This is a genomic window from Aquimarina sp. Aq107 (assembly GCF_943733665.1).
Lineage (GTDB): Bacteria > Bacteroidota > Bacteroidia > Flavobacteriales > Flavobacteriaceae > Aquimarina.
On record NZ_OX030782.1, the window covers coordinates 173,015 to 288,357 of the forward strand.

96 protein-coding genes and 15 tRNA genes (2 of these 111 running past the window's edge) are annotated in these 115,343 nt (G+C 32.7%); 45 read left to right on the top strand and 66 right to left on the bottom strand.

Going from position 1 to position 115,343, the window contains the following annotated elements:
* From NMK29_RS00675 to NMK29_RS00705, 7 genes are all read left to right on the top strand, one after another.
* Positions 1-185, top strand: partial view of an acetyl-CoA C-acyltransferase gene (locus NMK29_RS00675; RefSeq protein WP_108805183.1) — the 3' portion only. 1,027 nt of this gene lie to the left of the window's left edge; only the last 185 of its 1,212 coding nucleotides appear in the window; its start codon lies off the left edge, out of view; its stop codon occupies positions 183-185.
* Between the two features lie 3 nt (positions 186-188).
* Positions 189-2,684 (top strand): phenylacetic acid degradation bifunctional protein PaaZ, encoded by a 2,496-nt coding sequence (paaZ, locus tag NMK29_RS00680; RefSeq protein ID WP_108805184.1) that lies wholly within the window; start codon positions 189-191, stop codon positions 2,682-2,684.
* A gap of 18 nt (positions 2,685-2,702) precedes the next feature.
* Complete coding sequence (locus NMK29_RS00685; protein WP_108805185.1) at positions 2,703-3,455, top strand: enoyl-CoA hydratase/isomerase family protein; 753 nt, start codon at positions 2,703-2,705, stop codon at positions 3,453-3,455.
* 46 nt (positions 3,456-3,501) lie between these two features.
* Complete coding sequence (locus NMK29_RS00690; RefSeq protein ID WP_108805186.1) at positions 3,502-4,101, top strand: transferase hexapeptide repeat family protein; 600 nt, start codon at positions 3,502-3,504, stop codon at positions 4,099-4,101.
* A 105-nt stretch (positions 4,102-4,206) separates the two neighbouring features.
* Positions 4,207-5,493 carry a dihydrolipoamide acetyltransferase family protein gene (locus NMK29_RS00695; RefSeq protein ID WP_234424333.1) on the top strand — a complete coding sequence of 429 codons (1,287 nt, stop codon included), beginning with the start codon at positions 4,207-4,209 and terminating at the stop codon, positions 5,491-5,493.
* Between the two features lie 74 nt (positions 5,494-5,567).
* Positions 5,568-6,641, top strand: a complete 1,074-nt coding sequence (locus NMK29_RS00700) for a branched-chain amino acid aminotransferase (RefSeq protein ID WP_108805188.1) — start codon at positions 5,568-5,570, stop codon at positions 6,639-6,641.
* A gap of 55 nt (positions 6,642-6,696) precedes the next feature.
* Positions 6,697-8,775, top strand: coding sequence for a thiamine pyrophosphate-dependent enzyme (locus tag NMK29_RS00705; protein ID WP_108805189.1), 2,079 nt, complete (start codon positions 6,697-6,699; stop codon positions 8,773-8,775).
* Positions 8,776-8,849: 74 nt separating this feature from the next.
* Here the strand turns inward: NMK29_RS00705 and NMK29_RS00710 are convergent, their stop codons facing one another.
* Positions 8,850-9,053: a hypothetical protein gene (locus NMK29_RS00710; RefSeq protein ID WP_108805190.1), complete on the bottom strand. Its 204-nt coding sequence runs from the start codon at positions 9,051-9,053 to the stop codon at positions 8,850-8,852.
* Between the two features lie 575 nt (positions 9,054-9,628).
* The gene (locus NMK29_RS00715) at positions 9,629-9,805 is read right to left on the bottom strand and encodes a hypothetical protein (RefSeq protein ID WP_159092334.1); all 177 of its coding nucleotides are present in this window, start codon (positions 9,803-9,805) and stop codon (positions 9,629-9,631) included.
* A 1,184-nt stretch (positions 9,806-10,989) separates the two neighbouring features.
* On the opposite strand from NMK29_RS00715, the gene NMK29_RS00720 reads away from it, so the two are divergent.
* Entirely contained in the window at positions 10,990-11,415 is a 426-nt protein-coding gene (locus NMK29_RS00720) for a lipocalin family protein (RefSeq protein ID WP_027395286.1), read from the top strand.
* A 54-nt stretch (positions 11,416-11,469) separates the two neighbouring features.
* On the opposite strand, the gene NMK29_RS00725 is transcribed toward NMK29_RS00720, so the two are convergent.
* From NMK29_RS00725 to NMK29_RS00780, 12 genes are all read right to left on the bottom strand, one after another.
* Positions 11,470-14,103 (bottom strand): TonB-dependent receptor plug domain-containing protein, encoded by a 2,634-nt coding sequence (locus NMK29_RS00725; RefSeq protein ID WP_108805191.1) that lies wholly within the window; start codon positions 14,101-14,103, stop codon positions 11,470-11,472.
* A 188-nt stretch (positions 14,104-14,291) separates the two neighbouring features.
* Entirely contained in the window at positions 14,292-16,943 is a 2,652-nt protein-coding gene (locus tag NMK29_RS00730; RefSeq protein ID WP_108805192.1) for a TonB-dependent receptor plug domain-containing protein, read from the bottom strand.
* Entirely contained in the window at positions 16,940-17,848 is a 909-nt protein-coding gene (locus tag NMK29_RS00735) for a FecR family protein (protein WP_108805193.1), read from the bottom strand. The genes NMK29_RS00730 and NMK29_RS00735 overlap by 4 nt, the downstream gene beginning before the upstream one ends.
* A gap of 57 nt (positions 17,849-17,905) precedes the next feature.
* Positions 17,906-18,418, bottom strand: a complete 513-nt coding sequence (locus tag NMK29_RS00740) for an RNA polymerase sigma factor (protein WP_027395290.1) — start codon at positions 18,416-18,418, stop codon at positions 17,906-17,908.
* 69 nt (positions 18,419-18,487) lie between these two features.
* The gene (locus tag NMK29_RS00745; RefSeq protein ID WP_108805194.1) at positions 18,488-19,078 is read right to left on the bottom strand and encodes a DUF3575 domain-containing protein; all 591 of its coding nucleotides are present in this window, start codon (positions 19,076-19,078) and stop codon (positions 18,488-18,490) included.
* Positions 19,079-19,535: 457 nt separating this feature from the next.
* Positions 19,536-20,636 carry a slipin family protein gene (locus NMK29_RS00750; protein WP_108805486.1) on the bottom strand — a complete coding sequence of 367 codons (1,101 nt, stop codon included), beginning with the start codon at positions 20,634-20,636 and terminating at the stop codon, positions 19,536-19,538.
* Between the two features lie 492 nt (positions 20,637-21,128).
* A tRNA-OTHER gene (locus NMK29_RS00755) sits at positions 21,129-21,198 on the bottom strand.
* A 127-nt stretch (positions 21,199-21,325) separates the two neighbouring features.
* Positions 21,326-21,652 (bottom strand): DUF6331 family protein, encoded by a 327-nt coding sequence (locus NMK29_RS00760; RefSeq protein WP_027395293.1) that lies wholly within the window; start codon positions 21,650-21,652, stop codon positions 21,326-21,328.
* 159 nt (positions 21,653-21,811) lie between these two features.
* Entirely contained in the window at positions 21,812-21,976 is a 165-nt protein-coding gene (locus NMK29_RS00765) for a hypothetical protein (RefSeq protein WP_159092335.1), read from the bottom strand.
* A 27-nt stretch (positions 21,977-22,003) separates the two neighbouring features.
* Entirely contained in the window at positions 22,004-22,324 is a 321-nt protein-coding gene (locus NMK29_RS00770) for a hypothetical protein (protein WP_027395294.1), read from the bottom strand.
* Between the two features lie 21 nt (positions 22,325-22,345).
* A tRNA-Phe gene (locus NMK29_RS00775) sits at positions 22,346-22,418 on the bottom strand.
* A gap of 3 nt (positions 22,419-22,421) precedes the next feature.
* A tRNA-His gene (locus NMK29_RS00780) sits at positions 22,422-22,499 on the bottom strand.
* An 82-nt stretch (positions 22,500-22,581) separates the two neighbouring features.
* Here NMK29_RS00780 and NMK29_RS00785 point away from each other — a divergent pair.
* Positions 22,582-23,439, top strand: coding sequence for a bile acid:sodium symporter family protein (locus NMK29_RS00785; RefSeq protein WP_108805195.1), 858 nt, complete (start codon positions 22,582-22,584; stop codon positions 23,437-23,439).
* A 40-nt stretch (positions 23,440-23,479) separates the two neighbouring features.
* Here the strand turns inward: NMK29_RS00785 and NMK29_RS00790 are convergent.
* The 12 genes from NMK29_RS00790 to NMK29_RS00845 all read right to left on the bottom strand — a co-directional run bounded on the left by NMK29_RS00790 (position 23,480) and on the right by NMK29_RS00845 (position 25,121).
* Positions 23,480-23,551: transfer RNA gene (locus NMK29_RS00790), tRNA-Ile, on the bottom strand.
* 132 nt (positions 23,552-23,683) lie between these two features.
* Positions 23,684-23,755, bottom strand: a tRNA-Arg gene (locus NMK29_RS00795).
* Positions 23,756-23,882: 127 nt separating this feature from the next.
* Positions 23,883-23,955: transfer RNA gene (locus tag NMK29_RS00800), tRNA-Leu, on the bottom strand.
* A 250-nt stretch (positions 23,956-24,205) separates the two neighbouring features.
* Positions 24,206-24,279: transfer RNA gene (locus tag NMK29_RS00805), tRNA-Pro, on the bottom strand.
* Positions 24,280-24,287: 8 nt separating this feature from the next.
* Positions 24,288-24,425: transfer RNA gene (locus NMK29_RS00810), tRNA-OTHER, on the bottom strand.
* 73 nt (positions 24,426-24,498) lie between these two features.
* A tRNA-Asp gene (locus NMK29_RS00815) sits at positions 24,499-24,571 on the bottom strand.
* A 47-nt stretch (positions 24,572-24,618) separates the two neighbouring features.
* Positions 24,619-24,689, bottom strand: a tRNA-Trp gene (locus tag NMK29_RS00820).
* Positions 24,690-24,706: 17 nt separating this feature from the next.
* A tRNA-Tyr gene (locus NMK29_RS00825) sits at positions 24,707-24,789 on the bottom strand.
* Positions 24,790-24,798: 9 nt separating this feature from the next.
* Positions 24,799-24,871 (bottom strand) — tRNA-Cys (locus NMK29_RS00830).
* Between the two features lie 4 nt (positions 24,872-24,875).
* A tRNA-Asn gene (locus NMK29_RS00835) sits at positions 24,876-24,948 on the bottom strand.
* Positions 24,949-24,955: 7 nt separating this feature from the next.
* Positions 24,956-25,042: transfer RNA gene (locus NMK29_RS00840), tRNA-Ser, on the bottom strand.
* Between the two features lie 6 nt (positions 25,043-25,048).
* Positions 25,049-25,121 (bottom strand) — tRNA-Lys (locus NMK29_RS00845).
* Positions 25,122-26,581: 1,460 nt separating this feature from the next.
* Here NMK29_RS00845 and NMK29_RS00850 point away from each other — a divergent pair.
* The 8 genes from NMK29_RS00850 to NMK29_RS00885 all read left to right on the top strand — a co-directional run bounded on the left by NMK29_RS00850 (position 26,582) and on the right by NMK29_RS00885 (position 37,286).
* Entirely contained in the window at positions 26,582-27,262 is a 681-nt protein-coding gene (locus tag NMK29_RS00850) for a hypothetical protein (protein ID WP_027395297.1), read from the top strand.
* Positions 27,263-28,276: a hypothetical protein gene (locus tag NMK29_RS00855; protein ID WP_027395298.1), complete on the top strand. Its 1,014-nt coding sequence runs from the start codon at positions 27,263-27,265 to the stop codon at positions 28,274-28,276.
* A gap of 22 nt (positions 28,277-28,298) precedes the next feature.
* Positions 28,299-29,852 (top strand): phosphate ABC transporter substrate-binding/OmpA family protein, encoded by a 1,554-nt coding sequence (locus NMK29_RS00860; protein ID WP_027395299.1) that lies wholly within the window; start codon positions 28,299-28,301, stop codon positions 29,850-29,852.
* Positions 29,852-30,820 carry an ABC transporter permease gene (locus NMK29_RS00865; RefSeq protein ID WP_108805197.1) on the top strand — a complete coding sequence of 323 codons (969 nt, stop codon included), beginning with the start codon at positions 29,852-29,854 and terminating at the stop codon, positions 30,818-30,820. Before NMK29_RS00860 ends, NMK29_RS00865 begins: the two co-directional genes overlap by 1 nt.
* A gap of 1 nt (position 30,821) precedes the next feature.
* The gene (locus NMK29_RS00870) at positions 30,822-31,631 is read left to right on the top strand and encodes an ABC transporter ATP-binding protein (RefSeq protein ID WP_108805198.1); all 810 of its coding nucleotides are present in this window, start codon (positions 30,822-30,824) and stop codon (positions 31,629-31,631) included.
* A gap of 115 nt (positions 31,632-31,746) precedes the next feature.
* Positions 31,747-33,651, top strand: a complete 1,905-nt coding sequence (locus tag NMK29_RS00875; RefSeq protein WP_199915071.1) for an AAA family ATPase — start codon at positions 31,747-31,749, stop codon at positions 33,649-33,651.
* A 12-nt stretch (positions 33,652-33,663) separates the two neighbouring features.
* Complete coding sequence (locus tag NMK29_RS00880; protein ID WP_108805199.1) at positions 33,664-36,381, top strand: DEAD/DEAH box helicase; 2,718 nt, start codon at positions 33,664-33,666, stop codon at positions 36,379-36,381.
* On the top strand, positions 36,378-37,286 hold the full coding sequence (locus tag NMK29_RS00885) for a 2OG-Fe dioxygenase family protein (RefSeq protein WP_108805200.1): 909 nt from the start codon (positions 36,378-36,380) through the stop codon (positions 37,284-37,286). The genes NMK29_RS00880 and NMK29_RS00885 overlap by 4 nt, the downstream gene beginning before the upstream one ends.
* Here the strand turns inward: NMK29_RS00885 and NMK29_RS00890 are convergent.
* From NMK29_RS00890 to NMK29_RS00900, 3 genes are read right to left on the bottom strand one after another with little or no spacing between them, the layout of a single operon-like run.
* On the bottom strand, positions 37,278-38,582 hold the full coding sequence (locus NMK29_RS00890) for a hypothetical protein (protein WP_108805201.1): 1,305 nt from the start codon (positions 38,580-38,582) through the stop codon (positions 37,278-37,280). The genes NMK29_RS00885 and NMK29_RS00890 overlap by 9 nt on opposite strands.
* Before the next feature lie 19 nt (positions 38,583-38,601).
* Entirely contained in the window at positions 38,602-39,912 is a 1,311-nt protein-coding gene (locus NMK29_RS00895; protein ID WP_108805202.1) for a hypothetical protein, read from the bottom strand.
* A gap of 33 nt (positions 39,913-39,945) precedes the next feature.
* On the bottom strand, positions 39,946-40,830 hold the full coding sequence (locus NMK29_RS00900) for an rRNA adenine N-6-methyltransferase family protein (protein ID WP_108805203.1): 885 nt from the start codon (positions 40,828-40,830) through the stop codon (positions 39,946-39,948).
* Positions 40,831-40,990: 160 nt separating this feature from the next.
* Between NMK29_RS00900 and NMK29_RS00905 the strand changes: the two genes are divergently transcribed.
* Positions 40,991-42,280, top strand: a complete 1,290-nt coding sequence (locus tag NMK29_RS00905) for a T9SS type A sorting domain-containing protein (RefSeq protein ID WP_108805204.1) — start codon at positions 40,991-40,993, stop codon at positions 42,278-42,280.
* Between the two features lie 160 nt (positions 42,281-42,440).
* Here NMK29_RS00905 and NMK29_RS00910 read toward each other — a convergent pair whose 3' ends face one another.
* The 12 genes from NMK29_RS00910 to NMK29_RS00965 form a co-directional block, all read right to left on the bottom strand.
* Positions 42,441-43,823: a cytochrome-c peroxidase gene (locus NMK29_RS00910; RefSeq protein WP_108805488.1), complete on the bottom strand. Its 1,383-nt coding sequence runs from the start codon at positions 43,821-43,823 to the stop codon at positions 42,441-42,443.
* Between the two features lie 123 nt (positions 43,824-43,946).
* Positions 43,947-44,171, bottom strand: a complete 225-nt coding sequence (locus tag NMK29_RS00915) for a hypothetical protein (RefSeq protein ID WP_108805205.1) — start codon at positions 44,169-44,171, stop codon at positions 43,947-43,949.
* Between the two features lie 79 nt (positions 44,172-44,250).
* The gene (locus NMK29_RS00920; RefSeq protein WP_108805206.1) at positions 44,251-45,153 is read right to left on the bottom strand and encodes a hypothetical protein; all 903 of its coding nucleotides are present in this window, start codon (positions 45,151-45,153) and stop codon (positions 44,251-44,253) included.
* A gap of 175 nt (positions 45,154-45,328) precedes the next feature.
* Entirely contained in the window at positions 45,329-46,075 is a 747-nt protein-coding gene (locus NMK29_RS00925) for a DUF547 domain-containing protein (RefSeq protein WP_108805207.1), read from the bottom strand.
* A gap of 213 nt (positions 46,076-46,288) precedes the next feature.
* Positions 46,289-46,843, bottom strand: coding sequence for a 3'-5' exonuclease (locus tag NMK29_RS00930; RefSeq protein ID WP_108805208.1), 555 nt, complete (start codon positions 46,841-46,843; stop codon positions 46,289-46,291).
* A gap of 62 nt (positions 46,844-46,905) precedes the next feature.
* Positions 46,906-47,454 carry a hypothetical protein gene (locus tag NMK29_RS00935; protein WP_108805209.1) on the bottom strand — a complete coding sequence of 183 codons (549 nt, stop codon included), beginning with the start codon at positions 47,452-47,454 and terminating at the stop codon, positions 46,906-46,908.
* A gap of 55 nt (positions 47,455-47,509) precedes the next feature.
* Positions 47,510-48,055 carry a hypothetical protein gene (locus NMK29_RS00940; protein ID WP_108805210.1) on the bottom strand — a complete coding sequence of 182 codons (546 nt, stop codon included), beginning with the start codon at positions 48,053-48,055 and terminating at the stop codon, positions 47,510-47,512.
* Positions 48,056-48,059: 4 nt separating this feature from the next.
* The gene (prfH, locus tag NMK29_RS00945; protein WP_108805211.1) at positions 48,060-48,755 is read right to left on the bottom strand and encodes a peptide chain release factor H; all 696 of its coding nucleotides are present in this window, start codon (positions 48,753-48,755) and stop codon (positions 48,060-48,062) included.
* Between the two features lie 59 nt (positions 48,756-48,814).
* Positions 48,815-50,206 carry an RtcB family protein gene (locus NMK29_RS00950; RefSeq protein ID WP_108805212.1) on the bottom strand — a complete coding sequence of 464 codons (1,392 nt, stop codon included), beginning with the start codon at positions 50,204-50,206 and terminating at the stop codon, positions 48,815-48,817.
* The gene (locus NMK29_RS00955; RefSeq protein WP_108805213.1) at positions 50,191-50,880 is read right to left on the bottom strand and encodes a hypothetical protein; all 690 of its coding nucleotides are present in this window, start codon (positions 50,878-50,880) and stop codon (positions 50,191-50,193) included. The genes NMK29_RS00950 and NMK29_RS00955 overlap by 16 nt, the downstream gene beginning before the upstream one ends.
* Positions 50,881-51,813: 933 nt before the next feature.
* Positions 51,814-54,948, bottom strand: a complete 3,135-nt coding sequence (locus NMK29_RS00960; protein ID WP_108805214.1) for a TonB-dependent receptor — start codon at positions 54,946-54,948, stop codon at positions 51,814-51,816.
* Positions 54,949-55,112: 164 nt separating this feature from the next.
* A complete protein-coding gene (locus NMK29_RS00965) occupies positions 55,113-55,802 on the bottom strand; it encodes a DUF2064 domain-containing protein (protein ID WP_108805215.1) in 690 nt (229 codons plus the stop codon).
* Positions 55,803-56,003: 201 nt separating this feature from the next.
* On the opposite strand from NMK29_RS00965, the gene NMK29_RS00970 reads away from it, so the two are divergent.
* Both NMK29_RS00970 and NMK29_RS00975 read left to right on the top strand, forming a co-directional pair.
* Entirely contained in the window at positions 56,004-57,134 is a 1,131-nt protein-coding gene (locus NMK29_RS00970; RefSeq protein ID WP_108805216.1) for an ARPP-1 family domain-containing protein, read from the top strand.
* A 120-nt stretch (positions 57,135-57,254) separates the two neighbouring features.
* Positions 57,255-57,680, top strand: coding sequence for a hypothetical protein (locus NMK29_RS00975; RefSeq protein ID WP_108805217.1), 426 nt, complete (start codon positions 57,255-57,257; stop codon positions 57,678-57,680).
* Positions 57,681-57,730: 50 nt separating this feature from the next.
* Here NMK29_RS00975 and NMK29_RS00980 read toward each other — a convergent pair whose 3' ends face one another.
* The 4 genes from NMK29_RS00980 to NMK29_RS00995 all read right to left on the bottom strand — a co-directional run bounded on the left by NMK29_RS00980 (position 57,731) and on the right by NMK29_RS00995 (position 62,961).
* Complete coding sequence (locus NMK29_RS00980; RefSeq protein WP_027395321.1) at positions 57,731-58,612, bottom strand: aldose 1-epimerase family protein; 882 nt, start codon at positions 58,610-58,612, stop codon at positions 57,731-57,733.
* A gap of 65 nt (positions 58,613-58,677) precedes the next feature.
* The gene (locus tag NMK29_RS00985; RefSeq protein WP_108805218.1) at positions 58,678-59,340 is read right to left on the bottom strand and encodes a hypothetical protein; all 663 of its coding nucleotides are present in this window, start codon (positions 59,338-59,340) and stop codon (positions 58,678-58,680) included.
* A gap of 11 nt (positions 59,341-59,351) precedes the next feature.
* A complete protein-coding gene (locus tag NMK29_RS00990; protein WP_108805219.1) occupies positions 59,352-61,340 on the bottom strand; it encodes a tetratricopeptide repeat protein in 1,989 nt (662 codons plus the stop codon).
* A 223-nt stretch (positions 61,341-61,563) separates the two neighbouring features.
* Entirely contained in the window at positions 61,564-62,961 is a 1,398-nt protein-coding gene (locus tag NMK29_RS00995; RefSeq protein ID WP_199915072.1) for an RtcB family protein, read from the bottom strand.
* Between the two features lie 490 nt (positions 62,962-63,451).
* Between NMK29_RS00995 and NMK29_RS01000 the strand changes: the two genes are divergently transcribed.
* The gene (locus NMK29_RS01000) at positions 63,452-67,633 is read left to right on the top strand and encodes a fibronectin type III domain-containing protein (protein WP_108805220.1); all 4,182 of its coding nucleotides are present in this window, start codon (positions 63,452-63,454) and stop codon (positions 67,631-67,633) included.
* 80 nt (positions 67,634-67,713) lie between these two features.
* Here NMK29_RS01000 and NMK29_RS01005 read toward each other — a convergent pair whose 3' ends face one another.
* The 6 genes from NMK29_RS01005 to NMK29_RS01030 all read right to left on the bottom strand — a co-directional run bounded on the left by NMK29_RS01005 (position 67,714) and on the right by NMK29_RS01030 (position 73,258).
* The gene (locus tag NMK29_RS01005) at positions 67,714-68,355 is read right to left on the bottom strand and encodes a hypothetical protein (RefSeq protein WP_108805221.1); all 642 of its coding nucleotides are present in this window, start codon (positions 68,353-68,355) and stop codon (positions 67,714-67,716) included.
* A 326-nt stretch (positions 68,356-68,681) separates the two neighbouring features.
* Entirely contained in the window at positions 68,682-69,257 is a 576-nt protein-coding gene (locus NMK29_RS01010) for an RNA polymerase sigma factor (protein WP_159092336.1), read from the bottom strand.
* Positions 69,258-69,584: 327 nt separating this feature from the next.
* Positions 69,585-70,250: a response regulator gene (locus NMK29_RS01015; RefSeq protein ID WP_108805223.1), complete on the bottom strand. Its 666-nt coding sequence runs from the start codon at positions 70,248-70,250 to the stop codon at positions 69,585-69,587.
* A 12-nt stretch (positions 70,251-70,262) separates the two neighbouring features.
* On the bottom strand, positions 70,263-72,257 hold the full coding sequence (locus tag NMK29_RS01020; RefSeq protein WP_108805224.1) for a tetratricopeptide repeat-containing sensor histidine kinase: 1,995 nt from the start codon (positions 72,255-72,257) through the stop codon (positions 70,263-70,265).
* A 92-nt stretch (positions 72,258-72,349) separates the two neighbouring features.
* Entirely contained in the window at positions 72,350-72,514 is a 165-nt protein-coding gene (locus NMK29_RS01025) for a hypothetical protein (RefSeq protein ID WP_159092337.1), read from the bottom strand.
* 513 nt (positions 72,515-73,027) lie between these two features.
* Positions 73,028-73,258: a hypothetical protein gene (locus NMK29_RS01030; RefSeq protein WP_108805225.1), complete on the bottom strand. Its 231-nt coding sequence runs from the start codon at positions 73,256-73,258 to the stop codon at positions 73,028-73,030.
* Positions 73,259-73,441: 183 nt separating this feature from the next.
* On the opposite strand from NMK29_RS01030, the gene NMK29_RS01035 reads away from it, so the two are divergent.
* A complete protein-coding gene (locus NMK29_RS01035) occupies positions 73,442-74,452 on the top strand; it encodes a YafY family protein (protein ID WP_108805226.1) in 1,011 nt (336 codons plus the stop codon).
* A 3-nt stretch (positions 74,453-74,455) separates the two neighbouring features.
* Here NMK29_RS01035 and NMK29_RS01040 read toward each other — a convergent pair whose 3' ends face one another.
* The 7 genes from NMK29_RS01040 to NMK29_RS01070 form a co-directional block, all read right to left on the bottom strand.
* The gene (locus NMK29_RS01040; RefSeq protein ID WP_108805227.1) at positions 74,456-75,697 is read right to left on the bottom strand and encodes a sodium:proton antiporter; all 1,242 of its coding nucleotides are present in this window, start codon (positions 75,695-75,697) and stop codon (positions 74,456-74,458) included.
* 108 nt (positions 75,698-75,805) lie between these two features.
* Entirely contained in the window at positions 75,806-77,761 is a 1,956-nt protein-coding gene (locus NMK29_RS01045) for a thiamine pyrophosphate-dependent enzyme (RefSeq protein WP_108805228.1), read from the bottom strand.
* Between the two features lie 17 nt (positions 77,762-77,778).
* On the bottom strand, positions 77,779-78,162 hold the full coding sequence (locus NMK29_RS01050) for a DUF2721 domain-containing protein (protein ID WP_108805229.1): 384 nt from the start codon (positions 78,160-78,162) through the stop codon (positions 77,779-77,781).
* Positions 78,163-78,167: 5 nt separating this feature from the next.
* Positions 78,168-78,920, bottom strand: coding sequence for a hypothetical protein (locus NMK29_RS01055; protein ID WP_108805230.1), 753 nt, complete (start codon positions 78,918-78,920; stop codon positions 78,168-78,170).
* A gap of 30 nt (positions 78,921-78,950) precedes the next feature.
* Positions 78,951-80,561, bottom strand: coding sequence for a glutamate synthase-related protein (locus NMK29_RS01060; protein ID WP_108805231.1), 1,611 nt, complete (start codon positions 80,559-80,561; stop codon positions 78,951-78,953).
* A 9-nt stretch (positions 80,562-80,570) separates the two neighbouring features.
* Positions 80,571-81,254, bottom strand: coding sequence for a Crp/Fnr family transcriptional regulator (locus tag NMK29_RS01065; protein ID WP_108805232.1), 684 nt, complete (start codon positions 81,252-81,254; stop codon positions 80,571-80,573).
* 477 nt (positions 81,255-81,731) lie between these two features.
* Positions 81,732-82,067 carry a single-stranded DNA-binding protein gene (locus NMK29_RS01070; RefSeq protein ID WP_108805490.1) on the bottom strand — a complete coding sequence of 112 codons (336 nt, stop codon included), beginning with the start codon at positions 82,065-82,067 and terminating at the stop codon, positions 81,732-81,734.
* A gap of 253 nt (positions 82,068-82,320) precedes the next feature.
* Between NMK29_RS01070 and NMK29_RS01075 the strand changes: the two genes are divergently transcribed.
* The 9 genes from NMK29_RS01075 (at position 82,321) to NMK29_RS01115 (ending at position 89,943) form a co-directional block, all read left to right on the top strand.
* Entirely contained in the window at positions 82,321-82,788 is a 468-nt protein-coding gene (locus NMK29_RS01075) for a DinB family protein (RefSeq protein WP_108805491.1), read from the top strand.
* A complete protein-coding gene (locus NMK29_RS01080) occupies positions 82,781-83,236 on the top strand; it encodes a DUF1572 family protein (protein WP_108805233.1) in 456 nt (151 codons plus the stop codon). The genes NMK29_RS01075 and NMK29_RS01080 overlap by 8 nt, the downstream gene beginning before the upstream one ends.
* Positions 83,237-83,325: 89 nt before the next feature.
* Positions 83,326-84,165, top strand: a complete 840-nt coding sequence (locus NMK29_RS01085; protein ID WP_159092338.1) for a hypothetical protein — start codon at positions 83,326-83,328, stop codon at positions 84,163-84,165.
* Between the two features lie 234 nt (positions 84,166-84,399).
* Positions 84,400-86,673, top strand: a complete 2,274-nt coding sequence (locus NMK29_RS01090) for an aminotransferase class III-fold pyridoxal phosphate-dependent enzyme (protein WP_108805235.1) — start codon at positions 84,400-84,402, stop codon at positions 86,671-86,673.
* A gap of 3 nt (positions 86,674-86,676) precedes the next feature.
* Positions 86,677-87,462, top strand: a complete 786-nt coding sequence (gene modA, locus NMK29_RS01095; RefSeq protein ID WP_234424334.1) for a molybdate ABC transporter substrate-binding protein — start codon at positions 86,677-86,679, stop codon at positions 87,460-87,462.
* A 53-nt stretch (positions 87,463-87,515) separates the two neighbouring features.
* Positions 87,516-87,863, top strand: coding sequence for a molybdopterin-binding protein (locus tag NMK29_RS01100; protein WP_234424335.1), 348 nt, complete (start codon positions 87,516-87,518; stop codon positions 87,861-87,863).
* Positions 87,860-88,534, top strand: a complete 675-nt coding sequence (gene modB / locus NMK29_RS01105) for a molybdate ABC transporter permease subunit (protein WP_108805237.1) — start codon at positions 87,860-87,862, stop codon at positions 88,532-88,534. Before NMK29_RS01100 ends, modB begins: the two co-directional genes overlap by 4 nt.
* A complete protein-coding gene (locus NMK29_RS01110; RefSeq protein ID WP_108805238.1) occupies positions 88,531-89,403 on the top strand; it encodes a sulfate/molybdate ABC transporter ATP-binding protein in 873 nt (290 codons plus the stop codon). Before modB ends, NMK29_RS01110 begins: the two co-directional genes overlap by 4 nt.
* A 6-nt stretch (positions 89,404-89,409) precedes the next feature.
* Entirely contained in the window at positions 89,410-89,943 is a 534-nt protein-coding gene (locus NMK29_RS01115) for a DUF2867 domain-containing protein (protein ID WP_108805239.1), read from the top strand.
* Here the strand turns inward: NMK29_RS01115 and NMK29_RS01120 are convergent.
* The 3 genes from NMK29_RS01120 to NMK29_RS01130 form a co-directional block, all read right to left on the bottom strand.
* Entirely contained in the window at positions 89,915-90,520 is a 606-nt protein-coding gene (locus tag NMK29_RS01120) for a DUF4230 domain-containing protein (protein ID WP_027395350.1), read from the bottom strand. The two genes, NMK29_RS01115 and NMK29_RS01120, sit on opposite strands and share 29 nt — an antisense overlap.
* 92 nt (positions 90,521-90,612) lie before the next feature.
* Positions 90,613-91,143: a DUF4136 domain-containing protein gene (locus tag NMK29_RS01125; protein WP_108805240.1), complete on the bottom strand. Its 531-nt coding sequence runs from the start codon at positions 91,141-91,143 to the stop codon at positions 90,613-90,615.
* Between the two features lie 74 nt (positions 91,144-91,217).
* Positions 91,218-91,394, bottom strand: coding sequence for a DUF5522 domain-containing protein (locus NMK29_RS01130; RefSeq protein ID WP_159092339.1), 177 nt, complete (start codon positions 91,392-91,394; stop codon positions 91,218-91,220).
* A gap of 28 nt (positions 91,395-91,422) precedes the next feature.
* On the opposite strand from NMK29_RS01130, the gene NMK29_RS01135 reads away from it, so the two are divergent.
* Genes NMK29_RS01135 through hemL form a run of 4 tightly spaced genes read left to right on the top strand, consistent with a single transcriptional unit; the run spans position 91,423 to position 94,846 of the window.
* A complete protein-coding gene (locus NMK29_RS01135; protein ID WP_108805241.1) occupies positions 91,423-91,749 on the top strand; it encodes a hypothetical protein in 327 nt (108 codons plus the stop codon).
* Positions 91,750-91,755: 6 nt separating this feature from the next.
* Positions 91,756-92,697: a 1-aminocyclopropane-1-carboxylate deaminase/D-cysteine desulfhydrase gene (locus NMK29_RS01140; RefSeq protein WP_108805242.1), complete on the top strand. Its 942-nt coding sequence runs from the start codon at positions 91,756-91,758 to the stop codon at positions 92,695-92,697.
* Position 92,698: 1 nt separating this feature from the next.
* Positions 92,699-93,553 carry a glucosaminidase domain-containing protein gene (locus tag NMK29_RS01145; RefSeq protein WP_108805243.1) on the top strand — a complete coding sequence of 285 codons (855 nt, stop codon included), beginning with the start codon at positions 92,699-92,701 and terminating at the stop codon, positions 93,551-93,553.
* Between the two features lie 6 nt (positions 93,554-93,559).
* Positions 93,560-94,846, top strand: coding sequence for a glutamate-1-semialdehyde 2,1-aminomutase (gene hemL, locus NMK29_RS01150; protein WP_108805244.1), 1,287 nt, complete (start codon positions 93,560-93,562; stop codon positions 94,844-94,846).
* A 63-nt stretch (positions 94,847-94,909) separates the two neighbouring features.
* Here hemL and NMK29_RS01155 read toward each other — a convergent pair whose 3' ends face one another.
* Positions 94,910-97,399 (bottom strand): zinc-dependent metalloprotease, encoded by a 2,490-nt coding sequence (locus NMK29_RS01155; protein WP_108805245.1) that lies wholly within the window; start codon positions 97,397-97,399, stop codon positions 94,910-94,912.
* A gap of 165 nt (positions 97,400-97,564) precedes the next feature.
* Here NMK29_RS01155 and NMK29_RS01160 point away from each other — a divergent pair, with 165 nt between their 5' ends.
* On the top strand, positions 97,565-98,869 hold the full coding sequence (locus NMK29_RS01160) for a hypothetical protein (RefSeq protein ID WP_159092340.1): 1,305 nt from the start codon (positions 97,565-97,567) through the stop codon (positions 98,867-98,869).
* On the opposite strand, the gene NMK29_RS01165 is transcribed toward NMK29_RS01160, so the two are convergent.
* Entirely contained in the window at positions 98,845-100,353 is a 1,509-nt protein-coding gene (locus NMK29_RS01165) for a hypothetical protein (protein WP_108805247.1), read from the bottom strand. The genes NMK29_RS01160 and NMK29_RS01165 overlap by 25 nt on opposite strands.
* A gap of 178 nt (positions 100,354-100,531) precedes the next feature.
* Between NMK29_RS01165 and yiaA the strand changes: the two genes are divergently transcribed.
* From yiaA to NMK29_RS01195, 6 genes are all read left to right on the top strand, one after another.
* Positions 100,532-101,008, top strand: a complete 477-nt coding sequence (gene yiaA, locus NMK29_RS01170; RefSeq protein ID WP_108805248.1) for an inner membrane protein YiaA — start codon at positions 100,532-100,534, stop codon at positions 101,006-101,008.
* A gap of 125 nt (positions 101,009-101,133) precedes the next feature.
* Positions 101,134-101,895: a tetratricopeptide repeat protein gene (locus tag NMK29_RS01175; protein ID WP_108805249.1), complete on the top strand. Its 762-nt coding sequence runs from the start codon at positions 101,134-101,136 to the stop codon at positions 101,893-101,895.
* A 32-nt stretch (positions 101,896-101,927) separates the two neighbouring features.
* Positions 101,928-102,203 (top strand): hypothetical protein, encoded by a 276-nt coding sequence (locus NMK29_RS01180; RefSeq protein WP_108805250.1) that lies wholly within the window; start codon positions 101,928-101,930, stop codon positions 102,201-102,203.
* Positions 102,204-102,280: 77 nt separating this feature from the next.
* Positions 102,281-103,564, top strand: coding sequence for a DUF2157 domain-containing protein (locus NMK29_RS01185; protein ID WP_159092341.1), 1,284 nt, complete (start codon positions 102,281-102,283; stop codon positions 103,562-103,564).
* A gap of 11 nt (positions 103,565-103,575) precedes the next feature.
* Complete coding sequence (locus NMK29_RS01190; RefSeq protein ID WP_108805252.1) at positions 103,576-104,127, top strand: GDYXXLXY domain-containing protein; 552 nt, start codon at positions 103,576-103,578, stop codon at positions 104,125-104,127.
* A 73-nt stretch (positions 104,128-104,200) separates the two neighbouring features.
* Positions 104,201-104,545: a DUF6515 family protein gene (locus NMK29_RS01195; protein WP_108805253.1), complete on the top strand. Its 345-nt coding sequence runs from the start codon at positions 104,201-104,203 to the stop codon at positions 104,543-104,545.
* A gap of 77 nt (positions 104,546-104,622) precedes the next feature.
* On the opposite strand, the gene NMK29_RS01200 is transcribed toward NMK29_RS01195, so the two are convergent.
* On the bottom strand, positions 104,623-105,240 hold the full coding sequence (locus NMK29_RS01200; protein WP_108805254.1) for an SPOR domain-containing protein: 618 nt from the start codon (positions 105,238-105,240) through the stop codon (positions 104,623-104,625).
* A 597-nt stretch (positions 105,241-105,837) separates the two neighbouring features.
* Here NMK29_RS01200 and NMK29_RS01205 point away from each other — a divergent pair.
* The 3 genes from NMK29_RS01205 (at position 105,838) to NMK29_RS01215 (ending at position 113,176) form a co-directional block, all read left to right on the top strand.
* Positions 105,838-110,235 carry a T9SS type B sorting domain-containing protein gene (locus NMK29_RS01205; protein ID WP_159092342.1) on the top strand — a complete coding sequence of 1,466 codons (4,398 nt, stop codon included), beginning with the start codon at positions 105,838-105,840 and terminating at the stop codon, positions 110,233-110,235.
* A gap of 35 nt (positions 110,236-110,270) precedes the next feature.
* Entirely contained in the window at positions 110,271-111,269 is a 999-nt protein-coding gene (locus NMK29_RS01210; RefSeq protein WP_027395366.1) for a type IX secretion system membrane protein PorP/SprF, read from the top strand.
* 176 nt (positions 111,270-111,445) lie between these two features.
* Complete coding sequence (locus tag NMK29_RS01215; RefSeq protein WP_108805256.1) at positions 111,446-113,176, top strand: alkaline phosphatase; 1,731 nt, start codon at positions 111,446-111,448, stop codon at positions 113,174-113,176.
* 86 nt (positions 113,177-113,262) lie between these two features.
* On the opposite strand, the gene NMK29_RS01220 is transcribed toward NMK29_RS01215, so the two are convergent.
* Entirely contained in the window at positions 113,263-114,843 is a 1,581-nt protein-coding gene (locus NMK29_RS01220) for a hypothetical protein (protein ID WP_108805257.1), read from the bottom strand.
* Positions 114,844-114,988: 145 nt separating this feature from the next.
* Positions 114,989-115,343, bottom strand: the 3' portion of a protein-coding gene (gene lysS / locus NMK29_RS01225) for a lysine--tRNA ligase (protein ID WP_108805258.1). The gene runs 1,355 nt beyond the window's last position; the window shows 355 of its 1,710 coding nt (coding positions 1,356-1,710); its start codon lies off the right edge, out of view; its stop codon occupies positions 114,989-114,991.

Sequence of the window (115,343 nt, forward strand, 5' to 3'; positions counted from 1 at the left end):
ACCCTAGAATCAACCCTAATGGAGGCTCTATAGCAATTGGACATCCACTTGGAGTTACAGGAACTAGAATCACATATTCAGCTGCTTTAGAGTTACAAGAGCAAAATAAACGATATGCACTAATCACTATGTGTGTAGGTGTAGGACAAGGATATGCTTGTGTAATAGAAAACACGAATCTATAATTTATGAAAACACTAGAAAGCTATATAACTGGAAAATGGGCAACAGGTTCAGGTGATGGTATTGTGATGAACGATGCAGTTACTGGAGAAATAATTGGTGCATCCACAACAGATGGTCTAGATATTCCAGAAGTTTTACATTACGGTAGAACCAAAGGAGGAGAAGTACTTAGAAAAATGACTTTTCAGGAGCGTGGAAATATGCTAAAGTCATTAGCTTTATATCTTACTAAAAGAAAAGAGCAATTTTATGAGCTTAGTTATAGAACAGGAGCAACTAGAGTTGATAGTTGGATTGATATCGAAGGTGGTTTTGGTAATCTTTTTGCAAATGCATCTTTACGTAAATTATTTCCGAATCAATCTTATCATGTAGAAGGAGATCCTATTGATTTATCGAGAGGAGGAAGGTTTATGGCGCATCATATCCTAGTACCAAAACGTGGAGTAGCGGTTCACATCAATGCTTTTAATTTTCCAATTTGGGGGATGTTAGAAAAATGTGCGGTTAATTGGATGGCTGGAATGCCGGCAGTAGTTCTACCAGCTCCGCAAACTGCTTACCTTACGGAAGCAGTGGTACGAGTAATTGTAGATTCAGGAATTTTACCAGAAGGAGCATTACAGCTTTTAAGCGGAATGACTAAAAATATCTTAGATACTGTTGGATCACAAGATGTGGTAACATTTACAGGTTCGGCACATACTGGAAGAGTTTTAAAAGCACACCCAAGGTTGATAGAAGAATCTGTACCGTTTACTATGGAAGCAGATTCGCTAAACGCTTGTGTGCTTGGAGAAGATGCAGTACCAGGAACACCAGAATTTGATTTGTTTGTAAAAGAAGTTAGAAAAGAAATGACCGTTAAGACAGGTCAGAAATGTACTGCTATTCGTAGAATCATAGTTCCTTCAAAATTAGTCGAAGATGTTCAGATTGCTTTAGGTAAACAATTAGATAAGGTAACTATTGGGGACCCTAGATTGAAAGAAGTGAGAATGGGGGCTTTGGCAAGTAAAAAACAAGTCGAAAGCTTTAAAAATAATGTTGCAGAAATAGCTAAAACAGCTCAAATAGTTTATGGAAATTTAGATACAATAGAAACTGTTGGTGCTGATGCACAAAAAGGAGCTTTTGTAAGTCCAATTCTGATGAGACAAGATAACCCGTTTCAGCATAAAGGTGTTCATGAGATAGAAGCTTTTGGACCTGTTTCTACAATTATGCCTTATGATACACTTGATGATGCTATAACATTATCTCAGATGGGTAAAGGATCTTTAGTATCCTCTATATTTACTTATGATGATCAGATTGCGAAAGAATACGTAGTAGGAGCAGCTTCTCATCACGGACGTATTTTGATTGGTAATAGAGAAAATGCTAAACAAAGTACAGGGCACGGTTCTCCGCTACCAATGCTTACTCACGGAGGTCCAGGAAGAGCAGGAGGAGGAGAAGAAATGGGCGGAATGCGCGGAATCAAGCATTACATGCAACGTTGTGCAATACAAGGAACACCAACAACTTTAACAGAGGTTACTGGAATTTATCAAGCAAATTCTAAATATAAAGAGTCGGATAAACATCCGTTTGCATATCATTGGGAAGATATCGAACCAGGAATGTCTCTTAAAACTCATAAAAGAACAATTACAGATACAGATATTATCAATTTTGGTAATCTTACTTGGGATCATTTTTACGCACATACGGATATAACTTCTCTTGATGGAAGTATTTTCGAAAAAAGAACTGCGCACGGATATTTCATTCTTGCTGCAGCAGCTGGATTGTTTGTATATCCAAATAAAGGACCGGTTGCCGCAAATTATGGGTTGGAGGAATGTAGATTCTTGCATCCGATTTATCATAATGATACCGTTTACGTAAGATTAACTTGTAAACAAAAAATTGACCGTGATCATCGTGGAAAAGAACTACCAAGTGGTATCGTAAAGTGGTTTGTAGAAGTATTTGATCAAGAAGATGAGTTGACTGCTATCGCAACGATTTTAACGATGGTACAAAAAAAATCACCATTTGTACAAGTAAATCGAGCAAATATTGAGGGATATTTAGCAAGGCTAAAAGAGGATACCAAAGCTACATGGGGATTGATGACCGCTCAGCATATGATAGAACATATAGAGAAAACCATTAGAATTGGTGCCGGAGAGATTCAAGATTTTGAAATAGCTACACCAGAGCAGTATTTAGAAAAAGTACAAGAAATGGTGTATAACCATAAACCAATGCCTAAAGGTCATAAACATCCTTTAATGAAAGAAGAGTCGTTGGAAGCGTTAGTTCACGAAGATCTAATAACTGCTAAAAAGAAGTTGTTGGAAGCAATGGATGAATTTGAAATCTATTTTAAAGAAAATCCTGACGCAATTACGAAAAATGCCGTATTTGGTGAGATGAACAAGTTTGAATGGGATTTGTTAAATGTAAAACATTTGAATCATCATTTTAAACAGTTTGGATTATTGTAAAACATTTAAGAATAAACATTGACACAACCATACGTAAATATAACAACAGAAAATGGAGTAGGAACCATAGAGTTTTTTCATCCAGCACATAATTCTTTACCTGGTGATATTTTAGCCAAATTAGCTAAAACTATAACAGAAGCAGGAGATAATGATGATATTAAAGTAATTGTCTTGAAAAGTGGAGGAAATAGAACATTTTGTGCAGGTGCAAGTTTTAAGGAGTTAATAAATATTAACGATGCAAAAACTGGTAAGATATTTTTCTCTGGTTTTGCAAATGTAATTAATGCAATGCGTACCTGTCCAAAATTTATTATTGGACGCGTACAAGGTAAAACTGTAGGAGGTGGAGTTGGAGTGGCGTCTGCAACAGATTATTGTATGGCTACAAAATTTGCCGCTATTAAATTAAGTGAATTGAATGTGGGAATAGGTCCTTTTGTTGTGGGACCCGCGGTGGAACGTAAAATAGGATTGTCAGCAATGACGCAAATAGCCATTGATGCTAATTTTTTTTATGATGCAGAATGGGCAAGAGACAAAGGGTTATTTACTAAAGTTTTTGAAGATACAGAGGCATTGGATATTGCGGTAAAAGAATTTGCCGAACATTTATGTACCTATAATCCCGAGGCGATGAAAGATATGAAAAAGGCATTTTGGGAAGGAACAGAACATTGGGATACATTGTTAGCAGAGAGAGCAATCATCAGTGGTAGATTAGTGTTAAGCGATTTTACCAAAGAAACGCTTAAAAGATTTAAATAAAACGCTTTGTTATTTCAGCTCAGGCTGGAATCCATATAATATAATAATGATTTATAGTTTTAAAGGATACATACCAGTAGTGCACGAAAGTAGTTTTGTACACCCGTTAGCAGCGGTAACAGGTAATGTTATTATAGGTAAAAATTGTTATATCGGTCCTGGAGCTGCTATCAGAGGAGATTGGGGCGAGATTATTCTTGAAGATGGAGTAAATGTTCAAGAAAACTGTACCGTGCATATGTTTCCTGGGAAATCTATAGTGTTAAAAGAAAGTGCACATGTAGGTCATGGAGCTGTTATTCACGGAGCTAATTTGGGTCGTAATTGTCTTATAGGAATGAATACAGTTATTATGGATGATGCAGAAATTGGAGATGAGTGTATTATTGGTGCTATGTCTTTTGTAAAAGCAAACACCGTTTTTCCTAAACGAAGTTTAGTAGTGGGAAATCCAGCAAAAGTAATAAAAGCTGTGAGTGATGAGATGATTGATTGGAAGACTAAAGGAACTAAATTATATCAACAACTACCTCAAGATTGTTTCGAATCATTACAAGAAGTAAAACCATTAAGAGAAGTTCCAAAAAATCGCCCAACACAAGAAGAGTTTTATAGAACTTTACAAGAATTTAAAGATAAAAAGTGATTCCCAAGGGTTGCGAAATAGTATAGATATCAGAAGAAGAAATAATAATAAACTAACTAACATTAGTTAACTAAAATGTCAAGAGTAGAACTAAAAATGCCCAAAATGGGTGAAAGTATATCAGAAGCAACCATTCTTAATTGGTTAAAGAATGTAGGAGATTCTGTAGAAGAAGATGAAACCATTCTGGAAGTGGCTACTGATAAAGTAGATTCGGAAGTACCTTCTCCTTGTAATGGTATCATCACAGAATTGCTTTTTCAATCTAATGATGTGGTAGAAGTTGGTAAAGTAATAGCCGTTATTGATGCTGATGATGATTCTGGATCAAGTGAAAAAAAATCACAATCAGAAGGAAAGGAATTATCTAATAATAATGTAAATGTAAAACCTCAATCATCAATTAAATCAAAGGTTAAGCCGGATATTAAATCTGATTTTAAAATTCAAAATACAGGAGATAATGATGGTTTCCTTTCTCCTTTGGTAATTAGTATAGCTCAAAAAGAAAACTTGACAATAGAAGAGGTTCGAAGTATTGCCGGAACTGGCGATGGTGGGAGAATTCGTAAGAGTGATGTTATGTTGTATATTAAAAACAGAAAATATCCTTTACCAAGTAGACCGCAAACTACTGTACCAAAATCATCCTATAATGCACCTCCAATTTCCTATATAGAAGGAAAGGATCACATTGTAGAAATGGATCGTATGAGAACTATGATAGCAGATCATATGGTGTATTCTAAACATACTTCACCACATGTAACAAGTTATATAGAAGTAGATGTTACCAATATGGTGAATTGGCGTAATAAGATGAAACTAGAATTTTTAGAAAAACATGGAGAAAAATTAACGTTTACTCCAATTTTTATAGAAGCAGTTTCAAAAGCAATCCAAGCATACCCTATGATTAATGTTTCTGTAGACGGAAAGAAGATTATAGTCCATAAAGATATTAATGTAGGTATGGCTACGGCATTACCTAGTGGTAATTTAATTGTTCCCGTAGTTAGAAATGCTGATGAAAAGAATTTATTAGGTTTAGCAAAAAATGTAAATCATCTAGCAAAAAGTGCAAGAAACAATGCATTGAAACCTGATGAAATAGGAGGAAGTACATTTACAATTTCTAATGTGGGAACGTTTGGTAGTCTCATGGGGACACCGATCATCAATCAACCAGAAGTTGCTATTCTAGCCTTGGGAATTATTAAGAAACGACCAGAAGTTATTACAACGGATAACGGAGATGAAATTGCAATTAGAAGTATGATGTACCTATCGTTGTCATTTGATCATCGAGTTGTAGATGGGTTTTTAGGAGGATCTTTTTTAAGAAAGGTTGGTGACGAATTAGAAGCTTTTGATAGTAATAGAGAAATATAATAAATGCACTATGGATAGAGTATTCCCAACAATAGTGTTTATCCAATAGTTTGTGTGATTAAAATAAAATAAGAATGGAACAACAAATCAAAATTACAAAGACCGCAAATTCAAAACTTAAGGATATTGATTTTGATAATATTCCTTTAGGAACAACTTTTACAGACCATATGTTTATCTGTGAATATAAAAATGGCGCTTGGAACAATCCCAGAATAGAACCATTAGAATTAATTCCAACACATCCTGCTGCAATGGCATTGCATTACGGACAAGCCATTTTTGAAGGAATGAAGGCTACCGTAGGTAAGGAAAATATACCATTACTTTTTAGACCAGAAGAAAATGCAAAACGTTTTAATCATAGTGCTGCGAGATTAGGAATGCCCTCAGTACCGGTGGATTTATTCGTAGAAGCAGTAAAACAAATTGTTGGGGTAGAACACAGTTGGATTCCTCCAAAGGACGGAAGCGCTTTGTATCTAAGACCTTTCATGTATGCAGATGAGCCTTTTATAGGTATGAGAGCTGCTACAAGTTACAAGTTTATAGTGATCTGTTCTCCTGCGGGGCCATTTTTTACAAAAAAGATTAGATTATATGCAGAAACAGAGTATATAAGAGCTGCAGATGGTGGTACAGGAGAAGCAAAAGCTGCGGGCAATTATGCAGCTGCAATTCTACCAACAGAAAAAGCCAAGGCAAAGGGATATGATCAAGTATTATGGTTAGATGCTAACGAGCATAAGTATATTCAGGAAGTAGGGACCATGAATATATTTTTCAAAATAGGAGGCAAATTTATTACACCATCTACAGACGGTTCTATATTAAAAGGAATTACAAGGGATAGCGTTATCACTTTGTTGAAAGATAAGGGTTTTGAGGTAGAAGAGCGTCCAATTACAATTGATGAGTTAATAACATGTGCTAACGAAGGACAATTAGAAGAAGCCTTTGGTACAGGAACAGCAGTAGCTATTGCTATGATAGAAGCTATAGGGTATAGAGATGAGGTATTTACTTTATCCGACAATAACCCTGTGAGTCAAGATGTAAAAAATACACTTGATGATATCAAGACTCAAAAAATGGAAGATACGTTTAATTGGATAATACCGGTATCAATAACAGAGAAGGTAGGATAATAATTATTGCCAATACTGGTGATTCGTAGATTATAGATCAAAAAAATAAGGATATATGGTAGCCTCAACAACTATAGGAAAAGAAGTTCTTAAAAAAGCATTTAGCACACTTTGTACTGCTAAAAGCATGACAGAACTATATGAAGAAAATTTTAAAACAGTTTCAAAATATGTTCATGCAACATCTAGAGGTCACGAAGCAATTCAGATTGCTGTAGCAATGCAATTGTTACCTCAAGATTATGCTTTTCCTTATTATAGAGATGATTCGATGTTGTTAGGAATAGGGATGAAACCTTATGACTTAATGTTGCAATTGTTAGCTAAGAAAGATGATCCTTTTTCTGGTGGAAGAACCTATTACTCGCATCCAAGTTTAAATGATGATGATAAACCAAAAATTCCTCATCAATCCTCTGCAACAGGTATGCAAGCAATTCCTTCTACTGGTGTGGCTTTGGGAATCCAGTATAAAGAGCTTGTGGGAATTTCTAATAACGTAACACAGGAGAGTGATATATCCAAATTACCACTTGTGGTATGTTCGTTAGGAGATGCCTCGGTAACAGAAGGAGAGATTGCAGAAGCTTTTCAAATGGCAGCTTTAAAGCAGTTACCCATATTATATGTCGTTCAAGATAATGGATGGGATATTTCTGCGAATGAGGAAGAAACCAGAGCACAAAATGCTTATGAATATGCTGCAGGATTTCATGGGTTAGAAGCTATTACAATTGATGGAGCCAATTTTACAGAAAGTTATATAGCTGTTCAAAATGCTATTCGAATTATAAGAGAAGAACGAAGACCTATTTTAGTTCATGCAAGAGTACCATTATTAAACCATCATACATCTGGAGTGCGAATGGAATGGTATAGAGATGATCTGGAAGAAGCTAGAAGTAGAGATCCATATCCTGTATTACGAAACCAACTGTTAGAAGCAGGTTTTGCAGAAGATGAAGTAAATAATATTGAAGCTGAAGCAAAAGAAACTGTTGCGAAAGATCTTCAAGAGGCGATAAAAGCAGAAGACCCAAAACCGGAAGATTTGTTTACTCATGATTTTGCGCCTACTTCAATTACTGAAGAAAAAGGAGAGCGATCTCCTTCTGATAAGGATGAGGTAGTAATGGTAGATTGTGCGCTTTTTGCGGTAGAAGAGTTAATGAAGAAACATAAAGAATGCTTATTATATGGTCAAGATGTAGGAGGAAGATTAGGTGGAGTATTTAGAGAGGCGGCAACATTAGCTCAAAAGTTTGGTGATGAACGAGTTTTTAATACACCTATACAAGAAGCATTTATTGTAGGATCTACTGTTGGAATGTCTGCTGTAGGCTTAAAACCAATTGTAGAAGTACAGTTTGCAGACTATATATGGCCAGGATTGAATCAGTTATTTACAGAAGTAAGTAGATCTTGTTATTTATCTAATGGTAAATGGCCTGTTTCTATGATTCTAAGAGTTCCGATAGGGGCATATGGAAGTGGAGGACCTTATCATTCCTCATCGGTAGAGTCTGTTGTTACTAATATAAGAGGTATTAAAATAGCATATCCAAGTAATGGAGCAGATCTAAAAGGTTTAATGAAAGCAGCATATTACGATCCTAATCCTGTGGTAATCTTAGAACATAAAGGATTGTATTGGTCTAAAGTAAAAGGTACGGATGCAGCCAGAACCATCGAACCCTCTGAAGATTATGTATTACCATTTGGTAAAGCCAATATCGTACAACAAATATGGCCGCAGGATGAAACAGAGACAATGACTGTTGTAACCTATGGAATGGGAGTACATTGGGCACTAAACGCAACCCAAGAACTGAAAGATGTGGTTGAGATTGTGGATTTACGTACGTTATATCCATTGGATGAACAGACCATTATGGAATCCGTAAAGAAAACTAAGAAATGTTTGGTGGTTACTGAGGAACCTACAAATAATTCTTTTGCCAGAGCTTTAGCTGGAAAAATCCAGGAAGAATGTTTCAGGTACTTGGATGCGCCGGTAATGACTATAGGCTCCGAAAACATGCCTGCGATACCTTTGAATAGCACCTTGGAACAAACGATGATACCTTCTACAGAAAAAGTAAAAGTTAAGATAGCGGAATTGTTGAACTATTAGTATAAGTAAAAAAGTATTTATAAAAATCAGTAGGTGATTGTGTTTTGTACAATACCTACTGATTTTTTTATGTATTATGGAACGATAATATCTAGAAAACAAGTGTTTATATCAAATAAACAATAGCCATTAGCATAACAACCAGTAATACAACCTGGACCTCCTGCTCTTACACAATCCGAATCTGAAGAGCAAGAAGTAAGCCCTCCTGTGATTCTTTTTTGTTGATGTTTGTTTAATTTTTGAACGCCTTCTAAGTTTGAAATTTTTTTTAACATGATTATAAGTTTTAAAATTGATATACCCCTGATATTTTAGAGACATTCAGAGTATCTGTCTTAAATGATGTATACAATCCTTATAAAATTAGAGAAATTTCCCCTTTTTTATGATTTTTTCATGTTAATTTTGCATAATCAAAAAGAAGGAAAAAGACTACAAAATAACATTTTTAATGTTTTTAATTAAGTTAAAATGCATTTTTTTAAGACAAAATACTCAAAAAGTTTGGTGGATTGAAAAAAAGCTGTATCTTTACATCAGAGTTAATGAGTTAGCGCTTTCATTTCCCCCAAGATGAAAGCATATATAAAAAGTGAGTTTTAATTTTAGAATAAGCCCCTAAATTAAGATGATTTGTGTGAAGAAAAAGAGCGTGGAGACGCTCTTTTTTGTTTTTATCATAATCTTTGGGTAAAAACAGATTAAAATATACGTAAGTAAAAGACTATTTTTGTTTGTGTTTGAAATATTAAGCTAACCTTATATCATTTATTCACATAAAAAAGAAGCTACCTTTTAAGGCAGCTTCCTTGTAATAAGTTAAAAAACAATAATTTAACTTTAAAAGTTACTAACAAATGTATCCTACTTCGAATGATACAAAGCAACAAACTTTAACATCATCTACATAGATAAATGAACCATCTCCACCACAAAAGTTTATCATTCCAACTCCTCCATTAATTTCTTTTTGTTCATTTTTAGATAACTTTTGAGATCCTTTCAAGTTTAATAACGAGTTTTTCATAATTACATAATTTAGGTTAATAAATATTTAAAAAATTAATAATCACATCCAATACTCATAATCCCTAACCTTGTTTTACGGGTTTAAAAGTAAATAACTTGTAATATTTGTATCACCCTGTTTTCAGTGAAATTCATCAAATGTGTAAAAGTTTTTAAATGAAATGAAAAACCAGAAAGGAAATATCATTTAAGAAAAGTTTTATGATTATTTGTATTATAAAACCAAATCTGATAAGAATTTGAATGTGGCTAAACATTAAAGTTATTGATTTAGAATATTTTCTTTTATTTATGAATAATCCAACAAATTAAATTAACCAGGAACACATTGTAAAAGTGATACTGCTCTTCTTTTCTTCCCATTTCTTAAAATCCGCTATAACAGTGTTTTCGTTTTATATCTTTTTCTGATAAGCAAAAGCAAAATATCAACTAAGCTCTATTTAGTTCTGTAAATGTCAGAAAAATTAGGGGTAAGAAATTTGAATAAAATATTGAAGTCTGAATAATTATTTATTCTTGGATCATAGTGATAATTTTTCACAACAAAATACTAAGTAAAACATTGGGATTAAAGACTAGTTCATATGAAAATTAAGTAAGGTTTTAAAGATGGGTCTTTCATAGATTTTGTTAGTTTTTCTTTCGTTTTTTGTTTTTCCAGTATTTTATAGGAGTACTTTTTATTATATAATATTTACAATATTCACAAAAGAAAGAAAAAGACTACAATAAATAAATTTAAAAACTCATACTTATGTTAAAATACATTTTTTTAAGACAAAATACCCAAAAAGTTTGGTGAATTAAAAAAAAGCTGTATCTTTACACCAGAGTTAATGAGTTAGTACTTTCATTTCCCCCAAAATGAAAGTTTTTATAAAAAGTGAGTTTTAATTTTAGAATAAGCCCCTAAATTAAGATGATTTGTGTGAAGAAAAAGAGCGTGGAGACGCTCTTTTTTGTTTTTCTACTTTATTAGTTGAATTATCTATAACGTTATTACTTCTAAGAATTTAATACTACTTGTTTATTAAACTTAATCGAGATTTATTTTGTTTTTAAATAGTTTATAATCAAATATTTATGTTTTTATTTATTTTTTATTGAATATTTTTTTAGGGTGTTTTGATAGATATATGTTTTAGGATTGTAAAAATTTAAAAACATAAAAAAACAATCATGAAAAAAATCATTTTATTATTAACCGTAGCCACTTCGATTATGTTTACATCTTGTAGTTCTGATGATGATAATTCTGGACCAGTAGATGCACAGGACAAATTTATTGGAGTTTGGAAAATAACTCAAGAGTTTGAAGATGGAGTAGAAGTGACTGTGGAAACCTGCGACTTACAGGATGTTCTTACAGTAACAGAAGATGAAAAATTTAGTGGGACCAGTCATGTTATGGAAAATGGTACTTGTGTATTGGAAGATACATTTACAGGTACTTGGGAAAACTTAGGGGATAATAAATACAAGATTACTTCGGATATGGATGGAGCTGAAGCTGTAGAAGCAACCATTACTTTTTCTGGTAATACAATGACAGCAGTAACCAATGATGAAGATGGTGAGTTTAAACAAATATTAACCAGAGTTTAATATTTTTAATCAAAAACAAGACTGTATATTTTTACAGTTTTGTTTTTGATTATACTAAAAATTGAATCGTAATACAATATCCGGTGTAAAACGTAAAGATTCATTTTGGGAAGTTTCTAAGGTTCTATTAAAATTAACGTCTGTAAACTCACTGTAACTTTGTCCGATTATATTTTTTCTATTGTAGAGGTTCCTAATAGAAACACCTATCATACCATTCCAATCCTTTTCTTTATCTAATTTAAAGCGATAAACTGCAGAAGCATCTAATCGATGATAATCTCTAAATCTACTAGAATTAATGCCATTTGGATCTATAGTACCTCCAAATATCGCAGCACTATCTGCCACAATTTTTGTGTATGGTCTTCCAGTAGCGTAGTTCCAACCAAGTGCAATTTCAAACTTATTTAGAGTTAGTGTTTGGGATAGATTAAAAACATGTCGTTGATCAAAATTCCCATTGTAGTAGGTGTTTTGAACTAATGGAAACGAAGTTATTGTTTTACTCAGCGAATATCCAGCCCAAAACCTATAATTGTTGATTCTTTTTTTAATTAACAAATCAAAACCTATTCGTTCTTCTTCTCCATAAAATATATCAGTTTCAACATCATCTTGGGTAGCTATATCTAATATAAGATCACTAAGAGAAGAAACATCAGTTATTTTTTTGTAGTAACCCTCTAAATCAAAATTCCAGCCATCGTATGTGTATAAGCCTCCAACCGTAAATTGCATACTCTTTAAAACTCTAATTCTAGGAGTATCTGGATTATTACTTGAAGAATTATTAGAAAGAATCCAAACATTATCAGAAACTGGTAATGTAGATAGTCTCCCATCTTCAGTACTAATATAAGTTAAGTAATTATTAAGTTGCTGATTCTTTAATTCAGCAGAAGTATTTATAGTGAAATTTTTAAACAACTCATAAGAAGCAAACATACGAGGCTCGATGAAAAAATCTTTTACATTACTTAATTGAGATGCTCGAAACCCTAAATTAAGATAGGTTTTAGGTGTTTTGTATTGATATTCTGAGTATAGTGTATGATTGGTCCCATTGCCATCTAAAGTGTTTGGGTCATCTCCAAAACCTGTATCGAATAATGCTTTATAACTTGATTCATTATACGAAAATTGATATCCCGTATGAAGGGAATGATTATTAACTAAAGGAAACCGAACAGAATATTCAAACCCTATATCTTTTACAGCATTTTCTATATTGGTACTTTCGTCTATATTATCATCTATTTTATTTAATATAAAGGAATACCTTTGATCATAGGATGAGAAGTAAAAATTGGCATTTTGGGATATAGAATTATTATAATTTTTATCCCAATTTATGCTCGCACCAATATTCCTTAGCTTTAGAACATCCTGAGTTTCATTTCGTTTATTATCAATAATGATGTTTTTTTTATTGTCAAGTCGATTTTCGGCAAGAATAGAACTGAACTTTATTGTAGAGGTACTGTCCGGATGCCAAACGAGTTTGAAATTAACATCAGAAAATGAAATATCATCTTCTCTAGATTCTTCTTCCGAGGTAACCTCGTCACCTACATCAGGAATTGTTGCTCTAGTATTTTGAAAAACTTTTCTTACCAGATTGTTATAAGCAATATTTTGGTAAACATCTGTTGTAGACCTTCTTCCTGCTAATAAGATACCAGCATTTTTAGAGATAGGCATTTTTAAATAAAGATCTCCGTGCGTTAAATTAATACCACCACCAGTTTTTATTTCTTCTATCACATCATCATCAGATTCTACAACGACTACTCCTGATATTCTATCTCCATAGCGAACACTGGTTCCACCTCTGTATACTTGTACATTTTTAGTAATAAAAGGGTTAAAAGTAGAAATTTGGTTAAAAAAATGACCGTTATGATACATCTTAATTCCATCCCAAAGCACTAAATTTTGTCCAGGTGTTCCTCCACGAATATATAATCCAGCCGGATCTTCTGTGGGACTATTAATACCTGGAAGTAGCTGCAAACTTTGTAAAACATCTGGTTCTACAAGTCCAGGAAGAATACGAAGTTTTTTTGTAGATATATTTACCGACGCATCCTGATTTTTTTGGATACCACCAGTAAGGTATTCTTTTACTAAAACCTGTCCTAGGCTCTGAATTTCTGGTTGTAATCTAATAGTATCACAAGAATTATTAGTCAATTCTGAAATAGTAATTGTTTTGTTTTTATAACCAAAGTAAGATATACTAATGGAGTCAGAAGGGTGAAGTTGTAACTTAAAAACACCATTATTCTCGGTAAGACCAATAGTTTTTTTATTTAGGTGAATATCTGCCTGTGGAAGTTCAAATAGAGAGATAGCATCTACAACTATAGCACAAACATCTATAACTTTTTTGTTTTTTACTAAAATGAAATCTGTCTCACTTACTTTTTGTAATTCATAAGAAGTTTTTTGGGCTATTATTTCTTTAAGCGATATTATAGATAGATTCGCTTTTTGGAGTTCTAAAGATATATTTTTGATAGCCGTAACATCGTAGGAAAAATTGAATTTAAGTTGGTTCTCAAAGGCTTTTAGTATGTCCGTTAGAAGTTGTTTTTCATTTGTTACGGGTAATTTCACTTCTTGTGAATAACCAATAGTGATAGAGAAAAATATAAATAATGTAGTTAGTTTAAATAATCTCACTTAGTTCTTAGCGCTAGGTTTTTTTAATTTTTAAATATAACTATTATTAATGATTCTCGTATATGTTATAGTTTTTGAATCATACTCGCAGAGTTTTTTTTAAAAATATTAATCAGAGTATAGTAATGAATAAAACATATAAATAATTGTAGCATCTACGATTATCTGCGGTCATTTTTTTAGATAAATTAAAAATTAAAACGAAGAACAAAATCTGGAGTAAAACGTAAAGACTTATTTTCATAACCCTCAAGATAAAAATTGAAATTCTCATCTTGATTTTCTCTAAAACCCTGACTAATGGTGTTTTTCCTGTTATATATATTCCTTAGTGAAATCCCAATCATTCCATTTGTATTTTTTGATGTACTTAGAGGAAGTCTGTAGGTCACGGAGGCATCTAGTCTATGATATGGTTTAAATCGACTAGAATTAATACCTCTAGGGTCAATAACTCCACCATCTAGGTCGTTATCGTCTCTAAATATTTTAGTAAAAGGCCTTCCAGAAGCATAATTCCAGCCCAAAGCAAACTCAAATTGATTTACTTCTAAGGTCTGCGAAAGATTAAACACATGACGTTGATCATAACTGCCATCAAAATATGAATTTTGTACAAAAGGAAATGATGTAATGGTTTTACTTAGTGAGTAACCAGCCCAAAATCTATAATTGTTGATTCTTTTTTTTATTAAGAAATCAACTCCAATTCTTTCTTCTTTTCCGTAAAAAATAATAGTTTCATCATCATCAGGAACTGCTATATCTAGTACAAGATCACTTAATGAAGAAATGTCGGTTACTTTTTTGTAATATCCTTCTAAGTCAAAATTCCAGCCTTTGAAGGTATATAGAGCTCCTAACGTAAATTGCGCACTTTTTACCACTTTAATAAAAGGAACATTTACATCTTCATTATTTGAAGAGTTATTAGAAAGAATCCAAACATTATCAGCAACAGGAAGTGTAGGAATTGTTCCAAATGCACTATTATACGTAAGATAGTTATTAAGTTGTTGGTTTTTTAGCTCTGCAGAAGTGTTGAGGGTAAAGTTATCCAATAATTCATAAGAAGAAAACATACGTGGTTCTATGAAAAATGAATTAGCGTTACTTACTTGTGATCCTCTCAAACCAATATTTATAAATGTTTTAGAAGTCTTGTATTTGTATTCAGAATATATTGTGTGATTGGTCCCATTTCCATCAATAATAGATCCTCCTTCCTCAAACCCAGTTTCATCAGAAAAAATGTTTTTCGTTTCAAACTCTGTTTGATTATAGGTAAATTGATATCCAATATCTAAAGATTGTTTTTTATTAAGTGGGAAATGTACAGTGTATTCTCCTCCTATATCTTGTACCTTATTATTGTTAATTAGACTTTCTGTTACATCATCACCAAAAGTTCGAGTTTCAATATTGTTATATCTTTGATCATAAGATGAGAAATAGAAGTTCACATTTTGATGTATACCTTCAAGATATTTTTTATCCCAATTTAAACTAAATCCAAAATTTCTGATTTTAAGTATATCTTGAACTTTCGCTTCAAGATTAGCTTCTGGGACGATGACAGTTTTATTATTATCAAGTCTATTTTCTGCGAAGATAGAACTGAACTTTATTGTGTTATTATCATTAGGTTTCCAAAGAATTTTAAAATTGCTATCAGAAAAAGAAAAATCATCTTCTCTACTACGTTCTTCTGATGTTGATGTTTCGCCATTATCCGGAATGTTAGATCGCGTATTCTGGAATACCTTTCTTATTAGATTATTATAGGCTATATTTTGATAGACATCTGTTGTTGATCTCCGACCGGCCAGTAAAAACCCTATTTTTTTTGATAATGGGACTTTTAAATATGCATCTACATGTGTGAAATTAAGGCCTCCTCCAGTTTGTACTTTTTCCAAAAGATCATCGTCAGATTCTATAGCAACCACACCAGATATTCTATCTCCATAACGAACACTGGTACCACCTCTATATACAGTTACATTTTTGGTAATAAATGGATTAAAAGTAGAGATTTGGTTAAAAAAATGACCACTCTGATACATTTTAATTCCATCCCAAAGCACTAAATTTTGTCCTGGTGTTCCTCCACGAATGTATAATCCAGCGGGATCTTCTGTAGGACTGTTAATACCAGGTAATAATTGCAAACTTTGTAAGACATCTGGTTCTACAAGTCCAGGAAGGATACGAAGTTTTTTTGTGGATATATTTACAGATGCATCTTGATTTTTTTGGATACCTCCAGTAAGGTATTCCTTTACTAAAACTTGTCCCAAACTTTGTATTTCCGGTTGTAGCCTAATAGTGTCGCAATTGGTGGTTAACGCAGAAGTTTTAATTGTTTTGTTTTGGTAACCTAGATATGAAATGGAGATAGTATCGGAAGGATTAAGTTGTAATTTAAAAATTCCTTTTTTATCAGTAACACCAATAGTTTTCTTATTTAAAAGTATATCTGCGTGCGGTAATTCGAATTTAGAAATCGCATCTATGACAACAGCGCAGATATCTATAACTCTAGTATTTTTAATTAGAATGTAATCATTTTTATCTACTTTTTGTAGTAGATAAGAAGTCTGAAGTTCTATTGCTTTTTGCAATGATGTAATTGATAGTTTTTCTTCATCTATATTTAATACTATATTTTTTATAGCATCTACATCATAGGAGAAATTTATTTGTTGTTGATTCTCAAAAGTTTTTAGTACCTCTTCTAGAGATTTATAATCAGGTTCTTTTGATTGAATCACATCTTGTGAATAACCTAAAGCAGTATAGAAACAAATTAAAAATGTAGTTAGTTTAAATAATCTCACTTATTTTTTAACGATATATTTTTTTGATTATTGACTGTATAATTAATATTCATAGGTTCAAAACAAGTTTTCAACGCTTTATCAAGATCATTGTGTACGAAGAAACCAGAGAATAAGCGTTTGGTATCAATATCATTTGTGGTAATACGAATGTCATACTGCCTTTCTAATTCTTGGATAAGTTGTTGTAAAGTAACTTGATTAAACGTGCTTTTACCCTGCATCCAACTAGGTTTAGATCCTTTGATTTCATTAGGAGATAATGCGCCTTCAGAATTAGATTTAATAGCTTTTCCAGGAGTTAGAATTACTGTTTCTTTAGAGTTACTTACTTGTACTTTGCCTTCAAAACACTGTACTTCTATATACTCATTTCTAGAATAGACATTGAATTCTGTTCCTAATACAGTAACATCTCCATTTTTAGTTTTCACGGTAAAACTAGAACCCTTCGCTACATCAAAAAAAGCTTCTCCTTTTAAGTGGATAATCCTTGTTTCGGCAAAAGATCTTTTGTCATATTCAACAGAAGAATCAGCATTTAAGGTAACCAATGAATTATCTGGTAATGTCAAGGTTTTAGTTTCTGCCATTTCCGTATATATCTCTGTAGTTGAAAAGAATATTGTTCTTAGTCCAAACAAAACTACTATAGCTGCTGCAGCTGCATACAGCCATGGGCGTAATTTAATTACTTTCTTTCCAGAAGACTTTTTGTATCTTTTATTGTATTCTTTTTGATTTTTAAATCCTTTATCGAGATCAAAAACAGGGCGGTCGAATTTGTCAACACCTTTTAAAATATCTTTATAAGCAAGATAATCTTTTGAATTTTCGAATTCTTTCTTCTCCTCTTCAGAGATATCATTTACCAGCCATCTTCCTAGAAAATTATCTTTTTCCATAATGTTTTTATTATTACTATACCTTTAACAGGAAACTTTAATACTTTCCAATGTAATTTATACGTTACCTATTTTTTTTCTTAAAACTACTAATGCTAAATGCATTCTTTTTTCTACAGCTTTTACAGAAATGTCAAGCATTTCTGCAATTTCCTTATATGTTTTCTTTTCAATCCGATTTAAAAGAAAAACCTCTCGTTGTCCATCTTTTAATCCTCCAATAGCAGAATTTAAACGGTGCATGAACTCCTTTTCTTCCATCTGAAACTCTGGAGATTCATTGGTGTAGGTTTTTTGTTCAGTTGATTTATATTTTAGTACGGTTTTTTGATGCTTATAATCGTTGATCGAAGCATTATTAGCTATTTTGTATAGAAAACTTTTAGCCGCTCCAAAAATAATTTTAGAGCAATTAGTCCAAAGTTTTGCAAAACTATCCTGTACAATATCTTGAGCTTTTTCCATATCACCATATTTATAATATAGATAGTAGCATATTTTTTCTGCGTGTTCTCTATACAGTTGTTCGTATACTTTCTCATCACATACGCTAATTACATTTTCAGGCATTCTTTATAAAATTTTAGGTCAATTATAAGATTACAATGAATAATATATAAAGTTGTTAATTTAACAATATTACCAAGAATAACCTATAGATATTTCTGGCAAAACATCTATATATGTATTCATTGGTCCTGAAAGTTCCTGCGTATATTGAATGCGATTGGCCGCGCCAATAGTAAATCCAGATTTAAAAACCCATTGATAGCCTCCTTTTATAGAACCTCCAATCATAACCGTGTTATAATCTCTAGGGTTAAATATAGATGCATTATAATCTACTTCCTTATATCCACCAATGATTCCGGCACCAATAAACCAACCTTTTGGAGCATTTTTACGTTTTGAAAAATAATACCTACCTCCAATTTCTAATCCTATCTCGTACGCTGTGATATTACTTTCCGGAACTAGAGTACCATTTGATACAACATCAGTATTTGAAAAATCTCCGTATGCTTGTAACAATAGAGAGAAATTATTTTTTAGGATGCGTTCATATTCAAAATTGATCTCTCCATATAAAGCTGATAGAGGAAGTAAACGGATACTATTTTTATAATTAGCGCTTGCGATTTTATCTTGATTACTCGTAATCGTTTCTTGTGAGTATCCAGTACGTAGTAATGAAACCATAAAGGTTAAGATTAAAACTATTTTTCTCATCAACTTTTTGCTTTATATGTTAAAAATTACAACCCTAAAACAAAAAAGAAAGAGGATACCCTACCTACATTTTAATATATTTTTAAAAACAACAAAATGAAAGAAAAATACTACAAAAAATTGTTTTTTAAATTTGTTTAACGTGTTTAAATACATTTTTTTTAGATAAAAGACATAAAAAGTTTGGTGAATTGAAAAATAACTGTATCTTTACACCAGAGTTAATGAGTTAGCGTTTTCATTTCCCCCAAGATGAAAACATTTATAAAAAGTGAGTTTTAATTTTAGAATAAGCCCCTAAATTAAGATGATTTGTGTGAAGAAAAAGAGCGTGGAGACGCTCTTTTTTGTTTTCCTTTATTTTTTTACCTGAAAGTTTAAAAATTACTAGTTTAGATTTACCTATTAAAAATAAAAAATACACTGATTATAATAACCAGTGCATTTTTTTTCACACCTACCTATTCACAGAGAATATGTCTTTCAATTGTTTTACCATTCCACCATTACCGGATAGAGTTATTTCACCTATTTTATCAGCGATTTTCTCTACATATTCCATTTCTTTTAATTTGTAGAGCATTTCGTTATCTTCCATTAGTTTTGCTGTATTCAGTAAACTTCTAGTAGATGCTGTTTCCTCACGTCTAGTAATGATATTAGCCTGAGCTCTCTTTTGTGCTACTAGTACCTGGTTCATGATTTCTTTCATTTCGCCAGTTAAGATTATATCCCTAATACCACAATTCAATACTCTTACACCTAGTTTGTTTGTTTGATTTTTGGTAGTTTCCAATATAGCTTCTGCCATACTATCTTTACGTTCCAAAAGTTCATCTAAGGTGTAATTCCCTACGAAAGCTCTAAGAGCTAATTGCATCGCGATGTATAATTGTTTTTCGTATTCTTTATTATCAAGCAATGCTTTTTCAATATCTACAACTTTATATTGTATGTAGAAATTGATACGAATTGCAGCTTTATCTTTTGTCAATAATTCTTGACCAGCTATTTCTAACTGTAGCTGACGCAGATCTGCCTTAGCGATCTTGATAGTTGTATCATTTCTCCAGAAACGATATGTGCCACTACCTAAAGTTTTAGCGTATACATCATCTACAATGAGTACAGCTTTTTCATACGCGGCAACTTCAAAAACTCGGATGTATTTATTAAGTGCGTAATTGCTGAATAAAGATTTATCAATTTTCTCGGTAATATAGATTTTACTAAGATCTACTGTTGTAAACTCATATTCGTACAATCCTTTCCAAAGTGTGTATCTACCTGCAGAAAATACACTTTTAAAGTTACCATTCTCATAAACCAATACAATTTGATTATCCTTTACCTCAATTAGGTGTAACATATCTTCCAACACTGTATCTTTTAATAAGAGTTCCAGTGCTATTGGAGCTGCAAAGGGTTTAGATAAATCATACTGAATAACACGCTCATTAAATCTTAACCAATGGATTCCTTGTGTTATAACACGATTGTAATCTCCTTTTCTGAAAACCAAGCCTACTTTGCCAGCATTGATTCTTACTCTTTTCATTTTTTTCATTTTTATGTCTTTTTATTTGAAAAAGACAGATTCAACATTAATTGGACGATAATCCCGTAACGGAGGTGTTATCTATTTCCTTTTATACGTATTAAGGATGTTTGTTTTTTTGTTAAAAACGGTGACAGCAAATCATCTTTCCAGATCGGAGAAAATAATATGTGATATTTTCTGCAATTAGTTTTTAGTATCGAGATAGAAGAATAAGTATTAGAAAAAATACGATTGTTCTAAAATCTGGACTCAAAAAAGTAATTACTTCTTAGTACCAACCTTTTTAATTTCTCAAAGAACCTTTAAGATTGTTCTTATCCCTAGAGTAGCATAAGAACTGATCTACTAGTCAACGTTTTTGTCATTTTTACAGCCTGACAAGCCGTGGATTAGTTTTAGAAGATAACCCGAACTTCTTGAAAACGGATTTTGAGTCCATTTTGGCTACATTAAAAGTGTAGTGCTCTACCTACTGAGCTACAAAGCAAATGGCGCTTTGACGGGAATCGAACCCGCGACAACCAACTAGTCTGTTGTTCTAACCACTGAACTATCTGCCTTAGGCAGAGTGGGAGTCGAACCCACGACCTACAGAGTCGAGACTATTATTTGGTTAATAGTCAAACCTTCAAGGCAAGTTGGATATGAAGTGATCATACAAATCTGCAATACTTCATACAATAGTGCTATACAGAAACACCCAACAAGACTTGCTTGATATTTTTAAAGAGTTCAATAAATTTTTCTTTTGAAGCGCAATGGTTCAAAATTGAACTACTCATAAGCTTTAAGGGATTTGTATTTATAAATAAAATGGTCTCATCTATATTGGATAGGACGTCTTTAGAATTATAAAAAGAAATAGTTTTTTCTATATGTTCTTTTGAAAAATCAAAAGCATCAATTCCACAGCATTCAGCAACACAGTATGTTTCTAAATCTCTCCAAAATTCTTTATTGTTTTCTAAGAATTGATCTATATCAATAACTTTAGATATTTTTTTAGTACTCATAATCATGTTTTTTATCAAAAGCCCTGCTATTTATTTCCCTCACTTAATAGCAGGGCATTACTACAAACCCTAATCTGTTTACCCCTTATAAAAGAGGGTTTGTTTAATTACTCTGCAAATATTTATTATATGAGCGCAATGTATTTGCGTAGTAATTATTTATTTGTAAAAAAATCGATTTTGATCATTTTTACTACTTGGGGTATCTGTATCATGATACAGCGCTTTGGTCATACTATTGATATACATAGTAGCCCATTTTAAAAGTAAATGTTGTAAGCCATTTGTTCCCTTTCTTTTGATAATCGTTGGTTGTGTTTTCATGATATTAGTTTTTACATCATTTGTTATTTATGGATTGTTTAATTGTTCATATTCGTGATCACGCCTATCTATTTCTCCGAGAGGGCTTCCTTTAAAAATGGAGATGTTCTTAAATCCATTTTCTTTCAGAATTAATGAATCTTCTTTTTTAACAGCTCCTCTTCTAGAATTTCCGTAATCACCAGTAAGCTTTTTAGTAGCAGGGTCTAGATCACCCCAAAGCTTATCTGGTTTGCCATTATCGATTGGTTCTACGAAATAGGTAATACCAGTAATTTTGGATTGAACTATGAACCTTCCTGTGTCTTCAGTTTTACATAAAAACCTTTGTAATAGATTGTTTTTCATAGTTTAAAGTTTAATTGTTAGTGGAACAGATAGGATTTGAACCTATATCTTCGGATCTTCAATCCGACGCATTGACCAACTTTGCTACTATTCCTTTTAGGGTGTACTCCGGGACTTGAACCCTGTTCTTCTCATTCACAGTGAGATGCTTTACCAGATAAGCTAGAGACACCATTTTCTAATTTTAGAGTATTTGATTTTCAGAGTATTGATAAATAATTCTTTATATTAGTCCGTAAGATTAGAAAACAAGTTTTATGGATAATATATCGACCATTGTTTTAGCTGCATCCTTATTTATTATAATGTTAGGTATGGGGTTATCTCTTGTTATAGATGATTTTAAGAGAATACTTATTTATCCTAAAGCAATTTTGGTTGGTTTAGCGAATCAGCTTATAGTCTTACCACTTGTAGGTTTTCTGTTAGCATCTGTGCTATCGCTAAAACCGGAAATAGCTATTGGAATTATGATATTAGCAGCCTGTCCAGGTGGAGCGACTTCTAATTTGATTTCTCATTTAGCTAAAGGAGACATTGCATTATCTGTAACGCTTACAGCATTTAGTAGTTTGATAACGATAATTACGATACCGTTCATAGTTAATTTTTCGTTACTTTACTTTTTATCAGAGGATCAAACTATTCAATTAAATGTAATTGAAACTATTATTCAGATTTTAGTTATAATTATTATACCTGTTGCTATTGGCATGATCATAAGAAAGTATAATGAGTCTTTTGCATTAAAGATGGCTAAACCGGTAAAAATAGCTTCAGCATTGGTACTTGCTTTAGTTATTGTTGGTATTCTTATTAAAGAGAAAGACAATTTCATTTTTTATTTTAAAGAAGCTGGTCTTGTCGCTTTATTATTGAATATTTTGACAATGGCTATTGGTTATTATTCTGCAAAGCTATTTCGTGTTCATCAAAAAGGCGCCATATCTATCGGAATAGAATCTGGTATTCAAAATGGTACTTTGGCGATAACCGTTGCAATTGCTATACTTCATAATACTTCTTTTGCAATTGCTCCAGCCGTATATAGTCTGTTAATGTTTTTTACAGGTGGGATCGCAATATTTTTTGGTATTCGAAATAGTAAAAAATAAAGTACTATATATTGACCTTCTTTTTATGAATTGATAGTAACTAAGGCATTGGGAATCGAACCCAAGACTTCCGCGATATAGCCGCGGCACTCTGCCACTGAGTTATACCTTAGTTTGATGACCTGAAAGGATTACTCATTAGGTCAATATTTGATAATTTTGTACTTGTGAATGCTTGGCATTTCGAACCTTTACACCAAGAGTCAAAGTCTTGGATGCTGCCGTTACATCACAGGTTAGTTTGTAAGCTCAATAGGAGTCGAACCTATACTTCAAGGGTCGTAACCTTGGGTGCTTCCATTTACACCATGAGCCTTTCTTGTACTCCACCTAAGATTCGAACTTAGACTGAACCGGGTTTAAACCTGAGCTTCGCTCGCAATCTTCGATAAAGCGTTGCTTTTTCTCGCCTGTCTCTGCCATTTGGGCTAGCGGAGCATTTATACAGGAAGAGAGATTCGAACTCTCAAGATCTTGATTCTAAGTCAAGCGCGTATGCCGTTCCGCCATTCCTGCATTAAAATTGTACTCTGTAGGAGAATCGAACTCCTATTTCCTCATAGAAAGTGAGGTGTACTAAACCATTATACGAACAGAGCATTTGTATATCTACTAAGACTTGAACTTAGACTTAGGGATTAGAAATCCCTTGTGCTTCCAATTACACCATAGATATAACTTTAGACCGAGAAACAGAGTTGTCTCTGTTTTCTTAGAGAGTCTAGGCTTGAACTCATTATTGTTAGTTTCAAAATGAGTTAATTTGTCTGAGAAGCAGGATTCGAACCTGCGACCTCTCGCGTCCAAGGCGAGTAAACAAAACCACCGTTATCTTCCCAGATTTATAGCGGAAGAAGTGGGAGTCGAACCCACACGAGTCATTAGCTCCTAACAGTTTTAACTCCTGTTTTCTATTGCCGTTTTGGTGTCGTTGAATCGCAAGCTTATTTCAAGACTGCGGCCACCACCTATTGGCTTGCTCTTCCGTTTTTTAGCAGTATCGACGGGATTCCCTTCCACCTAGCTCAGGATAAACTTCTCATCCCGAATCCTGCTTTGCAGTACCGACGGGATTCGAACCCGCGACCTTCCGAGAGACAGTCGGGTGCACTAGCCACTGTGCTACGATACTATATTCCTAAATAGATAGGAGTCTTTAATTTTATAATTTGTATTTAGCGCGCTTACTAGGATTTGAACCCAGATTAAAGATTTTGGAGACCTTTGTGCTACCATTACACTAAAAGCGCCTTATTATTATATTTAGTGGAAGTAGTAGGACTCGAACCTACAAGCTCCGAAGAGACCAGATTTACAGTCTGGTGAGCCAACCAATTGCTCAATACTTCCATTTTTTAGAGACAAGAACAGGAATCGAACCTGTAAAAAACGGAGTTGCAGTCCGTAGCCTTAACCATTCAGCCACCTTGTCTTAGCGATACCAGTAGGATTTGAACCCACATCTTAAGAGTTAACAGCTCTTAGCTTTACCAGTTAAGCTATAGTATCAGTATTGCGGAGGACAAAGGAATTGAACCTTCACTGTGATTAGACAGACTTGTTTAGCAGACAAGCGCAACAAACCAATATTTGCCTATCCTCCTTAAAGTTGACACAGAGGGATTTGAACCCACATCACCTCGATTAAAAGTCGAGTGCTTTTCCAATTAAGCTACGTGTCAATTTTGGTTTTCAGTATGTCAATGAACTATGTAAATAAAAAAAGGCGCCTTATTCGGGCGCCTTTATATATCTTGTGGTTGTATGTCGGTTTATAATCGCATACGTTTCCTTTCTATATAATAGACACCATATATATTCCAATCGGAACAATATTCTCCTTGCTTGCTAAAGAGACGGGTAATACTATGTTGTAACTTATTCGGTATCATTTTAATTTATTTGTTTTAGTAACTATGTAATCAATATTGATATTTAGTTGCACTTTGATTACGATGCAAAGATCAAAACTTTTTTTAAATCTCCAAACATTTTTAAGACTTATTTTATTGATAATCAATTAGTTATATTTGTTTTTAGGTATAGGAATCCCTGCTCGTTTTTCAACAAGTTTTGGATATTTTGGCAATCGTCTGTCTCTCTGATGCTTACTTTCCAAATGTTATTCTTTATGTACTAATTAACTTTTAAACATTTTTTGATTTTTTTTTAATAAAAAAAGCGTCCAATTTCTTGGACGCTTGTTATTTATATGGGTTTTATCTAAATCACTTCATAATTTAAGGATTAAAATAGCCACATAACGTCCGGTTTCGATTGGATAATTCTACTATCCATCGATAATCACACTGACTAAACAGCGATTTCGGGTTAATATGTGCTCTATTTCTTGTCATTTGTTATGCAAATATTGGATAATCTAGAGGTATTAACCAAATTTCATTTGCGTTTTTTATATTTAATCCTCTAGTTTAGAATGAATTTAAGCAATTTTTCTTTAAAAAGCAAAAAAGTATTATATAAAACTATATTTGTATTTTTATCAATAATGACGGTACAAGACTTTTTAAATTGGTTCAGCAATCACCCTAATTTATTATTAGGTTATTTTGCAATTATTTTAGCGTGCACTTTAATCGGTTTACTTTTTGTAAAGCCGTCGAATTTTAAACCACCTATTAATTATTTCTACGGAATTTTAATTTATGCGGTAACAATACCAGGCTTGTTATCTTTGGTTTTACTTCTTTATAGTTTTTTCTTTCTAAAAATTAATTTATTACAACTTGATTTGGTAACATACTTTGTTCCATTATTATTCATGATTGTAGCCTTAGTTATTATAAATAAAACGATCCCTATGTCTCGAATTCCTGGTTTCGGAAAGTTATCAGGACTATTCATAATTATTATAATAACGTTCATAATAACATATGTCCTACAGAGAATGTTTTTTGGTGTATTCTTCGTAGGAAGGTTTCAATATTTACTGTTGTTTTTCTTGGCTTTATTATTTGGGCTTAAAATAGCTTGGGACCGTATAGTAAAATGATTGAAAAAATAATAATTGTAACATTTTGATGCTAGATGATACCTATATTATAAAGGTATATAAGGAAATACTTATCTTAGGTCCTTCTAAAAACACTTATTTTTTTAAATTTGTTTAAATTCACTAACCATGCTAAAAAATTTAAAGTCCTTATTTATAGTAGATGATTCTGAAGAAGAGAATAAAGAGACTTCTGGATCATCTGAAAAAGCTGATGTAAGTTCGGATAAAAAGCCAGCCGCTTCAACACCACCGCCGCTTCCTAATAATCCAATAAGTTCTTCCTCAGAAGGAGTTTTGGACACTAAAATCGTAGAAAAGTTATTACAAGCTATAGAGAAAAATAATCTAGATGGTTTTGATTATTTAGAATATAAAAAATCTCTAAAAGCGTTGGAGAAAATGCCAATGGATGAAGCGACGAAATATCGTTCTGCATTTGCCACTGCATCAACAATGGGAGTTACCTTAGATAAGCTTTTACAAACTACTAATTTTTATATAGGAGTTTTAGATAAAGAAAATGAGCAGTTTATAGGCGCTTTTAAAAATCAATTTGACAGCAAGGTATCAGGTAGAGAAAGAGAGATTGCTCAGTTTGAATCAATCATAAAAGAAAAATCAGAGCAAATTAAAAAGCTAACAGAAGAAATTGCGAAACACCAAAAACAGATCGGTGATTTAAAAGCTAAAGTAGAAGAGAGTAATAGTAAGATTAATAAAACACAAAATGATTTTAAGGTATCTTACAGTCATCTAAAAGCTCAGTTCGAAGAAGATATTGTTAAAATGCAGAAATACTTAAAATAAATGGACAACAACTCATTGAAACCAAAAACATTTTGGAAAAGACCCGAAGGTAAAACCGGGATGTTATTTATGGGACTTTTAGGAGCTGGTGGATTATACGGATTGTATAAAGTACTTCCCTTTCTAATTAATATTGTAGAAAATACATTATACCTAGGAGTTTTATTAGCTGTATTAGGGGCATTAATATATATTGTATTAGATCCTAAGATGAGAAACCTTATTTTCTATATGTATAAATCTTTTATGCGTTGGTTAACAGGTCTTTTTATACAGATTGATCCGATAGGAATTCTTAAAAGTTATATTGATGATCTTCATAGTAACTTAAAGAAGATGAATAAGCAAATTGCTGTTCTAAAAGGACAGATGAAACGTTTGCAAACCATTATATATGATAATAAGAAGAATATCAATAACAATCTAAAGCTAGCAAGTGCTGCAAAAGAAAGAGATAAGAAAGGGATTATGATTCTTAAATCTAGAAAAGCTGGTAGATTAAAAGAATCTAATATGAAATTAGATGAACTTTATAAGAAGATGGAAATCTTATATAGAGTTTTAGTTAAGATGTACGAGAATTCAGAGATATTATTGGAAGATATAGAGGATCAAGTGATGGTTAAGGAGCAAGAAAGAAAAGCAGTAAGAGCTGGACATTCTGCAATGAAATCTGCAATGAACATTATTGCAGGAAATAATGACAAGAAGGAAATGTTTGATCGCGCATTAGAAGCAATAGCTGATGATGTAAGTATGAAGATAGGAGAGATGGAGCGTTTTATGGAAATGTCTAATAACTTCATGGATTCTATTGATTTACAGAATGGAATATTCGAAGAAGAAGGTTTAGAATTACTTGAGAAATGGGAGAATGAAGGAGTTTCTCTTATTCTTGGAAATCAAAAAGACCTGTTAGTGCATGATCAACATAGTGTAGATCTGGATGCACCTATAGTTAAAACTAAAACCCAAAATAATCAATACTCAGACTTATTTAATTTTGAGGATTAAAAAATAACACTAATCAAAAATCATGGCAAAAGGAAGATTAACACCGTTTTCAAAAATTTTAATTGTAGTGCTCATTATTGGAGGACTATATTTTTTACTAAATAAATTTGTAAGAAATAACCCAGAGGCTAAAGAAAAAATAGAAGAACTAACTTCTTCTTCTGATAAAGGAGAAACAAAAGAAGGATATAAAGATGTTATTAATGTAGGGGTAGTAACTTGGGGAGGATATGCTGGAGGACAGTATTTCAACGAAGGATTTAAAGCCAATACAGCATCGAGATTCTATAAAGATTATGGATTTAAGGTAAACTTCGAAGTTATTGATGACTTTGATGCTTCTAGAGATGCATTTAAAAATGGTTCTATAGATCTAATGTGGGCAACAATTGATGCGTTCCCGACAGAAGTAGAAGGGTTATCGCAATACCAACCACAAGTTGTGTTCCAGGCAGATTGGAGTCGTGGAGGAGATGCTATTGTAGCAGCAAGAGGAATTAATAAGGTCAGTGATCTTAGAGGTAAGAAAATAGCCGTAGCGCCAATGACACCATCACATTCTTTTTTAATTTGGTTATTGGAAGCTAGTGATATGACGACCAAAGATGTTCAGTTGGTAGAAGTACCAAGTGCAATTGATGCTGCTGATTCTTTTAAAAGTAATACTGTTGATGCCGCTGTTGTTTGGAGTCCGGATGATGCGGATTGTGTAGCAAAAGTAGCAGGTTCTAAAGTATTAGAAAGCACTAAGAATGCAACACATATTATTGCTGACGTATTTGTTTCTAAAAAAGAATTTATAGAAACACATAAAGAGCAATTACAAGATTTATATGAAGGTTGGATGATTGGAGCTTCAGAATTAAACAATTCTGATAGCAATAAGAGAAAAGCGGCGAAGATACTTGCAGAAGGATTGTCGCAGCCAGAAGATTTCTGTTATGACGCTATAAATAATGTACGATTAGCTACTCATGGAGATAACAAAGATTTCTTTGGGTTGAACTCAAATTATACAGGTGTTACAGGAGAGGATTTGTATAATAAAATGAAAGTGAAATATAATAATCTTGGATATAGTACTGCTGGTGCAAAAAGTTGGAGATTACTTTCTACTAAGGATTTAGTAAATAAAACATCGCTATCTGGTGCTTCTCATAATGCCGAACAACAAAAGCAGTTTACTGCAGTTGATAAAACATTGGAGAAAAAAGAATCGCTTTCGTCAAAAAAAGTAAGTATTAGTTTTAGAACTGGAGAGTTTCAATTAGATGAAAATTCTAAACAATTAATAGATCTTCAGTTTACGCCAATCGCAAAAGCATTTGCGAACGCACGTATTAGGATTGAAGGAAATACTGATAATGTTGGATCTAGAGGTCCTAATGTTGCACTATCTAAGAAAAGAGCGCAATCAGTTGCAGATTATTTGATCCAGCAACACAGCATGCCAACGAACAGATTTATTATTTTAGGAAATGGTCCAGATAAACCAGTTCCTGGATGCGAAAGAAATCAAAATGCAGATTGTAAGTCCAAGAACAGAAGAACAGATTTTGAACTGGTTGTAGACTAATGGTAGGGATCAAAAAACTGTTTGAACTTAGAGGAAATTTAGAATCAAAGGATAAAGCCATTCTTACTGTGATTGGTGCTTTGATTCTAATTGGATTATGGTTTTTATTGGCCGAAGTTTTATCTACCTCAGTAATTACACAAGATGAGTCTATAGACATTTCTAAGATCGCTCAAAGCGAAAGAAAATACTACGAAAACGATTCGCTGTTAGTTGCTAGTTATGATGCTCTAGAGCAAATGAGTCTTGAAGAGTTAACAACATTCGGATTAAAGAAAAACAAGGTATATCCTTTACTACCATCACCGATTAAAGTGATTAAAGCTTTTCCTGATCTAAATAAAAACGATGATGTAATAGGAAATACTTTTTATTCTATTAAATTAAATTTTTTAGGATATCTGGTAGCAATCCTTGTATCTATACCTATTGGTTTTTTATTAGGTTTGATTCCGTTATTTCGAGGATTATTTAGTCAGATTATAAACTCTTATCGTTTTATTCCATTGACTGCGGTGACTGGGATTTTTATTATGTGGCTGGGATTAGGAAGCGATATGAAAGTATCTTTTCTAGCATTCGGTATTATAGTATATCTGATACCTGTCGTCATCCAGCGGATTGATGAAGTCCAGAATGTATATCTTAATACTGTTTTTACATTGGGAGCAACATCTTGGCAAACGATCAGAACTGTATATATTCCATATGTATTCTCTAAGATTATCGATGATATCAGAGTATTAACAGCTATTTCTTGGACATATATCACTATTGTAGAGATGTTGAACAAAGGAGGAGGAATAGGAGAATTAATTTGGACTGCGAAAAGACAAAGTAGAATAGATAAAGCTTTTGCTATACTAATTATCATAGTGGTTATAGGGATATTACAAGATCGATTGTTTGTAATGATCGATAGAATATTATTTCCGTATAAACACATAAATAAAGGAAACAAACATTAATATGGCATTACAGTTTACAGATACTCCTCAGGCTCCTAATGTTATAGAACTTAGAGGGATTTCTCAATCATACGATGGAGGAAAAACCAAAATTATAGAGAACTTAGATTTATTGGTAGAGGACAAACCAATGCAAGGGCAGTTTTCTGTCATATTAGGAATGTCCGGATGTGGTAAGTCAACTTTGCTGAGATATATTGCGGGATTGCAAGAGCCAACTGCAGGAACGGTGTTAGTCAAAGGAAAACCAGTAAGTAAAGAAAATAGGGTAAGCATGGTGTTTCAGCAATATTCATCCTTGCCTTGGATGACTGTGTTGGATAATGTTGGTTTGGGATTACGTTTTAAAGGTGTTTCTAAGAAGGAACGTGATGAAAAAGCTATGGAAATGATCCAGTTAGTTGGATTAGATGGTCACCAAAAGAAGTATGCACAATATCCTACATTATCTGGGGGACAATTACAGCGTGTAGCCATAGCCCGTAGTTTGATGTCTAATCCAGAAATTTTATTGATGGACGAGCCTTTTGGAGCACTTGATATTAAGACACGTTTACAAATGCAAGATTTACTAATCGGTATTTGGGAAAAGTTTAGTCCTACAATTTTATTTGTTACTCACGATATACAAGAAGCGGTATACTTAGCAGATGATATTTATATAATGAAACATGCGCCGTCTAATTTTGTTAAGCATATAGATATTGATTTACCATTTAATAGAAATAGAGAAACGAAGCGATTAGCTCATTTTGACGAATTGGTACACCAAGTAGAAGATGCAATGATGCAGATTGATGCTGGGAGTTAAAAGAGAGTTTTTTCAGATATATTGAATGTCAGTCTGAGCTTGTCGAAGGCTATTGCGATCGTAACACTTCGACAAGCTCAGTGTGACATCAAAACTTATAGAGAATTTACTACGTATGACTAACAGAAAATACCATAAAGCCACAGATCAGTTTTTTTCAAAATTAAGTCAGGAGCATAAAGCTTCTTTTTTTAAAGGAAAATCGGTTAATCCATTAAAGATATTATCTATTTCTTCTGCATTTCCAACGCTGAGAATAAAGGATGAAGATTTGTTAGTGTTATATTCTTTAAAAGAGTCAATTGATGAATTAGATTTTATTATTACTACACAACATATTCATTTTGCGGATAACAAGATTCTACTAGTTAAGGATGTGTTTCTAGATGTCAAGTTTAGTGCTTTTCCTAAGGAGCAGATTACGTTACTTAATAATTTGGTAGATGATTTGTTATTAACCAAGAAAGATGAGAAAAAAAATCTTTCTGATTTTACCAATAAGTTTAAAGATTTCGTAAACCAAAAAGAAGATACAACTCAAGATTTTGATATCGATTATGAGTTTCTACAAATTCTAAAAAACGAAGGAGAGAAGATTCAGAATTTGGCAGAAGACTTAAATAATAACAAGCGTTTTTCTAATACGATTAATGCTATCGTTCATAAAACAGATGATGCTATTGAGTTTAAGGCAGAACATGTAATTCTTCAGGACATCATTAGGGTATTCAATATGATATATCCGCTAAGTGATAAAAAAAATACGGTTGCAGATGCTAAGGTGAAATTTTTATTAGCATTTATGTTTGAGAAGCTTCAGGGAAATGATATTATAGCTTCTTTGTCTATAGAACGGATTAACAAATTTGTTCAATCAGAAAAGTTTGATGAAAACATAGAAGTAATTAAAACAGCTAGTCTTTTTGATTTAGGCAATGAATATAAGAATGAATTTTTATTACCATCACTTTTAAAGCGATTGGATAGTCAGCATTTTGCTAATTCAGCATCATTTTTATATAGAATAGCTTCTTTGATAACTAAAGCGGATGGGACAATCTCTGAGGAAGAGACAGCCTTACTGAAGAAGATCAATAGTAAATTACAACATCCTAAAGAAAAATTAGAAGGAGTAAAGCAAACAGAGATCGATGAAAATGAAACCTTAGATGATGTGATGGATGAATTGAATGAGTTAATTGGTCTAGACAATATCAAAACTTCTGTAAAAGAATTATCTAACTTTTTGAAGGTACAAAAGCTACGCGAAGAAAAGGGGCTTAAGAATGTAAATAACTCATTACATTCGGTTTTTATGGGACCTCCAGGAACTGGTAAAACAACAGTAGCACGTTTGGTGTCTAAAATATATAAACATTTAGGATATTTAGAAAAAGGACATCTTGTAGAAACAGATAGAACAGGAATGGTAGCTGGGTATGTAGGTCAAACTGCATTAAAGGTAGAAGAGGTAGTAAAGACTTCGCTAGATGGAGTGTTGTTTATTGATGAAGCATATTCTCTGGCAAAGGATAATAAAAAGGATTTTGGTAATGAAGCTGTAGAGGTATTGCTAAAAAAGATGGAAGATCATCGAGATCAATTGGTTGTTATTGCTGCGGGATATCCAGATGAGATGGAAGAATTTATTGAATCGAACCCTGGATTACAATCACGATTTAATAGATACTTTACGTTTGATCATTATAAGCCTAAAGAACTCATTGGTATTTTTGAATTGTTTTGTGGCAAGAATGATTTTGTATTGGCAGATGAAGCAAAGGAAAAATTAGAGTTCATTTTTGATAAACTATACGAAAAAAGGCATAAAAGTTTCGGTAACGCTAGAGTTGCTAGAAATTTGTTTGAAAAAATTATAGAATACCAAGCGAACCGTATTGTATCCATAACTCCACTTACCGAAGAATTATTAAAGACAATCATAGAGGATGATATCCCACCGATTAATCAAACGGTAGATGATTATTTAAGATTTCAGAAGGATGAAGAAGAAGCTTAATTTTAGTAGGATATGCATATAGAAAAAGTACTATCGTACTATCAGGATTGTTATAAGCAAGAATTTAGGGATAATGATATATTAAATTTTTTAGGAACAAAAGTTCACAAGCGATTCTTTCTAAGTAGTATTGATCAGTTATATCGTGAAGAGGATTCTGTCTTTATGAAAACAGATTTTGGAGAAGAGTTGTATAAGTATCTCGAAATCCATAGAAAAGAAAAGACATTTGTTGCCTGTAGTTTTTTTATTACCGGAAAGCTAACCTTCTTAGGTAAAAAGAGAACAATATGTGCTCCCTTAATTATTACTCCAGCTTCATTAGAAATTAATAATGAAGCATTATATCATATCAATTATAATTTTGAAGAAAATAGAGCAAATGATGCTTTATTGAATGTGCTGAAATCTAATTTTAATCTTGATGATTCGTTTGTCTTGGAGATAAAATCATTGATTAATGATCAGGAACCGGGCAAACAAGATATTCGCGAAGTTGCCAGAAAGCTAAGAGAGTATATAAAAATTGATACAATTGCTCTAGAAGACTTGCCTGAGCTTATCTCTGGAGAAAAACTAAGAAGTCATTTAAAATCATCTTCATTAAAATTACTTCCCGCAATTGCTTTGGGTATTGTCGAGAAATCAAAATCTAGCAGAAATGTTTTACATGAAATTGATGAGATAAAAGAAAGACATTTATTTAATGATACACTTAGAGGTTTCTTTTCCAGAAGAATAGTAGATGTTGATAAAGAAACTAAATCGAGAGAAGCTGTATATGTGCCTTCTAATCTTAGTGAGTCACAATTAGATATTATTCAGGCTGTAAAATCAAATGATATTACTGTTGTAATTGGTCCTCCAGGAACTGGTAAATCGTATACAATTGCTTCACTAGCTCTAGATCAAGTATACCATAATAAAAGTGTATTGATCTGTTCTAAATCTGATCAAGCAATAGATGTACTCCAAGATAAAATTATACAAGATTTAGGAGTAAAAGGTCTTTCTATTAGAGCAGGTTCTGGTAGAAGTCATCGCGCTACTTTAAGAAAGAAAATAGAATCAATTACCAGATTTAGAAAATCTGGAGGGGATTATTTTATTCCTAAAAAGCAAGCTGAAATTGATTATGCTAAAAATAAAATAAAGGAGATAAGTGAAGAAATACAGGAAAGAGAAGGTAGAGAAATTAAGAATGCTGAGCTGTTTTTGGATCACAAACCTTCTTTTTTTAAAAGATTAAAACGAAAATATGTCTCTAAAAAAGTATTAGAAGAATATCCTTTTTGGCAGTTAATAGAATTGTTGGATCATTATATTCATCAGAGAAATAAGTTGATCAAAGAGATCATTTCTTTAAAATACCAAGATAAAATTTCTAATTTATTACAGAAAGATCGAACTTTTTCTCAACTATTAAAGCTTGTAAAAACTAAAGATGTTGTAGAAAGAGATCGTTTATTTCAGGATATCAATTTTATATCAGTATTACAATGCTTACCTATTTGGATTACAAAGTCAACAGATGTTAGTGATGTGTTTCCATTAGAAAATGATATTTTTGATGTAGCTATTATAGATGAAGCTTCCCAATGTGATATTACTACGATGATTCCTGTATTGGCTAGAGCTAAAAAAGTGGTAGTGGTTGGTGATCCAAAACAACTAAGACATGTTTCTTTTTTATCTAGACAGGTAATGGAAAATACTGCCAATAATTACGGTCTGATAAAGGGAGAGGATGTAATGAATTACAGGGAAACGAGTTTCTTAGATTATGCCATGGAACGACTTCCTTCTAACAGTAATATTCATTTTCTTGATGAACATTATCGCAGTGTTCCCAGTATTATCCGATATAGTAATCAGAAATTTTATTTTGATAAGTTAAAGGTGATGTCAGATTTACAAATTCATCATAAATCTTCTGCGGTACATTGGATTTTTTGTGAAGGCGAAAAACTAAAAGATGGGACTAATCTTAGCGAGGCTAACAAAATTTTAGAAGATGTACAACAAATAATTGATCAGGAAATTCAGGTTGCGGTTGGCGTAGCAACCACAATAGGTATTCTTTCTCCTTTTAGAGATCAGGTGAATTACCTAAAGAATAAGATAGAAGAATATGATCTTGCCGCGATAAAGAAACACAAAATAGCCGTTGGAACACCTTTCGAATTTCAAGGAGAGGAACGTGATCAAATGTATATCACATTTACCATTGATAACAACATAAGCAGTTCTGTTTTTCAGTATTTAGATAGAGAAGATGTATTTAATGTAAGTATAACTCGTGCTAAACAAAAACAGTTTTTGTATTATTCTTTTGATCCTAAGAATTTTAAGAATAAACATTTATTAATTGATTACCTATCAGAGACTAGAATACATCATCAACATAATCGAGCGGAAGAATATATTGATAATTTTGCAATAGAAGTACACGAAGAATTAATTCAATTAGGAATCCAAGAAGAAGATATTATTGTCAATTATTTATTAGCTGGATATATAATGGATATTTTAGTAACTTTTAACCAAAGAACGGTATGTATTGATTTGGTTGGATATCCAGGAACCTTAGAAAAAACGTTTTCCATAGAACAATACAAAACACTCTTTAGAACACAAATACCTATTATAACGATACCGTACGCTTACTGGTTGCATAATAAGGAGGCATGTTTGGATCATATTGCAAAGAAAGTTAGAATTAAGAAATGATTACTGAAAAAGAAATATCAAAGCAAATAGGCAGAACTATTAAATCACCCATTCGAGTTGGTAGCGTTGCAGATTTAAGAATAGATGTAAGTTCTTTTCTTCACTTTTTTAGACCTTTTTTTTCTACATTACAAGATGATGTATATTTAGTAAGAAGCAAACAAATCACTTTTTTGAAGGCAAGTTTTTCTTCGGACTCGGATGCTATTGAGAAACTTCATAAACCCTATTTTGAAGGGACACAATCAATAGATGCTTTAGCATATTGGATAGAGCAATTAGATGAGAATCAAAAACAAGAATTTGATCAGTTATCCACAATTACAAGACAACGCAACATTGCTACTTTTTTGATTGAAATTTGGGATGATCAGTATTTTGTAGAAAGAATAGTAGAGCGAGGTTTTGAACAAGATGTAGATGATTTTAGAGTGTGGAAACGTGTTTTTAAACAGGCTAGTAGAAATGCTGTAGAGAACAAATTGTTTTTTGAATTGTTAAAAAGAATGGCTGGTTTGGTAAAAAAGATTCATCCAGAGGTTAGAAAAATCCAGATCACCAGTCATTTTATGAGAACTATTTCTAAAGAAAAGATAAAAGGGGAAAATTCCCCAGAAGGAGTACATGAAGATGGTGCTCAGTATATAATGTCTGCATTGGTAGTAAATCGACAAAATATAGTAGGAGCAGAGAGTCAGATTTATGAAAAAACAGATGCAAGTAACAATGAACTTATTTATAATAAAGTTTTAGATCCCGGAGAGTTTATTTTTCAGGCGGATACAGGAGAGGAATTTACTTTCGGCAATGACCTTTGGCATTACGTAACTCCTATTGAACCAGAAGACATTTCAAAACCTGGAATACGAGATATTATTGGATTTGATATGGATATTTTAGAGTAACGATTCTCCATTTGTCTCTTCTAGTATTTTTGATTCTTTTTCTATTTGTTTTTTGATAAGTTTAAAACTAGTCTTTTGATATAATTTGCGCAATTCATTTTTTCCTTCTATATCGAATTTATTGGCAAGTGTCTGAATACATATAATACCTAATGATCGAGATGTAGTACCATAATTAGTACCTAATGTTACACCAAAACAGCGTTCTAAAATGGTTGTAATAAATTTGACACATTTTTGGTGTTTTCTAATACCAGCAAGAGATACTAAACCCTTTATTATGTCAATATTCTCTATGTATACTTGTTCATAAGTGCCATATATATCATCCTTAGAATTGTAGACTTTATTTCTTAATGTAACGCTTCTTAGTTTTAGATAAGAAGATTTACGAATGATATTATATAGAAAAACATCAAATTTATTTTCGTCTGTATTATCAATATACGTATTGATTTGTTGTAGTGTATTTTGGTCGATTGTATGGCAAAGAATTTTTAGAATTTTAGAAAAATTATGTTGATATTTTTCATTCATGCCAGAAAGTAGTTTGTTTACATGTGTTCCGAATGAATCTGGTAATAATTGAAAAACATATGCCGAAGGAACTAAGCTTATTTTACTATTTTCTAGAATTATCCTATGAATAGTGCTTTTAGCTTCCATATACTCTTTGATAGGTAAGTATTGTATGGATTTAGAACGTAAAAAAGAATGTAAGCAAGTATTAAGTTCTGGACTTATTTTATGATCTGTAGAATATTTTTGTAGTTGACGTAATAAAGGACGTAACGGATAATAGTAGGGATAAGTATTTTTCCATAGTTGAAAGAAATGCGTAAAATCTGTATTGTTCAATCTCATTTTGGAATTAAGAACAAGTTGACCGAGAGCGCGTTTAAAATTTTCGGGAATCTCTGATTTAGTTTCTATAAACCTTATGCGTTTTGATCGATCTTTTTGGGATATCTCTGGTGTGATAAAATAGAAAAACTGCTTTTTAATTTCTGGGTGTGATGTGATTAATTTTTTATAATGTTCTAATGAGTTAAAACCAATTTTATAAAGATCATTATCCTCATAATTAGAGATCATTTTAGCTTCTTCATAGATATCAAACAATAATTCTTCAATTTGAGATATATCTGTGTTAATACTATCCAAATCTATAATTTCTACAATTCTTTTTTCGTCAGTTAGTGTGTCAGAGTTAATGTGTACTAGTTCTTCTTCTGTTATTTGTAGAGGTTTTTTTAGTCCAAAAAACGATAGTATTTTATTGATATTATTAGACATTAATGATGGTAAAACTATTTTATATTAGACCTATTCCATTACTTTCTTCCAGTATTTTTGAATACTTTAATATTTCATTCTTAATACCTTTATAGGTAGTTTCTTGATATAGTTTATTCAGTTCTTCCTTCCCTTTCTGATCGTATTGAAAAGCTAATGTGTATATACATAATTTCCCTAAAGATTGAGAAGTTTCTCCTAATCTAAGGGCTTTTGCATTAGAAAAAGAACGATTTATAATTTTTAAGAGATGAGGGATTAGACTTTTTTTATTATTAAAAGTCGCAAGTGATAAAATCATACTTTTTAAAATACTGATATTTTCTTTTTTTATGTATTGACAATTGTATTGAACTTCTAAACCAGAATTATAAGTAACTTTTTCGACTCTTAAATTACTCATCTTAGGTTTAAAGATAGAAGCTTTTTTTATAAATTCTATTATTTGCCTTTTGTAAACATTCTCACCAATTACATCTATATGTTTTTGAACTAAAACGAGTAATTTAAATGGATTATAAAATTCTTTATTAGTCTCGAAAGTTTTGAATATTATGCAATAAGCATCTTGCTCTTTTTGATTACTATTTTTTAGAAATTTATTTATGTAATCAGCAAAAGGGTCTGAAACTAACAAAAACAAAGGGTGGTTTTCTTCTTTGTCGCTAGTATATGTATGGAGTATTTTCTGTATGGTATTTCTAGCAGTTTTGTAATAGGAATAGAAATGATTGTTAAACCTTGGGCTTTTTAGAAATAATTTTAGATAATTATAAAACTCTTCACTGATACCATTCTTTTCGGATTTTGCTCGTAACCTCGAGGTTATAGAACCTATTGTAACATAAGTAGGATATTCTACCCAAAGGTTCATAAAATATTTAAAATCGTTTTCCTTAAAATGCAGGTTAAATCTTAATAAGAGGTTTAATATTTCATTTAGATATTGACTTTTTAATTTATGGACAGATGCTTCAGGAGCTGTTTCTAAGTTGATAATTTCATTGGCAATCCAATAAAGAAAGTCTCTTTTAAAAGAAACCTGTTGTTCCGATAAAAATTTATAAGATTTTAAGCTTGTAAATTTCGGTGCCCAATAATTATATCTATTGATTTTAAATTTTTCTGTAGCTTCTTTAAAAATAGTATCTGACAATGCGGAAAAACTTCCTTTAAAGAAAGGAGTAGTATCTACATTTATAGTATTTTCTTCTTGACTATCTTCTTTATTAATAGTCGGATTATCTATGCTTTCTAATTCCTTTTTAGTAATCTCAAACTTAGATTTCTTAATCCCAAAAAGAAATGAAAGAATTTTATCAAATATCATTGATTAGACTATTAAATGACACTTTGATAAAAATTAAGACAACACACAACTAATGTCATCCAAAGAAGAACCATAATCAAAACTAAAATCTATATGAACCAAATCTCCTGCTTTTACTTCTTGAGTATTAGTGGTTTTCAATACTGTCGGAGGCATTAAACTATCAGTACCTGTAAAATTAGAGCCTTCTGTCACTTCTACATAAGATTCTAAATACAGTGCATTTATAGTTCCTGAGAATAACACTGGAACAGAAAAACTAAGTTTTACACCTTGTTTTTTTTCTTTTAATAGTTCGATTTCATTAACCAAAAACTGCTGAGTTAAAAACATAGGTTGGTGTCTAGTAAAGTTAACCGGGTAGTGATGCACGTCCGAGTCGATCTCTGCTTCACATAACCGTGCAAAATTTACAATTCGATTCGGAAACAATTTCCCTCCAGGTTTTAAGAAATCTCTCATATGCTGAAAAATCTGCACCTGAAATTCATTAGCACAGTAAATACTCATTAACTCGCCAACAACAAAATCTACTTTTTCAGGTAAATCTACAGTTAGCGCATCAGCATAGATTACTTCTACTTTATCTGCCCAAGGATATTTGGCAATTTCTTTATTTATAAAAGGAATCAGATCAGGATTATTTTCAATTAGATATGCTTTTTTTACAAAAGGCATATATAGTTTAGTAAGTGGCAATGTTCCTACACCTATTTCACAAACCGTAGCATCCTTAAAATTATTATTAAGTTGAAAAGCTTTATGAAACGCATCTACACGTTGCTTATCCGTTTCCATAATCTTATAATAGATTTCTGGAAAACCAAAATGAGATTCATCAAAAGTTTGCGCTTTTAGCAAGCTATATTTTAATGCATCATAATTGTCAATTACTTCCTCAAATAATTTGTCTTTCATTCTTTTAATGATTGTTTTTAGTAAATATAGTGATTAGTGATCTAAAGATATGAATAGCTAGAAAACATAAAAATGAAAAAACTTTAAAATAACTAAAAATAGGGGTAGGGTATTCTTCTATTGATGCGTTTTATTTTTGAAAACCATAAACGTCCTTTTTATGATTCTTAAAATTACTAAGCTTATTACGGCTAGTTATTCTTTAAAATATCTCTTTATAATACTGGCTTTTAGTTTCCAAAGTGCTTTTTCTCAAACTGAAAACAAATCATATTTTTTTGGTCATAGTTTGGTGAATCACAGTGCGGATCAATCTACGCAGAATCGTAGTAATATTCCTGATTGGATGTTTTTATTAGCACAACAAGCTGGAAGTGATTATTCTGTAGATGGTCAGTTTAATTTTTTGCCATTACAAGAGTTGCCGGCAATATATCAATGGGGATTTATTGATGCGCCTAGTGCCAGAACAAATGAAACTAATAATGACTTTGGTAGTTGGGATTATGATAATGTAATTGTTACGTTGGCTAATTTTATTCAGCAGACATCAACACCGTCTCAAAATGCATTTTGTGATCAAGAATATGTAGAAGATTGTGATGAGGATCCTAATGCCCTTAGCTCTGTGGAGGCAGTATTAAGAATCTTAGATTATTCCAGAGATGAAGAACCTGGGATCAACTTCTATATTTATGAAAATTGGCCTGAATTTAATGGAACTTTTCCACCAGTTTCTCAAACCGAAGAAGAACAAGAATTTGGAGCATTTTATGATTATACCAGAGGAGAATTTCATGATTGGTGGATTACATTACAAGATGAGGTATTGGCTACTAGACCAGATGCTAATGTAAAACTAATTCCGGTTGGACCTATCTTATCTGATTTGTTTTCAGATAATGGGATATTATCTGAAATAGCCGCTACGACGCTCTATGAGGATTCCGCTCCACACGGATATCCAGTTTTATATTTTTTAACTGCCTTGATACATTATTCAGCTATTTATGGAGAGCAACCTCCACTGAATTTTCAGTTTCCAGATGCGGACTTACCTGCGCCAATTCGAATCCCAGATATAGTAAAAAATAATTATCCAAGCATTGTAAATTTTATATGGAATAGCTTACAAGAGTATACTTTTAGTAATGGTGAAAGTAGAGTCTTTTTGGAAAATCAAATATTATCAGTAGACGATTTATCAATACATACTCCAAAGCCAATAATATATCCGAATCCTGGAAATGGTGTTTTTAATCTAGAGTTATCAGATGCTACGGTTTTTCCGATAGACATCAAGATTGTCAACACTATTGGTCAATTAATTGACGAGGTTTCCATAACTGATCATCAATCAGCGAATATTAATTTAGATAAAAAAGGGGCGTTTTTTCTAAAGATTATTGGTGATCAGTATTCGGATATTGTAAAATTGATTGTAAAGTAATGTTAGTAACCGAATAAGAAAAATCATGCAAAGCTCATTGAGCAATTTGTGTTGAACTATTTTATTTGGGAAATAGTTTTCAATGAGCTGGCGCATGATATAAATATGACAATTGTGTGTGATTTTTTGAAGGAAAATCAATAGCAGCGATAACTACCTTTTAATCACATCCAAGATCTACTCTAGAAGCGATATCATTATTAGGGAAACAATTTCCAGAATTTGTAGATTGAGGTACATATCTTGTAAGATTAGGGTCTCTTAAGCTATTTTCAATGAATGATACAAGATTATCTATTTCGGTTTTATTTAGTTTTATGTCACCAAATTGTGATGCGAGATTTTCTGATGGAACTTCATTACTTTGAGGCACACCGTCTATTTTATACTCAATAACTTCTTTTATTGAAGTAAAAGTTCCTCCATGTCCATAAATACCATTATCCGTTAAATTATACAAAGTAGGAGTTTTAAATTTATAGTTATCCGCAGCAACTTTTGTAAAACCACCTCTTCCTTTTTTAACATCTTCGAAATTTACATTTGCGAGAACAAATGCATCACTTGTATTGTCAAAATCTCCCATACCAAAAGCATAAAAGTTTTTGTCATTTAGCGCTGGTCCGGTATGACATTGATAGCATTTTCCATCACCAAAGAATGCCCTTGCACCTTTTTTCTCATCATTAGATAGAGCACTGTAATTTCCTTTTAACCATTCTTGCCATGGAGATTGATTTGGTAATACAGTTCTTTCATATGCCGCAATAGCTAGCGCTGCATTTATAGTAGTATATCTTTCATTTACAGGAGAACCTGGGAAGGCATCATCAAACATTTGTTGATATCCAAAATTAGCGGCAAAATTATCATCTACTAATAAGCGGTGTACTCCTTGTCCTTTTATGGCTTGTACTTCAACGCCTTCAAAACCAATAAAATTTTCAGGAATATTTGTCCAATTTGCTTCGGTACCAAGATTTGTTCCTGAACCTCCGAATTGCCCGTTCCATAACATGATATCTTGATATGCCACATTTAATACAGTTGGCGACTTAATAGGTTGAATATCTGAATTACTTACAGCAATATTAGGATCAAATGTCCTACCTTCTCCATTAGTTCCAAAACCAACTCCTGCTTCTCCAATACCTTGTCTGATACCAGCACTAAAGCCTGCAGCTGCATGATGACAAGACGCACATGAATATGTGAATAAATTAGAAGCAGTTGTAGGGTTCCCTCCAGTGGCGGTTTCATGAAACAGAAGTTTTCCTAAGGTTACTTTTTCAGTAGTTATTGGATTTAATGGATCTTGAGGAATACTATTAAATTGGTTACTATCTGGAAGTATAAAATAGGATGCTCCTATCCCTCCAGAAATAGTTTCTAAATCATCTAGAATTTGTTTGTCTAATCCAGTTGGTCCTGAAGGTGCTTTCGAAAATGATGTTTGATCTACTTCTTTGTCAAGTAATATATAATCATCTTGTTCGCAGGAACATAATGTTAGAATGACGATAATCAGATATATATTTTTCATTAAAATAAGTTTAAATGTTATATTTTTTCGTTTAAAATTTTGAATAACCATTTGACAGATAACTTTTTTAATTGCAATAAAAGTTTATTCTTGAAAAGAACTTTAATCAGTAAATAGTTGTTGTCATTGAGTAGAGATATCAATTGATATACTTATATCTCTTAAACTATTTCCTGTAAATGGGACAAGATTTTTTATTTCAGTTTTAGTTAGTTTTATAGAACTAAAATGTTCTTCAAGATTCTCTGTTGGTACTTCTGCGTTTTGGGATAAAGTATCGATTTCATATTCAGTTATTCCATTTTCAAGTAATATATAGTCATCCTTTTCACAGGAAATCAGGGTCATAAGGGCAATAAGTAGGAATATTTGTTTCACGGGGTAAATTTTATTAATAGGTTATTTTTTAAATTAATTTGAATAGAAATTATTCTGCTTTATACACTAATCCTAGAGAGAAACCAGAAGCTCGATCATAGTTTTTTCCGCTCATATTAGTAATGTATCCAGAGGATATTCCGATACTTTGTTTGTATATGGGAACATAGAGATTAAGATAAAAATTGGTGTAATCTACTTCTGTTTCTGGTAATGCAGCAGCTCCACCAGCAGCCGCGAACTCTGGAGTACCTATATCTAATCCATCTAATGAATTCTGAGTTCCAACTTTTGCATGGGCGTAAAACCATTTGTTATAATATCCAAGTTTAGCACTGAAAAGTGTAGCATTCGGAATTTCAAAATCAGAATTGTTTCTTAAACTATATGCGGCCTGTAATTCGACAAAAAGATTAGAAGGAGTACTAAGCTGAATAAAACCGCAACCATCTACAGCAGTTGCTCCATTACCCAAAGAAAGTATCCCTGCTTCTTCATAACCTCCGACAGGTACAGAAACACCAGCAGCTCCTCCAATTGCTATTTTGGATTCGTTTAGATTTTTTTCTAGAACTTTTGCCTTTAAAAAAAGACTTAAATCTTGTATTCCACTTACTTCATCGGTCTGCGAAACAGGATCTAAAACACCAGTTTCGTTTTGTGTAGAAATATAAGGTAGCGTTACTGTACTAGATAACCAATTAAGTATGCCATATTCTCCATATACACTTATAACAGTTGATGAGATTTCTCCCATGTTCATCGGATTGGATTGGGTTTGATCGCTTCCACGAAAAAAATTGTCATAACTTTTGTAGGAGTATGAAGAAGCTAAAGTAAAGTCATTTTTCTGCGGAAAAAACCCATTTATAATGGTTTGAGCGGATGCAGATGAAAAAAAGATTAAACAGCATATTACCGTTGTTGTTTTAAGGTTGGTAATGTTAGTCATAATTTGGTGTATTTAGGTTTTAAGAGTGATTATTGGTTTGGTATACAGAGATCTCATATAATACTTTTATTTCTTCTATAGATTTGTAATTGATTAGTAAACTTACTAATCAAAGTATTGTATAAGTATCTGATTCTTGGTTAGAAAGAATAAAAAGTTAATAAAGTAAAAGAGGTTAGTTATTACTTGTTATAGGAGTTTTTTTGTCATTCTTGTTAATACTCCAATCGTAGGTAACATATTTTTTGGTTATTTGTTTATCTATCGTAATCGTTGAGTATTCATTGATAAAATCAATTACGTCCATATGGTTACTAGCAAAGTCATCTTCATACCATTCGAATAATTGGGAAATTCTAACTGTTTTGGAGTTGATCTGATTTCTTTGCGGGTCATTGATAAATTCTCTAGTTCTTTCTTCTAAGGCGTAACCAATGTTACTACTGGTATATGCTCTATTCCATAATCTAGGCGAAGACATAGATCCACAATTAAGCAAAAAATGAATTCTAGGATCTCCAAATTTTCTTAAGATACTATGTTCGATGTCATCCAAACTATATCGAACATCTTTTGATTTAAATGCTTTACGTTTCCATGGGTTTTCTATCTGATTTATGGATGCTATAGGATATTCATCAATAATCATTTTCATGACAGTAGCATTGTACACATTAAGCCAGTAAGCTAACTTTTCTTCTTTACTCCAATGATCTTCTGGAGAAATATTTTGTAGATATCTAAAGTATTTATAAAATACTAATACGTCATTTGTGACACCATCATAATCAACTAAGCCTTCGTCGGTAACGTTAAGAACCAGAATCTGATCCCATGCGTTATGATCGACAATTTCTTGTGAATTGATGTTAAAAAATGACAATGAAATTAAAAAAAATAAAGGGGTTTTAAGAGCTTTCATCTTGAGGTTATTTTAGGGGTTTTTTTTGTTAGTAGATAGATAAGTTACCTAAAAATTAGACTAAAAACAGATTTTTTATCTAAAAATTCGATGAAATACACGTAATTTCTTACAAATTATTGTAAGATTGTAACTACATTACTGTAAAACCATTAACATAACATTATTAAAATTTAACAATTTGTGTTTTTTGTAATTTTCCCCAAATATAATTTAGGCTCCATTATGACTTATACACCAGTTCAGAATTTTTGCTATGTTTTTGGCATCATCAATTCCTCTGTGATGGGTTCCTTCTAAAGGGATATTTAGGATCTCTAATGCTCCATTCATTCCAACTTTTTTCTGAAGATCTTTTGTCTTAATAAAAAGCTCTTTTACATTGATATGATTTTGAGATAATGGATATTCTATTTCTCTAAAACTACATTGTTTTTTCATCATATTTAAATCATATTGGCCATAACTTGCCCAGGTACGTTGGTGTCCCTGATATTTATTTCTCACAATTTTACAAGCTTCAGTAAATGAAATACCTTCTTTATCTAATAGGTCTTGCGTAATCGTAGTTAATTCTGTGCAGAAAGGACTCACTTCGGATCGTTCTGGTTTGATGAGAATTCCGTCATTTTCTGAAATTTCTCCGGTTTCTGTATTCAATAAACAGATACCTATCTCTATGATTTCATGTATTTGTCCTTTTGGTATTGGACCATTCCAGCATGTTGCTTCTAGGTCAATGATTATGATTGTATTTGTTGTTTTCATTTAGGTCTTTATAATTAAAGACCTTACAGTCTGCTGTTACAGATGGTAAGGTCCGGTTATTTTTAATTTTTCGGAATTGTTACTAATTCTTCTCTATCTAAAGGATCAATGTTTTGATCTAATAGTTTGATTGTAGCCTGTACTGCCCAACATTTGTCACTAGAATGGATATTAGAATATAAACCTAATAAATAAGACGGTTCTACGATCGTCCATCCTTTTGTATTACGAACTGGAATGTTCGCTTTTACAAAAAAGTCAATCGTGATTCTTACCGATTTTTCATCTTCTATGATCACGGTTTTTTCGTACCGTCTAAAGTTCTCATCACTTGGTAATTTATCATATCGCGTCCATACTTTTTGGAAATCATTCTCCAGTAATATGTTCATTACCTCCGCTACATTTTTTGGATCAACAAAAAGATCAATATCCTTATGATCGTGCGCATGTTTATATTCTGCATGTCCTACAGGTGATAGAAAATGCCAAGCCCAACCTCCAGAAAGTATTACTAATTCTTTTAATGGAGCTAGTACAGCTAACGCATATTGGATTCTATAGCTCGGCCATAGTTCTCCATATCTTTTTTTGTTGTGTGGCGCTCCCATATGTTTCGATTTTTTAGACCTGTCAGGTTTTTAAAACCTGACAGGTCTGGTTATATTATTTCTTTTTCTTCTTTGCCTTTTTAGAAGATTTCTTGGTATTCTTACCTTTTTTCTTCTTCTTTTTTGGCATTTTATCTTTGATTCTTTTTTCATCGCCTTCAATATCGCTTATGAAATAGTTGTTATAAGCATATATTTTAGCATTTTTTAGAACTTTGAGCGCTGCTTTGTATTCTTGTTTTTGTTCAAAAAGGATTCCTTTTTTTAAATATAATACAGCTTTATCTGTTCCTTTTAGCGTCAAAGCAAAATCAATTAGTTTTTCTGCTTCGTCATAATCTTCATTCCATAGTAAGACATTGATATATTTAGGATATACATCCAATGCATACATGTCTTCTGCTAGTGCCTGTTGGTAATACTCTTTTGCAGTTTCATAGTTTCTTAGGTTTTCTGCATAGATTTGCCCCATTAAGCATAGTGCTACTGGATTTTTTTCATCATATGACAATGCGTAGTTTAATGATTCTACGGCTTCTTCCAAGTTATATGGATATGCATCCAATGCCTGAAATAGGTATTTGTCTAGTAAATTTCCCATGATCTTAATTTTTTAATTCGTTGCGTAAATCTTTTTTTAATTGTTGTCGATTGGACGCATACGATTGTTTTTTATGTTCCTTTTTAAAATCAGTACCCTTAAAAACTCTAATTGGGTTACCACGCTGTATATTCAAGTGATTTTCCCATTGATCAGATAATGATTTTTGTAATTTGGTAAGCTGACTTTGATTTACTTTTTCTTTTAATCGTTCTATTGCGATTTTTTTATTTTGATGTTGTGATCTACTGTCCATAACTACTACCTGATCACCTGTAGGATGATAGGTAGCACGAACGGCAGAATTTACTTTGTTTACATTTTGACCACCAGGACCTGAACTCCGCATTGCCTGAAAAGAAATGTCTTTTTCTTTTATAGCTATGGTTTGTTCCTGTTTTACTTCATACATCCCGATAAACCAGTTTTTTCGTTTATGATGCTTCCTAAATTTAGAAGTACCAATCCATTGAATGGTTCCTATCCAGTTTCCTAAAAAATGGTCTATTTCTTTTCCCTTTAATTGTATGGTCGCAGATTGTACGGTTCCATTTTCAGTACCTTGTTCTCGCTGCAGTATGCTGTATGTATATCCGCTATTTTTAATTTCTTCCAGAAATAGTTTCAATACCTGAGCTACAACCCAGCCACATTCTGCAGGTCCTCTTCCGGCCGTTATTTGAATTATTTTAGTTTTCATTATTTCTTTTCTTTTTTAAACATTGAGGAGTTTTTTGATTCATTAAACTCCTCAATATTTTACTTATCCATTCGCACGATTTTTGGTGTAAATGTTCCTACTACCTCAACTAATTCTTGTTGATTAGCCATTACTTTAGTAATATCCTTGTAAGCCATAGGTGCTTCATCAATTCCTCCACCAATTAGTGTAACATCATTTACTTTTAATTCTTTTTTAATATCACTCTTGGTAAATTTCTCTTTACACTTTCTTCTGGAATGTAATCTTCCAGCTCCGTGTGATGCAGATTGCAAACTTTCTGGGTTTCCTAATCCTCTCACTATAAATCCTAGAGCTGTCATAGATCCCGGAATAATTCCTAGCTCGCCTTTTGCAGCAGGAGTAGCTCCTTTTCTATGCACGATACACTCCTCGCCGTTTACTTCTTGTTTCCAAGCAAAATTGTGATGATTTTCAATTTTTACAACCGGTCGTGATCCCAATAATTTTCCGATTCTGGCATGAATATCATCGTGACATGCTTGCGCATAATCTCCAGCAAGATTCATTGCTAACCAATATTCCTGACCATCGTGCGTATTTAGATCTAACCAAGCTAATTGTTGTACGTGCTTTGGCAATGGACATTGTTTGGTTGCTAAATAAGTATAGTGTTTTGCAATATTGGCTCCCAATCCTCTGGAACCACTATGTGATAGCACACCTATATACGTACCTACATCCAATCCCCATTCATTTTCTGTATCTGTAATAGCTACAGTTCCAAATTCTACAAAATGATTACCACCACCAGATGTTCCCAATTGTTTATATGCTTTGTCTTTCAATCTTTTTACTAGAGGTATGTTCTTAAACTCTTCTCTTTCAAAGATTTCATGATCATGCTTTATTTTATGGGTTTCATACATCCCGAATTTGGTGTGCTCAGACAATATGTTTTCCAATTGATGCTTTTTCCCTTTTAAATAGGAGATAGCAATCGGATAAATTGTTAGACACATTCTACATCCGATATCTACTCCAACTCCGTATGGAATCACTGCATTTTTTGTGGCAAGCACTCCGCCAATAGGCAAACCATATCCGCTATGTGCATCTGGCATTAAAGCTCCCGCAACTGCTACTGGTAACTTGAGTGCATCATACAATTGGTATTTTGCTTGCTCATCGATTTCATTTTCGCCATAAATCTGAAATGGTGATCTGGTAGTTTTTAAAGCGTGTTTTTTTACTTCCACTGGCTTTAGTAAACTCTCAGCAATCTTACCCCATACGCCATCACCTTGATAGGCTTCTGGATTTAATAATACTTTTTTGGCTTCTATTAATATGTGTTCTTTTTTTACTCTTTTTTGATATCGATTAATCTGACCCAATGTCACATTAATACTATTGTTTTTTGGAAAGCCTAATTTGATTAAGTCTTTTCCGCTTAATTTCTTTCCCATGATATTTCTTCTTTTATAATTTCTTGGATCTTATATTTTTTTAGATCCCTTAATTTGCTATTCGTTTTTAGCTTTTCTTTTCTACTTTTGAAGATTTGCCAATAATCTCTCCAGTTGTATTGTTTCTGTACCTCTTCGAAGTATCCGTTTTTTAGTAATTGTTGCTCTAGTAATGCATCTTCACTTTCTAGTTGAGGATCAATTCGTTTGCTATGCGTAACATATGCTTTCGTGAATTTGATCTTATAAGTACCTTTAGGTAAGTTGACATAAAACCGAAGTTTTAGTTTCTTATCCTTGGTATAATATCTAAAAGGAATACACATTCTCTGTGCACCATCACTTAACTTATTAAAGGACCTACGGCTTATGGTTGGAAGTTCTTTGTTAATTAAATATTTTGAAGTTTCCTGAAGCCATTTTTTTTCAGCTTCTTCTTTAGTTCTTCCCCAAAATGATTTTTCTAACTTTTTATGTAATTCTTCAATGTATCTTTGATTTTTATATTTTTCTACATTTTTGGTAATTACAGATTCTTTAAACCAACCATGACGAATAGGTTTTTCTAATTTTATATAACCTAGATTTCGTTGTTCTTCCCAGATTTTACGCTGTCTTTTTTGAATACGATGAATTTCTTTTTGTCTTTGGCTTTTAATATGTGCCGGTTTCATTAGACATTTTTTTAATTCATAATTGTCTTATTAATGATTCCAGCATATCTCTTGACATCTGAAACCTTAACTGTTTTGGTTACAAAATTTCATTTGATTATTATTTAGGTTAATGTTTGTTTATTTTTCGGACACTTCGACAAGCTCAGTGTGACAACTGGATATATCAATTGATCATTGACATTCTGAGTGCTAATTAATTCTAAGAAGAGTTATTAAAAATAAAAAGTCCGAAACTTTTTCTGGCTTCGGACTTTATATCAAACTGTTGTAATCAGTTTATGAGTTATAGAAGTCCCGAAGCATATACATAAAAGAACCTAGTTCTCTTGATGTATCTGTGTATATGTCTGTAAAGGTCATAGTACTTCGGTTATTAATAGTTATTATTATGTTCTGTTACACTTCGACAATGCCTGTCCTGAGCTTGTCGAAGGGCTCATTGTGACATTGCTGTATTGCGGTGCAAATATGAAATCTATTTTTTAAGTGTGCAAATTATTTTTAAATTTATTTTATTGATTTTCAATAAGTTACGCTTGTTTTTAAGCAAGGAAGCCCCTGTTCGTTTAGTGACGAATATTGATCTATTAGCTAATTAACTGTAGTTCTTATATGTATCGTTCAAATAACATTGTGTTGACAGTTCATAGTTTTTAAAAAATAATACATAAAAAAAGCGTCCATTTTTTTTTGGACGCTTTTAGAATATATCTTTTTTTAGTTTTTTATCTATGCTTTCGATCTGAAAACAGCTTTACAGCGTCCTTTTTTATGTGTATAAAATAAATTCATAGATAGTTAAAACTTGTTTTTTGTTCTTAATTCAGGTGCAAATATGGGATTATTAAGTATAAAGTTCCAAATTTCAGGAATAATTCTTTTTGATTCTGAATAAGATAACAACATTGAAATTCATTTAAGATATGATTTTTAAAACCCATATTTAATACCGATTTGTGCTCTCCATCTAGAATTTTGTAAATCTACGTTCCAAGGTTGCTCATCTGGATCGATATTAAATTGATATTGCGGTTGTTCATTTTCTATTCCAACAAAATTGAGTAAACTAAAACTTGAATTAACTACATTAGGTACAAATACTAAGCGTCCCCAATCACGATTGATAAAGTTAAACACATTTAGCATATCTAAAGATACCGTGATACTATGTCCGTTTTTTAGTTGTTTTCCATATTGCAATTTCATATCTAATTCATGATTCCAAGGAGTTTTGGCTCCATTTCTTTCTACATAATTACCTCTTCTGTTTCTTAAGTAAGAATTGTTTTCTATATAGTTGTTTAATTGTTGCCACTGTTCATTTGCTGTGGTTGTAACAATACCATTATTATCAACAATATCTACTAGTTGTATTTCTGATTGATCTCTGGGTACATATATTAAATCATTTCTAGAGGAACCATCTCGATTAGGATCTCCTTGGTAAACGAATGAATATGGGCTTCCGGAGCGACCATTATATAAAAATGAAATTCCAGCTGAATGTGTTTTTCCAAAATTAATGTCGTAAGAATGTGTAGATACGATTTTATGTCTGAGATCAAAATTAGAAAAGGAAATAGCAGGTTCATTCCCGAAAACAGCCTGATTCCATTCGAAGTTGGCCGCAGGAGAACTTCTAACGGTACTTGAGATATCTTTACTTTTACCGTAGGTGTATCCTAAAGTTCCTAGATAATTTCCTATTCTTTTAGAAACATTTGCGGTTATATTGTAGCGGTACCCCTTATCGGTATTAGTTAATAGAAATACATTGGTAAAATTTGGATTAACTTTTATATCCTCGCCAGTTTGCAAAAAGTAAGGACGATTATCAGCACCAGCAAAATTTCCAAGTTCATTTCTGCGATTAATGGATTGAAAAAATAATCCATTTAATACTTCGGTATATGTTCCTTCTAGGTTTATTGCCCATTGATGAGGTAATTTTGCTTCAAAAGCTAGATTTGTTTTCCACTCTCTAGGTAATGTAAAATCATTATCAATTAGATTAATTTCAGTAAGATTAGGTTGTACACTTCGCAAATCAGCAAGATTTTCGGTAAGAGGAGTAGTATCAGTAGGTCGTAAATCAATATTAAAATATTCTGTTCCGGAGATATATTCTACATATGCGAACCATAAATATGGAATTCTACCAGAAAATAGTCCAGTACCTCCACGTAGTTTATATCTATTATTAGTATCCAATGAATAATTGAATCCTAAACGAGGATTAAATTGTGGTGCATTGGAAATTTTATTGTCAAACTGACTAAATTCTGGTGTATTTAATACTTCCTGACTGATGGGTAAGTCACTTGGTAGAAATTGTGCATCGAGTCGAATACCTGCGGTAACAGAAAATCGGTTAGAAATTCTAAATTGATCTTGTAGATAAAGTGCTGTTTCTATAACCGAAACCGTTGCTGATGGTCGACTAGTTACAAAATCAAAATCATTATTATTAATATTATATACTCCTCGCACACGACTAGGATTGTCATCTAAAAAATCTTGCACGGATCGGTATTCCCAGCGTCCGTTCCAAGCCGATAAAAATCCATAATCTACATCATGAAATTGGGCTAATCCACCCGCTGTTATTGTATGTCTTTGTGAAGTGTACGATACTTTATCTGCTAATTGTAGTGTAGAGAAATCAGTACTATATACTGAAGCTTCTCGATAGGTTCCGGCAAATATTCTATTACTAGAATTAGAAGCTATTTGGATATGTGGAAATACACGTCCATCAAAATCTCTGTCTTCTTTTACCGTATTGTATCCTAACGTAAGTTGGTTCGTAATTCCATTAGTAAGATTGGATTTTAACTCCAATGCTAGACTATTGGCAATACTGTTATGTCGATATCCTTGATTCCCAAAGTTAAATATAGAAGAACTCCATTCTAAATTATCAGCAAAACTGTTTACATAGTTATTACGTAACGTTATTTTATGCTGATCTGATAGATTATAATCTAGTCGAGCAAATATCTTGGTACTTGCAGTTTTAATAGAAGCGTTAGTAAAAGAACCTGGATCATAGTTGTATTCAGAAATTAGACGGTCAGCAATTAATTGTACATCTTCTGAAGAAATATTAGAGGTTGTACTACCAGGAGCATTTAGTACAGGATTATCAGAAAGTGCTTGTTCTACATTTACATAATAAAACAACTTATCTTTTATAATTGGACCACCGATTCCACCACCAAACTGAACATCATAAAAATTAGAACTTTCTTGTTTAATACCATCCGCATAATTACCTAATAAAAGCTGATTGTTTCCGTATCCATATACTTCTGCTTTTGTGGTATTGGTTCCGTTTTTAGTTACTAGATTAATGCTAGCTCCACTAAAATTTCCTATGCTTACATCGAATGGAGCTAATTTTACGGAAAGCTCTTTTATAGCACCTAATCCAATTGGTTGGGTTCTAGAGAGACTTCCTGGGGTTCCGTTGGCAGAAGATCCTGCCGCTCCACTTGCAGGTTCCTGAAAACCGATCACATCATTATTAGCAATACCATCGATATTAAGATTGTTAAAACGATTACTAGCACCACCAAAAGAATTAAGGTTGTTTTCTGTTAGATTTTTAGTAAGATCCTGAATACTTCTGTTGATAGTTGGAGTGGTTCTAAGTTCTCGTTTTCCTAGTAAGGTTTCATTACCGTTTTTTTGACTTTTAGAAGAACCTGTTACTACAACAGTTTCTAAGGATACACTATCTTCAGACATGACAAAGTTTTTAATGGTGGTATTCCCTAATTGAATCGTAATATTCTCTTCAATTACGGTCTCAAAACCTACATACGAAATCTGTAATTTATAGGTATTGGAAGGGGATAGGTTGGTGATATTGTAAAAACCATTTTCTTCAGAAATAGTCCCATATTTATAGTTGGTAGAAACATCGATACATTGAATAGTTGCGAAGGGTATAGGGTTATTTTTAGTATCGGTAAGTGTACCCTGAAGCGTTCCCGTGGTTTCTTGAGAAATGATTAGATAAGGTGTAAAAAAAATAAAAATGACTTTAAGAAAGAGTTTCATGTATTATAATATAATTGAGCGTATCATTAACCACATAGTAAGACGTTTATCGAAACGTTTAAGATTACTTAGACGCATCAATACACGATATCATCCATAGGTTGATTAGTGTTTTTTTAATAAAATAAGAGGATATGATGTCTAAAAAACATCTTTTTTACATATTAGTAGATAAGATGCGGAGACCCTTTATTATAATATGTTTTTAATGAAATATGTAATAGAAGTATTTGTCCGGAAGAAGTTGTTTTTTCCCTTTTTTGAAATATTATTTGTAATACACTTCGTAATTTTTTTAACAGAAATGGAAGTGTTTTATATATGTTTGTAATATCGGAAAAATGATCCAGATCATATAGAAAATCTAATTGAGAAAAAGACCTATTATAAGACTGTAGATATGCATAAAGTTCATTTCTTACATTAGAAGTGTTCCAAGAAAATTGAGCAAATTCTTTTTTATGAAAAGTCTCTTTATGAATTCCTAAAAGATAGAAACCTCCATCATAAGAAGGGCCAATCGCAGAGTGTCCTTTTTGTATAGCCTCAACTGCTTTTAGAAGATGGGTCTTACTAAGATTAGGTGTGTCATTTCCCAATGTAATTACCGCATGATACCCTTTTTTATAAATATCACTGATTGCATTCGAAAAGCGTTCTCCAAAACCAGTACCGGATTGTTGTTGTTCGTTATATACAAAATAATCTAATCCTGTTTTTTTGACTAAAGTAATCGTTCTAGAAGTAAGATCTGATTGTAATGAACTGTTCTTTAGAAAAGGTTTTCTTTTAATTTCCTCTTCTTGCGAAAGTGCAAAAACTAGAATTGCAATATTTTTTTTATTACAGATCAAAAAGGTGCTTTAAGGTATTAATTGTCATACTCAGTCAAGATAAAGAAATAAAACTTACAAAAGAATGTGGATTATTTTTTTAATGTATTTCTTTTATGAGTTACCTAAATCGTAAAAGTAATTCCCTAAATGAAAAGGTCATCTCACTCGATACGTATTGAGAATCGTCATCTAACTAGATACTTTTGAAAAAAAACAATCATGAGGGCATACTCAATTATTTTATCCGTTTTTAGTATTTGTATTCTATTTTTTGGTTTCAAAAAGGGCGAAGTTTCTGATGACCAAAAGATTACTGATGATCCAAGTAATGAACAGATTACAGAAGAAATTAAAATTAAGGAAGGAATACGTGTTCAGAATCTTACGTTATTTATGATTACAGGTGAAGAAAAAATATCTGGTGATATTTATAAAACCTTATCTGAAGCAATGAATAGAAGGGAAGTGACGGTAAAAGAAACAGGAAATGTAAATCAATTGCTATTGGATAATAATAGCGATGATTATATATTTATTCATTCTGGAGATATTGTAAAAGGAGGAAAACAGGATAGAACAATAAGTTATGATGTAATTATTCCTCCAAAAGCGAAGAATGTAGAATTACAAAGTTTTTGTGTAGAACAAGGTAGATGGAGACAACGTGGTAATGAAACTCTTTCTTCTTTTGCGTCTAATACCAAAATGTTATCATCTAGAGAATTAAAACTTGCTGCAAGACACGAAAAAAATCAGAGTAAGGTTTGGGGAAAAGTAGCGGAACAGAAGGATCGTTTAAATGATAATCTTTCCAGAAAAAATGGAAAAACGGTAAATGTAGCCAATAACGCATCCAATACGAGCTTGCAATTAGCGCTAGAGAGTGACGAATTGGATAGTGCAAAAAAAGAATACTACAATAAGTTTAAGGATTTACTAACAACGGAAAATACAATTGGATATGCATACGCAATCAATGGTAAAGTTTATGCAGTAGAGATCTATAATAATCAACGTCTTTTTAAGAATTTGTGGGATAAAATATTAGAATCGATTATTGTCGAAGCTATTAGCGAACAAAATGATAAGGATTATGAGGCTTGTACAGTAAAAGATGTAACGAAGTTTATGGATGCAATTAAAACTGAAAATAAAGGTGTGGTTAAAAACGTTAATAAAACAACCAATTTCAGAACCGTTCAAAATAGCAACGGGAATATCGTTTTTACTACGGAAGATGTGGATAAGAAAAGATGGATTCATAAAAGTTATATGAAAAATGAAAAGACAAATGCTGTTCAGTCTAAAGAAGATTTTCCTTACAGAAGAATACAACAGCGCAATCGTTAGGTGTTTAGTTGTATTGAAGTTTGGATTGTAAAATAGTAATAGCTTTTATAAAAATTTTGTATAATTCACCGCAACCATCAGGTAAGAGTTTCATCTATGAAATAACATATAACTTTAATCATGAAAAATATACTTGTCCTTCTTTTAATCGGAGTTACAATTTTGAGCTGTTCGAATGATGATGATGTTGCAAACCCAACTAATTGTGATTTTACAACTTTGGTAGATGCTTCAGAATATGCGGATGCGCCTTCAGATCAAGTAACCATTAATAGTGTAGCAATAGCTGATAATTGTTTAAAAGTCAATTTTGGAGCGTCAGGTTGTGATGGAAATACTTGGGAACTAAAATTAATTGATTCCGAGAGTGTATTTGAATCCAATCCGCCCCAAAGAAATTTAAGATTGTCATTGAAAAATGAAGAAGTTTGCCAAGCTTTTATTACCCAAGAATTGGATTTCGATATTTCGAATCTACAAGTTGAAGGGAATCAAGTCTTGCTAAATATTACAAATTCTGACCAAACTGTTTTATACGAATACTAGAAGATTTTAAAGCAATTTTAGCATTAGTTGATACTAATATTCACTTTGTGTCATTTGCAATCGGTTATGGTAATTGTATAACTACTGTTATGCGTTTTTCCTTCATCGAGTTTTTGGATCCCTTCTTTTTCTTCGATGTTTTGGGTGGTATCTTCTACGTCAGCATATCCTAACCAAGGTTCTATACAGACATAAGGAGCTTTGGGTTTTGCCCATATACCAAGATCGGGAAAATCCTTTAAATCCATAGAAAGTACTGCCCCTTTTTCTTTATGAACAAGAGTGGCCTTTTCTGCTTTGATGTTCTTAAAAATAAGTGCGTCATTATCAAAAAGAGAATCGGTAAGCCAGATTTTGTGATCTTCTATGACAGATATAGTTTGATTACTAATCAATCCATTTGATGTAAGTACGTAACAATCAGTATTGTTCATTTTTTCTAATAAAATATAATAATCTTCATAGTTTTCTGACGAGTGTATAGGACAATTGAAAGCTGGATGTCCTCCAACTGAAAAAAACATGGGTTGCGAACCGTTATTATTTATACTATGCGAAATTATGATTTGATCGTTGACAAGTTCAAAACTAATGACGAAATCAAATGTAAACGGATAACTATTAAGTGTTTCTTCTGAAGTAGATAGCGAAAATGAAACTTTAGTAGGATTGTTTTGCGTTCCTATTACATTTTTATTGTGTCGGATAAATCCGTGTTTTGGTAAAGAATAACTTTTCTTTTTATAAGTATATGTTCCATTTTTTAATCCTCCAACGATAGGAAACAGCACAGGAGCCCGACTTGCCCATATAGTAGGATCACCTTGCCATAAAAATTCTTTATTATCTTTTTTGGTTTTGATACTTGTTAATTCTGCTCCAATACTATCAATACTAACAATTAGGTGGTCGTTTTCTATAGTGTGAATCATATACGTATTATGTTGGTTAATGGTTATTACAAAAGTAAAGAAAGAAGTTACTTCGATATATGAATCTATAGAAAAGGTTCTAAAAAACCTATTAATTTTGTTCCATCCGAACTCCATCGGATTCCATGACCGCTTGGTACTCTAATCTCATATACATATTCGTGTTGATAATGATAAAAGATATTCCACCAAGTTTTATTTTCTATAATTTCTAGAATACGTTTTCTTACTTTTTCTTCTTTCTGAGTAGGGTTACCTTTTATTTCTCCCCAAAAATTATCAGTAGATCTTCCGATATGTTTTTCCCAAGCTCTGGTAGCTATACAGATTTGATGATTAAAAGGAGTAAAACAACTAGCTAGTAATGTTTCTTTTAATGGCGGAATCGCCTCTTCATTCTGTAACGTGGCTGAGGTACATCGTTGACCAATAAGCAATAAAAGATGCTCAAAAGGTGTGTTTTCAATAATCGCTGCCCAATCTTTTGGAGTTGTGTTGTTTTCAGCAAGAATTGTTTTAAAATTCTTGAACGCTTCGGATTGTGAAGATGTTATTTCTTCATCAAAATGGGGGAGTGGATGTTTATCTGGAATTCCAAACTGATGATAATGTTCCAGATTTTTGGAGAAAACTTGTAGATGTTCTTCTTGTAAAAAATCAGCATAGCGTTCCTTCCAGGAATCTGAAAGGAACTGTTTGCTGTTTTGTATGGTTGGATATAGGTTCATTGGAATTTTTCTTAAACAGGAATCACGATTCTTGCTTTAAAGCCTTTGTTTTTTTGCGTATCAAAAGTAATAGTCCCACCAATTGCTTCTATACGTTTTTGAATATTGCGTAGTCCATTTTTAGAGATTAATTGAGTAGTATCGATGCCAATTCCGTTGTCTGTATAATTAATCTGTATGCTTTTACCTTCGTTAGCAAATATAACAGCTACACGATCTGCTTGACTATGCTTTTGCATATTGGTCATTAATTCCTGTAAAACTCTATAGGTTGCTATTTTTATAGTACTGTTTGTGTGCTTCCAGAGAATGGTATCTACACCTTTTTGGACCAGTAGCAAATCTTTATTAGTATAGTTTTGAAGCATATTTTTCAGTTCTTTTTCAAAAGTTAGGTCGATTTCAAAATCGCTATTTTCTCTGGAAATATCGCGCGCTTTGGTATAACTTTTATTTAGTTTCTCTAGTAGTTGAGGGTTATAGTTGGGAGTATTTTGATATTGTGTCATTACCTGAAAAATATCATTACCCAACTCATCATGTAATTGTTTGGCGATACGTGTTTCTGTTTCATAAGCAGTTTGAAACTGTATGATTTTACTTTGTTGTTTAAGGTATTTGTTGCGTTGTATCGCAAAATAGATTACAAATCCAATAAGTGTACATAATAATATGATACCCAAAAGATAGATGGTGTTTTGATCTTGTACTTGTTGTATTTCCTTGCTTTTTTGTTCATTTTCTTTTTGTAGCGTATTACTCTCATATCGTATACGTGCAAATTGATTTTTGAACAAATTATCCCTTTGAGTAAGGCTATCATTAAGGTGAATATACTTCATAGCATATTTTTGCCCTTCTTCTGGAATACATACTAGAGCTAATAATTTATAGGCTTGAAGTAGATCATCATTATCTCGATCTTTTGTAGCATTTTCCTTGGACTTTTTAGCAAACATTCTGGCTAGATATTGATTACCTTGTGATTCATAATATTCGGATAGATGAAGAAAACTTGTAGATAGCCCATACATGTCTTTGACACTATCTCTTATTCGATATGCTTTATTAAATAGGAATAATGAACTATCATTATTTTTATTCGCAAGAAACTTTACATATCCTAAATTATCTAGTAATCTTGCTTCGTGTTTAGGATTTTTGGATAAAAAGTCCGCATAAGACAACCCTTTACGGTAATGTGTTACAGCTAAATCATATTTTTTTTGAGATTTGTAAACCGTTCCTATGTTATTATTTGATTGAGAAAGATAAAATATCTCTTTTTTAGTGTTTTTCGCATATTCAATTGCTTTTTTGTAATACAATATAGCCTCTTCATAGTTTCCTAAATCTTTCGAAGAGATACCTAGACTATTATATGATAAAGGTATATATGATAAATTACCGGATATTTTAAATCGCTCAATCGCCTGGATAGCCAATGCCTCACTTTGGTTATAATCCTTTACTTTCCTAGATAGTTTGGCTAAATCAACTAGTGTGATTCCATGGTAAAAGAAATAATCCGTGGGTTTAAAACTACTATTTACATCAAAGGAAAAGTATAGTTTATTAGCTTGATAAAAACAGTAATACGCACTGTCCAAGTTCAAATTCCTTCTATAATAAATTCCAAGATTGGAATATGATTTCGCTATTCCCAAAGAATCATTTAATTGTTTGGATAGCTTTAACATTTCCTCATCTAATTTTTTAGAGATTTCAAACTCTTTTAACCGATAATGAGTACCAGAAATCTTATCAATTTTCTTTCTTTTATATGTATTGTCTTCCAAAGTATTATAGATAGTGTAGGCAGAATCCAGATATTTTTTTCGTTTCTCTTTGGTTTTAGTTTTATCTTCAGCTTGTTCTATAAAGTGATCAATAGGATCTATGGATTCTAGTGGAACAGTTTCTTCCTGATCACAACTGCAATGTAAGAAGCAAATAAAGAGTATAAGAATACCTGTTATTTTTTTGATATTAAAAACCATAGACTGTTTTAATTATAAATTTTAAAATACTAAAAATATACGGAGTGTAAAATATACTCCTCTATATCTTGTTTCATTCCAAAGAAGGACTAAGGATAGTTGTTTTTAGGAATTATATAATTACTTAATACGGTTAATAGGTTTCCTCCTATGCTTGAATGGTATCTAAGATCAACTTATAAAACTGAGCTTCCTTTAAGAGGGAGCTCAGTTTTGATTAAGTTTATTTACTTTGTTTTTTTCTCCTTTTCACTCTCCAAGGAGCATTGATACTAAAATCTCCCGCCATAATAGATCCGTATGGCATCACTTCGTCTATTACAGTACCCAACCCAAATTCCTCCATCTGATTTCTTACAGTTGCGGCATTTTTATAAGCACTAGGTAATTCAGAAATATCAATTTCTTTAGAGAAAAAACGCACATCTAAACCTTCTGTTTCGATGGCAAAGATTTCTTCATTAGTTTGTCCTTCTTTATTTCTCTTATGCTGCGTTCTACTCATATTTCTACCTGCTCCGTGTGGTGCAAATCCCAAATTATTTTCTGTAGTTGCTCCTTCGACAATTAATACAGGTTCAGCCATATTTAATGGAATCAATCTTGGTCCTGTGATATCTGGCATAAACTTTTTATCTAATGGTGTTGCTCCTTTTGCATGATAAAATAAGTCACCTTCTTTAAAGACAAAGTTATGTTCGTTCCAATATCTATCTTCTGCTTCTAGATCTAACGTTTTCAAAGTTGCATCATGAATCACTTCATGATTTAATTTTGTCCATTTTCTGATCGTTTGTAATGCCGACCAGTAGTTTTGACCTTCTTCGGTATCAAAAGGAATCCAAGCATTTTGCTTTAGTGTATCTGGAGATAAATCTTTTCTGAACTTATCGGCGATATGCATTCCTTTTTTATACAATCTGGCTCCAATACCTCTGGATCCGTGATGTGTGATCATCATGGTATTTCCAGTTTTGGTAGAAGTTCCTACAAACAGAAAATGATTTCCATCTCCTTGCGTTCCTAGATGTTCCCTAGCCATACTAATATCTTTATCTTCTCTAAGAAAGAAGTTAGATTTAAATTCTGCTAACAATTCATCGGTCAGCTGATATTGGTGTCCTCTAGGCCTTCCGCCAGGTCCAAAATGAGTACTAGCATGTGCAGCATCTAATACTTTTTTAGGATCCATTTTACCAAAATCAGTTAACATCACAGAACAGCAGATATCTGCGCTATGCATTCCTGGATGAATTGCATTTTTAGCGACTACTACGCCGCCTACAGGAATAGTTCCTTTTGGGCCAGATGGACATGCATCCGGCATCACGGCACCGTTTATAATGGTTGGAGTTTTCATCAATTCCTTCATGGAGTCAGTTACTTTGGTAATATTATCTTGCTCTAACTCGTTCTCTGCTTTAATATTAATTTTAAAGTCTATAGCAGTTTTATGTAACTCCTGGATAGGAGGCATTTTATATTGTTCTAAATAGGTATGCATTGCTTCATCAGCTAATTGATGGGTGTTGATATGTTCAATAGCTTCTGGGAACCATTTACCAGATCTAAATCCTAAATCAATCAATGTCTTTCCGGTAATGTTAATTTTATTTTTCATTGTATTTCTAATTAATGAAGCAAAGATTAGATTGTATTACGCAATAGTTTTGCGTAGTAAATATTTTTTTTAATAATTTGTAAATTTAATCAACCTCTCTTTAATTTTATTTTCGAGTTATGTTTTTAGACCAAATGTCATTTTTTATGGTTTTTTTCCTTTTCATATAATTAATTAAAATAGGATTAAGTTTTATTTTACTTAAAGGGGAATTTACCCTTGTTTGTGTTTTTTGTCAATTATAGTAACTACTTGAAAATCTATTAAATATATTTTAAAACCATCTTTTTTTTTAGTTAAAACACTTGTAGTCAATGTGTTGTTTTTTGAAACATAAAATTAATATCACTCAATATCTAGAAAGTGCTTTTCATGGGGATAAAATAGTATTATAATTTATTAAGATAACAGTAGGGTTTTTCATTAAAAGATTGTTGTATTAGTACACAAACTCAAATTAACTTATGTATAATTTAATGAATTAACTAAAATGATTAAAAAATTAAAACGACCCATGTTGTTGGGTTTGACATTTGCAGTGGTATCTGCTGGATTTTATGTTTTTTATAAAAACTCAAAATCTAAAAAAGAAATTAGTGCTATCTCAAGTCAAAGAGAAGTACATGAAAATCACCTTAAGGAAAGTCCTTTTAAAAATACCTTAAAGCTTTCTAAGTCTGAAAGAAAAGCCAAAGGTCTTCCTCCTAACAAATATTTTGAACAAATGTGGGAGTTATCTATGAATCCTAAAACTGGTAGGACGGAACCGGAAAAGATTTATGAGACTCAAGAGAAATTGAGAAGAGGGTTGTCTAAAAGAGCTCCTGGAGATGATGCTAGTAATCCTTGGATAGAACGAGGACCGAATGATATTGGTGGACGTACAAGAGCAATAATGTTCGATCCTAATGATGCTTCTAATAGACGAGTATACGCTGGTGGCGTAAGTGGAGGTTTATGGGTTAATAACGATATAACCTCTGCTGCTTCACAATGGAGTCGTGTACAGAATGTTCCGGGAAATTTATCGGTAACCTCTATTACAGTAGATCCTAGAGATTCTAATATTTGGTATTTAGGTACTGGAGAACAGTATACCGCTGGAGATGTAGTTGGTAGTGGTATTTATCGTTCTACTGATGGAGGAACAAGTTGGCAATCACTTGCAATTCCTGCTGCAGGAGCTGGTAGTTTTGATTTCAACGCGGCTAACTTATTTATTTCTGGCATTTTTTACGTAAATGATATTTTGGCTTGGAATAATACTGCCCAAAATCGTACTGAGTTATTTGTTGGAGTTGGGGCTCACGTTTATGGAGATGCTGCAAATCCAACAAATTGGTTAGGTCTGCAAACGGCTGGATTATATCGATCGATAGATGGTGGTGCTACTTGGAGCAGAATAGAATCTACTAATATGAGTTTTGTTTTTAGTGGAGCTGATTATTTCTTTATTCCAAATGATTTTGAAATTGGTGCAGATAATACATTATGGATGGGAACTATTACAACTCCAGGAATTGGCGGAGGTGGTGGAGGTAGAGTATTTAGTTCTACAAATGGTGCTACCTGGACTGAGGCTGCAGGATCGCCTTTGGCAGATTCTAACAGAGTAGAAATTGAAGTTTCTTCTACAGATGCGAATAAACTATATGCATTAACACAAGGAAGCGGAAATACTCCGGTGCATATTTATAGAACAACCAATAAATTTGGATCTGTAACGGAAACCGCCCTGCCAAATGATGCAGATAATGGTATTTCTGCAAATGATTTTACTAGAGGACAAGCATTCTATGATTTAATGATAGAGGCGGATCCTACAAATGATGATATTGTTTATGTAGGAGGAATTGATCTATTTAGATCTGCTAATAGCGGAAATAGTTGGGGTCAAATTTCTAAATGGTCTAACAATCCAGGTTTGGCTGGGTTACCAGTTTCTTTAGTTCATGCGGATCAACATGCGATGACTTTTAGACCAGGAAGCCCCAATCAGGCTATTTTTGGTACTGACGGAGGTGTATATTATGCAAATAGTCTATCAACTGCTCAGAATTCAAATGTTTTTGGCGCACGAAATAGCAATTTTAATGTAACACAATATGTAAAAGCAGGGATTGGTCCTGATGGAGCTGGAGATACTTCAGGGATTTTTACAGCTGGAGCACAAGATAACGGTTCTCAGGCATTTAGAAATACAGTTCCAGGAATTAATGGATCTGAAGAATTATCAGATGGAGATGGTTTTTACACTTTTGTGGATAAAGATGGTCAATATATGACTGCAACCTTTGTTAGAAATGTTATTTATAGATTTAATCTTCCTTGGGATGGAAGAGGAAGAAGACAAGGTGGAGCTACTACTTTAGTGAGCGATCAATCTACGGGAGATTTTGTAAATCAAATGGGATATGATAGTGACGCTAATTTTATGCTAACAAATGCGTCTTCTGGAACCAATTTTGCTATTAAAACAATTAATGTAGCGGCAAACTCTAATACTAATATTACGAACGCTTTATTAACTAGTAAACCTACGGCATTAACTCCTTCTCCTTTTGAAAATAATGTTTGGTACGTTGGTACTGCTACAGGACAAATGTTTCGATTAACAAATGTTGGTGTTGGATCAGCAAACTGGTCAGAAATTGCTACACCGTTTGTAGGTTCAGTATCTTCGGTTAGATTAGGAGAAACGGCAAATGATATCATGGTTACCATGCATAATTATGGAGTAACTAGCGTTTGGTATTCTTCTGATGCGGGAGCTAATTGGGTAAGCAAAGAAGGTGATTTACCAGATATTCCTGTTAGAGATATGCTGCAGAATCCTTTAGATAGAAACGAAGTAATTGTGGGAACACAATTAGGAGTTTGGGTTACTACTAATTTTAATGCAACCAATCCAACTTGGAGTCAGTCACAGAATGGAATGAGTGATGCTAGTGTTACTTCTTTTGACTATTGGGCGATAAATGGTGATGATAATAATAATAGAATAATAGCTTCTACTTACGGAAGAGGAGTGTTCACTGGTTCGTTTACAGCAAATGGAAATACTACTGATACTACTTCACCAAGTGCTCCAGAAAACTTAACGGCATCTAATATTACCCAAACAACCGTAGATTTAAGTTGGACTGCATCAACGGATAATGTAGGTGTTACAGGATATGATGTATATCAAGACGGAGCAGTAATTAACACTGTAACAGGAACAAGCTATACTGCAAATGGATTAACAGCTAATACTTCTTATACTTTTGTAATAAGAGCAAAAGATGCAGCTGGAAACGAATCTGCAGATAGTAATACTGCAAATGTAACCACTTCTGGATCTACAGGAGGAGGCAATGGTTGTACAGCTGGAATAACTTCATTTCCATATAATCAAGGATTTGAAAGTGGTTTTGGAGATTGGTCGCAAGGATCAGGAGATGATTTTGATTGGACTCGTCAATCAGGAGGAACTCCATCAAATAATACTGGACCATCTTCTGCGAATGAAGGTACTTTTTATGTATATGTAGAAACATCTAATCCAAATAATCCTAGTAGAACTACTATTCTAAACTCCCCTTGTTTTGATTTAAGTGGAGAAACATCTGCGGATTATAGTTTTAGGTATCATATGAGCGGTAATGCTGTTGGAGAGTTGAAATTAGAAGCAAGTAGTGATAATGGAACTACCTGGGCTGAAGTTTGGAGTAGATCCGGAACTCAAGGAAATTCTTGGAATACTGCTAATGTTAATTTAGATAGTTACTCAGGAGGTTCGATGCAATTACGTTATGTAGGAACTTCAGGAAATTCTTGGCAAGGTGATATGGCAGTAGATCGTATTTCTTTAACTACCGATGGAACTACTGGAGGTAGCGGATGCTCTGGAGGAATCACAACATTCCCATATAATCAAGGATTTGAAGGAGGTTTTGGTAATTGGTCGCAAGGATCAGGAGATGATTTTGATTGGATCCGTAGATCAGGAGGAACTCCATCAAACAATACAGGACCGTCGTCAGCAGATGAAGGTACTTTTTATGTATATGTAGAAACATCTAATCCAAATAACCCAAATAGAACTACTATTTTAAACTCACCTTGTTTTGACTTAAGTAGTTCAGCATCTGCTACTTTTGGTTTCAGGTATCATATGACTGGTAATGCTGTTGGAGAATTGAAATTAGAAGCAAGTAATGATGATGGAACAACTTGGACAGAAGTATGGAGTAGATCTGGAAATCAAGGAAATTCTTGGAATACAGCTTCAGTAAACTTAAATAGTTTTGCGGGAGGTAGTATGCAGTTGCGTTATGTAGGAACTTCAGGGAATTCTTGGCAAGGGGATATGGCCGTAGATGATGTATCGTTAAGTACCTCTGGAACTGCTGCTGTAAATGATGAATTCGCTGACCTTTTAGTTAATGAGGATGAAGTATCGGAAATAGAGTTCTATCCAAATCCGGTAAACGGAAATACCTTATATATAAAGACTTCTAGTAATGAAGAATATACATATAGTATTATCAATATTTCTGGACAAATAGTACGTAAAGGAGTTACTAATACTAAAAGTATTGATGTACAGAATTTGACTGAAGGTGTTTATATCATTAGAACGAACACTAAGAAAGGTGGCCAAATTATGTCACAGTTTATTAAACGATAAATTTCACGTGTTAAATATGAATCAGAAAACCAGGCTTATAAGCCTGGTTTTCTTGTTATAAGATGTACTAGTTATTTTTTTTACTGCCTAACAAAAACCTTTAAATCATCACTTTTTTTCATCGCATACGAAAGTGATTTGTTGCTAAATGATTTTTCGGGTTTATAATTGCTTAGTGATAACACATTGGGTAGTTTCATACCCCAAGATCCAGATTTTTTGCTTTCTCCTGGAACAATCACAACTACATGGCCATATGTTTCTGAAGTGTCAATGATTAGTGCTAAACCACCTCTATTGGTATGCTCTAATGCTTGATCTATGGTTTGCTGAGTTACAGTTCCTAATTGCAACCAACTCTTAGATCGTTCTGCAATAGGACGAATACTATCATATAACACATATCCCAATTTTTGATCCCTAAATTCTGTTACTTCAAAGACTTTGGTAATTGTTTTGGCGATACTATTTCTACAATCATTTCGTTCTGTAGCAGCTTTTTTACAAATGATAAAATTCTCCACTTCTTTAGTCAGATCAATATTAGCTGGTTTAACTACCGAAGATGTTTGATAATTATTGTTTTTCTTTTCTGCTTCTTTTTCTTGATTATCATCAGTGGATTCAATTTTATCCTCAGTATCCAAAGTTTTTTCCTTTTGTTCGTTTTTACAGGCGAATAGACAAATAACAAGAAGTAATAGCGGGATTATTTTTTTCATGTTGTTTAGTTTTAGTGATGTAATGATAGGTGATTTTTTATTAGATTCAAAGATATTTTTATGCTCAATATCCGGTTGTGTAACATTAAATAATAATTTTAAATATTAAAATGTAGGGTTTTTCTGGAGTTGGCTGTTTATAGTATAAAAAATGGCTATAAAGAAGAATATGAGTTAATTCTCGTTTTTTCATAAGCGACAAGTCAGTCGTCAGTGATTACTTTTTTAATGCAGAAAACCAGGATCCCGGCCTGGTTTTCTTTTTTTTAGCTATTCTTAAATTTTCTTAGCTATATCTGTTTAAAGTAAATAACTTTTGTAATTAGCTATGCGGTAATTCTAAGTTCACGATATAATGGATCTTTTTCGATCATCGTTAACAATTGTTTTTTGACATCAAATTTCTTTTTTCGAGTATACCCCTCAGTATACCCAGTGATTTTTGAAATTTCCTTGGCAGATTTTCCTTCAAAATATAACAGCATTAAATTTTTGTTATCACTACTTAATTTCTGGAAATGTTTTCGGTATAAATGCTCACGTTCTTGGTTTTCGATATCCTTGATTACGGATTCAGTTACATGTTCTGCACTCATAAATTTTGTCTCATCATGAACTACCTTATGTTTATTGCGCAATCGAGTTCTCCAAGTGTTTTTGCAAATCCCATAAAAATAAGTTGTTAATGGAACGTTTATTTCTAAAGTTCCAGATTTTAGTTTTTGATACAATACCACTAACGCATCCTGAAAAACATCTTCTACATCTTGCATATTACCATCATTTCTAAGGATATACCCTTGGATATATCTTACATTGTCACGATAGAAAACTTTTAATGTCCGTTGATCTCCCTTAATGATTCCGGATATTATTGCCTGATTTGTATCCATTTTTCCCATTACTTTTTTGTTTATACCGTTTGTTTTTTGATTAGAATACTTAAATAAAATCTTACTTTTTTTTGATGGTACAAACATAGATTTACTAGCGCGGAAGTCCTTACAGATTTCCGTAATCAAAGGGAATTTTTTTAGAAAAAACAGTTTTTTTAGTAATTGTTATCTAACTAAATATAATTGCAAAAAGCAGATGAAAATGTACATCGCGATTTGATCAAAAGATCTACACGTAATCCTACTAAGAAGGATTTTTTTAAAGAAAATATTTGTAGAAAAAGAGATTAGAAACAAATAGCTAAGAATATAGCTCGTAGTAGATTGCTTTTTTTACAATAACCCCAAATCTTTTACAATTGCAACTAGATGTGTGGTGTTTTTTGCTTTAAAGTCATCAAAGAGTTTACTCACTCTTTTGTCAATAGTACTTTCGCTATTTGGCGATATTTTTTGTTTTTTTAATTTTTGCACAATTTCTTTTTTAGTAAAACCGAGTGCAAGTTCTTCTAATAACATAATATCGAAATCATCTAAATTGATGATATTATCGGTGTTAGCATCCGTTACTTCTGATGGAAGCACGATATCACCTTTATACACACCTTGTATGCAGTTTACTAAATCTTTAATTGCATGTTGGCCTTTGCATACATAGCCATTTATATCAAGTTTTTGGAATAACATATTTATCTTATCAGGTCTGCTTTCCTGAGAGTATACGATTACATTGATAGTAGGGTCTATTTTCCGAATGTCTTGTATGAGTTCTATACCAGAAGTTCTGGTCTGCACTTTATGATCTTCTTTAAAAGAAAGATCTGTTATCAGTAATTCAAACGGGTCTTCACCTTGATGAGCTTTTCTAAATTTGATATATGCATCATCACAGTATTTAGCTTCCTTAATATCTAGGATACCTACTTCGTCATTTAGTACTTTTACGATACCTTGATTGGCAATTTCATAATCTTCTGCTACCAATACTTTTGTAAACATATTCGATCCTTTTTAACACGGGATTTTAATCTCAGCTTTAAAGCCTTTATTTTTTTCTGAGTCAAAGATAATAGTTCCGTTGATAGCTAGAATACGCTTTTCCGTATTACGGAGTCCATTTTTTGATTTTATAGCTGATTTTTGGATACCCACACCATTATCAGAGTACTTGATGATTAGGTTGTTTTTTTCATTTTTAAAGACAATAGCAACTAAATCTGCTTGACTATGTTTTTGCATATTGGTCATCAGTTCCTGTAATACTCTATAGATAGTAATTTTTAGGTTTTTATCCATAGTATTCCAAACGATTTTGTCGATACCTCTTTGTACCAATCTGATATTGTTATTGGTATAATTCGTTAACATATCGGTTAACTCTTCTGTATAGGTTTCATCTACCTCGAATTCGCTGTTTTCTCTAGAGATGTCTCTGGCTTTGGTGTAGGCGGTATTCAGTTTTTTGGTAATCTGCGGATCGTGTGGATCGTTTTGATATTGCATCATTACCTGAAAAATATCATTCCCAATTTCATCGTGTAACCGTTTAGAAATACGTGTTTCGGTTTCATAAGCTGCCTGGAACTCTACAATTTTGTTTTGTTGTGCTAAATATTTGGTTCGCTGCCGCGAGAAATATATGATAAATCCAATGAATGTAGCAAGTAGTAAAATCCCAAGGAGATAGACGGTGTTTTGGTTTTGTACTTCCTCAATTTCCTTACTTTTCTGTTGGTTCTCTTTTTCTAAATTTTCACTTTCGAACCGTATTCTGGCGAATTTATCTCTAAAAAGATTGTCTCTTTTGGTGAGACTATCATTTAGTTTGATATACTCCATCGCGTATTTTCTTCCTTCTTCTGGTGGAGAAACTTGTGCTAATAAATCATAGGCTTGAAGAAGTCCTGTATTGCTATTTGTTGTAGTTGCAGCTTTTTCTGCTTTTATTCCAAAGGTTCGTGATAGGCTGTAATTATTATTGATAAAATAATATTCTGTTAGACTTAAACTACTTTCTGATAAACCTCTTATGTCTCCTATACTGTCTCTTATTTTATAAGCTTTATTAAGCAAAAAGAGAATACTGTCATTATGTTTATTATGTTTTAATTTGACATATCCTATATTATCCAATAAACGCGCTTTTCTTTTTAGATCTTTTTCAAAAAAGTCTACATATTTAAGGTTTTTCTTAAAGAATTTTTCCGCCTTTTCATAGTTTCCTTGAGTTTGATAGACCATCCCTAAATTATTATTTACAATAATTTTATAAAGTATGTCTTTATCTGTGTTACTTGCATATTTTAAGGCCTTTTGATTATACTCAATAGCATCATCAAAACGCCCTAATTCTCTAGCAGTGATTCCTAAACTGGTATATGATAAGGGAAGATAGGATAGATTGCCGGATAATTGAAATTGTTTAATAGCATGTATTGTTAAATCTTCACTATTATTATAATCTTTAACTTTCCGTGATAATTTAGCTAAATCAATCAAAACTTTTCCGTAGTCAAAAGAGTATTTTGAAGGAGTAATTTTTTTATTCTTCGCAAGAACGAAAAATATTTTATTGGCACTATAGAAATTTTGATAAGCACTATCAAGAAGATTCATTTTTCTATAATATATTCCTAGATTGCCATATAATTTTCCAGTAATAATTGAGTCTTTTATGTTTTTGGAAATTATTAAAGCTTCTTGATTTATGTCTTTATAAAGATTTAATTCATTCAAGAAGTAATACCCTACAGATATTTTCTCTAATTTTTGTATTTGGAAGGAAGATTCTTTTAGTTTTTTTACTTGATTATAGGCTGAATCTAAATATAATTTTCTCTTTGTTTTTGTAAAGCTTTTGTCATTCGCTTTTTCAATATTTGTTAATATTGATTCTTTATTCAATTTATTATCAACTTCCTTCTTTTGATTTTCTCTTGCTCCATTACAACTTATTAATGAAAATGACCAGATTATGGATATAATGATTGACTTTAGTAATCTCATCAAAAGGCTTGATTAAACAACTAAAATAAATAATTATTCATAATGGAGAAAGTAAAGGAGGATTTATCTAAGTAAACCCTCCTATTCATTGATTATTTATTATCTGGTTCAACTTCTTCTTCTTCATCACCAGATAAACTTAATGTTTTAGTCTCTACTTGCTCAACTCCAACTTCTTCATTGATAGAAGGAGGGTCGCAAGAAACGAAGTTTAGACCTAATAATACGGCTAATAGTAAAAATTTTAAAGTTTTCATGTTGTTAGTTGTTTGATATTCCAATTGTTGGGGTACGCCCATAGGTTGCAACCCCAGTTGGTATGTGCCCACATACCTAGTACCTATGGGAAATGATCAATAAGGTGGGAAAGTGATCCTAGTGCAGTTGCGATACCTTACTTTCCCCTTTTCGGGTAGCGGCAAACTGCAGTTTGGATGGGTTTTGTCTTCGATGGAGTTTGTCTAAATACTTAGACATCTTTTCGGCTACGATTAGACTGATTGTTTAGCTCAGACTGATGCAGATCGGTAGACAAAACGAGTTTTGTAACCTTTTTTTAATAAGCGTCATAGAAATGTATACCTGGATACGTTCGATATATGGATGTTGTTATCTAACAATAAGTGTCTGATATAATCTGCCTTGTGTGTCTATTAGTTTGTCGATTAGCCATTAGCTTATCGTGAGTACTATGTGAACACTTTAAGGTTTTTGATACCTTTTTTGATTTGTCGATCAAGACAAATCCCCTTATCGAGAGCTTACAACATCTAAACTATATGCGAAGTAAAGCTGTCTGTTACTAGCACTTCACGAATGTGCATACTAGTGAAATTGAACTCTTTTTCCAGTACTTCTGTACCGTTTGCATTTGGCATTTTTACTGGAGTAGCATTAACAACCGAAGTGTGTAACCCTAATCCGTCGAAGCCTGCAAATGCATCGGCTAACAGATAATTTCTGATCTCCTGCTCCTTTTTAGAAAATTGATTAAACTTCATTGTTTTGTTTTTTTGTTGTTAATTAATTGAAACTCTTTTTTTCGAATATACCCTGCATTATTGCAGGATTTTACTTCTAAAGTTTCTTATTGTTTTGTTATTTATAGTACAAATGTCTGTAAGTAGTACGCATTCTTTTTGCGTAGTAAAAAATATTTATTATTTTTTCTAAAATATTTTTACATGGCTTCTAATAAAAATGCTTTAATACGATATAAAACGATTGATCAATGTTTGCGTAACACCTTTAGGCGTTGGGTGTTGGATGATCTTATAGAGGCATGTTCTGATGCATTATATGAATATGAAGGAAAAGATGTGTATGTAAGTAAGCGTACGGTGCAATTAGATATACAGATGATGCGTAGTGATAAATTAGGGTATAATGCTCCTATAGAAGTGTATCAACGCAAATTTTACCGATATGCAGAAGAGGATTATAGTATTATGAATATCCCGGTGACAGATCATGATATTAAAATAATGAACGAGTCCATCCAGATACTACGCCAGTTTAAAGACTTTTCGTTGTTTAAGGAGATGAATGGAGTTATCGAACGGTTAGAAGATTCTGTATATGCAAATGAAAAAGACAACATACCTATTATTCATCTCGAAAAGAATGATCAGCTTAAAGGGTTAGAACATATCGATAGATTATACCACGCAATACAGAACAAGCAGGTTCTAAAAATGGCGTATAAATCCTTTAAAGCTAGAAGTGAGAGTGAAATTCTTATTCATCCACAATTACTAAAGGAATTTAATAATCGATGGTTTTTATTAGCGTTGGGCAATAAAAGAAAGCTCTTGACTACTTTTGCATTGGATAGGATTGTTAGTATCCATAATTCTGAAGAAGATATTGTTTATATAGATCAACATATTGATGGTGATATATATTATAAGGATGTAATAGGAGTGACGGTTTCAGAAAATGTAGTGCCAGAGCTTGTAAAGTTTAAGATAGACAATAGAAATGCCCCTTATGTAATCACCAAACCATTTCATACATCTCAAGAAACAATATCAAAAGATGAACTTGGTACGACTTTTACGATTAAGGTTCAAATTAATTTTGAGTTAGAACGAGTAATTCTTGGCTTTGGAGATACAATAGAGGTGTTAGCGCCAGAACGATTACGTACCAGAATTCATGGAAAGCTAAAAAGAGCTTTAGACAAGTACAAATAATAATTATTGATATAACTTTTTTACCAGTTTTCCGATACTAAGTCCTTGTACCAGTATTGAAAAGAATACAACTACATAGGTGATATATAGTATCACTTCTGAAGAAGGGTTGTCTGCTAAACTTAGCGCCAAAGCTAGCGAAATGCCACCTCGTAATCCTCCCCAAGTTAGTATAGATACCGTTTTTATGGGGCTCATCTCAGTATGCTTTAGTAATGAATAAGGAAGTAATACAGAAATGAACCTTGAAAAAAGGACTATAAAAATTGCAATAATACCTAATGTTAGATGTCCTGCATCAAATTTTAGAAGATGAATTGCTAACCCAATTAATACAAATAGAATACCATTAAAAACATCATCCAATACCTCCCAGATATCATTGATTAATTTTCTAGTAGGGCCTTTATTCGTAGCTACATTGAATTTGTTACCAATTAACATTCCTGCGACAACCATAGCTAATGGTCCTGATACATGGATCAAAGATGCTAATGAATATCCACCCATTACAATTGCCAGACTGATCATGACTGATAATTGTGGATTTTCTTTTACGGATTTTATGCTCTGATATCCTATAAATCCTAAAAGAGCTCCATAGACGATTCCGCCAATAGCTTCTTCTATAAATAATTTACCAATTTCTGCGGTTACAGAACCTTCTCCATGATGTTCTCCCATTCCAGTGAGAATTAATATTCCAGAAAATACAACTACACCGATACCATCATTGAATAAGGATTCTCCTTCAATCTTAATTCCTAAGCTTTTGGCAATATTTGCTTTTTTAAGAATGGCCATCACAGCAATTGGATCGGTAGGCGATATCAATGCGCCAAATAGCAAAGCATCTAAAAAAGGTAACTCTATATTAATTAATTGCGCAGCACCAAAAGTCAAACCACCTACCAAAAATGTAGAAATCAAAACCCCCAACGTTGCGAATAGGATTATGGGCCATTTTTCTTTTTTTAGTTCCTCAATATTTACGTGTAAGGCTCCTGCAAATAGTAAAAAACTTAAAATCCCATCTAATAACAAACTCCTAAAATCAGAATTAGCAACAATGTCACAAAAGAACTGATAGAAATGAGGGGCAATATTTTTACTCAATGTGATGATTACAACGGTTATTAAACTTAATAACATCAATGCAATCGTAGCAGGCATTTTTAACCATTTGTAGTTTATAAAACTAAAAAAAGCAGCAATCGAAAAAATAATACTGAAGGATTGTAACATGGTTCTTAAGATTATAATTTGCGTATAAGTTTTTAAACATGGTGATTCTATAAAACCTTCTGTATTGTATAACAGAAGCGCTTTGGGACTTTTTAAACTTATGTTTACCTAAATAAGTTTCACATCCGTTATGATTTCTAAAAGAGCTGGACCATTATGATCTCTTAGTTTTTCTAATGCGGGAATTAGTTCTTCTTTTTTAGTCACTTTGATGCCTAAAGCACCGCAATTTTCGGCATATTTAGCAAAACTTACATTATGTAATGAAGTTTGCCAGACATCTAATTCAGCGGCTTTTTGTTCTTTAGAAATTTTTCCTAATTCGGAGTTGTTGAGCAAGACATGCTTAATGTTCATATTGTATTTCACCAACGTCATCATTTCTGCTAAATATTGACCAAAACCACCATCTCCAGAAACTGACCAAATAGGCCTTTCTTTTCCTTTGGCAGCCCAAGCTCCCATAGCAGCAGGTAACGAAAATCCAATGGAACCTAGATATCCTGACATTAATATAGATTGATTTTTAGGTTCGAAGTACCTTCCAAAAGAATAAGTATTATTACCAACATCTACAGCAATTACTGCATTAGAGGGAGTAACTTTATTCATTGCCTCAAAAACTGCAATAGAACTTATTCCATTATCACCTTGATCTTTTAATCGATTTGCTTTTTCTTCTTTCCAAATATCCCAACGTTCAGCAATTTCTGATCTTCTATCGATAGTATCAATATTATTTTCTGTTTGTTCCTCTATGAGAGATAGCGTTTCCGAAATTTCTCCCCAAAGCGCAGCATCTATTTTATGAAACTTACTTAATGCTGTAGGGTCATAGTCGACCTGAATGATTGGTTTTTTAGGAGTAATTCCTGTATGATTGGAAAAGGATGCTCCAAATACAATGAGTAAGTCACTTTCGTTCATAAACCAGGAAGCAATGGGAGTTCCACTACGACCTAATACTCCGCAACCCAATTCATGATCATCAGGAATAAGTCCTTTTCCTTTAAAGGTAGTGATAACAGGACACCTTAATTTATTGGCAAAATCTATAATTGCTTTCATATGAAACCTTGCTCCATGACCAACAATAATAGCAGGCTTTTTTGATTCTGAAATCATCGAAACGGCTTTTGTTACCATTTGTCTTGGTGGAGAAATATTCATCGGAGTTATTCTTCCTTCAGGAGTTTGTGCTTCTTCACCTATAGTTTTTGGCATAAAAGCTACTTCATCTGGGAAAGTAATATGTGATACATTTCTATTGAGTATCGCACTTTTAATGGCTAAACTCATTAATTCACTATGCTTAGAATTCTGTTGGACAGGATGATTAAAATCAGCTACAGTTTGGAATGCCTTGACCAAATCTACTTCCTGAAAAGCACCGGTACCCATCACTTGGGTATTTACTTGTCCAGAAAATGCTAATAAAGGAGCTCTATCTACCTTAGCATCCCACATACCTGTAAACATATTAGTAGAACCAGGTCCTGCAATACCAAAACATACAGCTGGTTTGCCCATTAATTTTCCATAAGCCGAAGCGGCAAAGGCGGCAGCGCCTTCATGACGAATACCAAAATATTGTAGCTTCCCTTGTTTTTCTAATCGCATCATGGCATCTGCAACTCCAAGGTTAGAATGACCTACCATTCCAAAAACGGTATCAACATCCCAGTTAACCATAGTTTGTATCATAACATCAGAAATAGTATCCTGATGTTTAGGTTCTTCTGGAATACCAACTAAGATTGCATCCCCATCTTCTTTTACCTCAAAAGTGGTAACTCCATCATCATAACCTCCTGGAGGTAATCCTGTACAAGGGTCAAAATCCCAACCGTGCCAAGGACATCGTAACAAACCATTCTCTATAGAGCCTTCTCCTAGAGGACCTCCTTGATGCGGACATTTATTATCTAAAGCAGAAAATTTACCATTATAATGAGTGAGACAAACACCTTGGTGACCAGCGGTAACAGTTTGTACTCTTCCTTCTGGGAGTCTATCTTTATTATCTAGTACTTTATACCAAACAGTTTCTTTTTTTGAAGTCATGATTGCTTTTTAAGATGTTAGAATTTGTTGTGATATTGATCTTGTCTTATTTTTACAGCCCTAAATGAGTATATAATTAAGGCTATTAAACCTAACAGGGCGCTGGTAATTCCGGCAATGGTAATATAAATGGTAGCATTGAAATCGGTATCGATACTCTTATAAATCCCTGAAACTAATGCAGAAATCACAAAACTAGCAACAGCAATATATAAGAAAACCATAGCGCTATTTAGTAGTTTAAGTTGTCTTAACTTTCGCTCAATCAATTGTTCTTTTATTATATCTTCTGTAATCAATGTTTTAATCTCTGTACTGAGATTAACCAAAAGATTAGAGGTAGATAATATCAATAGTCCAATCCCGGGAATAATAGTAGCAGGTAGATACCAATTTTCCATAGGTTCTAATTTTTATAAGTAGAAATAGCTTCTTTAAAGAAAGTAACTCCTTTTTCTTCATCAATACCAGAAATTGATAAAACCGCTCCTTTAAAACCTTCATTTTTCCATTCACCTAATGATAATGGATTAAACGTAGCGGTATCTAAACTATCGTGACCTTTATACCCACTGATATAGAAGTAATAGTCATTATGGGTGCTATCAGGAATTGCCATTCCTAATCCAATAGCAACACCAGCTTTATCTTTTAATTGAGCAAATGCTCCCGAATCGAAATGATGTGGCCATATCCGAATATCAGATTCGAGTGATGAAGTATTTAATGTTTTTTCTAGTACTTTATGTGCTAAGATTCGATTTTGTAATAGTTCTTGAAGTATACTGTCAGAAGGTTTTTCGAAAACGTAGTCATCCGTTAATGTATCGTAAGGAAGTTCATAGTGTAGTTTGTAAGTATAAGGGGTTTTGATTCCTAACGAAGTAGTTAATGATTCTAACCAATTAAGAATTTCTCTATGTGTTTTTTTATCTAATGAAAGGCTTAGTCTAACCGTATTATTAGCAACCCAATGGAGGGCAAAATTTAGATAATCAAAAGTTATCTTACATCCTCTATCGTTTAAAGGCCAGGTTTCTAGATATCCTTTTTCTTTATTAAACCCTAAGTTCGTATGACTGTCATCGTCTTTTTTTGATAAAAAGCTGATACTTGCTGTAGCTAAATATTGAGCTGCTAGATGTATTTGATTAGACATAGTTATTTTATTTTTTTAAGGTTTTATGATTTATAATACTCCGGCGTAGTTAATTCCAGTTAATTTATGCATATCCTGATCAAAAGTTGATAAATCATCATGATTGAATTTTGAAACATCATCGTACCCACAAGCTCTAGCAACAACTTTAATTAAGTTATTAGTTGCATCAAAATAGTTATGTAATTGCTTTGCTGAAGATTCTATAATCAATCTGCTTCTTAAAGATTCTTTTTGCGTTGCGATACCTACTGGACAGTTGTTACTTCCACATGCACGCATCCCTAAACAACCGATAGCTTGTAATGCTGAATTAGATACTGCGATAGCATCAGCGCCAAGCATCATTGCTTTTGCAAAATCCTCTGCGATTCTTAATCCTCCAGTGATAATTAAAGTTACATCGGTAGCACCAACTTTATCAAGATATTTTCTTGCTCTTGCTAAAGCAGGAATTGTAGGTACATTAATATTATCACGTAAAATTGTAGGAGCAGATCCTGTCCCACCACCGCGACCATCTAGGATGATGTAATCTACACCAACGTCCAAAGCAAACTGGATGTCTTTTTCGATATGACTGGCAGCAATTTTAAAACCAATTGGAATTCCACCAGTTCGATCTCGTACTTTTTCTGCAAAAGCTTTGAAATCTTTCACTCCATGAAAATCAGGGAATGTTGCTGGAGAGATAGCAGTTTCTCCTTCATTTAGACCTCTAACACTTGCTATTTCTTTACTCACTTTACTGCCTGGTAAGTGGCCACCTGTACCTGTTTTTGCTCCTTGTCCTCCTTTAAAATGAAATGCTTGTACATTATCTAATTTATCCCAGGAAAAACCAAACTGAGCAGAAGCTAACTCATAAAAATATTTGGTATTGCTTTCTTGTTCCTGTGGTAACATTCCACCTTCTCCAGAACAAATTCCAGTGCCTGCCATTTCTGCTCCTCGGGATAAAGCAATTTTAGCTTCTCGTGATAAAGCTCCAAAACTCATATCACTTACAAACAAAGGAATATCCAATTCTAAAGGCTTTTTTGCTTTGGCTCCAATAACAACTTTGGTCGCTACTTCTTCGTTATCTAATAATGGTCTAGTTGCTAGCTGAGCTGGTAAAAACTGGATGTCACTCCATTTGGGTAATGTATTTCTATCAACTCCCATAGAAGCAGAGAATCCGTGATGTCCAAGATTTTTTAACCCATTTTTAGCAAGCTCTTTAATGTATCCAGTGTATGGTTCTGTATCTTCTGGATGTGTATCTGCATAAGCACCTAAATATTCATCTCTATTAAATGGTTGCGGTTGATCAAGAAGGTAATCATCAATTTCAGATTCATCTACATATAAAGTATCTCCATCAATTTTAGTGCTAAATTTATGTAAAACCTCTTTATTATTGTATTCAGAAACACCAGTATCGTATCGGTAATCCCAACCGTGTACACCACATATTAGGTTATGACCATCCACATGTCCATCAGCCATCAATGCACCTCGATGTAAACATCTACCATATAGGACCGAAATTTCTTTATCAAATTTTACAATAACTAAATCTAATCCATTTACTAAAGCATGAGTCGGTTGTTTGTTTTCTAAATTACTAATCTGAGCAATTGCTACTGGTTTTTTCATGAGTCTATGTTAATTTTGAATTGTGTGTTGCTTTGTCGTGTTAAGTATAGATATAGATTGTGTGTTATAATCTATAACACCTTCTTTGCGTAAAATGCTTAAGGTGTTACTAACTGTTTGTCTAGAAGTATTGGTTAAATTGGCAATATCTTTATGCGTTAACAGGTTTTTTGCTATTATATTTTTTTCTGTTTGTTCTCCAAACTCTTTGATATAATCTATTACAAATTCTTTGATTCGAGTTGAACTATCTTTATATAGTAAATCTTGTAAACGTCTCTCTAGTTTTTTGATTCGTAAACCATATATTTTTAGAACACCGTTTTTAAGAGATTTATGTTTCTCCATAATTTGTTTCATTCTAAAAGATTCTATATAACAGACAATACAATCTTCGAGTGCAATAGCTTGTTCTTCTATAGAGAGTTGTTCGTCGTAGATCGATAGTTCACCAAAGATGTGTCCTTTTTTTACGATATACTTTACATTTTTACTATTGATATCAATAATCTTAACGGTTCCTTTTTTTAGAAAAAAAACGCTTTTATGATCATTATTGATTAATTGGATGGTAGCTCCTTTATCGATGTTTTTCATCTCAAGAATTTCACACATTCGCATCATGGTAATTCTACCAAGTTTATTAAATAAATTAAAACCTTCTAGAAACCAATATTTGGTATATGTGTTCAATGAAGTGTGAGTTTAGTTAGTATTGTTAAATGTAAGGATTTTTAATAGTACTCATTATTAATAAATTATGAGAAGTTACTTTAGACGACAATTATAGATTTTTCTTACAGTTTATAGGTAGTTATCGGTTTACCGGAATAGGTCGTAAAAGTTTATGAGAATATGCTGAAATTAGTACTCCACATTTTTAAATCTTCTCAGGACTTTTGATAATCCGATATTATTTCTTCTATCCTCTCTAGGCGTTTTTAAAATTTCTTTTATTACAATCCTTTTTCTTTACGCCGCTACTATTTTTAGTAATCGATTAAATAGAATGTTATACCAGTAGCATAACTCCGAAGGAGACGCTTTAATAATACGTTTTTAGAACTGATAGCGAGTAGTTTTTAAAATGAATTGTTAATAGATATGAAGATAAATTAATCTAGAGAAACTAATCTCTAGATTAATTTAATAATGGTATTCCAAATAAATTTATTTATTTCCCAGCATCAGGAATTCGTTACAAACTACTTCTGTTATATACCTTTTGTTTCCTTCGTTATCATCGTAACTGCGAGATGTAAGTTTACCTTCTATAGCGACTTCTTGACCTTTGTTTACATATTTCTCAATAATTTCTGCAGTTTTTCCCCAAGCTACAATATTATGCCATTGAGTGTCTGTAATTTTATCGCCTGCCTTATTATAATAATAATCGTTCGTGGCAATAGAAAATTTTGCAAGCTTTCTACCAGAATCAAGGTCTACGATTTCAGGTTCTTGTCCTAGGTTACCTATTAGTTGTACTTTGTTTTTTAACGTGTTCATGTTTTTAATTTTAGCACCTGTTTTTTTACAGGTAGATGAAACAATTTTTTGGTATCGAGTTTTCATTTATTTCGACAAGGCAAACATAGATGCAGTTCCAAATAAGATTCGGTTAGGAAGTGTTTATTTTCGGTTGTAAACGTTTGTAGTCGTTTGTTTCTTTGTTTTAAGAATGATTTCTTCGAGTATTGTGAAAAATGATTTTAAAAGTTTATTTTTAAATAATAATACACTATTGATCAACATACATAGAATGAGAACAAAGCAAATAGCAGATCGATTTAGAGAAGTGATATTAAACGGTGTTTGGATTGCTAATACTAATTATAAAGATCAATTATCAAACATAACTTGGAAACAGGCTAATACTAAGGTTGGATCACTAAATACGATAGCTTTACTCACTTTTCATATTAATTATTATGTGTCTGGAGTTTTAAATGTTCTCAATGGAGGGCTTCTAGAGATAAAAGATAGTTATAGTTTTAATGCACCTGAGATTACCTCAGAAGAAGATTGGCATAGATTGCTTAATGATTTATGTACTAACGCTGAGGAATTTGCTAACTTAATTGAGGCCATGCCAGATGATCAACTAGATGAGGTTTTTGTTGATGAAAAATATGGAACTTATCAGAGAAATATAGACGCAATGATCGAGCATAGCTACTATCATTTAGGTCAAATTACATTAATCAAAAAAATGATAGCTAATGAATGATTCCATTATAGAAATATTGAAAACAATATTTGAAAGAGATTTAACCAAATTAAGAGTAGAAATAGAGTCCTATTCTAAAGAAGAAACTATGTGGATTGAGACGGAAAAAATTAGTAATTCTGCAGGAAATCTTAGCTTACATCTAGTAGGTAATTTAAATACATATTTAGGAGCTGAATATGGTAAAACTGGATATGTTAGGCAAAGAGATAAAGAATTCTCTCTGAAAAACGTTTCCAGAGTCGAGCTGATTTCTATGGTTAATGAAACTATGAAGGTGGTAAACGATTCATTAGATATGATTACTAAAGAAGATTTACAAAAGGAATATCCTAGAATACTGATGGACAATAATCCCAGTACCCAAAGATTTCTAGTGCACTTAACAACTCATTTAACGTATCATCTAGGTCAAATAAATTATCATAGACGAATATTAGACGTGTAGGGGTTATCAAGTTGGGGTATTCTATTGCTATTTAAGTTTTTTAGGATAGTAAAAAATACAGTATCTTCATAAGAAATCTTAGGTTTGTTATGAAGTGTATATATGCAATGATCATTCTTGTTTTTTGTACAGCTTGTTCTGGTAATGATGATGATGAACAATCAGTAACAACAATCCCTTTTTTATTTGAAGATGGGTTTGAAACACAAGGTGACGATATCGATGAACTTTTTGTGTCTGATGGAAGTAGATGGACAAATCTACAACGCACGAATCCATCAAATGAAATTTCGATAGCTACAACCACATTTTCCGAAGGTCAAAATTCAATTCGATTATTGGCTTTACCATCTGATAATATATTATCTAAAATGGATATCGAAAAAGAAGGGTTTCGTGCTTTTTCTGGTGATGTAATAATTATTGAAGCTGATTTCTATCTAAATACGACAGTTAATATTGAAAATTTACTCTTAATAGATCTTGAATGTTGTTCGTGTTGGGATCCTTCTGTGGTTGGTGATCCATCAACGGATTCTGAAAACCAATGTCCTGGAGTCCGTTTGATGATGTCCGGAGGAAATGATTTCTTGTCCATTGAGAGAGGAAAAATCTCAGGAAGTACCTTAGAACAAACAACATTTAGTTTTCCGAGAAACGAATGGGTTTCTGTAAGGTGGGAATTGACATTGTCCGATACGGATACTGGTATAAATAAGTTATTTATTAATGGCGATGAGGTTATTACAAGGAATGCTATGAATATGCCCAATCCAGAAGTTTTTAGAGATGTTTTTGCCGAAAATGGAATAGAATTTAATTTACAAGAACCTGTCTTTTACGAAAGAGTACAAGTTGGAGTTACTGCTAATCCTACATCAGAAAATATAGAGCTGTTCGTAGATGATTTTTCGATTACAATCAATTAAAAAATATTTGATTGTATATACCTTTTAGTATGATATAGGATATATTAGACTGAGAAAAATATTAGAAATCCGTATTAAATTTATGCCAACGGAATTGAAGAAGAATGATGATTTTTTTGGTTTATTAAAAGAATCAAATTTATAACTGATTCTTTTCGTGATTGCTGGTTGGATACAGTATATTTATCATAGTATTTTAAAAATAGATATTTAATTTTTTTTTTAATTCATGCAATGGTAGCTAAACTGTTAGAAGCTGAATTTTCTTTTCAGAAACCAGAAGTCAAAAGATTGAATGGTTATGATAACGTAAATTACATCGTTAAAACCAATACAGAGAAATATATATTTAAAACATATTCTTTTGATAAAGAATTGTTTTCTGTTCTCAAAGCAGAAAATGAATTACTACTACACCTTCAGCAAAAGGAAACAAATACATTTCCGAAACCTATCGCTTTTACAGATGGTAGTTTAATAAAACTAGTAGACATTGATGGGAGTAAGATGATTTGTAGGATGCTCTCGTTTCTGGACGGATCTTTTTTAGGAGATATCAATCCAAACAAAGAATTAATGTATTCTTTAGGAGGTTTTCTGGCAGAAATGAATCTTAAATTTCAAGAATTTGATAGTTATGTGTTACAAGCCAGGCAATGGGAGTGGGATATTCAGTACGTGTATTTAAATAAAAAATATTTGGATGATATTTCGGATCCTCGTGATAAGAATATAGTTGATTATTTTTTTCAACAGTACGAAGAAAATGTGGTTCAGATACTACCAGAGTTAAGAAAGCAGATAATTCATAACGATGCTAATGAATGGAATATTCTTATAAAAAATAATCATGTTTCTGGAATTATTGATTTTGGAGATTTAGCGCATTCTCAGTTAATAAATGAAATAGCGATTGCAATTACATATAGCTGTTACGATAAAGAAACTCCTTTGGATTGGGCGTCTTCTCTTTTAAAAGGATACCATAAAATACTTCCTTTAGAAGAAAAAGAAATCAAAGTACTGTATTATCTTATTGCAGCAAGACTTTGTACCAGTGTATGTAATTCTGCCCATTCTCGAAAAGTAAATCCTGACAATGTTTATGCCACGGTAAGCGAAAAATATGCTTGGCAAATGTTATATAAATGGATGAGAATTAATCCTATTAAGGCCGAGAATGTTTTTAGAAGAGCAATAGGTTTTTTACCTATTGAAAACCCATTAACTACAGAAGAACAAATAAAAAGAAGGCATACCAATATAAGTCCTATTGTTAGTTTAAGTTATGAAGAACCCATCTCGATGAGTCGTTCCGCTTTTCAATATATGTATGATACCGATGGGAATACTTTTTTGGATGCTTATAATAATATTCCACATGTTGGACATTCACACCCAAGAGTAGTAAAAGCAGGACAAAAACAAATGGCGAGATTGAATACCAATACTAGGTATTTATATGATTTACTACCTACTTATGCAGAGAAGTTACTATCAAAATTTCCGGATTCGCTTTCTAAAGTGTTTTTTGTAAACTCAGGAAGTGCAGCTAGTGATTTAGCAATGCGAATGGTATATGCTCATACGGGATATAAAAAAACAATGGTTATGGAACATGGGTATCACGGTAATACGCAGATTTCTATTGATATAAGTGATTATAAATTTAATAACCCAAAAGGTCAAGGACAGAAAGGAAATATTCTAAAAACTCCAATTCCTGATACGTATAGAGGGAAATATACTGAACGAAATGCAGGTGAGTTATATGCAGAAGATGCAGTGAAACAAATAGAAAATTCTAGTACTCCGATTGGGGCTTTTATAACAGAACCAGTTGTGGGGTGCGGAGGACAAGTACCTCTTGCTGCTGGATATCTAAAAAAAGTATATCCAGCAATTAGAAAACAAGGAGGAGTTTGTGTCAGTGATGAGGTGCAGACAGGTTTTGGACGTTTAGGAGACTATTTCTGGGGATTTGAATCACAAGATGTTGTCCCAGATATGGTGATTGTTGGAAAGCCAATAGCAAATGGACATCCTATGGGAGCTGTTATTACCACAGAAGAAATAGCTCAATCTTTTGGTCAAGGTGTAGAGTTTTTCAGCTCTTTTGGGGGTAATCCTGTTTCTTGTGCAATTGGATTATCAGTCTTAGATGTTATAGAAGAAGAAAAATTACAGCATAATGCTAAACAAGTAGGAGATTACTATAAATCTCTACTATGCGATCTTCAAAATAAATATGATTGCATTGGAGATGTAAGAGGGTCAGGATTGTTTTTAGGTATAGAAATTATAAAAGCAGAAAATAACGAAACGAATAAGACATTAGCACATCATATTAAGAACGAATTACGGAATAAGTTTATACTAATTAGTACAGATGGACCAGATGATAGTGTCTTGAAAACGAAACCTCCTTTGTGTTTTACTAAAGAAAATGCAAAAGAAGTAGTAGATACTATCGATGAAATATTAGAAAGGTATTATGATAAAAATTAGAAAGTGCTAAAAACGATTTCTTTAAGATTACCAAAATTTAAACTTGAAATTTACAGTATCATTATTCTGATTACTGTTGGATGTAAAGAGCCCAAAAAGGAGACGATTACTATTGCTGCTGCGGCTAATATGCAATACGCAATCGAGGAAATTTCTAACGCATTTACAAAACAAACAGGAGTGCCTTGTGAATTGGTAATTAGTTCTTCAGGAAAATTAACAGCACAAATTATAGAAGGCGCACCATATGATATTTTCGTTTCTGCAAATATGAAATATCCAAATGAAATTCATGAAAATAAATTAGCCTTAGAAACTCCTAAAGTTTATGCATATGGACAATTGGTGTTATGGTCTATGGATCAAGAATTAACTCCTTCTTTAGAAATATTGACTGATAGCCGCGTTGTTAACGTAGCGATAGCAAACCCTAGAACAGCACCATATGGTAAGGCAGCGGTAGAGATACTAAACAAAAATAACATATATGATGCTGTGGCGGACAAATTGGTTTATGGAGAAAGTGTTTCTCAGACGAATCAATTTATACTATCCAAATCTTCTGAAATCGGTTTTACTGCAATGTCCGTAGTGTTATCTAAAAAGATAAAAGATCAAGGGCGATGGATTCCTCTTGATAAAAAAGAGTATACGCCAATCGAACAAGGAGCCGTTATGATTAAAAGAGAAATTCAAGATTCTACGAATATTAGAAAATTTTATGAGTTTCTTTTTTCTAAAGATGCTAGAGAAATACTAGAAGATTTCGGATATTTAGTAGTTGAATAATGAATGTTTTCTCAGGGCATATATCAGATATACAGGTAAGCAAAAATTTATCGATGGTTTCTATTGAAATAAATGAGTATATAAAGCTCAAAACTATTTTAGTCGAAACTCCTGATACTGCTCCTTATCTGCACAAAGGGAATTTAGTGAAGTTATTGTTTAAAGAAACCGAAGTAATCATTAGTAAAGATGATTCATCTTTAATTAGCATTCAAAATAAAATTCCTGCGACAATAAAAAAGTGTGATAGTGGAGTTTTATTAAGTAAGATAACTTTACGCACAGCTATAGGAGATATTGTCGCTATAATTACTACAGAAATTTTAAATGAACTTTCATTGAAAGAAAATTTAGCAGTAATTGTGATGATTAAGGTAAACGAAATTATGCTTTCTAAATGATAGATTGGGGGCCAATCATATTAACTACTAAACTTGCATTAGTAACGACAGTTGTTTTGCTGGTAATTTCAATTCCATTGGCCTATTGGTTAGCATATTCAAAATCTAGGATTAAACCGATTGTAGAAACCCTAGTAAGTATGCCGTTAGTATTGCCGCCAACCGTATTGGGATTTTATCTATTAATGGTATTTAGTCCAGGAAACAGTCTTGGTAGTTGGTTACAGGATGTTTTTGGAATTCGATTAATTTTTTCATTTTCAGGATTAGTGATAGGATCAGTTATTTATAGCCTTCCTTTTATGGTTGGACCTATTCAATCTGGTTTATCTGGTTTATCTAGTTCTTTACAGGAGGCTTCCTATGTGTTAGGTAAATCTAAAATGAAAACACTTATTAGTGTTTTATTACCAAATATAAAACCTTCTATATTAACAGGGATTGTATTGGCTTTTGCTCATACTGTTGGTGAATTTGGGGTTGTTCTAATGATTGGGGGTAATATTCCTGATAAAACGAAAGTGGTTTCAATAGCAATATATGACGAAGTTGAAGCATTAAATTATAGCGGTGCAAATATGTATTCATTGCTATTGTTTATAGTAACCTTTGTGATTTTATTATTGGTGTATTTAATTAACGGAGGATATTTAAAACGGTTTTGGAAATGATAGAAGTTACCATTGATAAGAAGCTCCAAACGGCTGAAGGAAATATGAAGCTTGATATTCGATTGAGTATAGAGAAAGGGCAATTGGTTACTTTATATGGGGCTTCTGGAGCAGGAAAGACATCAATTCTTAGAATCATCGCTGGGTTGCTTTCGGCAGATAGTGGACAGATTGTAGTAGACGGTACATATTGGTTAGATGATAATAGAAAGATCAGTTTTAGTCCTCAACAACGTAGAATTGGATATGTTTTTCAAGATTATGCCTTATTTCCAAATATGACAGTGCAAGAAAATCTAGAATTTGCCTTAGGAAAAGGTCAAGACAAAAGTGTTATTGAAGAATTGATTTCTATAGTAGCTTTGGATAAACTTAAGAATAGAAAGCCAAATACATTATCAGGAGGTCAACAACAAAGAGTGGCATTGGCTCGGGCATTGGTTCGCAAACCAAAGGTTTTATTGTTGGATGAACCCTTGTCTGCGCTTGATATAAAAATGCGTAGCAAATTGCAGGATTATATACTAAAAGTACATCGAGAATATGAGCTAACCACAATTTTGGTAAGTCACGATATTGGAGAAATTATTAAGATGTCTGATAAAGTATATTGTCTTGAAGATGGTAAGATAACTAAAGTAGGAGATTCGTTATCCGTTTTTACGGATAATCAACTAAGTGGTAAATATCAGTTTACAGGAGAAGTGATTAACATAGAATCGGAAGATGTTGTATTCATAGTTACAGTTCTTATTGGTAATAATGTAGTTAAGGTCATCGCACAGGAATCGGAAATTAGTAGTCTAACTATTGGAGATAAAGTTGTTGTAGCTTCTAAAGCTTTTAATCCTGTACTTATAAAAATTTAAGAATCTATGAAAGTTGAAAAAGTAAGTTTACCTAAGACTTCATTACTACTTAAAAACAAGTATGATTATTCTGATAGTTTTAAAAGTGAGTTTACGGATAAAGAGGATGTCGTAGATATCTTAGTAATCACTAAATCCTTTTTTTCTACTTCTCCTAAATGGATTGAAAAACTATTTGTGTTAAGAAATCAGATAGTTGCAGTTTTTGGACTTAAAACTGGAGATAGCCTGGATAAGAGAAAAGAAACATTAAATAATTTTAAAGGAGAGATCGGAGATAAAATAGGGATTTTTAAAGTATTTGATAAATCGGAGAATGAAATTATTCTGGGAGAAGACGATACGCATCTTAATTTTAGAGTTTCTCTACTCTTAGATTCAAAACCTAATTCGAGTAAAAATCTTACTATTTCGACAATTGTAAATTTTAATAATTGGTTTGGGAAATTGTATTTTTTACCTGTAAAACCATTTCATAAACTCATTGTTCCAACCATGCTTAAAAGTACTATTAGAGGATCAATTGCTCCGAGTCAGTAATAGAATTACCTTTATAAACTAGTTTCCATCCTAAGGAATTGGTAAGAATGTAAATCTTTTGTAGCTCACTAATTAAACGATTTTCTGCATTAGATTTTAGTGTAGAGGCTTCTATCTTTTTGTTAAGCTGTCTCGTAACTTCTTTTTGTATGAGGTTATGATCTTCAGGACTGAATTGATTAAAAAAATCTTCTTCTAGATCGTGATATTTTATGTTGGGATTGATGTTAATCTCAGCTTCAGGGATACTGGTAATTGTAAGTGTCTTATTAGTTTGATCGATTTGGTGTTTGATCTTGCTTAAGTCATAGGAAACGGTAACACCAGCATTTACCACAACAATAGCCTTTTTTTCAGCAGTCAAAATATCCAAGTAATATTTTTTGGCATCTTTATAGGTAATAACTTCGGAGAAATGCCCTTCGGTAACAACTAATTTCCCAACATTTTTTATTTGGTCAAGTATAAGATCAGAAGACTCTAATTCAGTTTTTTGGGATGTAGCTTGATTGATAAAATAACTAATGCCAACTGCTATGAATGCAGCAATTAAGGCACCAAGAAGAAAATTACGCATATTTTTATAAGTCAGGTTTTTTATAAAAATACATAAAAAAATAGCCTCTCCATTATAGAAAGGCTATTATGATATCAATAAGGATAAAATGATTATTTTAATTCTGGAGGGTATTTCTCTAGTATTGCAGATACAATTTGATTCATTTTTTCCTGTTTTTTGTCTACTTTTTCGGTTAAGGCTGCTGTTCCCATTCCTTGCCAAATTAATTCATTTTTTGAAGCATCAATAAGATCTATATATAATGTTCCTTCTGTCGTTCTAGATACAGTATTAAAACCGCTGTTCCAAAACCAAGGATTCCAGCCCCAGCCGTAACCAAATCCAAAATTATTTTGATAAATATTTACGTTTTCCTTTGTTTTTGTAAAGATGCTAACCAATACATCCGGGTTTTCAGATTTTGTAAAACCTTTAGCGGTCATATCAGATTCAATAGCTCTTAAAATGCGTTTTTTGTCTAGGTCACTGATTTCAGCTTTATCTATACCTGGTTTAAAAAAGGCATAGCTTTTGTAACCATTAAAATTAGTTTGCTTATCATAATCAGATGCTACTCTAACAGTAGAGCAAGAGCCAAGTGTAATGATAAGGATCAGTGATAAAAGAGAGAAAAATTTCATAATCCTGTGTATTAAATGTTCAACAATATTTTTTTAAAAATATGCACAACAATCGTACCATGAGTAAGATAGAGTTACTCTTTAATGTACTTATTTGTTTTTTTATCATAGCCATAGGGACAATGCCTACAACCGCTCTCGCAACAATAACCTCTTTTTAAATGGTATTGTTCCGTAAAACATCGGTACCCTTCTGGAGTAAGATAATAGTCTCCTTCTTCGGGTTTTAGTATTCTTTTTGGATTGCTCATCGATACAAAAATACTATCTTGCGCTAAGATGCCAATTGTAGTTAACAAATATTTGATAGGTCGTCATTTTGTAGGAATCGCACTTTGGCCTTTTATTGTGGTTAAAAATCACCATTTAAAGGAAGATGCAGTTTTTATAAATCATGAGAAGATTCATCTAAAACAGCAGTTGGAGTTGTTGGTATTACCATTTTACTTCTTGTATCTAGTAGAGTATATTGTCCGATTACTTCAGTATAAAAATTCTAGAGAAGCTTACCGTAATATTTCTTTTGAAAGAGAAGCGTATGAAATGGAAGCTGAGCTTTCTTATCTAAAAAACCGAAAACTCTGGAGTTTTACTAAATACTTATAATACCCTATGAATTTTTTTTCTTTGGTAGTAAGAGAATCAAAAAATGAAGAAATAGTGCATCCTATTTTAAAACAAGCAGGAGTGTCTATTCACATAAAAAGAGAAGATCTTATTCATGATCATATTTCGGGAAATAAATTCAGAAAACTTAAATACAATCTTTTAGAGGCTAAAAAAAAGGGTTTTAATAGAATACTTACGTTTGGTGGAGCTTATAGTAACCATATTTCTGCTACTGCAGCTGCAGGTAAATTAGTGGGGTTAGATACAGTTGGGGTTATTAGAGGAGAAGAATTAGCAAAAAATTTATCACATACGCTATCGCAGAATGATACCTTACGTTTAGCATCACATAATGGTATGCGACTAAAGTTTGTTAGCAGAAAAGATTACAAAGAAAAAACATCAGAACCATTTTTGGAAATGTTGAAAAAAGAATTTGGCTCTTTTTACTCTGTTCCAGAAGGAGGTACAAATGAGTTAGCAATAGAAGGGTGTAAAGAAATTTTAACTGGGAAGGATGAGATATTCGATTATGTATGTTGTGCGGTGGGAACTGGAGGTACTATCTCTGGGATTATCAATGCTAGCCTCGAGCATCAGAACATTATTGGATTTCCTGCGTTAAAAGGAGATTTCCTTTCTGATGAAATTAAAAAATACACTCATAAAACAAATTGGAGTTTAACGGATGAGTATCATTTTGGAGGGTACGGTAAAATAAATCTAACATTAATTGAGTTTATGAATAGATTTAAAAAAGAACAAAATATTGCTTTGGATCCAATCTATACAGGAAAGATGATGTATGGTGTTTTTGATAAAATAGAGAAAGGGTTTTTTACAAAAAATACTCGTATTTTAGCCATTCATACAGGAGGATTGCAAGGTATTTCGGGTATGAATAAGAAGCTAGGTAAAAAGAAGCTTCCGCTTATTAGAATTTGATATGAACGTGAGGAGAATTATAACGTTGTTTTGTATAGCTACATTCATTGTTTCTTGCGGAGGTAGTAAAAAAGCAACTACTTCTAGAAGAACCAAAACTGCTTCTAGAAAAACTGAAGTAAAAAGAGAGGTAAAAGAGGTTAAAGAAGAGGTAGTTAAACCGAAAAAACCACTAACTACAGTTTCTTACAAAGAAAAAGTTCAGAATTATATATTTGAGTATGTAGGTATTGCCAAGCACGAGATGATTCAGTACGGTATTCCTGCAAGTATAACATTAGCTCAGGGAATTTTAGAATCAGGCGCTGGTTACGGAGACCTTACCAGTAAGGCAAAAAACCATTTTGGGATTAAATGCCATGATTGGACAGGTGATAGAGTGTATCACGATGATGATCGATCCCAAGAGTGTTTTAGAAAATATGATGAAGCAAGTCACTCTTTCAGAGATCATTCTTTGTTTTTGAAGAATAGAAAACGCTATGCAAAACTCTTCACCTACAAGCAAGATGATTATAAATCCTGGGCTTACGGGTTACGAGCTGCTGGCTATGCTACGGACAAAAAGTATCCTGTAAAGTTGATAAGTATTATAGAACGTTATAACTTAGATGCATATGATGCTGAGGTCTTAGGGAAAGATTACAACTATCAAAAGCCTAAAAAGACAAAACCGGTTAATGCGAAAAATGGAGAGTATGTGGTGCAAAAAGGAGATACATTATATTCCATATCGAGAAGATACAACTTAAAAGTTACAGAGTTAAAAGCATATAATAATTTAAAAGATAATGCAATCACCATAGGGCAAGTGCTTAAAGTACAAGAACCCGACGATGATTCTGAAGAATTTTAATCCAGTATGATTTATAAAAGAAGTAGTACTCTATTTAGAGAGGCTCAAAAAGTTATTCCAGGTGGAGTTAACTCTCCCGTTCGCGCATTTAAGGCAGTTGGAGGAGATCCAATTTTTGTAAAAGAAGCAAGAGGAGCTTATTTGTATGATGAAGATGGAAATCGATTGATAGATTATATTAATTCTTGGGGCCCAATGATTCTTGGTCATGCACATCCTCCAGTTGTAGATGCTGTAGTTGAAAAAGCTAAAAAAGGAACAAGTTTTGGGATGCCAACAGAAATTGAGACTAAGATTGCGGAGTTGGCAGTATCTATGGTTCCTAATATTGATAAGATTCGATTTGTAAATTCTGGAACAGAAGCTTGTATGAGTGCCGTTCGATTAGCAAGAGGATTTACCAAAAAAGATAAAATAATCAAGTTTGCAGGTTGCTATCATGGTCATAGTGATTCTTTTTTGATTCAGGCGGGTAGTGGAGCGGTTACTTTTGGAAGCCCAAATAGTCCAGGAGTTACAGAAGGAACTGCAAAAGACACGTTACTGGCTAGATATAATGATTTAAATAATGTAGAAGAAATTATTACTTCTAATAAGAATGAAATTGCATGTATTATTATTGAGCCTGTAGCAGGTAATATGGGATGTATTCCTCCATCTAAAGGTTTTTTAGAAGGATTAAGATCTCTTTGTGATACCCATAATATTTTGTTGATTTTTGATGAGGTAATGACTGGGTTTAGATTAGCAAAAGGAGGAGTACAAGAATTGTATGGAATCAAAGCTGATATTGTAACTTTTGGGAAGGTAATTGGAGGAGGTCTTCCGGTAGGTGCTTTTGCTGCTAGAGAAGAAATAATGAATCACCTAGCACCCTTGGGGCCAGTATATCAAGCAGGAACTTTAAGTGGTAATCCATTGGCAATGGCTGCTGGATTGACAATGCTGACTGAGTTGCATGAAAATCCAAATATTTTTGATAGTATCGCAAAAAAGACCGAGTATTTACATAAAGGTATTGCTAAGGTATTAACGGAAAAAAATATAGTACATACGATTAACAGAGTAGGTTCGATGATTTCTGTTCATTTTTCTGAGAATCCTGTGGTAGATTTTGAAAGTGCCGCAGAAGGGAATAATGATACTTTCAAGAAATTCTTTCATGGAATGTTAAATCAAGGTATATATATTGCACCAAGTGCTTTCGAAACCTGGTTTATCACGGAGGCATTAACTTATGAAGATTTAGATACTACTATAAGTGCGGTAGCCGTCACAGCAGGTAGTTTATAAAAAATAAAAAGCCGATCTAATCTAGATCGGCTTTTTATTTTTTATAAACGATGGATTAATCTTTTATTTTTTAGGATCCAGTATTAGTGAGATTCTTTCTGTAGCATCCTGTAAATGATAACGCGTCATTCTATCAGAAGTTCTACCTATTGCGCTATTAATATTTCTTTGTAAGTTTTTTAATTCTGCCCTAACAATAGGTCTGATGTCACTTTGCGAAACATCTACATTAGTACGTCGTACAAAACGTCTAAAGTTAGCTGGAATTGGTGTTTGCTCTTTTGTCATCAAAAACTCCAATCTTTCTAAGTATGCGCGTTGTAAATTTCGACGATATACATCAATTGATGCTCCTGTTCTTAACTCTTTCCAAATACCAGATCGCAATTCTGTCATCATATCTATTAATGAATATGCATTTCTTGCATTTAGAGCTTCGTTTTCAATTAACCGTGCCATTCTACCTTGGTCCAGTAAATTGTTTAATGTTCTAGTTTGAAATCCACGAACGCGTTCTACACTACCTGCAGACTCTATTTTATTAAAAATAGTAGCATCCAATAACCAGTCTGGAGTAGTAAATAACTGTTCTTGTAAGAACTTCATGGCACGTTTTTGATTTTCTTTAGTTACGTGTGTATAAACAGCCCCTTCTTGATCATAGGTCTTGTAGTATTCATATACACCACCAATATTAGAAGAAACATGTCCCATATATCTATTATATTGACTTAACACTTGTCCATACATCGTTTGTAAGTCACTGTAATTTTTACCGTCTTCTGCAGTCCATTTGATTAGATTAGGAATAATTCTTTTTAAGTTGGCAATACCATAAGTACTAGCTTTTACTGCATCATCACCAAGATCTTCTGTTTGTGAGCTAGGGTCAATTACACCAAATTGTTGTCTCCCAAAACGATATTTAGGGTCATCTGCGTGTTTTAATATCCAGCTATCCAAAGTTTTTTTCTCTTCTTCAGGAGTTGTATTAAGAATTGGTCGGTATCCCCATTTTATAGAATATTTGTCATAGATTCCAATTTCTGGCATGAGTGCAACATCTCCATCACCTGGTTGAGCAATATAATTAAAACGAGCATAATCCATTATAGATGGTGCAGTTCCGTATTTTTTAGTAAAAGCAGGATCACGTAATGATTCTACTGGGTATGCAACACTACTTCCCATATTATGAGGCAATCCTAATGTATGGCCTACCTCATGAGAAGATACGAATCGTATTAACCTACCCATAACTTCATCTTTAAAAGCTACGCCTTGTGCGTCTGGGTTGATCGCTGCAGTCTGTACAAAAAACCAGTTACGTAATAGAGTCATTACGTTATGATACCAGTTGATGTCACTTTCTAAAATTTCTCCAGATCTTGGGTCACTTACATGTGGTCCATTTGCATTAGGTATAGGAGATGCTAAATAACGTACTACAGAGTAACGTGCATCTTCTGGACTCCAATCTGGATCTTCTTCTTTAGTAGGCGGGTCTTTAGCTATAATAGCTTCTTTAAAACCAGCTTCTTCAAAGGCTACTTGCCAATCTTCAATACCTTGTTTGATATATTTAACCCATTTTTTAGGAGTGGCGCGATCTATATAATAGACAATTTGTTTTTTTGGAACAACCAATTCTCCTCTATTAAATTTTTCGATATCTTCATCGCGTACTTCTAATCTCCATCTATCTAAATAGCGTATCGTTTTACTTTCCTGTGCTTCTAAACCATAATCAGTTTGTCCTCTGGCGAACCAACCGACTCGTTGGTCAAATATTCTGCGTTTCATAGGTGTTTCCGGAAGTAAAATCATAGAATTACTCATTTCTAGAGAAATAGTTCCAGTACTGGCATTAGAAGGTGGTGCTCCGGCATTGTATGTTTTTACGTGTCGTGTTTCTATATTAAGAGGATAACTTCTTATCGAGTCTATATAGGAAAGGCTAGCATCTAATCGAGTGATCTTGTATCTTTTTCTTCTTGAAGCTGGAAAACCAATGGCTTTTACATCTTTTTTAAATAAGTCTGTAACATCAATTACTGTAGCATTATTTACAGAATCTTTATGAAAAGCTTTTATTGGAAACGAAAATAATACCGGCTCGAAATTCGAATTCTCAACGGCTTCATGGATTGGTAAAGAATCTGCAGCATAAATCTGATGTGATACCACTCTTAATAATACTTTTTTGTTCTTTCTTTGCCATCTAAGTACCTGTGTGTTTTGTTTTCCACCACCAAAACCAATACCCGTAGCGGTTTTGGCAATTCTGGTTACCATCAACATTTCTCTGTTAAATAGTGAATCTGGAATTTCGTAAAAATATTTATCTTCTATATTATGAACGGTGAAAAGTCCTGGATCACTTTTAGCTTTTTTTGTAATAACCTCCTTATAAGGTTTAATAGCATTTTTGTCTTTGCTAGGTTTCTTAGCTGCTGCGGTAGCAGGCTTTTTATTTTTTTTGTTTTGTAATGAAGAGCAACTAGAAAGCGTTACTGTAAATACCAATAAAAGGTATAATGTATTTTTGAGCATGAGTTAATTTTTATCGGCCGAAGATAAAGAAATAACTATGGCGCAGTAGTGAAAGGAAAGTTAAAGCCTAAAATCAAGACAATTAGTGTTCTGTGGATTGCCAATTTCTGTTTCTTATAATTAGAATAATTGCACTACATTTAATCCTCAATTATAAAGTTGTTTATGCGGTATACTTTGATTCATCGTTTACTTAGAATGTTTTTGTATTTATTTGTTTGCATCTATGTTGTTTGGGTTGGAGTAGTTGTAGAACCAGATACTATGAGTTATGTTGGTCTTTCTTTGATTACGCCGCCAGGATATGGAACTTTTCTTTTTGTTTTTAGAAAATTGTTTGGAGAAGCTCATTATTACTATGTTATAGTATTTATTCAATTAATTTTAAGTTTTGTTTCTTGTTTGTATCTGGTTAAAACGATTAAAAAGGTGTTTGATTTAGATTATCGATTGATATTGTTGATCGAAGTGATGTTATTGGCGCCTGTAGTAATTCCTGAATATTTGACAGTAAATCGTATTGTGACACAAGGATTAGCTTTTCCTTGTTTTTTGATGATTTCTTCATTTTTGATACAATATCTTTTCTTGAAAAGTAAAAGAGTTATAATGATGTTGTTGCTAAGTATTTTTGTTGGATTGTTAATACGAACTCAGTTTTTCTTTATACTTCCAGTACTATTTTTAATATTGGTATATAGAGGATATGTGAATAAAAAAATTAAGCAATATTTGATTCCAATAGTATTTGTGTTGCTGATGCCGCTACTGGTTTCTGTGACTCAGAAAACCTTTAATTATATAGTTCATGATAAATATATAAATATTTCTAGTACAGGGCTTCAGGTAATGATTATGCCATTTTTTGTAGCTGATCAAAGTGATTATAAAATTTATGAAAATCTTAAAATTCAGGAGTATTACAAGCATATGTATTCCTTAGCCTTTGAGCGTAAACTTTTGGATGATTTTTATAAGCCGGTAAATGATAATGTATTTCATCATTTTGATTATAATTTTGTGAATATATCTTACGGTGTGTTTTCAATTGAAGGGAGAAAGTTTTTAATGCCATCTGATCCAAACTCTCATGAAGCTTTGATTGAAAATGATAAGGTATTAATGAGTATGTGGCTACCGTTGTTGTTTGATAATTTTTGGAAATGTGTGGATCTCTTTTATAAAAATGTAGCGAATGCTTTTGGAGGATTTTACATGATATGGTTGTCCCTTTTATTACTGATAAGCTCATTTTATATTTGGATAAAGCGAAAAGAAAAAATTGCTTTACTAGCTTTTGTATTCTTGTTGCTTACTTTTAGTAATGTGTTGTTAATTTGTGTTGTACAGCATAGTATTGGTCGTTATCTAATATATCACCAATGGATGTTACCAGTATTGTTTGTGTTGTTATTAGATTTGATGATTAAACAAAAAAAACACATTCAAATCGAAGATGAGTCCTCTTGAGATTGATGTACAACCTGTAGTGTAGTATCATATAAATCTAATTGTAATACTTTTGCCTTTAACCAGGCATAAAAACTCATTGCAAAAATATCCTCTTGATCGGGGCTATTCTGAATTAAAGAATGTTCTATTTTTAATATAAATTCGTCGGTTTTTATGGTATGGCTATTAAAATAAAAGCTGGTAGCTAAGGATAAAAATTCTAAAACTCTGTGTTCATTATTATTAATTAAATAAGAACGGTGCTTTTTTCTAAAACTTTTCATTCTAGAAGTCACTAAATCCAAATGATCTAACTCTATGTGTAATAGTATTTCCGTTAGATTTTTCTTTATAACCCATATAATCCCTGCTTTTTCTGTGTACCAAACATCGCTATGATGCAATTCATTTAGAAGTCTTAGTGCTTCTTTGGAACGTGATTGTTGAAAGTAAAAAACAATTAGCGTTAATTTTAAATCTAATATATAAGTAGTTTGATCTTTAAAAAGCTTATAGTTAAAATTTTCTAAGGGTAGTATGGCTTCCTTGGCTTTTCCAGTATAATTATCATTTAGTACCCTTAAGAGTGTGAGTTGAGGGAGAAATCTTTTGTAATATTTTTTCTTCTGCTTAAGCATTTGCACCTCCATTTGCTTTAGGTATTTATAGGAAGTGGTAAAATTTTTATTTCTGAAATAAGAATTAGCAACATAATAGAGAATCTGGATGTGGTAGAATAGATGCTTATCCGTAAGTTGTTCTTTTGATTCAATTTGTTTATATGTTTTTTCTACAAAAGAAAGAAGCGAATAGAAATTTCGAGTAACATTTGCTGCTCGATTGGTAATATCAAGAATCTTAAATAATGATCGAAAAGTTAGATCATTAGTAACCGATATATCGAATTGATTTAAAGAGTTTTTAATAATCAACGATATATTATTACTGTTTTGTGAAAGCTCATTTTGAATGTTAGCATAAAAAAGGTTTAGATTCTCCTCTTGTTGCAATAAAGTTTGATTTCTTTTAAAATCTTGTATTAAGGATACTAAAGTTGTATTTGGATCGACATGTGCATATTGGATTTTTGTGTAATGTATCTCGTGTAATACGCTAAAAAGGTCAAATGTTTTGGCTTTTAGCTCTGCCTTTTTTATTGTTTTTAGGGCTATTTTATATTGTTTTTGTTCAAAGAAAATTCTACTTGCCAGAAGTAGCTTAAAAATCTCCATTTCTTCAGAAGTTTCGGTTTCAAAACTTTTGGTAGCAATAAAATCAATAAGGCTATCATGTAATCTTTTACAAAGCGCGTGATAAGCGCCTTTAGCACTCTTTCCATATATTTTCACATCTAAATCTTTATGATTGGATGATGTGTCTAGAATCTTAAATAACTGGATGTTTTTGGTGTCGTTTCTTTTGTTTTTATGTTTTAGATAATTAATGAAACTCTTTTTTTCTTCAATAGATAAAGTAGCTATTATAGAAGAAAGTGGATTCATTATATCGTAAGTATTTTAAATAAAAAAACCTTTTTTTAAAGTCTAATTTAAATAAAAATTATAATTATATCGTAAGTTTTTTATAAAAATTGAGTTTTTAAACTCATCAAGTCGCCGCAAATTTGCCCTGTTCAAAACAAATAATTGAAATAAAATTTAATCATCAAAATTAATTATTATGGATTACAAGTTTAGCAACGAAGTAACAGAAGAAATTGTAAATGATCAAGTTGATAAAAATGAAATCAAAATATATGATCAAAAACCGACACCAGCTTTTATAGGAGCATCTTGGGTAGCATTATTCGCAGGTATGGTGTCATTCTGTACGGGTTTATGGAATGCAGATATGCTATTAAATGAGAAAGGATATTATTTTACTATTTTACTATTCGGATTATTTTCTGCTGTATCCGTTCAGAAAAATGTGCGTGATAAATTAGAGGGATTGCAAGTTACTGAAATCTATTATGGAATTAGCTGGTTTGCCGCGTTAGCATCTATTGTTTTGTTAATTATAGGATTATGGAATGCGGATCTGGATTTAAGCGAAAAAGGTTTCTACGGGATGTCATTTACGCTAAGTTTATTTGCAGCGATTGCGGTACAGAAAAATACGAGAGATAAAAAATTCATTGAGGCAAAAGAAGTGTAATTGGAGAGTAAATCAAAAGGAGGGACTACAATATTGTAGTTCCTTGTTTTGATGATTAGAAAAGGCAGCTATGACTGTAGCTGCCTTTTTTTTGTATAGTTCAATAATGAATTAATAATTCAAAAATGTTTAAAAAAATAGTAATTGTATGTTTAATATCAATAACAGTTTTTTCACAGGATAAGGGAACTGCTATATACTTAAAAGGAAATGAAAACTTTAAAAAAGGAAAGTACAAGAAAGCGATAAAAAATTACACCCAGTTAATTGAAAAAATTGACATAGATCTTGTTAGGAAAACAGGATATATTAATCGTGGATTATCAAGAGATAGGTTAAAGGAATATGACCTTGCTATTCTTGATTTTACAGAGGCTATAAAACTTGATAGCACAGACATGGCTTCTTTTGTTGATAGAGGGCTGTCTAAAATGCACGCAGGATATCTAGATCAGGCTAAAGCAGATTATAACTATGTTATTGATAAAAATAATAATAATAAAATGATGGAAGCATCAATATATTGGATAGCGAGAATTAACTATTCTCAAGGGAAATACCGAGAAGTAATTAAGAACTGCGATGAGTACTTTAAAATTAACTCAACGGACCCTGAGCTTTATTTAATTAGAGGAACTGCTAATGATATACTTAGAAACTTTGAGCAATCGATTATAGATTATACCAAGGCGATAGAATTTTATCCAAATTATTTTCAGGCATATGCGAATAGAGGTACAGCTAAGATTAATTTGTTAACAGGGAGTGGTAATATTCAACCTTCAAAAAAACAAACAAAAAGTGCTTGTGAGGATTTAGAAAAAGCCAGAAGCTTAGGTGATACCACTGTTGAAGACCTAATTTATATTTATTGTAAAAAGAAGTAAAATAAAAAATAAGTCATTTTTATCGATTTATAATGAAGAATATTGAACAAAATTCAAAGAACAAGCCGACTTTGTTTTTAATAATAGGGGTTCTGGTTTTCGCTTTTGGAATTCCTTTTGGAGTTTATGGTCTAACTCTTAGTGGTGGAGCTAGTTTAGGAGGAGCACTAATTTTGAGTGGAGTGGCTCTTTTTGTACCTTTTTTTATAATAGATCGAATTCTGATAAAGTATATAAAACCTCTCGAACTTTCCTTGTTAGAGCTAATTTTTAGCTTAATTATTTTACTCTGTTATAGTGTTCAATAATTAATCTCTAAATAGCCTTAAGGCTGCAGGTTTCTATGTGCTATCTAAATAATTACAACTTTCTAATCATCAAAATTATGAGTTCAAAATTTAATAAAGAATTAAAAGAATTGGTTGGGGATCAAGTAATCTCCTTAGAGATCGCAGATAAGATATCTACATATTATGATCAGAAACAGGGAGCTAAATCTAATAAACTGTTTACGATATTTGGAATTTTTGGTGCGTTGTTAGTTGGATCTGGAATTATTCTAATGTTAGCTCATAATTGGGATGATTTTTCAAGGTTAACAAAAACTATATTGGCATTTGTTCCTTTAATCATTGGTCAGTGTATTGTTGGTTTTTCGATTTTGAAAAATAAAGGACGTGCCTGGAAAGAAGCTTCAGGAACTTTTTTATTTTTTGCAGTAGGCGCCAGTATTTCTTTAGTAAGTCAGATTTATAATATATCTGGAGATTTAGGAACATTTTTAAAAACTTGGACGATACTATGTCTGCCGTTAATTTATTTGCTTAGGTCTCATGCAGTAGCACTTCTTGTCATTTTGTCAAGTACATATTATGCTGCAGAAGTTGGTTTTTGGAGCTATAGAAACCGTAGTATTCCTTGGTGGTATTTTATTTTTATGTTAGGTGTCATACCACATTATTGGTTGCAGCTAAAAAATAATATATCTAGTAATGCAACTACAATTCTTAACTGGATCATTCCTGCTAGTACTATGATTGGTTTAGGAGCATTCATCAAAGGAAATGAAGAGCTAGGTTTTATAATGTATGTTACTCTTTTCGGAGTTTTCTATAATATTGGGAGATTGTCAATATTTAAAAAATTAAGAACACTTAGAAATGGATTCTTAATAATTGGTTCTCTAGGAACAATCATTCTATTAATGATGTTTACATTTAAATGGATATGGGAAGAGATGCATGATGCAACTATGTATCAGGCACAAGAATTCTATATTTCGGTGGTGTTAGCTGTAATAGCAATTTCTACTTTGTTATATAATGTTGTGAAAAATGGCATTAAGTCTATAAACCTATTCCAAGTTTCATTTCTAATATTTTGGGTGTTGTTTTTCGCACTTTCTCATATGGAGATAATACCTATGATTTTAACTAATATGTTGGTTTTTGCCCTTGGAATTACTGCAATTAAAATTGGAGTTGATAAATTTAATTTTGGAATTCTTAATTATGGGTTATTGATAGTTTCTATACTCATTATATGTAGATTTTTTGATACAGACATGAGTTTTGTTGTGCGAGGGTTGTTGTTCGTAATAGTTGGGTTAGGGTTTTTTCTAACCAATTATATAATGCTAAAAAAGCAAGAAAAAGATTCTAATTTATAAAAGTAAAATATATGAAAATCATTTATTTATTTATCCTATTTATTGTGATTGCATTGGCTCAAATTTTTGTACCGATTCAGATGATAATGAACAATGAGGATGCATTAGTATCAGGAACAGTTTATAAATTTAAAACAAGACCTGTTGATCCTACAGATCCCTTTAGAGGGAAGTATATTACATTACAATATGAGATGGATCACTTCGATACTAAAGATACTACATACGTGGTAGGAGAAGAAATCTATATTTATCTTAAGAATGATCAAGAAGGATTTGCTGATATTTCTGAGATCAGTAAAATACCTATAGAAACGAAAAAAGATTATGTGACTGCCAGAGTAACATATTATTACAATGGTAAAGTGAACTTTCAATTACCGTTCAATACTTTTTATATGGAAGAGACAAAAGCATATGACGCCGAAATGGCTTATGTCGAAGCAAATAGAGATAGCTTGTCTAATAATATATATGCCCTAGTATATATCAAGGATGATCATGCAGTTCTTAAAGATGTTTTAATAGATGATATACCTATAAAAGAATATGTAGAAAAATGAAATATAGAAATTAGATTAAACCTTTCTTTATAATCGTAGTCCTACTAATGAAGAACAATAAAAGGTAATTATTATGAAGACATTATTGAAAACATTAGTAATCGGAATTATGTTATTTACATTAACGGCCTCTTGTGCAACTACGGTAAGGGTTCATCCGGCAAATAAAGTAGCTGTTGCCAAGATGCATAAACCAAGAGTTGTAGTACATAAAAATGTAAGATATTATAGAAGTAATGGTGTCTGGTATGTAAAAAAGAATAGAAGATATGTAAAAGTTACTGCTCCGGTTGGTTTGCGTATAAGTACTTTACCTAATGGATATAGAACTGTTAAGGTAAGAGGTGTACGATACTATAAGCATAAAGGAGTATTCTACAAGAAATCTGGAAGAACTTTTGTAGTAGTAAATGTGTAATAAGTTTTGGATTGAGTTGGTTAGTTTAGTTAAGAAAATTCCTTGAGGTTTGATAAAAAAACCTCGAGGTTTTTTTATTACCAAGCTTCTTCAATTTTTATTCGCTTTCCGTTTTGGTAAGAAGCAATAAACGCACCTCTGAAACCTAAGCCTACCAATTCTCTACGAAATTTTTTAGCTTCAGCTAATGAAGCAAAATTACCCAACGCATATTTATTAAAACTTCCTGCTTTGATTTGTTTAAAATTCACAAACTTATCAGAGTATAGTGATAAATCTTTTTCTTCAAAAGCCCCAATCTGAACCGCATAAACAAGTTCTCCTTGTAAAGATGCTTTTTCCTGCTGTTCACTAGCATTGTTATTCGTTGCATTGATCTCTTGATCCATAGATAAATTCTTAATAGTCTCTTCGAGTTCAGCAATCTTATTTTTAAGTATGTCGGATTTTGCTTTAGATTCACTTTTAGCAATCAAGTTATCAGGAGTGTTAAACTTCATAAAATAGATAGTTCCTGCTACTCCTAAAAGAGCAATAATTCCTAAAATTATTGTAGCAATTTTAAATTTTCTACTATTTTCTTGTTCCTCTCTAAGAGCTTTGGTATGAGTATAGTTAGTGGCTCTTTTTTCTTCTTTAGCATTGTCGATTTGAACTTGAAAATCTAGTAGTTCATCATCACTGATATAAGGCATGAGTTGTGGTTTTAATGTGTTCAAATATAGTTGATTATTGTTTTACCCAAAAATTAAATTACTGATAAACCGTAATCATTGTTTTAATAGTACGTGTTTTGATAGGGTTTTGACAAAGAATTTTTGCGATAAAATATCTGTATTGATATGTAGGATTTTTTGTCAATAAAAATAATAAATATTGAAAAACTGTACTCATGACGAGTTTTGATAGCAGGATATCGAATACTTTAGAAGTGTAGAAATAATATATACAATCGTGCGTTATTCTTTTTTTGGTAGTCTGTTTCAATAATCCGCCCACCCTATGTTGAAGTAAACTGCGAAAATATTACTATACACTAAACTTAACCATCGTGAACACAAATATATCCTTATGGGTACGGCATTTATTTTTTCCCCATTTATGGTGTAAAGAACAATTGCATTCGGAGATTATTCGAAAAGTACATAGGATAGAACGTGAAAACATACCCAATACCCAAATCTCTTTAAATATACCTATGAACTTCTTTAGTTCGATAATTTGTTGTGGATTACAGTATTTATATGTTGATGGTGCTTTTATAAAAACCAACTCAATAAATGCCAACAATTATGACACGGACACTATTTTCTAGTTGCCTAGCCCTACTTTTATTTACTTTTAGTTATGGTCAAACTGTTACTTTTCAGACCGATGATGGCTTAACCGCAAAAACGGTATGTAAAGGGACTGAAATCCAACTAAATCTAGATATAGATCCCCCCAGGCCTTCTGGAGGAACGAGCACCTATAATGTACAATGGGAGAAAACAGTTAATCCAACATTTATAAGAAACTGTCCATTTCCTAGTGGTGATGGTTCTTGTTCGTTTTATAGAGAAACGCCTTTAGAAACGACAACTTATACGGTTACTGTTAATGGGGGTTCTTCGGGTTCAGTTAGAAGTACTGTAACAGTTACTGTAGAAGAGGTGCCAAATCCAGGTTTAAATACAACGATGTTTCTATGTGGTAGAACTGGTATTATTAATTTATTTGATGAATTAGATGGAGGGCCAGAACCTGGAGGTGTTTGGAGTAATGGAACAGGAACATATGATACCGCAGATCCTAATGGAGGGGCTTTTACATATACTATTGATAATGGAGCAGCGTGCCCTCCTGTTAGTGCTGTGATAACTGTAAAACCGTGCGGGAATAATGATTCTGATAATGATGGAGTTCCTGATACAACAGATAATGATGATGATAACGATGGTATTCCGGATACTATAGAAGATGGTTTTTGTACTGCAACTACGACGACACCAATTTTTGTATTAGAAGAAGATTTTGGTTTCGGAGGTCCAACACGAAGCAGATATGCAGAAGGATTAGGTTTAACTTACAATCCTGTGTTGCCACAAGATATTAATGGAAACGACGGAGAATATAACGTTGCTACTTCTACTCACTATCGCACAAATGTAGGATTTGATGCTACATTTCTTGCTACAGATCTTGTAGGAGATGTTGATGCTGATGGAAATACAGATGGTAGGTATCTGGCTATAAATATGAAATCGAGCGCATTCGCAGATTTGCCTGTTTTTGTGGCCGAAAATTTACCAGTTACTCCTGGACTTGAATATAATTTTAGCATGTCTATTGCTAGTTTAAATAATAATGCAGGAGAGTTGCCTGCAAACTTAACCATAGAGGTTTTAGATCAAGTTGCAGGTACGCCTCTTTTTAGCGAGGATTCTGGTGAAATAGCGAACGGTTCTGATGCTTGGATCTTAGTAGAAGATACCTTTGTCGCTCCTGCTGGAGTTAATATTGTTACAATACGAGTGATTAATAGACAAGGAACCGATGGGAATGGGAACGATATTGGTATAGACAATATTTTCTTATCCACGAATGCTTGCGATTTTGATCGTGATGGAATCCCAAATTCCCAGGATTTGGATGCAGATAATGATGGTATTTATGATATAGTCGAGTCCGGAAATGCGGCGGCAGATGCCAATGGAGATGGACGTTTTGATGGAGCAATTAATACAGATGGTACATCTACTACAGTAGTTCATAATGTTATTAATTCTGATACGGATTCTAATCAAGACTTTTTAGATATCGATTCTGATGGAGATGGAATTATTGATAATATAGAAGGACAGTCAACAGTCGGTTATATTGCTCCAAGTGGAGTAGATGGGGATTTTAATGGAGTGGATGATAGTTATGATACCAATGGAACTGCAATTTCTCCAATAAATTCTAATACCAATGCGCTTCCTGATTATATTGATGTAAACTCAGACCCTATATCAGGAGATTGTTTAGAGGATACTATAGAAGCTTATGATATAGATCAGGATGGAATCCCTAATACTATAGCGGATGGCTCTGATATAGATGGAGATGGTTTGGATAATGCTTTTGATACTGTGGTGTTAGATAGGTTAACTGTAGAAATAAATGCTAGTAACGGTGGTACCGTTCCTACTGATTTCCCTAATAATCATAATCCCTTAACAGAAGAAAGAGATTGGAGAGAGGAAATAGGAGATGTAGATGTCGACCCTCTAACTATTACTATATGTGATCCTGTCAATTTATTTGATGAATTGCCAGCAGGTACATTAACCACAGGAACCTGGAGCGTTCCTGCGATGGGTACAGCGCTTACAGGAGGTCATTTAGGAACATTAGACCCTACTGTAACCGGTATTTTGGATGGAGTTTATATATATACTCTCCCTGTATTATCCGCTGGTTGCCCACCAATTAGATACTTAATAGATGTTACAATTGATGATGTTTGTCAATGTCCAGATATAGATGAACCTATTGTACCAGCTGGACCAATAATAACGTGTATTGATGCAACACCATTACCTTCTGTAACAGTTACACTTGCTCCAGGTTTAGAAGGGCGTTGGTATCTTGCGGATGGAGTAACCCCTATTGCTAGAGCCCAAAATACAGATACATTTACACCAGAAACAGCAGAACTGGTATTAGGAGATAATATATTTAGAGTAGAAGCCTATGACCCTGTTGAAATGTGTACGAGCGATTTGGTGGATGTTATATTTACCGTTACAGCTCCGCCAGAAGCAGGAGAACCAAATGATACACCTCCGATACCAGTTGCTTTGTGTGAAGGAGATACTACTGTTATTAATCTGTTCGATGAATTAACTGGAGAAGATGCAGGAGGTGTATGGACTGATGCTATGATGACCGTAATTCCTGGTGGTACAATTACTGCGGATACTAATATTGAAGGCGATTATACATATACAGTAACGAGTAACGGGTGTACAGATACTGCAGTAATATCTGTAACTATTAGTACAGTGCCTACACTAGTGTTTGGGTCAACAACCTGTGCTGCTGACCGAGCGACCTATGATCTGTCATTTACTACCAATGGTACTTGGGATATTTCAATAGACCCAGTTAATGAAGGGACTATTGATGTTACTAATTCAATGATTACAGGAATTACAGATGGAGTTGATGTAATAATAACAGCAACAAATCCTAGTAATACTGATTGTGTAGGAACTTTAATGGTTACTGCTCCGGATTGTAGTTGTCCAGATATTGTGGAGCCTACAAATCCGAGTAATGAAAGTATTTGTGTTGGTTCTGCTGCACCAGTGTTATCGGTAGATGTATTACCGGGTCAAACGGCAAACTGGTATGATCAAGATGGAAATTCATTACTAATGAATAGTACTACCTATACTCCAGTAGATACTGCAGCTGGTGATTATATATATAGGGTAGAAGCTTTTGATACAACAGAAAATTGTGCTAGTGACCGTATTGATGTTTTTTATCAAATTCTAGATATTCCGGTTATTGATCCTATAGATCCAATTGCAGCTTGTGAATCTTATGAGTTACCATCATTGACAGTCGGAAATTATTTTACGCAAATGAATGGAGCAGGTATCCAGCTTAATGCTGGTGAAATAATTAGCACAAGCCAGGTAATTTATGTATATGCAGAAACCGGAACAACACCGAACTGCTCTGATGAGGAAGTTCTTGATATTACCATAAATCCTTTACCTAATCCTGTTGCTCCAACAAATCCGGGAGATCGTTTTTGTGAAAGTTATACATTACCTGCGTTACAAAGTGGTCAGAGTTATTATACCGGATCTAACGGAAGTGGAACGCAATTAAATGCTGGAGATGTTATACAAGAAAGTCAAACGATTTTTTTAAGAGAAGTTGATGCTAATAATTGTGAAAATGAAGTTCAGTTTTTTGTAGAAATTATAAATGTCGAAGAATTAGAAATAGAGTCAGGGACTATATGTGTAGGACCTTCTACAATTACTTCCTTTGTAATTAATACAGAATTAAGTGATATAGATTTTTCTTTTGAATGGAGTTTTGAAGGAACTGTAATTCCAGGAGCAAATCAATCTTTTTACGAAGCTACCCAGCCTGGAACATATACAGTAACCTATACAGATGTGATATCAATGTGTACGGAAAGTTCAGAGGTAATAATTATAGGTGTTAGTGATCCAGAGAGTTTAGATCTTCAATTGTCTGCAGGAGCGTTTTCGGATAGCACTGATATTATAGCAACTGTTGTTGGGGATAGTACTTATGAGTATGTATTAGATGATGGAATTCTGCAAGAAAGTAACATATTTACAAATGTTTCGCTGGGATTACATGAGGTAACTGCAGTAGATATCAATGGATGTGGTTCAATTACAGCATCTATATTCGTAGTTGGTTTTCCAAACTTTTTTACTCCTAATAATGATGGGATTAATGATCAATGGGGTGTCATTGGAAATGCAGACACGCCAGAAATGGACATCTTTATTTTTGATAGATACGGAAAACTGCTTCAACAATTAAATAGAGATAATCAATGGGATGGAACCTATGGGGGCAAACCTCTTCCTGCCTCAGATTATTGGTTTGTCGCAGAATTTAGAGATGGATCAGCGACCTTCAGAAGACACTTTACACTAAAAAGATAATGAGAGTATTATATCTCAATTTCAAAACAAGCAAGATGAAATTTAAAAAAATATACCTAATGACAATGATAACATTGTTGTTTATAGGATTTGGAAATGCCCAAGAAGGATTATCTATATATTCCGATTATCTTACAGATAATTATTATTTACTACATCCATCTATGGCTGGTGCAGCTAATTGTTCTCAGGTTCGATTGACAGGTAGAAGAAATTGGGTAGGTCAAGAAGATAGTCCAGGATTATATACTGCAGCTTACAATGGTAGAATTGGTAATTCTCAATCAGGAATTGGTGCAATTGTGTATAATGATAAAAATGGTTTCACTTCTCAAACAGGAGGATATGTTACGTACGCACATCATTTGATGTTTTCTAGAAGCGAAGTAGATTTAAATCAATTATCTTTTGGATTAAGTGCTGGAATACTTCAATATAGATTAGATCAAACTAGATTTGACCCCAATGATCCTTTGGTAGGACCAGGATCTATAAGCCAAAGTGAATTTAACATGGATGTAGGTTTTTCTTATAACCTATATAATTTTTATACACACGTTACTGTAAAGAATCTTTTAAAAAACTCCGGAGTTAACAATGATTTACAAATAGTTAATAACCTACGGAATTATCTAGTATCCGCAGGATATGTTTTTGATCGTCCAGGAAAAACTTTTTCATATGAACCATCAATTCTATATTCTTATAGAGATGGTGTTGGTCAATCTACTATTGACTTCAATTTAAAAGTTTACAGTGATATGAATTTTGGGAAACTATGGGGTGGGTTATCTTACAGAAGGAGTTTTGATTCCATAGATTTTTTAGAAGGAGAGGAGATAAAGAGTCAGGCTTTAAATTATGTTACTCCGTTTGTTGGAGTTAATTTTGGAAAATATATGTTTGCTTATACCTACTCCTATCAATCAAATCCAGTGACATTTAATAATGGTGGTTTTCATCAAATAACATTGGGGATAGATTTTTCTTGTAGAGCAAAAAAGTATGCGTGTTATTGTCCTTGGGTAGAGTAATTTTCTTTAGGATTGTACTATCTGAAATTTTAAAAAAAAGTAAAGAGAACAGATAGAACATTATATTATAGTTAACTTCTTTTATTAAGAGGAAGATAGTTTGATATTTTTTTAAAGAAGGGATAACATCAGGTTTATTGTGGTAAAATATTTTTGAAAGAAAATAAATACACACAATGAATAGAAGAAATTTTTTTGAAAAATCTTTGTTAGTTGCTGGAGGTTTTATGATTGCTCCCATGTACATCAGCTGTAATAACGATGATGATATGGACATCAGTATTCCAGATCTTAGTACGGATAACTTTTTTGAAGGAGTAGCAAGTTTTGACCCAACAGATTCTAAGATTATCATATGGACACGATTCACTCCGAATACTGGTAGTTCTAATATTACAATTAATTGGCAAATTGCTTTAGACCAAAATTTTGATGATGTATTAAGAAGCGGTGAGTTTGTAACTGGAGCGGATAGGGATTATACCGTAGCAATTGATGTTCAAGAATTGCCTTCTAATAGTAAATTTTATTATCGATTCTTTGAGTTAGAGACGCAGACTACTTCTGTGATTGGCGAAACAATTACACTTCCTGCAGTGGGTGATACGGTAACAGATGTAAAATTGGCTGTTTGTTCTTGTGCAAACTTCGCAGCTGGGTTATTTAATGTGTATGGTGCAATGGCTAGTTCGGAGGCAGATGTGATTGTTCATTTAGGAGATTACATATATGAGTATGGAGAAGGAGAGTATGGAACTAATGAGAATACTGTAGCTTTAGATAGAGTTCATAAACCGGCAAATGAAATTATATCACTTACAGATTATCGAGCAAGGTATAAGCAGTATAGAAGTGATGCTCAACTACAATTAGCACATCAAAAAAAGCCATTTATTTGTGTGTGGGATGATCATGAAGTTACCAATGATGCATATAAAGATGGAGCAGAGAACCATCAAGATTCTGAGGGTTCTTATGAAGTCAGAAAACAAACGGCAATACAGGTATATAGCGAATTCTTACCATTACGATCTACTGATCCATCTAAGATTTATAGATCATTTGATTTTGGAAGTGTGTTAAGTTTACATATGCTAGATACACGAATTATAGGAAGAGATAAACAACTTTCTTACGATGATTTCTTTAGTCCAACTTCAGGATTGGATGCTGTTGCTTTTCAAACAGCACTTCAGGACCCTAGTAGAACTTTACTGGGATCAGAACAGTTAAGTTGGTTGTCTGGAGCAGTTTCTGCAAGTAATGCAAATTGGCAAGTTTTAGGTCAGCAGGTATTAATGGGTAAGATGTTTATGCCAGCAGAGCTTTTAATTTTAATAGGAACTCTTGTGGCAGAAATAGGCGCTCTAGGAAGTGCAACTCCAGAGACGGCTTTGGCTTTTCAAACCGCGTTAACGGATTTGACAGCTATAAAATCTAGGCTTTTAGCAGGTGATCCGACGCTAACACCAGAAGAGATTACTAGGGTGCAAACAGTTGTTCCTTATAACCTAGATGCATGGGATGGATATTTTGTAGAAAGAGAGCAACTTTTTGCTATGTTAGGAGGAAAGAAAACAGTTTGTCTTGCCGGTGATACACATAATGCTTGGTATAGTGAATTAAAAGATGCAACGGGGAAAGAAATAGGAGTGGAGTTTGCTACATCATCGGTTTCTTCTCCAGGATTCGAAGGCTTTTTAGGAGTTGATGCCAATCAAGCTGCAGGTTTTCAGCAAGCCTTAGAGATATTAATAGATGATTTACAATATATGGATGCTACCCAAAGAGGATTCTTACAGGTAACCTTTACACCGAGTAGTAGTCAGGCGCAATGGAATTTTATAAATACCATAGCTGCTGAAAATTATACAGTAACTGTTGGGGAAACAGTTTCGTATAGCTAAGAATGTTTTTGTTTATAAGTATTTAGTCAAAACGCAACCTAAATAAGGTTGCGTTTTCTTTATGAGAATATCAGAAAAAAAAGATATTATTCTACACTACAGTTCGTTAACTCTTTACAGAAACGAAGTAAATCTTCTTGATTGTTTTTATACTCTTTATTTGCTACTTTTTCTTGAACGATGGTACATCCTTCTGCTAATTTGGTAAGATTCTTTTTAAATCCAAAAACATAACCAGTTGACATAGTGGATTTACCTTTTTCACTTCCTGTAGGAAGAATTACTAGTTCTTTATTGTTAAATAGATATAAGTTTATTTTTTCAGATTCAAATAAAACTTTGCATAGTTTGTCTGTTGCCCCGCCAAGTATCATTTGACCAGCATCTACCTCCCCATTTTTAATAGAAGATTCTTTGAATTTTATATTTCTGTAATGATCTCCATCAACGAAAACAAGTTCTTTACACTTTTTAGCTTTTCGAACCCGAGTCCCAAAAGGTTTTCCGTTCTGATCGTATTCTACAGTTTTTAGACTGTAGGCAATTTTACTAATATCTGAGGTTTTGATGTCTACAAGGGTAGTGTCATTTTCTTTTGTTATTAAATACGCTTGATTAACTTCTATATCTGTACTGATATCATTCTGATCTTCTTCTTCTTCTTGATTGCTTAGGTCTTCAGTTACAACTTCAAAATGTCTAGATTTTGTTTCATTTGCTTTAAACTTCTCAATCAGTTGATCTGCAATTCTATTAAAGTATTTACCATCACTTTTGTCATAATCATTGTCGATTATTTTCTGCGCATATTCTTTAACTTTTTCAGGCTCATCTAGGTAATAATAGATTTTAGCGATGTTGTAATAACTCGCATATCGCACTTTACGTATTTTCCTTTTCTTGCCTTGGTAATTCGGGATTACGCTATTAAAATAGTCGATTACAGGTTGTACTTCGGTTTTGAGAGAATCAATAGATGCATTGTATTTCATTTTCTCAAAAGCAGATTGTAGTGTTTGATATGCTTCTTGATGCTTCGCAAATTCAGGATGTTTTTTAGACCTTAGAATCCAGAAAAATTCTCTTTCATGAGATTCAATGTCATAACCATATGTACTAGTAAGGTGACCTCTGGCAGAGCTTAAGAATTGTGATTTGTGGCTGCTTTTGTATTTATCTCTTAGATTATATCGGTTGTTGTTGTAGTAATCTTGTGCTTTTTTATAGGTGCTAAATTCTCCACTGGTATGAGTTTCACTTTCAGAATAGCTTTTTTCATAAGCGTTAGCATTTGTTGCGTTATTAACCGATAATGTAGCAGATGATGCGTAGTTTACATTGGCAGTGTATGTGTAGCTTACAGATAATACTTTACCGTCTTTGTCCTTTTTTTCGTGTTTTTCTTTTTTAATATCAACGGTTCCAATTTTGGTGCCGTGAAATTTGTAGTTGATATCTAAAGTTCCTCCTGTTTTTACTTTAGAAAATCCAGGGATGGTTATAGAACTTGTATTTATAGAATATGTTCTTTTACTATCATCAAGGATAGGCTTAGAAGGTAGGTTTACATAAGAAGTCTTGAAATTTTCTCGATCTATATTGGCACTTTGAGCAAAGGATATAGTACATAAGAGTGATGCAATACAAGAAAGTAGTGTTTGTTTCATGAAATATGGGGTTTTAAAATAAAGGTGCGAAAATAGTTAAAAAAATGTTAACAGATGTGTTTGGTTATAATTTTTAGAGTTTTTGTAAAAAGAAAAAGCGTGTTTATTTTTAAAATAAACACGCTTTCATATATAATTAAATGATTTATTCTGCCAATTCTACGATTAGGCTATCATCTGTTTTAGTAACTTTAGTAAGACCTAGCTTAGAAAGTCCTTTCATACCCTTATCCCAAGCTTTATTACTTAAACCAGAAGCTGTTTTTAGATCAGCTAAAGGCATGCTTTGTTCTTTCTTGATAATTTCAAAAATAGCTTTTTCATTATCATTAAGAGATTCTATAATATTTGCCTGTGCGGTTCGCACCTCTGGTCGCATCTGTGGGAAGAATAGCACCTCTTGTATAGATTGGTTATTAGTTAGATACATAATCAATCGATCCATACCGATTCCCATTCCGGATGTAGGAGGCATACCATATTCTAGGGCTCTGATAAAG

What these genes read in the sequence shown, in the direction of transcription:
- NMK29_RS00980 (WP_027395321.1), bottom strand. Translation starts at nt 58,612, where the DNA reads ATGATTCACACTATAGAAAACGACCACCTAATTGTTAGTATTGATAGT.
- NMK29_RS00865 (WP_108805197.1), top strand. Translation starts at nt 29,852, where the DNA reads ATGGTAGGGATCAAAAAACTGTTTGAACTTAGAGGAAATTTAGAATCA.
- NMK29_RS00995 (WP_199915072.1), bottom strand. Translation starts at nt 62,961, where the DNA reads ATGAAAAATAAAATTAACATTACCGGAAAGACATTGATTGATTTAGGA.
- NMK29_RS01080 (WP_108805233.1), top strand. Translation starts at nt 82,781, where the DNA reads ATGAATGATTCCATTATAGAAATATTGAAAACAATATTTGAAAGAGAT.
- NMK29_RS00895 (WP_108805202.1), bottom strand. Translation starts at nt 39,912, where the DNA reads ATGATATTTGATAAAATTCTTTCATTTCTTTTTGGGATTAAGAAATCT.
- NMK29_RS00850 (WP_027395297.1), top strand. Translation starts at nt 26,582, where the DNA reads ATGCTAAAAAATTTAAAGTCCTTATTTATAGTAGATGATTCTGAAGAA.
- NMK29_RS01180 (WP_108805250.1), top strand. Translation starts at nt 101,928, where the DNA reads ATGAAGAATATTGAACAAAATTCAAAGAACAAGCCGACTTTGTTTTTA.
- NMK29_RS00940 (WP_108805210.1), bottom strand. Translation starts at nt 48,055, where the DNA reads ATGGGAAATTTACTAGACAAATACCTATTTCAGGCATTGGATGCATAT.
- NMK29_RS00935 (WP_108805209.1), bottom strand. Translation starts at nt 47,454, where the DNA reads ATGGGAGCGCCACACAACAAAAAAAGATATGGAGAACTATGGCCGAGC.
- NMK29_RS01125 (WP_108805240.1), bottom strand. Translation starts at nt 91,143, where the DNA reads ATGAAATTTTTCTCTCTTTTATCACTGATCCTTATCATTACACTTGGC.
- NMK29_RS01220 (WP_108805257.1), bottom strand. Translation starts at nt 114,843, where the DNA reads ATGAAACAAACACTACTTTCTTGTATTGCATCACTCTTATGTACTATA.
- NMK29_RS00760 (WP_027395293.1), bottom strand. Translation starts at nt 21,652, where the DNA reads ATGAGTACTAAAAAAATATCTAAAGTTATTGATATAGATCAATTCTTA.
- NMK29_RS00700 (WP_108805188.1), top strand. Translation starts at nt 5,568, where the DNA reads ATGGAACAACAAATCAAAATTACAAAGACCGCAAATTCAAAACTTAAG.
- NMK29_RS01145 (WP_108805243.1), top strand. Translation starts at nt 92,699, where the DNA reads ATGAACGTGAGGAGAATTATAACGTTGTTTTGTATAGCTACATTCATT.
- NMK29_RS00930 (WP_108805208.1), bottom strand. Translation starts at nt 46,843, where the DNA reads ATGAAAACAACAAATACAATCATAATCATTGACCTAGAAGCAACATGC.
- NMK29_RS01010 (WP_159092336.1), bottom strand. Translation starts at nt 69,257, where the DNA reads ATGGGAAAAATGGATACAAATCAGGCAATAATATCCGGAATCATTAAG.
- NMK29_RS00985 (WP_108805218.1), bottom strand. Translation starts at nt 59,340, where the DNA reads ATGAACCTATATCCAACCATACAAAACAGCAAACAGTTCCTTTCAGAT.
- NMK29_RS01015 (WP_108805223.1), bottom strand. Translation starts at nt 70,250, where the DNA reads ATGTTTACAAAAGTATTGGTAGCAGAAGATTATGAAATTGCCAATCAA.
- NMK29_RS01060 (WP_108805231.1), bottom strand. Translation starts at nt 80,561, where the DNA reads ATGAAAAAACCAGTAGCAATTGCTCAGATTAGTAATTTAGAAAACAAA.
- NMK29_RS00705 (WP_108805189.1), top strand. Translation starts at nt 6,697, where the DNA reads ATGGTAGCCTCAACAACTATAGGAAAAGAAGTTCTTAAAAAAGCATTT.
- NMK29_RS00745 (WP_108805194.1), bottom strand. Translation starts at nt 19,078, where the DNA reads ATGAGAAAAATAGTTTTAATCTTAACCTTTATGGTTTCATTACTACGT.
- NMK29_RS00770 (WP_027395294.1), bottom strand. Translation starts at nt 22,324, where the DNA reads ATGAAAAACAATCTATTACAAAGGTTTTTATGTAAAACTGAAGACACA.
- NMK29_RS01120 (WP_027395350.1), bottom strand. Translation starts at nt 90,520, where the DNA reads ATGCGTAATTTTCTTCTTGGTGCCTTAATTGCTGCATTCATAGCAGTT.
- NMK29_RS00885 (WP_108805200.1), top strand. Translation starts at nt 36,378, where the DNA reads ATGATTACTGAAAAAGAAATATCAAAGCAAATAGGCAGAACTATTAAA.
- NMK29_RS00975 (WP_108805217.1), top strand. Translation starts at nt 57,255, where the DNA reads ATGAAAAATATACTTGTCCTTCTTTTAATCGGAGTTACAATTTTGAGC.
- NMK29_RS00990 (WP_108805219.1), bottom strand. Translation starts at nt 61,340, where the DNA reads ATGGTTTTTAATATCAAAAAAATAACAGGTATTCTTATACTCTTTATT.
- NMK29_RS01210 (WP_027395366.1), top strand. Translation starts at nt 110,271, where the DNA reads ATGAAATTTAAAAAAATATACCTAATGACAATGATAACATTGTTGTTT.
- NMK29_RS00765 (WP_159092335.1), bottom strand. Translation starts at nt 21,976, where the DNA reads ATGAAAACACAACCAACGATTATCAAAAGAAAGGGAACAAATGGCTTA.
- NMK29_RS01115 (WP_108805239.1), top strand. Translation starts at nt 89,410, where the DNA reads ATGAAAGTTGAAAAAGTAAGTTTACCTAAGACTTCATTACTACTTAAA.
- NMK29_RS01050 (WP_108805229.1), bottom strand. Translation starts at nt 78,162, where the DNA reads ATGGAAAATTGGTATCTACCTGCTACTATTATTCCCGGGATTGGACTA.
- NMK29_RS01040 (WP_108805227.1), bottom strand. Translation starts at nt 75,697, where the DNA reads ATGTTACAATCCTTCAGTATTATTTTTTCGATTGCTGCTTTTTTTAGT.
- NMK29_RS00690 (WP_108805186.1), top strand. Translation starts at nt 3,502, where the DNA reads ATGATTTATAGTTTTAAAGGATACATACCAGTAGTGCACGAAAGTAGT.
- hemL (WP_108805244.1), top strand. Translation starts at nt 93,560, where the DNA reads ATGATTTATAAAAGAAGTAGTACTCTATTTAGAGAGGCTCAAAAAGTT.
- yiaA (WP_108805248.1), top strand. Translation starts at nt 100,532, where the DNA reads ATGGATTACAAGTTTAGCAACGAAGTAACAGAAGAAATTGTAAATGAT.
- NMK29_RS01190 (WP_108805252.1), top strand. Translation starts at nt 103,576, where the DNA reads ATGAAAATCATTTATTTATTTATCCTATTTATTGTGATTGCATTGGCT.
- NMK29_RS00950 (WP_108805212.1), bottom strand. Translation starts at nt 50,206, where the DNA reads ATGGGAAAGAAATTAAGCGGAAAAGACTTAATCAAATTAGGCTTTCCA.
- NMK29_RS01135 (WP_108805241.1), top strand. Translation starts at nt 91,423, where the DNA reads ATGCCAATTGTAGTTAACAAATATTTGATAGGTCGTCATTTTGTAGGA.
- NMK29_RS00905 (WP_108805204.1), top strand. Translation starts at nt 40,991, where the DNA reads ATGATTCTTAAAATTACTAAGCTTATTACGGCTAGTTATTCTTTAAAA.
- NMK29_RS01140 (WP_108805242.1), top strand. Translation starts at nt 91,756, where the DNA reads ATGAATTTTTTTTCTTTGGTAGTAAGAGAATCAAAAAATGAAGAAATA.
- prfH (WP_108805211.1), bottom strand. Translation starts at nt 48,755, where the DNA reads ATGAAAACTAAAATAATTCAAATAACGGCCGGAAGAGGACCTGCAGAA.
- NMK29_RS01035 (WP_108805226.1), top strand. Translation starts at nt 73,442, where the DNA reads ATGGCTTCTAATAAAAATGCTTTAATACGATATAAAACGATTGATCAA.
- NMK29_RS00720 (WP_027395286.1), top strand. Translation starts at nt 10,990, where the DNA reads ATGAAAAAAATCATTTTATTATTAACCGTAGCCACTTCGATTATGTTT.
- NMK29_RS00955 (WP_108805213.1), bottom strand. Translation starts at nt 50,880, where the DNA reads ATGAAACCGGCACATATTAAAAGCCAAAGACAAAAAGAAATTCATCGT.
- NMK29_RS00855 (WP_027395298.1), top strand. Translation starts at nt 27,263, where the DNA reads ATGGACAACAACTCATTGAAACCAAAAACATTTTGGAAAAGACCCGAA.
- NMK29_RS01165 (WP_108805247.1), bottom strand. Translation starts at nt 100,353, where the DNA reads ATGAATCCACTTTCTTCTATAATAGCTACTTTATCTATTGAAGAAAAA.
- NMK29_RS00920 (WP_108805206.1), bottom strand. Translation starts at nt 45,153, where the DNA reads ATGACTAACATTACCAACCTTAAAACAACAACGGTAATATGCTGTTTA.
- NMK29_RS00970 (WP_108805216.1), top strand. Translation starts at nt 56,004, where the DNA reads ATGAGGGCATACTCAATTATTTTATCCGTTTTTAGTATTTGTATTCTA.
- NMK29_RS00875 (WP_199915071.1), top strand. Translation starts at nt 31,747, where the DNA reads ATGACTAACAGAAAATACCATAAAGCCACAGATCAGTTTTTTTCAAAA.
- NMK29_RS00710 (WP_108805190.1), bottom strand. Translation starts at nt 9,053, where the DNA reads ATGTTAAAAAAAATTTCAAACTTAGAAGGCGTTCAAAAATTAAACAAA.
- NMK29_RS00890 (WP_108805201.1), bottom strand. Translation starts at nt 38,582, where the DNA reads ATGTCTAATAATATCAATAAAATACTATCGTTTTTTGGACTAAAAAAA.
- NMK29_RS00900 (WP_108805203.1), bottom strand. Translation starts at nt 40,830, where the DNA reads ATGAAAGACAAATTATTTGAGGAAGTAATTGACAATTATGATGCATTA.
- NMK29_RS01130 (WP_159092339.1), bottom strand. Translation starts at nt 91,394, where the DNA reads ATGAGCAATCCAAAAAGAATACTAAAACCCGAAGAAGGAGACTATTAT.
- paaZ (WP_108805184.1), top strand. Translation starts at nt 189, where the DNA reads ATGAAAACACTAGAAAGCTATATAACTGGAAAATGGGCAACAGGTTCA.
- NMK29_RS01100 (WP_234424335.1), top strand. Translation starts at nt 87,516, where the DNA reads ATGGTTTCTATTGAAATAAATGAGTATATAAAGCTCAAAACTATTTTA.
- NMK29_RS01070 (WP_108805490.1), bottom strand. Translation starts at nt 82,067, where the DNA reads ATGAACACGTTAAAAAACAAAGTACAACTAATAGGTAACCTAGGACAA.
- NMK29_RS01030 (WP_108805225.1), bottom strand. Translation starts at nt 73,258, where the DNA reads ATGAAGTTTAATCAATTTTCTAAAAAGGAGCAGGAGATCAGAAATTAT.
- NMK29_RS00870 (WP_108805198.1), top strand. Translation starts at nt 30,822, where the DNA reads ATGGCATTACAGTTTACAGATACTCCTCAGGCTCCTAATGTTATAGAA.
- NMK29_RS00740 (WP_027395290.1), bottom strand. Translation starts at nt 18,418, where the DNA reads ATGCCTGAAAATGTAATTAGCGTATGTGATGAGAAAGTATACGAACAA.
- NMK29_RS00915 (WP_108805205.1), bottom strand. Translation starts at nt 44,171, where the DNA reads ATGACCCTGATTTCCTGTGAAAAGGATGACTATATATTACTTGAAAAT.
- NMK29_RS00960 (WP_108805214.1), bottom strand. Translation starts at nt 54,948, where the DNA reads ATGAAACTCTTTCTTAAAGTCATTTTTATTTTTTTTACACCTTATCTA.
- NMK29_RS01155 (WP_108805245.1), bottom strand. Translation starts at nt 97,399, where the DNA reads ATGCTCAAAAATACATTATACCTTTTATTGGTATTTACAGTAACGCTT.
- NMK29_RS00695 (WP_234424333.1), top strand. Translation starts at nt 4,207, where the DNA reads ATGGGTGAAAGTATATCAGAAGCAACCATTCTTAATTGGTTAAAGAAT.
- NMK29_RS01160 (WP_159092340.1), top strand. Translation starts at nt 97,565, where the DNA reads ATGCGGTATACTTTGATTCATCGTTTACTTAGAATGTTTTTGTATTTA.
- NMK29_RS00715 (WP_159092334.1), bottom strand. Translation starts at nt 9,805, where the DNA reads ATGAAAAACTCGTTATTAAACTTGAAAGGATCTCAAAAGTTATCTAAA.
- NMK29_RS01110 (WP_108805238.1), top strand. Translation starts at nt 88,531, where the DNA reads ATGATAGAAGTTACCATTGATAAGAAGCTCCAAACGGCTGAAGGAAAT.
- NMK29_RS00785 (WP_108805195.1), top strand. Translation starts at nt 22,582, where the DNA reads ATGGATAATATATCGACCATTGTTTTAGCTGCATCCTTATTTATTATA.
- NMK29_RS01175 (WP_108805249.1), top strand. Translation starts at nt 101,134, where the DNA reads ATGTTTAAAAAAATAGTAATTGTATGTTTAATATCAATAACAGTTTTT.
- NMK29_RS01055 (WP_108805230.1), bottom strand. Translation starts at nt 78,920, where the DNA reads ATGTCTAATCAAATACATCTAGCAGCTCAATATTTAGCTACAGCAAGT.
- NMK29_RS01045 (WP_108805228.1), bottom strand. Translation starts at nt 77,761, where the DNA reads ATGACTTCAAAAAAAGAAACTGTTTGGTATAAAGTACTAGATAATAAA.
- NMK29_RS01075 (WP_108805491.1), top strand. Translation starts at nt 82,321, where the DNA reads ATGAGAACAAAGCAAATAGCAGATCGATTTAGAGAAGTGATATTAAAC.
- NMK29_RS01005 (WP_108805221.1), bottom strand. Translation starts at nt 68,355, where the DNA reads ATGAAAAAAATAATCCCGCTATTACTTCTTGTTATTTGTCTATTCGCC.
- NMK29_RS01025 (WP_159092337.1), bottom strand. Translation starts at nt 72,514, where the DNA reads ATGAAAACTTTAAAATTTTTACTATTAGCCGTATTATTAGGTCTAAAC.
- NMK29_RS00735 (WP_108805193.1), bottom strand. Translation starts at nt 17,848, where the DNA reads ATGGAAAAAGATAATTTTCTAGGAAGATGGCTGGTAAATGATATCTCT.
- NMK29_RS00925 (WP_108805207.1), bottom strand. Translation starts at nt 46,075, where the DNA reads ATGAAAGCTCTTAAAACCCCTTTATTTTTTTTAATTTCATTGTCATTT.
- NMK29_RS01185 (WP_159092341.1), top strand. Translation starts at nt 102,281, where the DNA reads ATGAGTTCAAAATTTAATAAAGAATTAAAAGAATTGGTTGGGGATCAA.
- NMK29_RS00880 (WP_108805199.1), top strand. Translation starts at nt 33,664, where the DNA reads ATGCATATAGAAAAAGTACTATCGTACTATCAGGATTGTTATAAGCAA.
- NMK29_RS01195 (WP_108805253.1), top strand. Translation starts at nt 104,201, where the DNA reads ATGAAGACATTATTGAAAACATTAGTAATCGGAATTATGTTATTTACA.
- NMK29_RS01085 (WP_159092338.1), top strand. Translation starts at nt 83,326, where the DNA reads ATGAAGTGTATATATGCAATGATCATTCTTGTTTTTTGTACAGCTTGT.
- modB (WP_108805237.1), top strand. Translation starts at nt 87,860, where the DNA reads ATGATAGATTGGGGGCCAATCATATTAACTACTAAACTTGCATTAGTA.
- NMK29_RS01090 (WP_108805235.1), top strand. Translation starts at nt 84,400, where the DNA reads ATGGTAGCTAAACTGTTAGAAGCTGAATTTTCTTTTCAGAAACCAGAA.
- NMK29_RS00910 (WP_108805488.1), bottom strand. Translation starts at nt 43,823, where the DNA reads ATGAAAAATATATATCTGATTATCGTCATTCTAACATTATGTTCCTGC.
- NMK29_RS00750 (WP_108805486.1), bottom strand. Translation starts at nt 20,636, where the DNA reads ATGAAAAGAGTAAGAATCAATGCTGGCAAAGTAGGCTTGGTTTTCAGA.
- NMK29_RS01205 (WP_159092342.1), top strand. Translation starts at nt 105,838, where the DNA reads ATGACACGGACACTATTTTCTAGTTGCCTAGCCCTACTTTTATTTACT.
- NMK29_RS01000 (WP_108805220.1), top strand. Translation starts at nt 63,452, where the DNA reads ATGATTAAAAAATTAAAACGACCCATGTTGTTGGGTTTGACATTTGCA.
- NMK29_RS01020 (WP_108805224.1), bottom strand. Translation starts at nt 72,257, where the DNA reads ATGAGATTACTAAAGTCAATCATTATATCCATAATCTGGTCATTTTCA.
- NMK29_RS00860 (WP_027395299.1), top strand. Translation starts at nt 28,299, where the DNA reads ATGGCAAAAGGAAGATTAACACCGTTTTCAAAAATTTTAATTGTAGTG.
- NMK29_RS01200 (WP_108805254.1), bottom strand. Translation starts at nt 105,240, where the DNA reads ATGCCTTATATCAGTGATGATGAACTACTAGATTTTCAAGTTCAAATC.
- NMK29_RS01215 (WP_108805256.1), top strand. Translation starts at nt 111,446, where the DNA reads ATGAATAGAAGAAATTTTTTTGAAAAATCTTTGTTAGTTGCTGGAGGT.